The sequence below is a fragment of the Alcaligenes phenolicus genome, from assembly GCF_032063905.1.
Classification (GTDB): domain Bacteria; phylum Pseudomonadota; class Gammaproteobacteria; order Burkholderiales; family Burkholderiaceae_B; genus Alcaligenes; species Alcaligenes phenolicus.
Window position 1 is genome coordinate 114306 of record NZ_DAMBOE010000007.1, and the last position, 115343, is coordinate 229648.

Below are 115343 nucleotides of genomic sequence, written 5' to 3' on the forward strand. Positions count from 1 at the left end.
TGTCCTTGCCGGTCATATCGAGTGTGTGTTCCTTACCATTAGCTAATGTAACGGTAATCTTGCCGTCTGTACCTATTGCAGTGTCACGAGAAGCTTGTTCTGCTGCGGTCAGTGTTTGGCGGGTAGCCAAATTACTGACTTTGATGACGTATTGACCAGGGACAGCTTTGGCTGTGCCGGAGACTTTGATGTCTTCGCTGTTGGTAGTGGTCTTTACTGCGCCGTACAAGTCTACGGAATTGAGTTTTTTGGCAGCTGCTTGCAGGTCAGACAGGCCGCTTTTGAGCTGGCCGTAAGCCGATATTTTATTGGTATTAGCGACCTGGCGGTTCTGGATGACAGCAAGGCTCTTTTTTTCCGTCTTGCGCAGATCTTCCAGCAGTTCGTCCAGCTTAAGTCCTGAGCCCACGCCAATTGCAGAAATAGCCATATCAAATACTCCTTTAGTGTCCTATTTTGTCGCGAATGTGCCGCGCGCAAAGCCCATGTCAATGGGAGGTTTCGATGCCAGTTTGGTTGTTAAACCTTCACGCTGACCGTGTTGCCCTGCAATTGAACAATCATCTTGGCAATCTGGATAACGGCGTCGGAAGGGACGGTGCGCAGCACCTCGCCGGTTTTGTTGTCCACAACGGAGACCACCAGACGCTGGGCCTCGTCATCCATATTGAAGCGAATGCCCGTGGACCAGGCTTGCAAGGAGTTGTTGATCTGGTCCAGGGTGTCGTCCAGCGTGTTGACCATGCCGGGGACCGGTTCGCGCTTGTCGGGCCAGCGCTGTTGCAACTGGGTATCAGTGCTGCTTTCCTTGATGGGGGGCACCGTAGTGGCCGCCGACGGAATAGGGGCGCCAGGGTTTTGCTCCACCGGGGAAGCTAGGGGCACCAAGGCCGTCGTTTGAGATGAAACTGAGCTGATCATGACATCACTCCAAAAGGGGCTTGGTGGCAGACCCGCTCCATGAGGGCTTGGCACCTGTATCGCTCCAATAACGGCACTCCCGTGCGTATCTTTAGGAGAAATTTTCGTTTTCGCCTGCTTTCAGCCCTTTGAAAGCCTGAATAAGATGGCGAAAGACTGTTTGATTTAGGGACTGTAGGGCGGGGCCGGCAGGCAAAATAGCTCAATCTTTATTGTCCGGATTCGTGCCCGTCCATGCCTCGTTCAGAAGATGTCCTGGTTGAGCAGTACGCCCCATTGGTGCGCCGCCAAGCGCTCCAGCTCGTGTCGCGCCTGCCCCCCAGCGTCGAACTGGATGATTTGATGCAGGCTGGCATGATGGGCTTGCTGGACGCCATACGCCGTTATCAGGTTGTGGCCGAGGCCCAGTTCGAGACCTACGCCGTCACCCGAATCCGTGGTGCCATGCTGGACGAGCTGCGCAGCCAGGACTGGCTGCCGCGCAGCGTGCGCACCAAAGCACGCCAGATTGAAGTGGCGGTCAGCAATCTGCGCCAGGAACTGCTGCGCGAGCCCACCGAGCCGGAAATTGCCGAAGTCCTGTCCATGAGCATGGACGATTACTACGAGCTGCTGGACGAGGCGGTCGGGGTACAGGTTATTCACTACGAAGACCTGAAGCGCCATGCCGATCCCTCCGCCGATGCGCTGGAGTTTCTGGAAGACAGCACGCGCGAACAGGCTTACTTCGATAACCCCCTGAACCTGCTGACCTCCCAAGGCTTGCGCCAAGCCTTGATTACAGCCATCGACCATCTGCCCGAACGCGAAAAACTGCTGTTTTCCCTGCAGTTCGAGCAAGACCTGAACCAGAAAGAAATCGCTCTGGTGTTGGGGGTGACAGAAGGACGCGTATCCCAATTGCGTAGCCAAGCCGTGGTCCGTATCCGTGCCAGCTTGGCTAAAGACCAGTGGGATGCGATCTCTGATAGTGCAGAGTTTCAGGTGTTGCTATAAAAAGAAACACCTATCAGGGAACGCATTCTTGCTCGCTGTATAGCTTATCCCAGAGCCTCACCTAAATCTTTCGCTAAATCATCCATGGTCAGCGCTTGTTTTTTACGCAGTACCGCGACTTGGATTGCGGCGGGGATGGTCACTCTGTATGCAGGGCCAGCGAGGTCAATGGCAGTCCAAACCCCTGTGATTGCCCAGCCAATGGGGCCTGTGAGTATGCTGGCTGTGCGTGTCAGCATCGCGTTGCCTGCCAAGGCCAGGCCTCGTCCAAATAACGCGTTTGAGATTGCATTTACGATCACTAAGGTTAATTGATAAGACTTGAAACCTCCGGCCAAGAAAATGGTTTGGAATGAGGCTAGTAGAACTTCGGCTGAAATAAGGTCTTTGTTTTTTAAGCCTAGGCTTCTGGCAAGCTCATTGATATCAGCCTCTGACATTTTTTCTAGTGAGGTAGAAAGGATCTTCATCAGAAGATTTTCTTCAATCAGGTAGACGGGTGCATCTTTGTTGAAGTTGACGTCCATCTTTTCGCAAACGTCACAAAGGACTTCCCTGTATAGAATGCCTTTACCTCCACGGAAAATATTGGTGATGATTCCGTTTGCGCCGAAGCGCTGGATTTCTTCCGCAATGTCTTGCCAGTATCTGCTGTGTTTTGGTGTGTTTTTTTTGTATGTGGCTTTTTCGGAGAGATTTTCGCTATAGCGTTTTTTGCCGTCCTTGTCATAAATAAGTACTTGGACTAAGTCATTTAGATCTTTATCTGCTGCATGCTGGAGGAAGCGAAGGTCCTGGTCGTCTCGGTAGGCCATATTATTTGAATTTCAATAATTTCAGTAAGGCGTTGGTTAGGGCGTTTGTGACGGCGGGTGATGTAACCACCTCTTTTATAACGCCTGCGGCTGCTTTTGCAGTTTCTGCCAGAAAATCACCAATGTTTTTTAGCCAAGAGTCTATAAAAATATCCTCAATTTTTTTTCCATAGTTAGTGTTGTCGTTGGATTCAAAATTTTCTTTTTTATTATTAATATCCTGTAAAAAAACAAGCCTCTTTTTGGTCTTTACATGCTCTAGGATGAATGTCATTAATTTGGCTAGATTGTATGGTTTTTGTGTGCCGCTATCATCCAGATTACCAGCGCTGTAATAGATGGGGCTAATGGAAATTCCTTTAGATTCCAAAATGCGTTTTTTTATAGACTCCACCTTATCTTCTAAAAAACTTACAAGCGGCCCCTGCGGCTGGTTTAGATGGTGATTCCAATGCTTCCCTTTCATAGCCAAGTCGGCTTGGTTGATGGCAACGAGTAGGCGGTCCGTTTCTTTTTCAAGTCCAGGGATAATGACTTCTTCTAGGAGTGTAAAAGTACTGCTCATATCCCTATTAGATCCATCAACAATCAAGAGAACGAGGTCAATTAATAGATTGTTTTTTGCATCTTTTTCGTTTAGTTTAGCGCGTAAACTCGAAATGTGACGTTTATCAGCATCAGGCGATTCTCCCAGTCCAGGAGTATCCCAAAGGGTAATGTTATCTAGCTCGTATTGAGCGATTTCTTTAGTTTCGGGGTCGGTGCCGATGCCTACTTTGGCGTGCTGGGTATTAAACAAGGCATTGATAGTGGAGCTTTTCCCAGCTCCGGTAGCACCAACCAATAGGATGTGAACTCGAGTTTGTTTTATTTTCTCGATAAGAGCTTGTAAGGCTTGCGGGCTAATAGAGCCATCTCGCATAGCTTCTTGGGCTAGATTTTGAAGTGCGTCTACTTTCGCGTTCATTCTCGACTCCCCTGCATAGAAAAATACGTAAAAAAACAGCCTTCCAGTGTTAAGTGGAAAGCTGTTTCTAGTCATGCATTGCCTGAGCCAAACGGCAGTGGCAAACCGGGTATCAAGCAAAGTAAATGCTTGTTTGCTAACTATTTAATGCTTGAAACTCGCATGACGTTTAATGCGTGTGATTAACGCAGCAGCGACAACACGGTCTGTGGAACTTGGTTAGCCTGGGCCAACACAGAAGTACCTGCTTGTTGCAGAATCTGAGCACGTGTCATGTTGGACACTTCAACTGCGTAATCTGCATCTTCAATGCGTGAACGAGCTGCGGACAAGTTGTTCACAGTGTTGTTCAGGTTGGAGACTGTCGATTGGAAACGGTTTTGAATAGCACCCAGGTGGCTACGCAGGTCGTCTACTTTTTGCAGAGCGTTATCCAGTGCTTCCAGTGGCTTAGATGTGCCAGTCAGGCCAGCTTTAGCATCAGCATCGTATGCTGCCTTCGCTGTGGCAAGTTCATCAGCATCAGCGAAATCAACGGTTACTGCACCCGTTGCGGTATCTACCTTGCTTGCATCCAGCTGGTACATATTGCCAGACTCATCTTTCACTACATAGTTGGTGGTAGCACCGTCTTTGTAGGAATGTAGAGATACCTCTTTACCGGCCAGAGCGCCGGTTGTTGTGATATTGGCTTGGGCTGTTGTAGTAACGCCAGCTGCGGTGCTGGAAAACTCTGTGATAGAGCTAGACAAGCCACTAACAGTGAAACCATCCAAAGACAATGTTTTGCTATCAATTTTTGCCAAATCGATAGTAATGGTCTCGCCGTCGTTTGCACCAACTTGAACGGTCAGTTTGGCTGCGTCATCGCCCAGTACGTATTTACCGTTGAACTGAGTCTCTTTGGAGACACGGTTGATTTCAGACAGACGCTCATTGATTTCGTTCTGAATGGATTGCAGATCGGAATCAGAGTTGGAGCCTGTGGAGGCTTGAACTGTCAGAGTACGGATACGCTGCAAGTTTTCGTTGATTTCGTTCAACGAACCTTCAGTGGTCTGAGCGATGGAGATACCATCGTTGGCGTTACGAGCAGCTTGCGTCAGGCCGTTGATGTTGGCTGTGAAGCGGTTGGCAATAGCTTGGCCGGCGGCGTCGTCTTTAGCGCTGTTGATACGCAGGCCGGAGGACAGGCGCTCAATGGCGGTGCCCAGCGAGTTCTGAGATTTGTTCAGGTTGTTCTGCGAAACCTGAGCCAGGTAATTGGTGTTGATAACAGCCATGGTAACTCCCAATGTTGAGTAGAGCGGCGAAACGGTTTCGCCCTTTGCCCAGGAAAGCGTTGGCGTTCTGCTAGGCCCCAGGGGGCTGATCGCGCATTCGACACATTGCGTTCTTCCTGTACAGCACCATTAACGGATGGGGCAAAAAACTCTTTAGGGGCCTGTTGAGAAAATTTTCTCAGCTTTGTCTTGATGCCTTGAATTACGCGGCTTCAAGCATGACGACCCGGTGTGCAGAGCAGCCTGTTTGCTTTCGTTTTCCGACTCTGAATTCTGATTTTTCCAGTTCGCTGCCTGGAAATGGAGCAGATAGCGCTGTGCCGCAGCAGACAATCCAGAGGCCTTGTTTGAGGTGCGCAGTCAAAAAAAGCAGCGGGGCCATCTATTGACGGCCCCGCATTGTAAAAACTTAAGAAAAAACTGGCTTGGGCGGATTTAAATAAGGAACCCGCCCTTGCGCTTACACGGCAATAGGCTTGCCATCCGCACGTTGGATGACGACGGTCGAAGAACGCGGGCGTACCGTGTTCATGCTGACTACCGTGGCGTCATGCGTGTCGTAGGCCGGCCAGTTCGAGGGGTGCTGAATGTTCAGGAACAGGCTGGTGTGGTCGGGCGTCATGGAAAAGCCGGTAATTTCGGCTTCGTTCGGGCCTACAAAGAAGCGACGCAGATCGGACTGGTTGCTGGCGTTGATGGCCGGGCCGGTGCCCGAGCTGTCCGCCAAGGCACCTGGAATCACGGCCAGCATCTGGTCGTTGGTGGCGCGCGCAACATTGTTCTTGCGTCCGCCGTCGATGCCGTTGTCGGTCTGAATCCACAGAATGCCACGGCTGTCGAAGCCCAGGCCGTCGGGGCTGGCCAACTGGTTCAGGTCGGTCAGGCCGGAGCGGTTGGTGTCTGCGTCCGCACCCGAGTCCGAGCCGAATACGAAGATATCCCACTTGAACTTGTTTGAACCGGGTTCGTCGTGCCAGCGGATGATGTGACCGTTGACGTTGTTCAGGCGCGGGTTCGCGGGGTTGGTGCCAGTGGACGCGTTGCGGCTGGTGTTATTGGTCAGCGTCAGGTAGATGTCGCCATTGCTGGGGTGGGTAGCCGTCCACTCGGGTCGATCCATCGGGGTGGCACCGACAAAGTCAGCGGCGCCCCGGGTATTGATCAGGATTTCTTCCAAGGTTTTGAACTTGTCAGCCAAGGTGCCGCCATCCTTGCCTTTGGTAGAGCCCGTCAGTGCCAGCCATTCGCCCGAACCGTCTTCGTTGAAGCGGGCGACATACAAGGTGCCCTTGTCCAGATACTTGGCGCCCACGGCCAGGCGATCCGTGCGCTGGGCGTCTTTCGGGTCCCAGTTCGCTTCGGACACGAAGCGGTAAACGTATTCAAAGCGCGAATCGTCGCCACTATAGAAAGCCAGGGGTTTGCCGGCTTCGGGCTTGCTGTAGGCACAGCCTTCGTGGGCGAAGCGACCCATGGAGGTGCGCTTGGTGGCAATGCTGCTGGGGTCGTAAGGGTCGATCTCGACCAGGTAACCAAAACCGTTGACTTCGTTGCGCCAGTCCTCGGTGGCGCTGGCGCCTGTTGCGGTCACGTTAAAGCGGGCGAATTCGCCCAGGACTTCCGAAGGATCCTTGGCAGCCGTTTCCCACTGGTAGCGGCCAACGGGGCCAGCCGATACGCCCACACGCTGCTGGTGAGGCGGGCGGATGCCGGTGTTGACAAAGCAGGCTGCCCAGTTCTCTTCAGCGGTGATGTAAGTGCCCCAGGGCGTGGTGCCGTTACCGCAGTTATTGTTGGTGCCGCGCACTTGCGTGCCGTTGGGCGAGAAGGGGGTCTTGACCCAGTCCGTGCCACCCACAGGGCCAGCCAGTTTCATGGCCGTGGCCGAGGTGAAGCGGCGGTTGTAGCGCGAGTTCTGAACGATGTCCCAGCGGCCATTGGTACGACGAATATGGATGATGGCCACGCCGTGGGCGTTGATTTCCTTGCGTACTTCTTCTGCCGGGCGCTTGCCATTGACCAGGGTCGGCCCATTGGGGTGCAGGGCTTTTTCATCAATGTATTCGTGGTTGACGGCCAGCAAGCCCTCGGTAGAGCTTCCTTCCAGAGGGAAGAAGTGCATGCCGTCATGGTGCATGCCCATGGAGTTGAGCAAGTCGTTGGAGCTGTTATTGCCGTTCTTGTCCCAGGGCAGGGCATTGTCATTGATTGGCGTACCCCATGGGGCCAGTACATGGGCGATGTAGCCGGGAGGTACGACACAGCCGTCGGTCATGGAGGTGGGCAGGGATTCAAAACCCAGTTTGACGCTTGCTGGTGGTTCCGGATCAGGGCCGGGACCGGGTTTCGGGTTCTCGCCGCCGTTATCAGTGGAATTGCCTCCTGTGCTGCTGTTATCGCAACCAGCCAGACCAAAGCTGCTCATGGTGGCCAGGGCGGCTGCCAGGCCACCACGCATCACGGCGCGGCGAGTCATGCTTCGTTCCAGGATTTCACTAAAAGGGGTGTTCTGACTAGCGTTACGAACAGTCTTGTCGGAGATATGTTTGCTCATAGTGATAAATAGCGCCAAGGCTGAGTTGTAGGGGTAGCGCTCATGCTAGTGGCTTAAGGTGAAAGGACTATGACACTTCTCCTCGTGCGGGGGTTTTGCGCAGGACAGCAAGATTGGCTCACAATAAGAGGTTATTGCATGCGGCTATTGAACTACGCATAGACTGTGGAAATGTCTACATCATCCTCTCGCCCTGACTCGCCCGAACGCCGCCTGCGTCGCATGAAGCGCAGCGCATTGGCTTTGCTGGCGCTGACTATCTGCCTGTTCCTGCTAAGCCACGCCATGATGCGGCAGGGCGAGGCGGCGCCCATTGCCGGATTTTGGCCCTGGTTGCGTGCCTTTAGCGAGGCCGCCACCGTCGGTGCGTTGGCAGACTGGTTTGCCGTCGTGGCCTTGTTCCGCCACCCGCTGGGCCTGCCGTTTCCACATACTGCGATCATTCCCAACAAGAAAAACAGCCTGGGTGAAAGCCTGGGCGTCTTTGTACGCGACCACTTTCTGGACTCCGCCATGTTGCTGGAAAAGCTGCGCAGCCTGGACCCGGCAGCGCGTTTGGGGCAGTGGCTGTCGCAACCTGAACAAAGCGAACGTGTCAGCCGTGCCTTGCAAACTGCCATGGGCGAGGCTCTGCGCCTGCTGGACGAGCGCAGCGTTAAACAAGCACTGACCGATGGCGTACGTGGTTACTTGATGCGGGTGGACATGGCCGGTTCCAGCTCCCAGATTCTGGGCTTGTTGACGCGCAATGCCCGACACCAGCGCCTGCTGGACGAAGTCTTGCAGCAATTGGGTGGCTATTTGTCCAACGAGGCAGTCAAACAGCGTGTGGCTGATCTATTGGTGCGCTACGCTCAGCGGGAGTGGCCCAAGCTGCTGGCCATGGTCGGGGTAGTGACTTCGGTAGACGAGTTATCGGGCAAGATGGCCGACCGTCTGGCGCGGGCTCTGGTGGATGAAGTGCAAACCATTTTGAGCGAGCCCGAGCACCCCTTGCGCAAGGATTACGAGCAATGGGTACACGACTATATCCAGCGCCTGGGTCAGGACCCGGACTTGATGGAGCAGGTAGAGGCGATCAAGCAGCGCTTTTTGCACCATAAAGATGTGGGTGAGTACATTGATGGCGTCTGGACGGATGTGATGCGTGTTGTGCGCAATGATCTGGCCAAAGAGGATTCTTCTGTGGCGGCTCATCTGCGTCAGGTGGCGCAGGATTTGGGGACACGCTTGAATACGGATGCGACGCTGCGTGAAACCTTGAATGAACACATGCTGTCCGCAGCAGCGGGCCTGGCCGAGCAACTACGTGAAGGGGCCAAAGACCATATCTCGCGCACCGTGCGTCAATGGGATGACAGGCAACTGGTGCGCGAGCTGGAGCTGACCGTGGGCACGGATCTGCAATACATACGCTTTAATGGCACGGTGGTGGGCGGTTTGGTTGGCGTAGGCCTGCACGCGATTCTGTTACTTGGTTTGGTCTAAAAAGAGCCTGCCAGATCAGCGTCCTGTCAGCGCCTTGGCCGTGCCTGGAAAACAGGGCAGAGCATTTCTGACCCGAGTGGGCTGAATCCGCTGCCTTATCGAGGCAGGAGTAGGAGGGGGCGGGGCAGCGAGACGCTCAGCGCTTTGCCCCCACGGCTTTCTTATCAGGCAACTTTCAGCAAGGGAACTGGCTCCTGGGTGGCGTTCGGGTCGGGGGCGTAGGTAGAACGGCCAGTCGACCCCGTATTCAGAAGCTGGATGGACAGTTTCAGCTCTTGTGCCTGACGGCTGAGCTCATGCACTGTCACTCCCAAATTACGAGCCAGATCGGCGTTGTCATTGGTATCGCTGTCCATGGTGGAGACAGCGTCGTTAATCTGCGCCAAACCGCTGGCTTGCTCATTGGAGGCCGTGGAGATTTCGCTGATCAGATGCGTCACATCGGAGACGGACTGCATGATTTCATCCATGGTAGAACCGGCCCGTTTGGCATGATGGGCGCCGGTTGCCATGCGCTTCAAGGAGTCTTCCACCAGGTTCTTGATTTCCCCGGCGGCCTGCGCACTTTTCTGCGCCAGACTGCGTACTTCACCGGCCACGACAGCAAACCCTTTGCCGGCCTCGCCCGCACGGGCGGATTCCACGGCTGCATTCAGCGCCAGAATATTCGTCTGAAACGCCAGCCCTTCAATAATCGACACAATATCGCCAATGCGCTCGGAGCTATTGTGGATGTCCTGCATGGTGCTGACCATGTCCTGCACCACTTCGCCCCCACGCCTTGCGGTAGACAGGCTCTGGTCGGCCAGTTGATTGGCCAGCCTGGCATTGTCCGCTGTCTGCTGCACATTCATGGTCAGCTGCTCCATATTTGCAGCCGTGCGCTGCAAGGAACCGGATTGGGCGGCAGTACGGTGGGATAACTGGCGGTTGCCGTCCTCAATCTGTGTGGACACATCCAGCGAGGCCTGTATGCCCTGATGCACGTCGCGGGCAAGGCTCAGCAGGCTCTTGCGCATCATGTCCATATAGAAATACAGCTGTGCAATTTCCTGGCTACGGGTGTGTTGCGGGTTCAGGTCGATCAGCAAATTGCCCGTCGCAATTTGTTGAGCGATATGGGTGGCACTGTGCAGGGGCTGCATCATGCGCTGGGTCACAATCCAGCCATAGGCCAAGGTGGCCAGACTGAGCACCCCCAGCGAGGCCAGCCCGGCGGTCAGATAGGTGCCGGATGCGCCGCTGCCCAATAGCAAACCGACGCTCAAGGTCACCAGGCCGCCCGTCAGAATCCCGAAGCGTAGCAAGCTGGCGCGCAGGCTGCGGTTCAAGGGTTGAAGCAGGGTGTTCAGGACAGAGCGCCAGCCTCTGGCTTGCAACTGGCCTTCATGCAGACGAAAGCCGCGCAACCCTTGCTGCTGGATGGAGTGGTACAAATATTCTGCTTCCCTGATCTCTTTGGGCTGGGCGCGTACCCGTACCGAGGCATAGCCATTGACGCGGCCATTTTCTATTAAAGGAATGACGCGGGCCTTCACCCAGTAAAAGCCGCCGTCTTTGCGGCGGTTCTTGATCAGCCCCGACCAGGATCGTTGTTGCTTGAGGGTCTGCCATAAATCCTGAAAAATCACGGCCGGCATGTGGGGGTGACGCACGATATTGTGGGGTGCCCCGATCAGCTCATCATGGCTGTAGCCGCTAACCTCGATAAAGACCGGATTGGCGTAGATGATGCGCCCCTTCAGGTCTGTTTTGGAGATTAAATAGGTTTTTTCGGGTACCTGTGTTTCATGAGACGTAATGGCTTGGTTTTCACGCATGATCTGGCCCTGTTAAAGACGTAGGCGGAAAAGGACAGATCATTATGTTGCATATTGACTCAATTTTGTTACCTAGTATTTGTATTAGAGTCTAAATGTGTCAAGGCAATGACAAGCAAAACCCAGGGTTTCAGGGCAAGGTTCCCGTGGTCTACTTCCTTGATTTTATTATTAATTATTATTTTCAAGTATTCCGGGTATCAAAACTGATCCCGGAATTATTGTTTTGTCTAGCTGTCAGTTTTATCAGGATCAGCAGAGCCGCTGCCGATCCTGATTTTATGGTTTAGCGGCGAATCGCTTCCAGGCGGGCGTTCGCTGTTTTGGCACTTTGAGCCTGAAAGGGCTGCGTGTTCTGGTAGGACAGTACCTGCATGGTGGGAGCCTTGCTCAACTGAGCCAAAGCAGGAGCACTTTGGTTGGAATCGACTGAGCCGGTATTCAAGGCCTTGATGGCATCGGCCAGCTCGGAGGCTTCGGAGGCCAGGTCGCTCATGGTGTTGCCCAGATCCTGTACCAGGGCGGCATTCTGCTGGGTGACCCCATCCATCTTGGCCATAGCCTCGTTGATCTGATCCAGACCGCTGGCCTGCTCGATCGACGCGGTGGAGATCTCGCCAATAATATCCGTGACACGTTTTACCGAGTCCACGACCTCACCCATGGTGGCGCCCGCGCGGGCAGCTTGTTCGGCACCCACGGCCATACGGCTGACCGAGGCATCAATCAGGTTCTTGATCTCGCCAGCAGCTTGGGAACTCTTCTGGGCCAGACTGCGCACTTCACCAGCCACCACGGCAAAGCCACGACCAGCTTCACCGGCGCGGGCCGATTCCACTGCCGCGTTCAGTGCCAGAATATTGGTCTGGAAGGCAATGCCTTCAATGACGGTGACAATATCGCCAATGCGGCGCGAGCTGTCGTGAATGCCTTGCATGGTCTGCACCACTTCATTGACCACTTCGCCGCCACGCTGAGCAATCTGCATACTGGCATCGGCCAACTGGCTGGCCTGATTGGCGTTATCGGCGTTCTGACGCACGGTTACCGTCAGTTCTTCCATGCTGGCGGCGGTTTCCTGCAAGGACGCGGCCTGGTCTTCAGTACGCGATGCCAGATTGGTATTGTTGACTTCCAGAATGCGGGCCGCATGGATAGAGGCATCAATCCCGGTGCGTGCATCACTGGCAATTCCCACCAGACTCTTGCGCATCAAATCCAGACAGAAGTAGAGCTGGCCAATTTCCGAATTGCTTTCGCTGGAGTTGATGTCAATATCCAGCTGCAAGTTGCCGGTGGCAATTTGCTGGGCGATCAGGGAGGCCTGGTCCAGAGGGCGGATCACACGCTGGGCAATCAGCCAGCCGTAACCCATCATCACGGCACTGGCCAGGCACAAGCCACCTGTCAGCCACAAACCCGAGCCTTGGGGTACGCCACCTGTCAGGGCGAAGTACAGGGCGGTGCCGGTCGTGGCCAGAGCCAGGGTACCCATACGGAACAGGCTGGCACGCAAGGAATTGCTGAAAGGGCGGCGCAACTGACTCAAGGCCTTGCGCCAACCGGTAGGCACAGCACGGCCTTCATGCAAGCGTACACCTTTGGCGCGGCCTTCATTAATGGCGGCGTACAGGCTTTCGGCCTCGTCGATTTGTTCCTGGCTGGGTTTTACGCGTACCGAAGCATAGCCAGCGACGGTGCCATTTTCGTAAATAGGCACCGCCATGGCGTACACCCAGTAAAAACCGCCGTCCTTGCGGCGATTCTTTACCACGCCCATCCAGGGGCGCTTGCTTTGCAAGGTATCCCAGAAATCCTGGAAAGCCTCGGGGGGCATGTCGGGGTGGCGGACAAGGTTATGGGCCTTGCCGATCAGCTCCTCACGGGTGAAGCCACTGATCGCAATAAAGGCTGCATTCGCGTAGGTGATCCGACCTTTCAGGTCAGTTTTTGAAATAAGGTACTGATCGGCCCGGACACGAACCTCGTCCTGGGTAATGGGGAAATTCTTACGCATTCATCATCCTGGAGGAGAACAACAAAGGGGACGCGGGGGGCCGTCAAGCCCGCATGGGCCATGCAAAAACGGGGCATAGGCTTCTGTCTGTCCGTGATCGACCTGAATTGTCAGAAACCTTCTATTTTTGCGAATGGCGGAGCAGAACAAAGCGTGAAACTGTTGTCTGATCCGGCCTCTGACTGAGCGCTTGCTTGTCATTTATGGCAAACACATACAGTTCAAACGCTTAACGGCAGGCAGGCGAATTTCTTTAGGCTTAGATGTTCATGGGTCATAATTTGATCATCTGAAAATAAGGTACCCACTGTAATTTCGGATAGCGTCCCTGCCGCCCGCCGGAGCAGGGCGGGCCTCGCTTATAATCCGCCAGACGCGCGCTGGCGCGATTCAGAAGGAGAATATGTGATCGATACGCAGGAACCTGTAGTCAGTGCTGAACTGGTGGCTGTTTTAGTGGCTGTCACCGATGGCGAGCCCCGTGTCTTGACCACGGATGCCGGCCAAGCCTTGCCCGCCGGACCGTTTCAGCACACGCACCGCTCTTTGCAAACGGGGCTGCGCGATTGGGTGGAAACCCAAACCCATCACCCGGTGGGGTATGTGGAGCAGCTGTATACCTTTGCAGACAGGGATCGTTTTGACGCCCAGGGCACGCGTATTGTGTCGGTCAGCTATGTCGGGCTGACGCGTGAAGTGGGCCAGCCGGATGTGGCCCAGGTGATCTGGCAAGACTGCTACCGTTACTTCCCGTGGGAGGACCGACGTGATGGTGCACCGGACATTATTCAGAAAACCATCGTGCCTGCCTTGCTGGACTGGTGCGAGCAGGACGAATCCTTGCGGGCCTTGCGCCGCCAGCGCGTCAATTACAGCTTTGGCCTGGAAGGGTCGATCTGGAACGAGGACTTTGTCTTGCAGCGCTACGAGCTGTTGTATGAAGCGGGCTTGTTGCCCGAGTCCTGTCGCCGTCGCCAGCGTGAACAGCAGGAGCTGGGCAAGCATTACGAGCTGGGCCTGGGCATGCGCCACGATCACCGCCGTATTCTAGCCACCGGCCTGGCGCGTCTACGCGCCAAAATCAAATACCGTCCTGTTGTGTTTGAATTGATGCCGCCCGAGTTCACCTTGCTGCAATTGCAGCAGGCCGTGGAAGCCCTGGCAGGGCGGGGACTGCATAAGCAGAACTTTCGCCGTTTGATTGAACAGCAAGCCCTGGTGGAAGAAACCGGCGCCATGAGTGTGGGTGGTTCAGGCCGACCCGCCAAATTGTTTCGCTTCCGTGGGGACGTTTTGTTTGAACGGGCGATCTCGGGCAGTAAATTGCCGCTGGCGAAACAAGCGCGTTAAAAGGCGGGCCTATGGCTTGACAGTGCTTATGCTCAGGAATAGCATAAATGCACCGTGCCATTAGGCCTTATTTTTAGCGATTTAAATACTCATAATGAGCATAATTAATGCCCCCGAGCCGACAGCGCAAGCTGCAGAGACACGAGCTCACCGTATTCCTTCCTTGCCCGACGTCATTCTGGAACCCTTGGTGCGCGCCACCTTGCAAGAAGACTTGGGCCGCGCCGGTGATCTGACGACGGATTCCATCGTTCCCGCAGCAACGCGCACGCAAATGCGCCTGGTGGCCCGCGAGCAAGGTGTGTTGGCTGGCCTGGATCTGGCTCGTCTGGCCTTTACCTTGCTGGACCCTACGCTGCGCTTCGAGGCCCAACTGCAAGATGGCGATGTCCTGACTCCGGGTGCACAGATTGCGGTCATCAGCGGCTCGGCCCGTTCCATGCTGACGGCAGAGCGCTGCGCCTTGAATTTCCTGGGGCATTTAAGTGGCGTGGCATCGGCAACTGCCTCCATTGCCCGCGCGATTGCGCCTTACGGGACTAAAGTCACTTGCACCCGTAAAACCATGCCCGGCCTGCGCGCTGTGCAGAAATACGCGGTTCGAGTCGGTGGCGGCAGCAACCATCGCTTTGGTCTGGATGACGCGGTACTGATCAAAGACAACCACATCGCCGTTGCCGGGGGAGTCAAAGCCGCTGTGGAAGCAGCCCGAGCCTATATCGGCCATCTGGTTTGCATTGAGGTGGAAGTCGATACCCTGGAGCAACTGGATGAAGTGCTGGAACTGGGTGTGGACAGCATTCTTCTGGACAATATGGACACCGCAACCTTGACCGAGGCCGTGGCCCGCGTGGCAGGCCGAGCCAAAACAGAAGCCTCTGGCCGTATCACTCCTGAAACAGCAGTAGAAATAGCCCGTTGCGGTGTAGACCGAATCGCAGTGGGCTGGATTACGCACAGTGCACGTGTACTGGATATTGGTCTGGACGCTTGAGTAGAGAAACGTGTTGGCTGTAATGACGGGTTTTCAGGTGGGTAAGCGGGCGGCAGCAGCCGCCTTGCTGGGCATGGTGGCGCTAGGCTTGGGTAATCCAGTGGCGCAGGCAAAGGAGGTGGCAGCCGAGCAGGCTGTGAAATATCCCCTCAAGCCGATTACCGTGATCGTCACCTTTCCGCCTGGCGGCGGGACCGACTTGCTGGCCCGCAAACTGGGCCCCAGGCTGGAAAGGGCGCTGGGCCAACCCGTTATTATCGACAACCGACCTGGTGCCAGCGGCAATATTGGTGCGCGGGCGGTAGCTTATGCCCGCGCTGACGGCTACACCTTGCTGATGGCCAATAGCTCTTTTGCCATCAATCCTGGCGTATTTCGTAACCTGGGCTTCAAACCCAAAGAAGACTTTGCGCCGATTGCGAATATAGGATTTGTGCCCTCCGTGATCGTGACCGGACACGGCTCGGATATTCAGAATCTGGAACAAGTTCTGGAGCAGCAGTCCGAACCGGCCTTGGCTTATGCGTCCTGCGGAAATGGCACTCCTCAGCATCTGGCCGGAGAGATGCTCTATGACTTGCGAGGCACGGCCTTGCTGCATATTCCGTATCGCGGCTGCGGCCCCGCTTTGAACGATGTGGTCGCGGGTCAGGTGCCTTTAGGCATCGTGACCTTGTCCAGCGCGGCTACCTTGATCGAGTCCGGACACTTGCGCGCTTTGGCCGTCACCTCTGCCCAACGCAGCCCCGTTCTCCCTAAAGTACCAACCGTGGCTGAAGTCAGTCATAGTGATTTCGAGCTTGACCAATGGCACGGCCTGTTGGCTCCGTCTCACACGCCTGAACACATTATCAATACGCTGAATCGCGTCGTGCAAAAAGCCCTGACGGACCCGGCCATGCAATCGCAGTTGCTGGCATTGGGTTATACGCCGCAAGAAGGCAATGAATTAGCACAAGCCAGTGGCTTCAAGGCCATGATCTGGAACGACATCGACCGATTTGGGGCCTTGGCCTACAAGATTGGTTTGCAGGTGGATTAGGGAGGGTAGGGCCCTGCTTGGCGGACTCGTTGACTACTGGAACGCAAGCGACGGGTTTCCCTCTGATGGTTTTCCGACACCCGAATGCATCAGATCATGCCGCAATATGCCAGGTTTCTATATGAATCTTATTGGCCCCTCAGACAGTGTGAGGCCCAGGCAGCGGTTTGGGCTTACCTGGGCCAATATCTATAGAGAGGCGAGGGACAGATAGCTGAGCTTGTGTCTGTCTAACAGTCGGTCAGTCGATTGTGAACTGACAGACAAGCCCAGCTTCTATCTAGAAGAAGCTGTCCTCACTGGGCGCCTCAGGAACAGGCTGGGTCGCAAACCAGTGTTTTTCCAGTAGCAGGGTATGCGTCAAACCATCTTTGCTGCAGTTGGAATCAATCTCGATCTGGCCGCGCTGGCTGCCGCCTGCATTGAAATTATCGGCTTCTACTTCGGCAGCGGCGATGTAAGCCTGCAGGTTCAGATCAGGCTGACCACGATCCAGAACAAACTGACGAATCGCTTCAGTGCCTAACTCATTAAGGGTGTAGGTGTAGTTCATGGTGTGCTCCTGATAGAGGGCCTTGAGAATATGCGGCCATAGATCCAAATCCTAGCACAGGGTAAAAGGAGCCGTGTGCTTCGAGGCACTGTACTGCGCGATGTAAGCCCTCCATTTAGCTAACCATGTGACCAGCAGACAGATGGTGTTGCAGCGGAAGGCGTACTGTCGAGTACTCGAACGCCTCGATACCAGTGTGGCTAAGCCCAGAATTTTACCGTGCAGTTGCCAGGGGATCGCCAGGTAGATCCCCCGCAGCCTTTGTGACCTAACTGACCATGCCTGGAGTGGCGAGAATCAGATCCCTCATTGCTTGGTGGTAACGGACATAGCCCGTACAGCGGCAGATATGGTTTTGTAAACCTTCCGATACTTTGGCTTCAACTTGCTCACGTGAAACGGGCTGCTTTTGCAGGGACTCGTACAGCACAATTCCCGCATTGACAAAGCCGGGGGTGCAATAACCACACTGAAAGGCAAAGTGCTCCAAAAAGGCTTGTTGTACAGGGTGCAGTTGCGTGACCTTGTCCTGTGCATCCCGCTGGGCATGGGCCTCGATCGTGCGTATTTTTTTGCCCTCAAAATAACTGGCTGGCGTGATGCACGTTTGTATTTCTTCGCTACGTCCGTCCGGGTGATCCACGATGACAACGCAGGCATGGCAAATCCCCATTCCGCAGCCCAAATGCGTGCCGGTCAGCCCTGCATGCTCATGCAGAAAGTCGATCATGGGCAGATCTGGGCTGACGTCCATTGTTTGCAAGTCCACCCGATTAATGTTGAGGTGTAAGGTCTTAGTGGGGCTGCTCATGCCAAGCGCTCCTTGATTTTTTCTGCGGTCACAGGCAATTCACGAAAGAACTGTCCTGTAGCGTGGTTAACACCGCTGACAGCGGCAGCAATGATGGGGATCATCACCACTTCGGCAATTCCCTTTGGAGAGTCAGTCTCGGAAATCTGGTCCAGTAGTTCGAAACTGGTGTTCCAGACGGCCACATCCTTGGCGCGAGGTAGGCGATAGCGGTGAAAATTCCAGGAGCCATCGCCGGGGCCACCCTCGTGCAGCGGTAAATCCTCGAACCAGGCCTGACCCAATCCCATGGCTAAACCTCCCTCGGCCTGACTCATGACTAGTTGGGGCACGATGGGCTTGCCGCAGTCGATCCACGTATGCGCTGACAATAAGGTCTGTTCTCCACTTTTGCTGTCGATCTCCACTTCCGTTAACACGCCAACGGCGGAGTAATACAGGTAACCGCCTCGACGACGTGACACAGGCGGGTAGCTGATGTTGCGTCGCTCCAGTCGCTGGTAGCCATTACGCGCCTTGGCCTGTTCGGTCTTGGCTCCTGCTCCATGGCGCAGTGCCAGCCCATCCAGCGGCAGTCGCAGGTTTTGGCCAGCTACCTCAAAGTCGGCCTCGGCCCACTGGTAGCGGTTAAACGCATGCAGCACAACACCAGTAACCAATTCCAGCTCGTGGGCGCGTTTGGCCAGTTGTTGCAGTGTGAGAGGTTCCAGACCTGCGGTGCTGAGCAGGCCATCGTCGGTCCAGCTGGCGTCTTCAGGGCGTACGGTCAAGGGGGCGATTTGACCGCCACCGTAACCTTCCCCCCAGATGGACAGGGCAGCTGGCCATAGTCCATACAGAAACAGCAAGCGAGCCGCTTCCGAGGTGCCGTGAGAACCAAAGTAGGAGGAACTGCTGGCGTAGGAGCCGGAGGATAGAACCGGTGTCCAGCGTGGATTGGTTTGATGTTTGTCTTGATCAGGCTGTTTTAAGGTGTAGGGGTTGTGAGTAGCCTGCATATCCAGCTCGGGCCAGTCAAGATGTGAAGCCTTTACCGTGTGCGCAGCGCGGCCAACCCACTTGGCACAGATCACTGCTTGGGACGTTGCCGAGCCCGTACCAATTTCTACCGTCGAGGTGCGAAGATGGACTTGCCCTTGCTCATCAATTTCGATACCAGAATGGTCTCCTTGCGCGCCGGTGCCATAGTTTTTCATAACACAGGCAAAGCCCACGCCATACAGCTTGCCTGGGTTGCTGGCTTCAAACTCTTTCTTTTTCTTGTCCCGCCCGGTCCACAATGGATGTTGATGTGCTTTTTCTAAAATCTCCCGGGCACGCAGGGAGCCCGCCGGAATCCCTCCTTCCATATTTTTCTGACCGCTGTGCATGACGTTCTTGAGGCGCAATTCGATGGGGTCCATGTTCAGGCGAGCAGCTGCTTCGTCCAACATCAGTTCCATGGCCGTCATGGTCTGTCCCTTGCCATAACCACGCATGGAGCCTGCCTCTACCGCGCGCGAGGCCAGTGCAATTCCCCAGGAGTCGCTCTTGGGCAGATAGTAAATACCCTGTGCGCTTTGTGCACCGCCTGTAGTGACCGCCCAGCTGCACGTAGCCCTGCCCCCACCGTCCGTGATGCTAAAGCTCTGGTACTGCATGATCTTGCCGCTCTTTCTGTCGATAGCAATGCGGTTGTTCATGCGGTTGGAGTGTCGTTTTTGACCAGCTTGAAACTGCTCAAAGCGGTCATTGGCTAGCCGTACGGGCATATTGTCTGCAAACAGGGCAGCAACAACTCCGTAGTGGTTGAAAGCGCTGTGCTCCTTGACCCCGTAACCTGTGGCCGTACAGGGGTGGACAATGATGTTCTCCAAACCAAATTGGGACGCGGCCACTATGCCCGCAGCTTCTGCTCCATCCGCTCCCGGGGTTTGGGAGCCGACCACCATTTGCAGCTCTTTGTTTTTGTTGTCATACCAGCAATTGATGCACTCCGGTTCTAAAGGGGCGCCGTCGATCGATTGGGAGTAGTACTCACCATCGAACACGAGCCAATCATCAGGCGGTTGGTCGAAACGTTCTTGCATCGCTTCGCTCAAGGCGATGGCCTTTGCTGTATTGGTGTTCCCCTTGCTGGACGGCCATACAGGTGAGTTTCCCTGAATTTTTTCCGGAAACACGACTCCATCCTTCATGCTGGAGAATATATCGTCGGCCCCTGGAGTATCGCCCTCTACACGGATATAGCGAGCTCCACCATAGGCATCTATTTCCCGGAAGCCTGTCTTGTCTCCATACTTCAGCACGGCGGATCTCTTGCTGGCATTTTTAGCGCGGCGGTAGCGATCAAAGTCTTTGTAGATCAAGATGGCGACCGGGTGCCCTAAAAAGGGTGCCGTCTTACCGGTGGCCAGTAGCATCTCGTCGTTGTAATAGTCGGGCAGTTCCAGTTGTGCCTTGGCGAGGTCCTGGGCCTGGATCAGTATGTCGGGCTGTAGGTCGGCACCTAGCGCTTCCAGGTCCAAGCCGATGTAACGATGATCAGCTTGAGCGGCGCGCAGGATAAAGGCGTGAGCCTGATGCTCTGGCCAACCGGGCATATCTTTGGCGCGAATATCACGCACAAAAAATTTGCTGCCGGTGACTTGTCGCGTACCGTCAATCTTGAGGGGTACTTGTCGCTCTACGCTATTCCAGGGCGTAGGGCGGGAGTCTTGTTCTCCCAGAAGTGTGGCCTGTGCCGCTTTGGGTAAAAAAGGCGCCATATAAATGGATACGCCGGATACGACACTAAATTTTAGGAACTGTCGCCGATTAAAAGGCGCTGTGCTCATGCAGGACCTCCGGATAATAAAAGATACGTCGCGATATTGAGAGCAACACTTCGCCTTCAGATGCGTAGTCGTACAGCATCCTTGAGCGTGGCTGATGATAGGGACGTGTCAGAACCCGAAGTTGGGCTTTTGGCCAAATTTCATATGTGTGTCTCCGAATCTTCGCTATTAGGTAGGACCTCGCCTCGCCTTTTTTGTAGATGGCGTAGCGGGACCTGATTATTTTTTAGTTAGCTGGCTAGCTTCATAGGCATGAAGCATTTCTGATAGTGGCGGAGAATATCTGAAAATAGCGTGATAATGGTTATATTGTTTGTGTTATGTTGGTTTTTATTATTGTAAATCAGCGGCTTATGGAGGCTTTTGTTGTTGCTGGTGTTTCTACTGATGCAGGTTTAAAAGGTTCTTGGGTGTGGTTTTTAAGTCCTGACTCTACGGTTCTGGTGTGTCGGCTGTCTCCATGTGGACTAAAAAAAAGCCAGCTCAATGGGCTGGCTCGATGCAGTGATGAGAAGAAAATCTAGAAGCTGCCAAAAATCGTACCCAGCGTAATCACGGTGATCAGCGCAAAGATAGGAGCAGCCATTGTCACCATGGCGATATTGCCATAGGACTGACGGTGGTTCAGCTTGCAGATGGACAGCAAGGTAATGATCGCGCCGCAATGGGGCAGGGTATCCAGACCGCCCGCTGCCATCACCGCCACACGGTGCAGCAGTTCAGGGCTGATGCCAGCCTGCTGGGCCATCGCCAAATAATCCGAACCCAACGTCTGCAAGGCAATACTCAAACCGCCCGAAGACGAGCCTGTAATCCCGGCCAATGTCGTCATGGCCACTGCTTCAGAAATAAGCGGATTGCCAGGAGCCACGTTCAACACAAAGTCCCGAATAATCGCAAAGCCTGCCAGGCTGGCAATCACCGCGCCGTAGCCAACTTCAGAGGCGGTATTGAACAAAGGCAGCATGAAACCAAACACGCCTTTGTTGATGCTCTCGCGCAGACTCTTCCAGTGACCCAAGCGGTTGATGATCAGCACCAGGTTCGCGGTAATCAAGGCAATAATCAGCGCCCACAGACCGGTAATCTTGGCGGGATCAACCTGCGGGAAACGCTCGGCCATGAACTCGAAGTTCGTGCCGGGGAAAATCCCATAAGTGAACAAGGCATTGACGCCAATCACCAGAATCAGCGGCAAGATGGCCAGGAAGATAGGCATGGGTTTCTGACCATGCGTACTGTGATCGTCGCTGGTCTCAAAATGATCCTGACCGTGATCGCCATAGGTTTCACCCTTGGCTGCTGCTTTGCGCGCGCGCGATTGTAGCCACCACAAGCCACCCAAAGCCATGATCAAACCACCAATAATCCCCAGCCCAGGTGCAGCAAACACGTTAGTGCCGTAATAAGGAATAGGAATCGCGTTCTGAATGGCAGGCGTGCCAGGCAGAGCCGTCATGGTGAAGGTAAAGGAGCCCAAAGCAATCGACGCGGGAATCAGACGCTTGGGGATGCCTGCGGCGCGAAACAGATCCTTGGCGATCGGATAGATGGCAAAGGCCACCACGAACAAGGACACACCACCATAAGTCAGTACGCCGCACACCATCACAATGGTGGCAATAGCATGACGATGCCCCAGCTTGCGCGTGATCCACTGAGCAATCGCCTGAGCCGCTCCGGAGTCCGCCATCAACTGACCAAACAAGGCACCTAACAAGAAGATGGGCAAGAACTGAAGCACATAGCCGCTAAGCGCGCTCATGAAGGTGGAGGTGTAGATGGGCAACAAAAATCCGGAGTCCCCCGAGAGCAGCACAGCCAGGGCGGCCATCAAGGGGGCCAGCAACAGAACCGTCACCCCCCGATAAGCGAAGAACATCAGCAGCAAAAGCGAGACAACAATAGCAAGCGTACTGGCCATAAACAAAGTTCCTGTGGAAAGTCCGGATCACGGACGTCAGTCAATTAACAAGGACGGATCAAACGCCAAGCGGGCAGTGTAGCAATAGGGGGGATAAACAGGCTTGATAGGGCGCAAGGGGGAGGGGTAGCAGGGAATGGCTGGTCTGCTTACTTTTTGTATCATTTGGCTGAGTGGCCGGAACAGGCGTTGAAGAAGGGAAGTTCAATGAATACAAGGGCTTAGCGTTTTCATAGGAGAGAATCATCAAAAAGATGAAAAAAGATCGAGATAAGTGCTTGCTAAAAGACGAAACCTTGCTATAATTTCTTCTTCGGCGCATTAGCTCAGCAGGTTAGAGCGACGGAATCATAATCCGCAGGTCCCCTGTTCGAATCAGGGATGCGCCACCAGAATATACCTGTTAAATCAGGACATTAAAGCCACCCAGCCGGGTGGCTTTTTTGTTTTCTGCGGTTGGGGTGTCAACGCAGGATTGAATGATGGCGGTTGCGGCTGTCGACCAGCCCTTGTCTTCCGCCAATTGCATGCGTGTTTCATCTTTCTTTGCTGGGCATGTGCTGAAAGTGTCTTGGTCGCACATCATTGACCTAGCTAGGTGCTGGTTGTCACTAGTGGCACTTTAGGTGGTTGCCTGTAATGTCAGGGGCGTGCACGGAAGCCGCAGTCTAGGTTGCTGGAGCCGAGTGAGTATCCGGCGAATCGAGTCCTGGATATCGTTGCCTTATAAAATATGCTTTAGGTTGGGTTGTGTGTGGGGGGGGCCTTGCTCCTGGAGCCTTGCCTAGTGGTGAGCGTGGACGCCTCGGCACTATTGTGTCTTGCTTGAGGGTGTTTTTTGGACTATAAGATCAAATTAATTTCCTGTGTTTATTAAAAAACTTTTGGCTTTAATTTAAATGCCAATAGATTGTATTGTTTAAAATAAAAAATGACATCAGATAGTAATATTGAGCCAGGCTATGATTCTGGGAAAAATAAAGATTTAGATCTTGTGATTTCTAAGGGAGTAAGCGATAAGGTTTCAAAATTAATAAAATCTGTGGTTGATAGCTATGTTTCTTCAATTAAGAGTATTTTGGATACAGCCGGAATAGCTCTTCCGCATATATCTAAGTGGAAAAAAAGCGAAATTGAAAAAATAAATAAAAAAATTGAGCAGCTTCTGCCTGAAATTCCCACTACTCTCGACGGATTAAATAGCTACGCGTTAGAGTCTGCTCGCGATTTTGCTGAATTCACTAATGTGATAAGGAGACTTGAGGAGCTTAGGTTGGAGAGCTCCTCTGCAGTTTTGGCGAAAAGCTTATTTACTCAGTTGTTTGCTGAGTTTGATTCATATATGGGTGATTTGCTTAAGGCGATATATTTAAAAAACAATAATTTATTGAAAGGTATTTCACGGGAAATATCTCTATCTGAGATAATGGATCACGAAGACTTGACTTCGGTGAAAATGACCATGCTTGATAAAGAGATAGAAACCTTCAGGCGTGATAGTTATGTTGAGCAGTTTTCTAATCTTGAAAAAAAATTTAATTTGCAGTTAAGGAAATTTCCTGAGTGGGGGAAGTTTGTCGAGCTATCTCAAAGAAGGAATATATTGATGCATAATGGTGGTATTGTAAGCGATCAATATTTATTAGTTTGTGATAGAGAGGGATATAAATTTGAGTCTCGCCCTAAGCTGGGTGAAAATGTTGTCGTTACTTACGAGTATCTTAGCTATTCCGCCCGTCTTTTATCTAAGGTTGGATTAATGCTCGGTTATACTTTATGGAGTAAGATTTTTCCTTCCGAGTTAGAGAGCATTCATTCCTCTCTTAATGACACTATATATATGTGTTTGCAGCAAAAGCGATGGGAGCTTGTTTCTGATTTATTTGATTTTGCCTTAAGCGATCAAATGGTTAAGGGTATATCGGAAATTAATTTAAGGATTAGAATAATAAATATTGCGATTGGTCTTAGTTTTTCTGAAAAAAAAGAAAAATCGTTAGCTGTTATTGATTCATTTGATTGGTCTGCAAGTTATAGAGATTTTAGGCTTGCAATTTCCGTATTAAAAGAGGATTTTGAGGAAGCTGTTAAGCTAATGAGAAGTATTGGGAGGACTGGCGAATTGGTTAATCAAGCTGCTTATCATACATGGCCATTATTCGAGAAGTTCCGTGAACGACCCGAGTTTTATGATGTTTATTTTGATATTTATAAAGAGCCTTTTTCTGAGAAGGTGGATACTTCTAAGGGGGTTGTTGAGGCTCATGCAAAATCAAATGATGAAATTCGGGGGGGTAAAAATGAATTGTAAAAGTGAAAGTTTTTATTGATTTGCCTGATTGGAGTATGATTTTTGTCTTGTTCTGGGGGTATGGGCATCAAAGCAGATTTTTGGTAGTAATTAATCGTTGGTGCTATGGTAAAGATAGAGTATGTGTAGCGAAGACTTAAAGTTTGGCCTGCTGATTGGAAAATATCTACGCTATAGGGCTTGTGTTAATTATAATCCGCAGGTCCCCTGTTCGAATCAGGGATGCGCCACCAGGATAAAGAAAACGGCCCACAGCAATGTGGGCCGTTTTTTATTGCTCGTCGGGATGATGGAAAGCCGTCGGTGTTTACTTATACTGGGCTCATGACAAAACTCATCATCCGCCCCGAGACTTTGGCTGATTTTGCTGCCATCGAGACTGTTACAGGGGCTGCGTTTCGTGACGCGCCTCATACAAGCCACAACGAACAGTTTATTCTTGCTGCCTTGCGCGATGCGGGAGCATTAAGCGTTTCCCTGGTTGCGGAGCAGGGTGGCTCCCTTCTTGGGCATGTCGCCGTGTCACCCGTTTCCATCTCCGATGGCACCTCAGGGTGGTTTGGGATTGGCCCTGTCTCTGTGATCCCAAGGCTTCAGGGCCGTGGTATCGGGTCGCAGTTGATGCGTGAGGCCTTGGGGAGGCTTGCCGAGCAGGGTGCAGCGGGCTGCGTTGTTCTTGGTGACCCATCCTACTATCAACGATTCGGATTCAAACCTGAAGCCAGGCTTGTGTTGCCGGGCGTCCCTTCTGAGTACTTCATGGCCCTGTCCTTCGGGCAAGTTGTGCCAGCCGGTACGGTTACTTACCACCCGGCATTTAGCACGCCGGTTTGATGTTGGCGATTAGGCCGAGCAAGGCGTTCAGGATGGTTTGGTTTTATTAAAGACGGTAGCCTTGCCATAGTCTGCTGTGTTTCTTGTCCAACTCAAGGTTAGGCTCATGAACTTATTCAAACGTGCTGGAGCCCTTGCGCTGTTCGTACCCGTCCCGGCTTTGGCGTCCGATGGTTTGCTGACCCTGGTTGCTGGAATTCCTGTTCTGCTTGTGGCGACCATTGTTTTTGCCGTGCTGCTGGCAATACGGTCTCGCAACCTCATCAAGACGCTGGCGACGATCCTGTTTGTCCCAACCTTGCTATTCGGCCTTTACAGCGCCTTGGATGCGGTCACCCTGTTGCGCGATTTTGGGACGGAGAACTTCAGCATTGGCCTTGCTTTCTTTGCGCTATTGGTGCTGGTTTGCGTGTTGTTCTTCCTGATCGTTCGTGGGCACTCAAAGACACGCTAACGGCTAGATGATGGGCTTTGTTTTGATCTTGTCCTTGCATATAAGGGGGGCAATTCTGTTGAGGCAGAGTTAGACGCTTTTGAGCCGGTTTATCGCCCGTTCGTCTTTACACCTCATAAATTCGCGCACTAACAATAAGCGAAATCGGTCTTTTGACCCTCAAGTTCTTTTGTCTATTCTGATTCCTCGACCTAAGGGCTTATCAAGCCGCCACCATCATCGAGGAATGCTTCATGTCGTTGACGAAAACTCTGCAGCATCTGGGCCTGGCTTTAGCGGCCAGCGTCGTATCTCTAAGCGCGCAGGCCACCAGCCTGACCGTTGCTTATCAGACCATTCCCACTCCATCCAATGTGCCTCAGGCCGATGGCGTTTATGAAAAAGAAACGGGCGCGAAAATCGACTGGCGTAAGTTTGATGGTGGCGCTGAAGTCATTAATGCCGTCGCTTCCGGCGATGTGCAGATTGCCTATTTAGGCTCCAGCCCCTTGGCCGCTGCGGCCAGCCGTAAGTTACCTATCGAGACATTCCTGATTGCTGCTGAGCTGGGCACCAGCGAAGAGCTGGTGGTGCGTAACGGTTCGGGTATTCAGGCTCCGCAAGATCTTGTTGGCAAGACGATTGCCACGCCTTTTGTGTCGACCAGTCACTACAGTCTGCTGGCTGCGCTCAAGCATTGGAAGATCGACCCCAAGCAGCTCAATATCATTAATCTGACTCCGGCCAATATCGTAGCAGCCTGGGCTCGCGGTGATATTGATGGTGCCTACACGTGGGACCCGGCCTTGAGCAAGGCCAAGGAAAGCGGCAAGGTGCTGATCAGTTCTGGGGAGCTGGCCAAGTTGGGTGCTCCGACTTTCGATGTGTGGTTGGTGCGCAAGGATTTTGCGGAAAAACATCCGGATATTGTGTCTGCTTTTGCTCGTGTCACCTTGGCTGCGTACGAGAGCTATACGCATGATCCTGCTGCCTGGGTTGCCAATGCCGACAACATCAACAAGCTGTCTCGCCTGACTGGCGCGACGCCTCAAGAAATCCCCAATGTGCTGGCTGGCAGCGGCTTTTTATCTGCGGCTGATCAGATCAAGACCTTAGGTCAGCCCACTGCCAAGGCCTTGGCCGATACCTCTGCTTTTTTGAAAGAGCAGGGCCGTATCGACGAGGTTTTGCCTGATTACGCCGGTTACACCACCGGCAAATATGTCGAGGCGGCTGCCTCGTCGGCCAAGTAATTCTGATGGCGCAGTTAACACTGAATCGCGTCAGCGCACGTTATCCCGGTGCCGATCATTTGGCGCTGCGAGATGTGTCGCTGCAATTGGGGTCGGGGCAGTTGGTGGTGGTGCTGGGGCCTTCGGGAAGTGGCAAGACTACTTTGTTGAATCTGATTGCAGGCTTCACCTTGCCCAGTGCTGGAACGATTATCTTGGATGGCGAACCTGTGCGCGGCCCTGGGGCTGATCGCGGTGTGGTGTTCCAGGACGACGCCTTGCTGCCTTGGCAGACGGTTCTGGAGAACGTGGCTTTTGGTTTGACGCTGCGGGGGGAGTCCAAGGAGCAGCGGCAGGCTGCGGCCCGTCATCAATTGGCTTTGGTGGGGCTGGAGGGCTTGGAGCAGCGCCGTATCTGGCAATTGTCTGGTGGTCAGAAGCAGCGGGTGGGTATTGCTCGTGCTCTGGCAGCGGACCCGCGTGTGCTCTTGCTGGATGAGCCGTTTGGGGCGCTGGATGCCTTCACCCGCGAGCAGGCCCAGACGCTGCTGTTAAATGTTTGGCAGCGTAGCGCCAAGCCTGTTTTTCTGATTACTCACGATATTGAAGAAGCTGTGTTTTTGGCTACCGATCTGATCATTTTGGGTGGTACGCCTGGGCATGTGGTGGAGCGTTTGGTGCTGGATTTTGGGCGACGTTACACCGATGGGCAGCCGGTGCGTCAGGTGAAGTCCTCGCCGGAGTTCATCGCGGCGCGAGAGCGCGTGCTGGAGCATGTTTTCTCGGCGCATCCTGTTGCCGCTTCGGCCTGAACTTGGGAGATTGTTTATGAAATCCTCTGTCGCTGGCGAGGTTCTGCAAGCAGGCGATATCGCTGGTTTGTCGGGTGCTTCGTCTTTAAGCGTAGGCAGCGATTCCAAGCCTCATCAATCAACGTCCACTAAGCCTCGGCAAACGTCTATTGCCGTGATCAGTTTGCTTACCCTAAGTGGAGTGCTGTTCTTGTGGTGGGCCGTTACTGAGTGGGGCTATGTGGACCCGCTGTTTCTCCCATCACCCCAGGCCGTGCTGAGTCGCGTTTTTCGTCTGTTCTCTGTGGGCTATATGGATGCCACGGTGCAGCAGCATCTGGCGGCCAGTTTGTGGCGGATTAGCTTGGCATTGTTTGCCGCTGTCTTGTTGGCGATTCCTACGGGTATCGCGATTGGTCGTAATCGCATTGCCCAGGGCATTCTGGATCCTTTGATTGAATTCTATCGTCCGATTCCTCCGCTGGCGTATTTGCCGCTGATCGTGATCTGGTTTGGGATTGGTGAGCTATCAAAAGTACTGCTGATTTATCTGGCGATTTTTGCGCCGATCACGATAGCGACAGCTGGCGGAGTGCGTAATGTGGATCCGGTGAAACTGCGTGCGGCTCAATCTTTGGGGGCGACGCGTGCTCAGTTGCTGCGTTACATCATTATCCCCAGTGCCTTGCCTGATATTTTGACGGGCTTGCGCATCGGTTTGGGAGTGGGGTGGTCAACCCTTGTGGCTTCGGAGCTGGTTGCTGCCACGCGTGGTTTGGGATTTATGGTTCAGTCAGCGGGGCAGTTTCTGGCAACTGATGTGGTGATGGCGGGGATTTTGCTGATCGCTTTGGTGGCGTTTGTGCTTGAAATTGGTTTGCGTCGATTGCAGGCCAAGCTTGTTCCTTGGTACGGGCAAGCGCGTTAGCAGCTGGGGCTGTGATTGTTAGCCTGGAGTTTTTGGTGCAGAGGTTCAGAGTTGATGTTGTGCGGTGTGAGTAGGTCGGCTCCCGTTCGAGCCGACCTGGACTTCCAGGCACCGTAGCATTGGGTCAAGACATGATTATTGCTTTGCTGGTTTATGCCTCAGCTGCTGGATTGAACTCATGGATCCCATAAGGCCTTTATTTAGTGTGTGCACAGTAGCCTTAGTGTGAACACAGCCAGTCAGCTCAGCGCTTGGCTGCTCACACTGACCGAGTCAGCCCACCATCCACCTTGATGTTCTGTCCCGTAATGTAGCCGGCTCCATCCGACAACAAAAACGCAATTGTCGCGGCAATTTCCTCGGCTGTTCCATAACGTCCCATAGGCACACTTTCGCGACGTTCTTCGGTCGCCGGCAGGCTATCAATCCAGCCAGGCAGCACGTTGTTCATGCGTACATTCTTGGCTGCATAGCTGTCCGCAAAAATCTTGGTGAAGCTGGCTAGCCCAGCGCGGAATACAGCCGAAGTGGGGAACATCTCCGCAGGCTCAAACGCCCATGCTGTAGAAATATTCACAATAGCCCCGCCTCCTTGTGCGGCCATGATGGGGGCCACCAGTCGAGCTGGACGCACGGCATTCAGAAAATAGACATCCATGCCTTTGTGCCAGTCTTCGTCGCTGATCTCCAGAACCGGGCCGCGTGGACCGTGTCCGGCGGAGCTGACCAAGGCGTCGATACGCCCCCAGCGCTGCATGGCCAGGTCAACCAGGCGCTGTAAATCTTCGTTAGATTGATTCGAGCCAGTCAAGCCCACACCGCCCAGTTCTTTAGCCAATGCCTCGCCCTTGCCGGACGAGGACAGGATGGCGACGCGATAACCATCTTGAGCCAGTCTGCGGGCCGCAGCGGCGCCCATGCCCGAGCCACCTGCGCTAATAAGTGCTACTTTTTCTACAGTCATGAGAGCCTCCATATATTGAGATTGATATTATTATTTCAGCCTGGAATGGAAAAATCATGCGATAAATAAACCCTCCAGGATGTAGAAAAACTACTGTCAAAAAGATGATGAAATCTCGCCGTTCATTGCCTCCGCTCAATGCCTTGCGTGCTTTTGAAGTGTCTGGCCGTCGTTTGAGTTTTCGTGCCGCTGCTGATGAGCTGGGCGTGACTCAAGGTGCAGTCGCCCAGCAAGTCCGGGCCTTGGAAGAGCATCTGGGGCTGGCGCTTTTCCAGCGTCATCCGCGTGGTTTGCAGCTGACTTTAGCGGGCGCGGCCTATTTGGCCGAGGTGACTCGTGCTTTTGATACCTTGGCTGATGCAACAGGGCGCTTGTTGGTGCGACCCGATACGGTCACGATCAGCGTCACCCCCACGGTGGCGGCCAAATTACTGATTCCTCGTCTAGGGGATTTGCAGGCGGTCTTGCCCGATGTGGAGCTGCGTACCGTGGCAACCGAGGCCTTGTCGGATTTTGAGCGCGATCAGGTTGATATTGCTGTGCGCCTGACTCGTCCGCCATTTTCTGCGGATCTGGAGGCCCGGCTATTGTTTCGTCAGGATCTGGTAGCAGTGGCAAGCCCTCGTTTGGTAGGGAACATGATGCTTCCTTTGCCGATGGAGCAACTGCGTGCTTTGCCTTTATTGCATGATGCTCACGATCATTGGGCTACGTTTTTGAAAGGCGGTGGCAAATTGTCGGGTGCGGTGTTCAATCAGACAACGTTGGCATTGGACGCAGCCATGGCAGGTCAAGGTGTAGCGCTGGCATGCAAGGTTTTTGTGGCAGTAGATCTGGCCGCTGGGCGTTTGGTGCAGGTGGCGCAAGCAGGAACTTCGGGGCCGGATTTCTATCTGGTACGCAAGCGATCAGCTCCGGTCAGACAGTCGGTGGAGGCGGTATGGGATTGGTGCTTGAAGAGATTGTTAATTCTGTAGCCTGATGCGCAGCTTGTTTGCCCTTGTTAAGGGAGCTGACGTTGCTATGAGTGAAGCACGGCTTGGCCGCAAGCCCGTCGCCATGGTTGATGTGAATCTTGCGTTTTTGGTCTTCCTGATGCAAACGGCTAAACTGGCCGCACTTCTGGTGCAGCAGCACCCAGCTTTTTACAGGAAAAAAATATGAGCACACCGCTTCCCTGTCCTCAGTGCACCTTGGAAAATACCTACCATGACACGGAGCAATGGGTATGTGCCGATTGCGGTTATGAATGGCAAGACGCGGACCCGGCTGCCGAAACAGACACCGATGACGATGAGCTGATCGTCAAGGACAGCAACGGCAACTTGCTGGCTGCGGGCGACGATGTGATTCTGATCCGCGACTTGAAGGTTAAAGGCTCCAGCACCTTGAAGAAAGGTGCGAAGGCTAAAGGCATACGCCTGGTTCGTGGTGATCATGAAGTCGACTGCAAGATTGATGGCATCAGCTACTTGTTGAAGGCTATGTATTTGAAGAAAGCCTAAGCGCTCAAACTTGTTTTTTTGCAGGCGCAGCGTATAGACACGCTGCGCTTTTTTTATGTCTGCAGGCTGGAGAAGGCATCCAGGCGATAGCAACTATCAGCGGACGTATTGATGGCAGGTAGTAGCAAACAAGGTGCAGGACGTGTATATAATAATGAGAATGATTATTAATTAGATGTTAACCTGATTGTCTCTATGTCCAAGCTGACGGCGGCGTTCCTGACCCACTACCCGGATTTGATCCGCTATCTGCGCAGGCGTACTCACTGCTCTGAACTGGCGCAAGATTGCGCGCATGACACTTGGCTGCGTTTGCTGGAGAAGGGCAAGCAGGTCACGGCAGACAACCACCGGGCTTATGTGTTCAGAGTGGCCGCCAATATTGCGGCGGACTGGTATCGGCGTCAAACACGTGAGCAAGCTGCTTTCGATGGCTATGCCTTGAGCGTCGCCCATCACCATGCCCCGGATACATATGAGGAAGTGCTGGCCAAGGAAACCTTGCAGCGTCTGGAGCAGGCCTTGATGGCCCAGTCCCAGCGCAGTGTGCGGATTTTCATGATGCATCGCTGTGAGGAGATGAGCTACGCGCAGATCGCCCAGAAGTTGTCAGTGTCCGAGAGCACGATTGAGAAACACATGATGCGCATTTTGCTGGTGGCGCACCAAGTCTTTAACTCCGCAGTATGAACGCGCAACCAGATTCGGCCTGGAGCCGAGTGGATGAAGACGCTGCCCGCTGGGTGGTGCGTAAAGAAGGCACCAAGCTGGAGCCGGACGCCCTGGCTCAGTTTGACGCTTGGTATGAAGCCGATCCTTTGCATGCGCAAACCTATGATGCCTTGGTGGCCAGTTGGCGGCGGCTAGATCAGGTTTCGGTGCTGCCCATCGCTGGTAAAAAGAGAAAGTCCAGCGTCAAAACGCTGGCCAGTGCCTGTGTCTTGATGGGGGCGTCTTTTTACGCCTGGCAGATGTTCGAGCTGCAAGGCTCGATCCGCAGCGGGGTGGAGATCACTCAATTGAGTCTGCCTGATGGCTCGGTGGCGATTATGGACGCACAGACTCGTGTACGTCTGAATTTTGAAAATGGTCAACGACAAGTCAGCGTGGAGTCGGGGCGTGCCTTCTTTCAGGTGGTACCTGCTTCGCCCCAGACAGGCCCGTTCACTGTGCAGGCCGGTCCGGCACAGGCGACGGCTTTGGGAACACGCTACGAGGTCAGTCTTAAAGATCAGATCAGCGCCGTGGCGGTATACGAACATACCGTGCAGGTGCAGTGCCAGTCTTGCGATACCTCGCAGCCAGTAATCTTGCAGCCGGGAGACAGTGCCACGGTAGCGGGCGGGCAACTGCGGGCGCAGTTGGCTCAGTCTACGGCTTCCACTCAAGCGGAGGCGGCACCGGCCTGGACCAACGGTTTGTTGAGCTTTGATGATGTCAGCTTGCGGGACGTAGCCCGCCAGTTGGGCGAATACACACATCGAGTGATCTGGATTGGCAGCGAGCAGGCGGGGGCCACGCGAGTGTCCGGTGTGGTGCAAGCGACTCGTCCAGCCGCTGCCCTGACCTTGCTGACCTTGGGCCAAGGCTTGCAAATCAAGGAGTTACCAGGGTTTATAGTTATTTACTAATGATAATTATTATCAATTAAAAAATACGATGGCAATCAGGGGTGAGGGGAGAGGGGTAGCACAGCGTCCTGAGGGTAGTTGTTTACATAGGATGCTCAATCATGAAGTGCGCTTTGCAGGACACGCCGTCCCTTTTTGCCTTGCGCAGGCAAGTTCGCCCCGGCGTGACAACCGACTCTTTTTCTTCTTCCCAAGGCTCGCGCTTCAAGCAAGGGCAACTGGCTTTCTTGATGGCCAGTGTCTTGCTGCTGATGCAGCCCATGCCGGCACACGCTGCCGGGCCTATTGTGCTGGATATGGCGTCGCAGCCCTTGGCCGATGCACTCTTGCAGATTGGCCGTCAGGCCCAGGTGGAGATTGCGTTTTCACCGGGGCAGGTTCGGGAAAAGCGCGCCGTGGCCTTGCAGGGTGAACTGACGGTTGAGCAGGCTTTGGATACCTTGCTGACCCCTTGGGGACTGGCGGCCAGAGCCCAGGGCGATCAGCGTTATACGATTGTGACGGCCCCCGTTGCCAAAGGCTTGTCCGTGCTGGAGCCCGTCCGTGTACAAGGCCAGCGTGTTGGTGAACGCAACTATACCCGCGAGGAACTGGATCAACGCGCAGCGGGTAACCGTGATCTGTCCAGCCTTCTGGCCGATAACCCGGCTGTGCGTCAGAACGAGGCCGCAAAAACCAGTGCCAATCGTGGGTCTCTGGCGCTGGAAGATATCAGCTTCTACGGGGCCAGCCCTTTTCAGAATCAGTTCCAGATTGATGGCATCAGCTCCACCAATCAGATTGATCCTGCCAGCCGCAATTTGAATTTGCAGGTGGGCAATGTGCCTGCCTACTCCCAGGCCTACAACCTGGACACTAATATGCTGGAAAGCGTGACGGTGCTCGATAGCAGCATTCCCGTGGAATACGGCCGCTTCACTGGGGGCGTGGTCGATGCCAAGGTGCGTGATCCCAAGGGTGATAACAGCTTCCGTGCGGACTTCAGCTACAACTCTTCCGGGCTGACCTCGCAGACTGTACCTGAAGAGCAAAAGAAAAAGTTCGGTGCGGGTGAGCCCGGTTTCACCCCTGCCTGGACCAAGCGTTTTTCATCCGCCATGCTGGATGTGGGCATTACGGACAATACTGCGGCCTTGATCAATGTGTCCCGGCGTGAGTCCAGCATTGATCGCGCCATGCGCGTCTTGCACGAGAAGGAGTTCACCGATGTGAATACGAACTCCAAAGACCGTGTCGATAATGTGTTCGCCAAAATCCATACCCGTTGGAGTGGCAGCACGGATTCCGCCTTGACCTTCAAATACGCGGATCGGCGCGAGGATCTGGTCGATTCCGGCATGATGGCCAATCGTGTTCAGTGGCAGCATCAACAAAAAGCTTATGGTCTGGGCTTTGACCTGAACCATGATTTTGGCTGGGGGCAGGGGCGCTTGCAGCTGGGGTACGACCAGATGAACAGCTACCGTAATTCCGACGGTACGGAATATATGGTCAATATGGTGTTTCTGCCCAATGGCCGACCCGATTACACCTATATCAGCGGTGGTTTCGGGCAGGAGTCTACCGAGCAACGCAATCTGACCATGAAGACTCGACTGGAGTTCAAGCCGTTTCAGACCGGGGCAATCGAACATACGCCCTACGTGGGCTTTGAGCTGGCCCATACCAAGGGAGAATTTGTCCGAGATCGGGATGCCTACGGGGGGCAGAAACGCCATTACAGCGAGGGGCAGCCCAGCAAGGTTCAGGTCTTGAATTATTACCGCGCTGGAGAGGTGGGCGTCAGCTATACCAATGCGTCCGTTTATGTATCGGATCGCATGTCCTGGCAGCGTCTGGCCCTGACAACAGGCTTGCGCATGGATAAGGACAACTACTTTGGCAACACCAATCTGGCTCCGCGTACCTTGCTGGAATGGGATGTGCTGGGGACGGGTGAAACCCGTTTGTCGGGTGGCTGGTCGCGCTATTACGGCATGGATATTCTTGGAATCGCCATGCGCGAGCGCAAGAGCCAACTGCACACCTTGCTGGTGACGGGCGGCAATCCGGTAGACCGTCCTTCGCATACAGCCTACAAGCTGGATGGCCTGAAAACCCCGTATGACGACGAGTGGGCCTTGCGCTTGCAGCAACAGCTGACGAACAAAGTGGCAGCCGAACTGGCCTATGTGCGCCGCTATGGTCGTCAACAAGTCTCTATCGAAGGGCAGGCGAGGACGGGCTACATCTACACCAATAATGGCAAGTCCAAAACCGATGCCTTTACCTTGAGTCTGATGAATACGGCCCCTTGGACTTTGGGTGAGAGCTTGTGGACGGGGCGTGTGGATGTGACCTATCAGCACAGCAAGCGGAATAACAAGCTGGCCGACGGCTACGACGGCGAGGCGGAGGCACAGGAGGAGAACATCTATTACAACGGTGACCTGATACGCCGTGGTGATCGTCCAGTGGGGGACTACAACCTGCCTTGGCGAGTCAGCGCTGGCCTAACCGGCATGTGGGCGCGGTATGGCTTGCAGATGAACAATCGGATTAATTGGAACAGCGCCCGCATGGATGTGCACTATGTGGGTCTGAATAGGGGCGATGGGTTGGAGAAGTACGAGTCCGGTCGGGTTGGTTCCTACTGGACCTGGGATATGCGTCTGGACTGGGAGCCAGCCATGCTTAAAGGTCTGGGCCTGGGGCTGGATGTGCTGAACGTGCTGGACAAGCAAGCGCCCGTGGTTGTCTCGACCCCAACCTCGGTGCTGAACCCGAACCTTTATCGCACAGGACGAGAGCTGTGGCTGCGCGCTTCCTATCGGTATTAAAAGGAGGGCGAGCGGGCGCAAGTTTGCTGATGGCGGCACTGGGGACAGTGCTGTCAGGGGCAGCTTGCGCTGCGGGGGGAGTGGAGACAGGAGCGGACCAGAAGCTTGCCTCAGGTTTAGCTTCTGCTCCTGTGGTCATTACGGGGTCTTCCGCGTCGGAGACAACAGAGCAATCCTGTGGAGCTAAGGACATGCTTGAGGCCAGGTGTCTACGCACCCTCTATAAAAATATCCCCGCTCAATGGCCTGCGCCCACCATTGATCCGGGGCAGCCCTGGCAAGAGTGGGGGCCCGTGCCTGGGCCGGGCTCCAGCGCCCAGCCAGAAGCGGCAGAGGATGCCAGGAACACGCAGATCGTCTCCTTGGGTGCACGGCTGTTTTTTGACAAACAGCTGTCCCGTAAGAAGCAGATCTCCTGTGCCTCTTGTCATCAGCCCGACAAGTCCTTTACCGATGGCAAGGCATCAGCCGTAGGGGAGGATGGCTTGATGGGAAAACGCCGTACTCCACCCTTGTTTGCTGCGCCTTTTACTGACGCTCTGTTCTGGGATGGCCGTGCGCGAACCTTGCAGGAGCAAGTCGTCGGCCCCATAGAAAACCCGGTAGAAATGAACCATGCCTTGAGTGACTTGATCCCACGTTTGCAGGATTCGGAAGGCTATCGTCAGGCATTTCAACAAGCCTTTGGCGCATCCTCATCCAATTCCATTGACGCTGAGCGGCTGGCCCGAGCCCTGGCCGCCTATGTCGTTACCATTCGTCCGGCAGCAACGCGCTTTGATGAATTTATCGCCGGGAATACGGCTGCCTTGAATGATCAGGAACTGATCGGTCTGCATCTGTTCCGTACCAAGGCGCGCTGCATGAATTGCCATAACGGCCCCATGCTGACAGACAACGGTTTTCACAATATCGGCCTGTCTTTTTATGGGCGTCGCTTGCAGGATCTGGGACGATTTGAATGGACCCGAGATCCTGCGGATCTGGGGCTGTTCCGAACACCCAGCCTGCGCAATGTTGCCAAGGCAGGTCCCTGGATGCACAACGGTTTGTTCCCCAGCCTGGATGGCCTGTTGCGTATGTATGACGTAGCAATGGGGCCGGACCCTAAAGAAACCGGCCTTTTGGTGCCGCGTAAATCGGAACGGATACAGGTCTTGAACTTGAGCGACGAGGAGCTTCAGGCTTTGCTGGCCTTTCTGCAGGTCCTGTAGCGATCAAAGCGATTCAGGCTTGATTGCGGGGCGCATAAAAAAAGCGATAGTGGCGGACCACTATCGCTTTTAAGCTCATTGGAGGAGGGCGTTTTATTTCAGGCAGGCTTTGATTTTCTCCAGATCCGGGCCATCAATCGGACGTCCCAGATTGAAGGGCATGGAGGTTTCGCGCCAGTCCTTGTAGTCATGCAGGTATTCCATCTGGCTGGCATATACCTTGGCCGCATCAGGATTGCTGCAAGCCATGGAAATCATCACCTCGTTGGTGACTTGCTGAATGGTCTTCAGGCTTTCATCATCCATGCGGTGGATTTCCACGCCAGCTTTCTGGAAGGTGCGCAGACCTTCCGTCGCCTTTTTCTCTGTAAAAGCGATGGACCACATCATGGTGGCGTCGGCGGCAATTTGCAGTTTCTCCTTGGCCGAATCACTGAGCGCATCCCAGGCGGTTTTATTGATCATGACGCCAAACACGGAAGCGGACTGGTGCCAACCCGGCGTGGTCCAGTGCTTGGTGACCTGATGCAGCCCGGCAGAAACGTCCACGTTCGGAGTGGAGAACTCGGCTCCTTCAATCACGCCGCGTTCAAGCGATTGATACAGTTCCTGGCCAGCCATGGACACCTGCGTGCCACCAATTTTTTCGAGTACCTTGCCTTGCTCGAGTCCAGAGAGGCGCAGACGCTTGCCCTTGATTTCCTCCAGATTGCGAATCGGCACATTGGTATGGAAGCCGGATTCGTTATTGGTGATGGCGTAGGGGAGGTACACCATGCCGTACTTGCCGTAGATTTCGTTATAAAGCTCGGCGCCACCCCACTCCTTGATCCAGTTGGCGTAGTCCACGGCGTTGAACAGGCTGGAGTGTGTTCCTAAAGGGGAGAAAGCGGGGTTGCGGCCTGCCCAATAGCCAGGCCAGTCTGCTCCGGCTTGTATGGTGCCGGACTCCACTGCGCTGAAGACCTCGCCGGTTGGAACCAGTGCGCCGCCTTCAAAGAACTCGATTTTCAGTTCGTCGCCGACCAGCTTGTTAGCCAGCTCTACCCATTTCTTGTCCAGCTCCACCAGCTCGATCGAAGCGGGCCAGGTACTGGTCATGGTCCACTTTTGTGCCGCCTGGCTCAGGCTGGTCATGCCCAGCAGGGCAAAACCCGTCAAGGCGAAGAGTGCCTTCTTTGTCAGTTTCATGGTGTCTCCTTGTTTTATTTAAGTTCCGTACAAGACGGTGGGTAGCCAAGTGGCCAGGCCAGGGAAAATGACCAGCAAGATACACATCAAAATAATCAGGGCAATGAATGGAATGACTCCGGTAATGATCTCCATGGTTTTGACGGATTTGGGCGTAATGGCCCGCAAGTAAAACAGTGCATAACCAAAGGGAGGGGTCAGGAAAGAGGTCTGCAACACAACGGCGACCAGAATCACAAACCATAGCAGGCTGATGCCCATCTCTTGCACAATGGGCAACAGAATCGGAAAGGAAAGCAGGACAATACCGGTCCAGTCCAGAAAGCAGCCCAGCACAAAAATAATCAGCAGCATCACCACAATAAGCAGCCAGGGCTCCATATCCAGGCCACGCATCAGATCTTGTGCGGCACCCAAACCGCCGGTGATATTAAAGACGCCGGTAAAGGCGGTTGCACCCACCACGATAAATAAAATCATGGAGGAAGTACGGCCCGTTTCGTAAAGCGCATTCAGGAAAATGGACCATTTGAATTTGCCTCGGAAAATAACGATCAGCAGGGACAGCAAGACCCCAATGGCCGAGGCTTCCGTAGCCGTTGCAATACCGGCCAGCATGGAGCCCAGAATGCCCAGAATCAGAAAGATAGGAGGCACGGCTTCCACCAGCAGCATGCGGATCAGGGCGGGCTTGGAGACCTTTTCATCAGGCTCCACCGAGGGGGCACGTTCCGGGTGACGCCAGGCTACGAACACCACCCAGACGGCATACAGCAGGCCCAGCAGGACACCCGGTATCAATGCGCCAGCGAACAGCTCACCGATGGACAGGGGGGAGTAGCTGGCCATCAGGATCAACATGATGGACGGTGGAATCAGAATGCCCAGACAGCCGGAGGCCGCAATAACACCGGTGGTCAGCTTGGGGCAGTAGCCGTAGCGCAGCATGGGGCGCAAGGCCATCATGCCGGTGACGGTAATGGAGGCGCCAATAATGCCGGTGGTCGCTGCCAGAAGGATGGAGATGAACACCACGGCTAGTGCCAGCCCGCCACGAACTCGGGACATGAGCAGGCGCAAGGCTTCGAACATCTTGTCAGTCACTTCCGAGTCGGACAGGAAGCGCGCCATCAGGATGAATAAAGGAATGGCGATCAGGGTGTAGTTGTCCAGGACATCGCCGTAAATGCGGTTGACGACAATGCCCAGAACCATGGGCTTGCCAGCCACCAGTGCGCCGATCACGGCGGTACTACCTAGAACAAAGGCCAAAGGGTGGCCCATGAATAGCCCAAGCAGGAGCAGGCCACCCATGACAAGTGCGATCAGTTCAGGCGTCATGGTGAGCGGCTTCCTTCTGGGTCAACAAACGAATAACTTCAGCAATGCCCTGGAGCAGCAAAAGCGCGGCGGCCAGGACCATGGACATCTTCAAGGGGTAGACGGGCAACTGCACTGCGCCGTAAGTGGTTTCGCCTTGCGCCAGCGAGCGCATGGCGAAATCGTAGCTGCGAGTCAGAAATACCCAGGCAAAGGGGAAGAAGAAAATCAGATAGCCCGCAATTTCGGTCCATTTGCGCACGGTGGGGGAAAAGCGGTTGATTAGCAGATCCACCCGGACATGGGCCTGGTGTTTAAGTGCGTAGGCACCCAGCATCAGAAAGTAAAACCCATATAGCTGCTTGGTGACGTCAAAAGTCCAGCGAGTGGGCTGATTCATCGCATAGCGCATGAACACTTCGTAAATAATAATGGCGGAGAAAATGATGGCAATAAAGGAAATGAGCTTTCCTATCCATTCATTGATTGAGTCGATTAGACGCAAAACCATGCTTGTCCCTTTTGTACGTTTTTATTGGCCATACACCGGGTTTAGTCTATGAGTAAGCTCCAAAGCGCCACAACTTGGGTTTACCCTTACGTAAACTTGAGTTTAATAATTATGGGTAATAAGGCGTAAAAAAGGGTGATTTTCTTGGGAAATCGTGCTGGGCCTGAAGGTGAAAGCCAGGTTTTCGGGGCGACAATGAGCATTAAAAAAGCCACCCGTTTGGGTGGCTTTTTGCTGCCGGGCTCCAGCCTCGTTCCAGATCTGCCGTCCAGGGACAGCGAGTTGGAGTGTTGCCAGTGTGTGCCAGCCAAGTTGTGTAGAACGTGGCCAGACCCGACTGCATCAGCACGGCTCCGGGTAGAGCCGTGCCGTGTACTTCAACAACTTAGCGCATGTTTTGCGCCGCCAGGCCCAGAGCCAGATCCTGCTTCATGCGTTTCTTGTAGAAAGGCAGGCACAGGAACAAGGCCAGGAACCAGAAAGGCGTCGCAATCAGGCCGATCAGGGTTTCTTCTTCCTGGCTGAACAAGTACAGCGCAAAGGCAAAGAACGCCAGGGTCAGGTAGCACATGGGAATCGCAAAGGGCATTTTGTAGCTCGATGCGGCATGGGCCTCAGGACGAATGCGACGATACTTCAGGTAGGTGATCAGAATCACGGCCCAGACAAAGATGAAGCAGATGCTGGCCACGGTGGTCACAATGGTGAACACACGCATGACGTCGCCTTCTGCGTAAAGCAGGAACAGGCTGGACAGCAAGAGGGCGCACGAGTAGATCAGACCATTACGGGGGGTACCGTTACGCGACAACTGGCTGAAGGCTTCGGGAGCCAGCTTGTTCTTGGACAGACCGTACAGCATGCGGCCGGTCGAGAACATGCCGCTGTTGGCGGACGACAGCGCCGAGGTCAGTACCACAAAGTTGATGATGGCAGCCGCTGCACCCACGCCAATCAGCAAGAACATGTTTACAAACGGGCTCTTGTTGGGCGCCACAATGTCCCAGGGGGTGACGGTCATGATGGCGGTCAGGGCCAGCACGTAAAACACAATCACGCGAACGGGAATCTTGTTGATGGCTTTGGGCAGGTTCTTGGCAGGGTCAGCCGTTTCAGCCGAGGCCGTACCGACCAGCTCAATACCCACGAAGGCAAAGATGGCGATCTGGAAGGCCGCAAAGAAACCATGCAGGCCATTGGGGAACATGCCGCCGCGATCCCACAAGTGGGTCAGGCTGGCTTTTTCGCCGGTCGGGCCGACAAAGCCGGTGAACAGCAGGTACGCACCCACACCAATCAGGGCCACAATGGCGATGATCTTGACCAGAGCAAACCAGAACTCCAGCTCGCCAAACAATTTGGCCGACAGCAAGTTAAAGATCAGCAGGAAGGCAATGCATGCCAGGCCGGGTAACCAGAGCGGAATGTCCGGCCACCAGAATTGGGTATAGCCGGTAATGGCGACAATATCCGCAATACCAATCACTACCCAGCAGAACCAATAACTCCAGCCCAGAAAGTAGCCCATGGTGGGGCCGAGAATATCGGCGGAGAAATCCACAAACGATTTGTATTCCAGGTTATGCAGGAGCAATTCCCCCATCGCCCGCATAACAAAGAATAAAAAGAACCCGATGATCATGTAGGTAAACAAGACCGAGGGTCCGGCCAGGCTAATGGTGCGGCCTGATCCCATAAATAGCCCTGTACCGATAGCGCCTCCGATTGCTATCAGTTGCAGGTGCCGGTTTTTCAACGAGCGCTGCAGTCCAGATGAATGTTGCTGAGACACACTGTTCTCCTAATTTTTTTTCGTTCAAATGCGTAATTATGACTGTGCTGCGAGAAAACAAAGGGCACAACCCGTCCTCAAGGACGGTTTTCTTGATGCCGATCTAAATAAGCTGAGGAGCGCACAGCAGTCCTCCTTGTTCTGACGACATGAAATGTCAAAACAGACCTGTGTGCGATTAAAAATGGGAATAGGGATGTGGTATGCCAGGCGACCAGAAAAGGCGCCTGACTATCTGCTCATAAATAGGCTCCGGACGAATAGGTGAACACAGGCCATATGGCCTCTGTACCCCCTCTGTCCGTTTACCTGAGAGCTTATCCATCGGCTCGCGATGGTCCCCTTCGGTGGGCACGGGTGTGCCTCTCTCCAGATGGTCAAAGGTTCAGGATTCTTTTGCCTGAGAGATTCCGGGGTCGTTGCTCCGTCGGCGCTTCATCAAAGTGAAGACTCTCACCTGAACCGTTATTGACGCCGCTATTGTATAGACAGGTAAAAAGCGATGACTACTAGCGTTAACCTGTAGGCTTTTAATGAGAGTAATTCTTGTCTGTTGAGCGGTTTTGTGGCTGCAGAGCCAGCCTCGGGGACAGTGCAGGGGCGTGATGAAAGTGGCGGCGTCGAGTCTGGCCAGATGCCCTTGAACGGGGCCGTGTTTTTTGCATGGTAGCTATGCCGGAATGCTTTAGCGTTGAAACAGAAATTGGCCGACACCAGCCTACAATACCGGCTGTCTGGCAATTTTTGTACCTCGCAATATGGTCGAATCGATTCTGCAACTTATCGAGCAACACGGTCTGTTGATCGTGTTTTTCAATGTCCTGGTGGAGCAGGCAGGGGCGCCCATTCCTGCTTATCCTGTGCTGGTGGTAACGGGTGCCTTGCATGAGTCGGGCGGCTACAGCTTGTGGAGCTTGCTGGGCTTTGCCGTGCAGGGCGCGATGATTGCGGACTACGGCTGGTATCTGGCCGGGCGACGTTATGGTGGCAGGCTGTTGGCCTTGCTGTGCAAGATTTCCCTGTCGCCGGACTCCTGCATTCGGCAGACCGAATCCATTTATATGCGTTGGGGCGCACCGTCCTTGATGGTAGCCAAGTTCATACCCGGCTTTGCCTCGATTGCCAGCGTGCTGGCCGGTACGGTGGGCACACCCAGAAGAAGCTTCCTTTTTTACGACATTATCGGGGCTACGGTCTGGGCGGGCTCTGCCGTGTTCCTGGGCTCCTTGTTCAGCTCGGCGGTGGATGAGCTGCTGAATGTGCTGATCAGTCTGGGGGTGGTGGGTGGAATCCTGTTGGCACTGGCTTTGGCGGTATTTATTGCCAGAAAGTGGTGGCAGCGCCATCGCTTCATGAAGTCCTTGTGCATGGAGCGTGTCAGCGTGCAGGAATTGCATCAGATGTTGTCCTCGGACACGCCCCCCACGATTGTGGATGTGCGTTCGACCCTTATGCAGGCCCAAGGACGTATTCCGGGGGCGATCAGTCTGGCCTTGGGTGAGGCCACGCTGAACTTGATTACTGACGGGGAAATTATTGTGTATTGCGATTGCCCAAATGAAGTGTCAGCGGCCTTGGTGTCCAAACGCTTGCTGCAAAGTGGCTATAGCCGGGTACGTCCTTTGGAAGGCGGATTGGAGGCCTGGCGGGCCGCTGGTTTTGATATACAGCGCGACCCTGATCAGCCCGAACCGGCCCTGTAAAAGAAAACGGCAGACATCAAACCATGTCTGCCGTTTTTGCAAGAAGAACGCTTGATACCGCGCTTACTGGCGCACCTGCCGGTAAGCATGAGCCAAAGCGGCGGCCACCGCCAGCCCGCCGATCACACTGATATGGTCCTGCACCAGGGCTTGTTCCAGAAAGGCTTCCAAGCCCTGCATTTCCCAAAACCGATGTGCCAGGGGAATCGTGGACAAGGTAAAGACACTCAGCATCAGCGCCCCCAACCAGGCCAGACGACTCGCGCTGATAATCAGCCAGCTGCCCAGCAATTGAACTGTGATAGTCAGCACGGCGAATAAAGCCTGGGGCTCCAGTCCGAAGTGGGCCATTTCCCTTTTTGCCGCGCTGAAGTCCCAAACCTTGTTCACACCGCTCCACCAGAAAATGTAGGTCAGGAGCAGAGTAGCCAGTACAAAATACACTCGTGAACGCAGTAATTCTTGTATGACGTGGTTCATGATGCCTCCTCCTTGGGTGGGGCGTTCAAGGCTTGTGCACGGATGCTTCCAATGTGGAGCGTGCGACGGCCAGTGTTCGCTGGCTCAGGACCAGTCCACCCATGACCAGTGCCACTCCTACCAGTTGCAGCGTGGTGGGCCAGACGCCTTTGATCAGCGCATCCAGAATAAAGGCGGTGACGGGAACCAGCAGCATGAAGGGAGCTACGGTAACGGCACCCAGCTGCTTGATCGCGCTGAACCACAGGGCGAAGGGGCCAGCTGTCAGAACCGTTGCCAGCAGGAACAGGCCCAGCCAATTCACAGGTACAAGCTGGCTTGGAATGTCTTGTGTCAGTAGGGCAATCACGCTCAGTTCAATACCGGCAATCAGCAGTTGCCAGCCCGTGAAACCCAGCAGCGGGATAGGGGGCGCACCCCATTTGTTCATCAAGACGCCACCCGTCGCAATGGATAACATGCTGCCCAAAGCAGCGGCAATGCCGATCAGATCCAGAGTGGCGTTGCTGGACAGGACAACCAGCGACACGCCCAGCGCACCCAAGAGAACGGCTCCAATCCGCGTCAGGGCAGGGCGAGCACGCAAAATGCCCCAGGCGATAAAAATGGTGGCCAGTGGTGTCAGCGCCTGGAAGATGGCGGCCACACCACCGGGCAGACGGGTGGCAGCGATAAAGAACAGACCAAAGAACAGGCCGGTGTTCAGGGTGCCCAGCACGGCCAGGCGCCCCCACCAGGCACGGGGCGGCAGGCTGCGTACCAAGGCCAGCAGGACGATGGCGCCTCCCAGCGCCCGGACAGCAGCCAGGAACAAGGGATTAGGTGGCAACCAGGTTGTGGTCAGAATGTAGGTAAAGCCCCAGAGAATAGCGGCGGTAGCCGCAGCCATTTTGGCATTCATGTCGATGCACTCCCCATCATGAATAGTTCGATGCGGAGACTATAGAAGTGCAACGATGGCTTGAATAGATAAGAATATGGTCATCAGCGTTCCATAATTAGAACGACTGCTTGGTGGCTGGTTTTGGGTAATTTACAGCAGGGATTCAGGGGGCGGGCGTATGCAAAATAGTGACGAATTCCTGGCCCAGAAAATCCAGCAAAGCGCGTACTGCAGGCACCAGGCCTCGGCGTGAAGGAAAGACTGCATGTACCACGCCGGAGCGGGGGTTCCAGCCGGGGGCCACATCTACCAGCCTGCCGCCCTGCATATAAGGGGCAATCAACATGGCTGGCATTTGAACCACGCCAATCCCTTGTAGGGCTGCTTGTAGCAAAGTCATGCGGTCGTCGCAGACCAGACGGGGTTGGTAGGGCACTTCCATCAGGGTGTTTTCTGCGGTTTGCAGTTGCCAGGTGGGATTGCGCTGCAGATGCTCGTCGCTCAAGGCGGGCCAGCTACCTAACTGGTCCAGCTTGGGCAGCCCGCCCATGCGTTCGATCAAGGCTGGGCTGGCGACCAGATATTGCCTGCTCTCGCCCAGGACTTTCATGACCAGACCGCTGTCTTCCAAAGGAGGGAAGCGGACGCGCAAGGCCACATCAAAGCCTTCACGAATCACGTCCACGCGGCGGTTGGTGCTTTCCACTTCCAGCTTGACCTGCGGATAGGCTGCCATATAGCGGGCCAGCAATTCATTGACCCCATAGTCCAGCAAAGCCAGGGGGCAACTGATGCGTACTGAACCTTGCGGCTCGCTGCGATGGCGCTCGATGATGTCCTGAGCGGAGTCGGCCTCCACCAGCATGGCTACACAGCGCTGGTAGTACATCTGGCCGATTTCCGTGACGCTGAAATGGCGGCTGGAGCGCTGGATCAAACGCACACCCAGGGACTCTTCCAGAAAGGTGATGCGTCGGCTTAGCTTGGATTTCGGGATGCCCAAAGCCCGTCCGGCGGGTGCAAACCCACCGTGGTCCACGACCTGTACAAAGTAGTAAAGGTCGTTCAAATCGCGCGTGGACGGGTGTTTGGTCTCGGGCATGTCATTACATGGCCGGTGGAACCGGGCAGCTCATATCGCCTTCTTCGCAGGACAGGTAGGTGTTGAAGTTCTTGATACGGGCCTGGGTCAATTCATTCCGGCAAGTGGTGATCAGCATGGAGTGAATGCTGCCGCCTTCGGTGTTGATCGCAGCAAAGTCGCATTCTGCATCTCTGAAGCTGATCCAGGCCCGTTGGGCGTTGCGCAAGGCTTTGAGGGTGTCGGCATCATCTTTCAGGCGATGGCTGATTTCCTTGTAGAGCTTGTTCAGTTCGGCGTCCGAGTTCTTGTACTCGTTGCTAAAGCACTGATTCATGGCATTTTGATTGGTCAGGCTGTCGCAGTCGGCCGCCTGAACGGAAGAGGCGCCTGCCATCAAGTTGAGTCCTAAAGCGATCAGGCCGGTGTTCAATGCTTTTTTCATGGGGTTCTCCGGTTTTATGGGCGTTGATAAGCGTATGAGGCTGAGTTGAATCGCCAGGTGCAGTGCCTACTGCCCATTTGCTCGGGGCAGGGTGTAAATCCTACTACATAAGAGCGACAAGCCTGATGCTTTGCAGGGCGACAATTGGGTTCCATAAATAGCTTTGAGCCGCATCGTCTTGAACAGGCCATGTGCCCGATTCAAGCCAGTGCGGCTCAAGGGTCCTGCCAGCAGGGGTCCGTGCAGCTTACTCGTCGTTGGCGTGTAGAAAGCGGTACACCAGGGCGCCGATCACCCCACCAATCAAGGGAGCCACCCAGAACAGCCACAGCTGTTCCATGGCCCACGTACCCTGGAAGAAGGCCACGCCGGTAGAACGTGCTGGGTTCACGGAGGTGTTGGTGATGGGGATGCTGATCAGGTGAATCAAGGTCAGGGACAGACCAATCGCCACGCCTGCCAGGCCAGCGTGACCACGCTTGTGGGTTGCGCCCATGATGATGAACAGGAAGAAGGCGGTCAGCACAATTTCTGCGATCAGGGCTGCGTTGCGGCTGTAGTTGTCGGGCGAGTGCTCGCCAAAGCCGTTGGAGGCAAAGCCTGCCACAGGATCAAAGCCGGTTTTGCCGCTGGCGATCAGGTACAGAACACCGCCGGCCAGCAGACCGCCGATAACCTGGGCAATGATGTAGGGAATCGCATCACGAGCGGGGAAGCGTCCCCCAGCGACCAGGCCCAGCGTGACAGCCGGGTTGATGTGGCAACCGGAGATGTTGCCGATGGCATAGCACATGGTCAGCAAGGTCAGACCAAAGGCCAGGGCTACCCCGGCAAAACCAATCCCCAGTTCAGGGTAGGCAGCGGCAAAGATCGCACTTCCGCAGCCCCCAAAGACCAGCCAGAAAGTGCCCAGCGTTTCTGCGGTGCATCGTTTTAATAAAGACATGATATTGCCTTGTTAGTCATTTAACACGGCTGGATTCTAGCGATAAGCGGGAAGCGCTAAGTGCTTGAAAGGAAAACAACTGTCAAAAATTTTCCTTTGTTTAGGGTGGTGTTTTTTTATAGTAAATGTGAGAAATATCGCTAGTGTGCTGGATTGTGTCGGGCGTAGGATCTTGTCGGGTTTGTGAAGAGTTGTTTGGGCGATTGAAGGCCTGCATATCCCCCGCAACGACGTAATAAAACTCGGGAACGTAGCTGCATATTCCAAAGGTGCCCTCAACATGACCCATTCCCTTGAAGCCCTGATCCTGACTCTTGAAGAGTGCCTGTTTGATCGTGTCACTCGTCAGGACGTGACGATGCTTGGCGCTTTATTGGCTGACGAGTTTGTAGAGTTTGGAGCCAGGGGCGCGGCATGGAGTAGAGCAGAAGTGTTACGCGACCTGCCTGAACAGGATTTTGTGCAGCGCCGCCTGAGCGACTTCAAGCTGCGTCTCCTGTTAGAGGATGTGGTCCTGGCGACTTACGTGTGTGAAGTGTCAGGTGATGAAGGGCCGCAGCGATCCTTGCGCAGCTCTATCTGGAAACAGAGTCAGGGGCGTTGGCAGATGGTGTTTCATCAAGGAACCCGCGTTGCCCAGGAATAAAAAAGGGCCGGAATTTGAATGGCCCACCAAAGCTTGACTTGTTGTTCAACACTCGGGGGCAGTTCAATCTTGGCCCTTTCTATTCGGATCGCGCTTACGGCTGTTGCTGGATGAACGCTGCCGTTACGGGTGAGACCTGGTGGAAATCAAAAGCCTGATGGTAGATTTCCCCGCTCTTGGCTTCTACGGTTAACCACAGTTGATGCTCCAGCTGGCTATTGGGCGGGATGGCAACGTCTACCGCTCGTGTCCAGCGCGTGTTGCTGAAAGCTTGACGAGGCGCAGGCGTAGGCTCGGGCTTGCTCACTTGCAGATAGGCGCGGCGTATATGTGGGTCGCAGGCCTGGCAAAAGCGAATTTGAAATGCTTTGCGATGAGCGCCGGTGGGCCCACTGATGGGGGCTTTGTCATCCGTTTCAGCAAGCGCAAATGACCAGGGTCCAATCTGGCCTTGCAGGGCATGGTTGCCAAATACAGGCTCCGGGCCTTGTTGCGCCAGATAAATCATGAAGGCGGCAGGGATGGCCAAAAGGCCGCTGGCAAAAACCAGGCTACGTTTGGAAAACCGTGATGTTGTTGGTGCCGTTCCAGCGTGAGTTGGCTCTGTACTTGTAGCCTCAGCGCTAGTTGAAGCAGCGCTTGAATTTGCCGCCGCCATTCCATTTTTCCCAGCTATAGCGTCACTTGATGTCGATGCAGTGTTGCCCGCTCCAACCGCTTTAGGCGCTGCCTTTGCAACCGGCGCAGGTCTGGCTCGCACAGGTTTCTTTTCCTGCCAAGGCCACCAGGGCAAGTAAAAGGTTAGTCCGGCACCGGCCATGGTTAGCCAGCCCAGCCAGGCAACGGTGCCCATGCTCCAGCCCCAGCCTTGCCAGCATAGAGCTAAAGCCATAGCCAGCAAGGGCCAGCCGAGCAGACGAAAGATCAGTCTTTCCTTTTCGCTGGGCGTGCGATGCAGCAGGAATTCTCCCTGGCGATCACTGGCCAAAGCCAGGCAGATAAAGCCCGCCAGGCTGATGATAAAAACGGCCAGATTCAGCCACAGACTGGTATTGCTCATGGCACCACTCCTGCAGGCATCAACAGAACGCTCAGCAAGGCGATCAAAGCCGTCGGTAAGACCATGCCCACCCAAGCGCGGGTGGCGCTCTTGGTGCTGAACACCCACATGACGGCGATGGTGTACCAGACAAAGCTCAACATATTCGCGGCCAGAACAGCCTGGGCTTTAGGCAGAGGCCAGAGCAAGGTCAACAACACCGTGGCAGCGGCTGCCAGGGCGTAGCCGCCGACAGTGGCCGCCACAATGCGCGAGAGCACTTGCAGGCGGTAGCGGGAAGTCAGTCCACTCATCCGTTCACTCCCGCAGTTTGCAAGCTGGTCGGTGCGGCGGCTTTTTTAGGCAGGCTGGCAATGTGCCATTTGCGTTTCATTTTGATGGCGATATAGACAAAGATGGCGGCCAGGCCAAACATGGTCAGGTCAAAGCCTGCCAGGCCCCAGTCACCATGGATGACGGTGACACCCAGGTGACGGTCGGTTGTCAGCAGGTTCAGGACAGGAGTCAAGACGTAGGCGGCGGCTGTCAGGTACAGCAGCTCCAGCCAGGCGCGCTTCAAGGGTCGCCAGGAGGCATACAGGAAGGACCAGCCCCAGACCAGGAACAGAGCATGAAATTCCCAGGCGGCGCGGTCGACCATATTCACAGGTAAGAGGCGGTTGGCCCAGAAGTAGGCCGCCAGCCCCAAGGGCAAACCGACCAGAGTTCCGGCATTCAGGATTTCTACTAAACGCAGGCCAGCGGCATCAAAACGCTCGGATGCGCTAAGCGGGGTGGCTTTGGCCATGCGCTTTTGATGCTGGGTGCGACGCTTTACCGTCCACAGCACCAGACCTGTCCCAATGACGGCGCAGCCCAGCAAGCCTGAAATAAAGTACAGCCAGCGCAACCACCATTCGGCAAACACTCCTTCGTGCAAGGCCAGCAATACTCGGTGAGTGTCTCCGGTGACATTGCTATTGTTCTCCGGCTCCATGAGGCTGCCGTCAGTTGCGTTAAAGCGCAGGGTCTCGGCACGGGTCCAGTACACGCCCGTGACGCCGGTGCGACGCAGTTCTACATAGGCTTGGCTATCTGCCGGATGGGTAATCTGCACCGAGGCAATGCTGTTCTTGCCCCAGGCTTGTTCTGCGCTGTGCATCATCTGGCCCAGGGGAGCCTGCGGCATGCTCACGGGCAGGAAGTCGCGTTTTTGCTGACGAATATCCTGGAAGTAAGCCTGCCGTCCTTCTTCTGTCGCGCCGTACATGACTTCTCGCCCGGTCGGCATGTAGATGGACATGAAAAAAATCAGGCCCGTATAGGTAATCATCAGGAAAAAGGGCAGGGACATGACGCTGACGATATTGTGTGCGTCCAGCCAGGAACGCTGGCCCTTGCCGGGTCTGAAGGTGAAGAAGTCGGTAAAGATTTTCTTGTGAGTCACCACGCCCGTAATCACGGCCAGCAGCATCAGCATGGTACAGATACCGACCAGCCAGATAGCGACCGGATAGGGGAGGTAGTGCAAGGCGTAATGCATGCGGTACAGGCCGGTGCCACCAGCAGTTGCGCGAGGTTCCACTTCCGGCTGAATCTGGCCGGTGACAGGGTCCAGTTCTTCTCCCCCGCGACGGCCGCGTTGACCGGGCTGGGGCATTTCTTCCCAGGCAATGGACAGCCCTTGCGTGGCGCGCGGGTTCAGGGCTTGATGCGGCAGGGTAATGGTCCAGGCTTTGGACTCTGCCGGGGCATGCGCTTGCAACTGCGTCAGGGCCTTATCCAGCATCTGGCTGGATTGCTCGGGCAGGACTTGCATGGGCAAGGGGCGCTCCGGCTCCATCCAGCGAGTGATTTCATCGTCCACATAGCCAGCCGTGCCAGTGACGAAGACGAAAAACAGGATCCAGCCCACCACCAGACCGACCCAGGTATGCAGCCATGCCATACATTGGCGAAATGACTCTTTCACGCTGACGCGCCTCCTACTACAACACCGTCTCCGGATGCTGGATTGATGATCATTAAACCGAGAAAAGCCGTGCTTGTTTGGCAACGGTGGGTGACGAATTGAGTCCGCCATTCTTGTACGCTGCACTCATCACGCAAGCTTCGCTTTTCAGTAAGCAAGTTCTTGGTGACAGAGAGGGGAAGAGGGCATCAGGCTTGAAACAACGGCAAAATAATAGCAATCATTCTCATTTCGGTGTTGGGAGTTTCCAGCTTTCAAGGCTTTATTCAGAAATTAATGCGGCGCCATAGCTGTTTTGGCGTTTTCCATAGGGAAAGAAGCAGTTAGAGGGAGGTGGACGTTGACCTAGTGAGACTCGGGGAGGGGGGGGAATAAACCTTGTCGGTTCCAGGCTGAAGACTGGACGCTGGGAAGGGGCAGAAGGGAATACGCCTTGCAGGTATTCCACGCCACCAGCAAATCTTATGGGCTCTAGAGTTGGACCATAGAGCGTTAACTGCCGATTGAGGAGGCAAGAATGCCCATCAAAAAGGCCCCGGTTACCAAAGTACCGGGGCCAGCAGTATTCCTGTTTGGTCAGGTGTTTTAGAGCACTACAAACAGCAGCCAGACAATGACTGGAGCAATAACCGTGACGGCAGCGCCGTACAGCAGCAGCTGACGGAAGAAGGCATCACGCGACACTCCCTGGGCATTGGCAAGCACTAGCGCGCCATTGGTGGAGAAGGGGCTGACGTCAACAATGGTGGAGGATACGGCCATAGCCGCAATAAAGCCCACCGGCCCCACGCCGCCATCGCCTTGCAAAAAGGGTACGGCTAGCGGAATCAGCGAACCCAGCACGGCGGTGGAAGAGGCAAACGCAGATACGACCGCGCCCACAAAAAGCAGCAGCAAGGCGGCCATCAAGGGAGAGGTCAGTTGGGCAACGCTATGGCCAACAAAATCAATCGTGCCCATGGATTCCATCACGCCCACATAGGTGCTGACACCCACAATCAGCATGATTTCAGGCCAGGACACTTGGCCTAATGCGCGTTTTTGCAGATTGGGGGCCATCAAGGTCAGGACCAGACCGATAGTGATCGAGGTAAAGCCAATATCCTGTTTGAAAAACAAGGTCAGAACGGCCAGGATGAACAGGCCGACCAAGGTAAGAACGCGATACCAGTGGGGGGCCTCGCTGGCACCATTGCCGGCTTCGACCAGGGCATCGGGGCTTTTCCGGGCGGTCTTGCGCTCTTCACCGAAGGCCTCGGCTTCAGCGTCGCCAAACACTTGCGGGCCACCCGAGCCATGGGCCACGCGGGCAACGTTTACGTCTGCCGAACTTAAGTCCACTTTCTGACGCATCAGCTTCAAACCACCCATCCACACGAACAGCAAAATGGACACGGCCAGGTTGATGCCAAGGCTGGCTGTCATGGTGGCCATTTCATTCAAGGGCAAACCGGCGGCGCTGACCACACGGTTGGTGATGCCACCGTAAATACTGATGGGGGAGAAGCCGCCCCCTTGCGCACCATGAATCACCAGCAAACCCATCAAGAGCGGGTTGATGCCGTACTGGCGGGCAAAGCCCAGCGCAATCGGGGCAATGATGGCAACGGCCGCCGGGCTGACGGCGCCAACAGCGGTCAATGCGGCCGTGATCAGAAACATGATCCAGGGAATGGCGGCGATGCGCCCACGTACGGCTCGCACGGCCATGCTGACCAGCCAGTTGATCGTGCCGTTGTTCTGAGCCAGAGCGAACAAATAGGTAATACCGGCCAGTGTCAGAAACAGGTCAGCCGGAAAGCCGCCCATGATTTCCTTGGCGCCCATGCCCGCCACCAGCGTACCCACCAGAAAAGCGCCTACAAAAGCAATCAGCCCCATATTGATGGGTAGGGCGGTCGCCAGTACGAACATGCCTCCTAATACGGCAATGGATAGCCAATGCATATGTCTCGTCTCCTTGTAATTGAACCTTTTGCAGGTTTCTGGAAATGACCATATCAGTGGCGGTATAGGGCTATCAATAAAGCTTATGGGCGAATGATTACGCTAAACGTAATGATTAATCAGGGGCGCGATGGTTGAATGTTCAATCAGCGTTTGTCTGGTGCAGCAGAGAGAACAGGGAGAGGCGGATTTGATGAGCGGTTCGCTGCGCAGTAGTGGCTTGACGCGTGTGGGTGGTAGCCTTTGGGTTGCTGAGCCAATTCCGGCTTTGCCCGCTCATGAGCGGGATTACTGCCGGTCCAGTTCAGCCATTAGTTCGCTGCTGTGGATCGTGCGCCTGAAGTGATGTTTCCATAGTTTGATGCCCAGCTCGCCGGAGCGATCCAGGGACGAGCCAACCGTCAAATCCGTAATCAGGGTGGGGCGCAGCCCGGCATCAAACAAGGCAAACCCGGCTGCCAGTACGCAGGTATCGGTTTGAATGCCGCAGACCAGAATGCGATCAGCCTGACATTGCTGCAAATATTCCATTGCAGCGGGGCTGGGGCCGTAGCCGTGCTTGATGAAGATTTGTTTGGCATCAACCAGACAGCGGTCGCTGCGCGGGGGACACCAGCCTAGTTGACTGGAAAAGGGGGTTTGAGACTCGTCGTGCAGTTCAATCAAGGCCGCGCAAGGCAGGCGGGTGCTCAGGGCGTTAATGCCGTCGATCAACCATGGGGGCGGTGAAAAGCAGCTTTGCACATCGACAACAAGCAGGATCTGTCGCATTGCAGTGGGCTCGGTAAGAATGCTTCAGCGAATGTCAGGCGGAGCTCGCCTGGGCCGTCTGAAGCACCGTCAATCAAGCCCTTATTGAAACACGGAGTCAGGCGCTTGGGCGGGTCCAGGTCAGACGTGCGCCAACGATAATGCCCAGTACCGCCAGCAAAGAGGTGGCCGACAAGGTGGACAGGCCGCTTAAACCCTGGCCTATGGTGCAGCCCAGGGCCAGCACACCACCTACACCCATCAAGGCACCGCCTGCCATGGAGCGCAGCATGTGGCGGGGCGACTCAAAGCCTTCCAGCTTCCAGCGACGACGCAGTAGGGCGCTTAGCAAGGAACCGGCCACCACCCCCACCACAATCATGATGGTAAAGCGTGGGCTCATGCCGGTGGAGATCATGGCGTATTGAATGCTTTCACCAATCGGGGCCACAAAGCTCAACGAGCTGACCGGCAAAGGCTCGAAGGGATCATCGCCTAGCCAGCCGGTAGTCAGCCAGCCTGCCACAATCAGCAGCCCTACAAATGCTCCAGCCAGCAGATCATTCAGGCGTTGACCGTCCTGTCGGCGCAGCAAGGCAAAAGCGATCAGGGCGGCGACGAGGATGGCAATCACAATAGAGCGGATGGGACCCTCGGACAGGGTCACTGCGGGCAGGGTGACACTGCTGGCTTGGGCAATGCTCATGCGCAGCGGGGCCAGCAGTCCCGTCAAGGTGATATAGGCGGCGATACCCAGACAAAGCACGACAACAAAGGAACGCAGATTTCCCTGTCCCAACAGAACCAGGGCTCGGGCGCCGCAGCCATTAGCCAGGGTCATGCCTGCCCCAAAGAGCACACCGCCAAGCGGCACCAGCAGCCAGGAGAAAGTGGGGTTCAGGTACAGGACCTTGTCCAGACTGATCAGCCCGTAGCCCGCCGCCAGTTGTGTCCCGGCCAGGGCCACGGCCAGCGCCAGGGCAAAGCCCTGAAGCTTGTAGCCGCTACGCCCGGACCAGCGCTCGGTCAAGCCACGATAAAAGCAAAAACCACTGAGCTGGCCACTAATGCCAAAGAGCAGGCCAATGGCCAAGCTGACCCACAGTACAAGTTCTGTATTCACCATGTGCGCTGGATGTTAGGACCGGGTTGGAACCACTTAGCCTTTGGTGCCCCAGATGTCGCGACTGATCGCGGCATACCAGGCTTCGCCATACTGGGCTTCCTGCTTGCGAAAGGTCGGGCTGGCTTCTTTAGGGCTGACCCCGCCGGACGCTTCTGCCAGCTTGTCATCCGCAAAGGCGTACAAGTGCCCCACGGAAATGCCATAGTCGGGAGCGATCAAACTGTAGCAGGTATTGCTCAGCGTGGCCTGTGGTGCAGGCTTGCCGCTCAAGGCATTAATGATGGCAGCCGCTGCCAGCTTGGCTTGCGTATTGGCCGAGAAACCGGACTTGGGCATGGGCGAGGCAATGGTGGCATCGCCCACCACGTAGATGTCCTTGACCTGCTCGGACTCGAAGGTATGCGGGTCAATTGGCACCCAGCCGCTGGCGTTGGTGACGCCGGCCTGTTCGGCAATGGCCCCGGCTTTTTGTGGCGGGATCACGTTCAGCACATCGGCTTTGTGGATCTCGCCAAACTCGGTTTCCACGCTCAGCTTGGCGGCATCCACGCGAGTGACTTTGCCGTCTTTGGAGAAGGGCACCCATTCGATCATGTCGCCGTAGACTTGTTTCCAGCCGTCCTGGAACAGGCCTTGTTTGGAGAAGCTGTCTTTGGCATCCAGAATCAGAATCTTGGACTTGGGTTTGTTCTGCTTGAAGTAGTGAGCCACCATGCTGGCGCGCTCGTAAGGGCCGGGCGGGCAGCGGAAGGGGTTTTCGGGGGCCACCATAATGAAGGTGCCGCCGTCGGGCATGGCATCCAGCTGACTTTTCAGCAGACGGGTTTGATCGCCTGCTTTCCAGGCGTGCGGGGCCAGCAAGGAGGCGGCCTCGTCATAGCCTTCCAGCGTGTTCCAGCGAAAATCAATACCGGGTGAGAGCAGCAGCTTGTCGTAAGACAGCTTCTGGCCCTTGGCCAAGGTCAGGGTTTTGGCCTGGGAGTCGACTGCGGTGGCCAGGTCGTGAATGACATCGATCCCGGCTGTGCGCAAATCATCAAAGCCGTGGCCTTGCTGTTCAAAACGGCGCAAACCGGCCAGATATAGATTGGTGAACGGGCAGGTGTAGAAGGTGGTGGCCGGTTCAATCAAGGTGACTTTCAGGGACGGGTCACCGCGCTTCAAGTAACGGGCGGCGGTTGCACCGCCAAAGCCGCCACCGACCACAACGACATGGGCCGAGCTGCTGCGTGCGTACACAGGCAGGGTGCTCAAGGCCAGACCAGCCACACTGGTTTTACCGACACGGCTCAGCCACTGGCGACGGGAGGAGTTTAAGGGTGTGCTCATTCTTAACGTCCTTCCGCAGCGCTGCGAGGGGTGGAGGAGACTTCAGAGAAATAATGTGCCAGGGCTTCCAGATCCGCGTCCTGGTAGCCTTTGACCAGACGACTCATGATGGTGGTGCCAGCCGGAGGCGTATCCGAGGCAAAGGCGCGCAGTTGCTCCAGCAACGCCGCTTCGGGACGGCCAGCCAGCGAGGGGATGATGGTCGTGGAACGCCCATCCGGGCCGTGACAGTTCGCACAGGAGCTGGCCACCGTTTTGATGTCCAGCGTGGAACTGGCCCAGGCCGGTGCGGTGGCACTGCTGGCCACGAGCAAGGCGGGGGCAAAAAGGAGACGACCTACCAGAGAGAGGGACATGGGCATTCTTCTTGTCAATGTGCATCGTTGTAGGAAAGGACGCTCAGCGTAGCATTCCCCTTACGCCCACTTTGTATGACTATATAGAACACTGTTATGAACTCAGCGCCCGTTAAGGGCGCTGAATGGGGCAGGTCAGGGGGCCGGGCTGGAACTGGTCCGCAATCAGTCGCTGATGCTCAGCTCCGTCTGGCCGTTAATGACAGCACCTTGATCGTCCGTCCAGCTCATTTCCAGAGTGCCGGAGCGTCGTGCGACAAAGGTAAATTCAATGTACGGGTTTTGGGAGATCGCGGTTTCCGGCTGCCAGTTGAACAAAGGCTCACCGTTAAAGGTGGCCTTGAATTCGTGGATGATGTTGCGCGGTACAACCTGGCCTTCCTTGCTCAGGCGCAGACCGCTTTCCATGCGGTGTTCGACCAGGGCGCGCACGCGCACAATGTCGCCCGCCTTGGGCTTGGCATTGCTGATCCAGATACGTGGTTTACTCATGAGTGCCCCTTGTTTACATGCCGCAGCCGCCAGCGGTCACTGTGATGTGATGCTGAGCGCTCAGGACGCGGCCATCGCTTAACCGTGCCAGGGCGCGGATGGTTTGGGTTTCAATCAGGCGCAGGCGAACTGCTACTTCTGTTGTTCCGGCCAGGGCAGTGAAGTTGAAGCGGCAGGCCAGCGGATGCGGGTTGCCCTGGGCCAGAATGATCAGTTCCTGGCAATACAGCTCGTCGCTGGGCGGCAGATCCAGGACTACTTTGACTGGCACCGCAGCGGGGTTATCCCCCAGTGCCGGCATGTCCAGTTTCAAGCCTGTGTTCTCCGGGCTGGCACCTTTCAGGAACTCGTCCACAATGGCTTGCACTTGGGCCGCAGTGGCCGGTTTCAGCAATTGATCAAAGGCGACTTGTGCATGCAGATTGAGGGGCAGCCACGCGGCGCCCAGGCCGGCGGCACTGCCCAGTACAAGCTGGCGGCGGCGGACAAAACGGGAGGGAAGTTTAGAGGAAGTCATTGAAACGGCTCTTGATCCACTGGAAGTCTTCTTGAACAAGGTCGGAGGTACGGACATCCATATCGATCTGGGTTTGCAGAACCTTGCCGCTTGCGTCCAGCTCGTACTCAAACTTGACCGAGATTTCTTCTTGCGGATCTCCGTTGACCATCATGTAGCAAAGATTGTCCGGCAGCACGGGCACCACTTCCTTGCCCGCGATACGTTCGGCCAGGTTCCGGGAAACAATCTTGGCTACGGCGTGTGCCACGTGGGCGCTCTTGGGGTAGTGGCCGAACTGGTCGGAAATAAAGCCCATGGAGTCCCCCACCACGTAGACATTGTCGTCGTCGCGGGCGGTGAACAGGCGTGGGTCAATATTGGCCCAGCCCGTGGGTTTGCCATCGGGGCCTGTGCCGACCAGGCCTGCATTCCAGATCATGTCAGCGGCCTGGTGCGGTGGCATCAGCACGGCGTCGTCAAAATCAAAATCGCCGGCGGTGGTCTTGATGTGCTTCTTGAAGGGATCGACCTCACGCACTCGGGCATTGGGTACGTGGGTGATGATGTCCGGGTACAGCTCCTGGAAGGCTGCGCGGTAACCTTCGCCAATCGGGGCAATGGTGGGCTTGGGGTCCAGAATGATGATCTTGCCCGGAATCTTGTTGGTCTTGATATGCCAGGCCATCAAACAGGCGCGCTCGTAGGGCGAGGGCGGGCAGCGATGCGGTGGCGGGGGCAGCGTCATCACAATGGTGCCGCCCTTGAAAGCTTTGAGCTTGTTCTTCAAGGCAAACATCTCGGCATTCGGGATGTAGGCGTTGGGAAAGTGCTGGCGGGTGTATTCCGCCGCGTAAGTGTCATTGCCAAACCAGGCGTCGTAGGCATTGCGTATGCCGCCCGACAGGATCAGGTAATCGTATTCCAGCGCACCCTGGGTGGTGCGTACCGTTTTCTTGTCGCGCTCGATGGCGGTGACTTCGGCATGCACCAGGCTGTAGCCGTACTTGATGGAGGGCGCCAGCATGTCGTGGTTCAGGAAATCCGTGTTGACGATGTCAATCAGCCACTTGTTGCTCATGGGGCCGGACCAGAACGTAGGGTTGCGCTCGATCAGCACCACTTGTGCCTGAGGCACCAGTTTGGACAGGTACTTGGCGGCCGTCATTCCGCCCCAGCCGCCCCCACAAATGACAATGCGCGGGCCCTTGGTGTGGCGCGGCAGGATCTGGCTGGTGTTGGTAATGATGGCGGGGGCCGAGAGACTGGCAGAGGGCAGAACCAGGGTTCCAAATGCGGCAGCCGGCGTGGCCAGCAGGAAGTTTCTACGATTCATTGTATGTTCCTCGTGATCATGACATGACACACGTCAATCAGGATAAGTAGACCGCTAAGTGCGAGCCAGTATAGCCAAGAGTGCTTTGATTGCGTGGGGATTTTTTATAGGCTGCAGTGAGTTGTTCAGGCCTCAAATACTGTTTGGCGCTGAAATGGCGACGCTTTTCCCCAGGCGTTCTTGTGTTGGCGATGGCAGGGGCAGTTGGCCTGGACGCGGTGCGCAGCGGCATCCCGGATGCAAGGGCGGGGCTAGAAAACAGGAGATACAGGCTCAGGAAACAACAGAATTTCCGGATTTTTACAATTAAAAAGTAACGGAGCTATCTTTGTGGACGCAATCGGAGGATAGTTCAGGGAGAGAAAATTTTTTTCTCTGATCGTTATTACATTTAGGACTTATTTTGAAGACAGAAATTGGTATTGTGAAGTGGTTCAACAGCGAAAAAGGCTTCGGATTCATCGTGCCGGAGAACGGCGGCAAGGATCTCTTCGCACACCACAGTGAAATTCAGGGAACCGGGTTCAAAACTCTGGAAGAGAACCAACGTGTTTCCTTCATCGAAGGTGCAGGCCAAAAAGGCCCATGCGCAACTAAAATCCAAATTCTTTGATGATGGGCTTGCCTGAAACAGGCAAGCACCGCGTCAAACTGAAAAGGCCGGACCCTGATGGGCTCCGGCCTTTTTTATTGCGTGGATTGGTTTCAGCTGCTCTGGTCGGCAAGGGGCACGGTCAGACGCGCTTCCAGTCCGCCACTTTTGCGATTCAGCAGCTCCAGCGTTCCGCCATGCTGGGTGGCGATGGCGTTCACAATCGACAAGCCCAAGCCATAGCCCGCTTCTTGTTGCGAGCCGCGCCAAAAACGGTTCATGGCCAGATCCCGTTCGCTGTCGCTTAATCCGGGACCGTGGTCCAGCACACTGAGACGCAGATAGCTTGGCTCTCCTGCTTCAATCCGCAGGCTGATCGGTTGCTGGGCTTTGGTATAGCGCAAGGCATTGTCGATCAGATTCTGTACGGCTACTGTCAGCAGGGATTTTTCAATCTGCACCGGGCCGGGTTTGCTGCGTATATCCAGCGTGATCTGGTCTATGGTGTCGCCGTAGATGGCTTTAAGGGCATGCAGGGCAGCATAGACCGCCTCGTCGGCCTGGCTACTTTCCATTCGGGCGCTTTGCCCGTCCAGCCGTGCCAACTCCAGCAGCCGCTGCAAAATGTTCTGTAGCTGTTGCACGCCCTGGTCCGCCTGGCTCAAGGCCGTATCCAGCGTGTTGCGTTCTCCAGGACGTTGGGCAGCCAGATGGGCAACTTGAATATGGGTTTTGATTCCGGTAAGGGGTGTACGCAGTTCGTGGGCGGCGCTGTCGGTAAAGCGGCGTTCGCGCATGATGGCGGCTTGTTGCCGCTCCAGCAGTTCCTCAAGGGTTCGCAGCAAGGGTTGCAGCTCAACCGGGACTTTGACCTTGGGCAGTGGGCTGTCGTCCCCGGGGCGACGGCGCGATAGCATGTCCCGAATTCGCTCCAGGGGAGCGAGGCCGTGACCGATACCAACCCACAACAGCAGCAGGCTGCCAAACAAGGCCACCACAAAGGGCAGGCCAGCCGAGAGCATGATTTCCCGTACCAGTGCTTCGCGTATTTCTATGCTGTCGGCGGCGGCAATCTGAATATGGCCTTCGCGCAGCACAAAGGTGCGCCAGCGCTTGCCACCATGCACGTGCGTGCCAAAGCCCAAAGCCACTTGTGACATGTCGGGGCTGCCCGCCGTGCGGCTGACAGCCTGGATTTCCACTTCACTGCGCACCACGCTGATTTCGCAAGCCACGCCATCGCGGGCAATGATGTCCAGGGGACGCTCCGCGGATTGGGCCAGCTCCTGCAAGTTTGGAAATTGGGCAACCAGTCCGGCCACCATGCGGGCCGATGCTGCCAGTCGGCTATCCAGCGCTTCACGCAAGGAGTGGCGTGCATCCATCAGCATCCAGGTGGCGACCGCACTCCAGAGCACGGTCAGGGAAATGCCGATAACCAGCAGCAATCTAAGGCGTAGGCTCATGGTGTGAAATACCTAACCGGCAGGCCCCAGTTTGTAGCCCAGGCCCCGCACGGTCTCGACAATATTGCTGCCCAGCTTGCGGCGTAAATGGTAGATGTGCACATTGATGGCATTGCTTTCCAGATCCTGGTCGTAGCCGTAGACGCTGTCGCACAGTTGTTCGGCACTCAGGATGGTGTGTGGTTTGCTGAGCAGGGCACGCAGCAAGGACAGCTCGCGGCGCGCCAGGCTGACCGGCTTGCCGTCCAGGGTGACATGGCCGGTGGAGGCACAGAAACTGAGTCGCCCATATTCAATGCAATCTGTTTCGTGGCCGGCTACACGTCGTGTCAATACATGCAGGCGTGCCAGCAGCTCGTCCAGGTCAAAAGGTTTGATGACATAGTCATCGCCCCCACCCAGCAGCCCTTCAACCCGGTGATGCAGGGCGTCGCGAGCCGTCAGAATCAGAATGGGCAGTTTACGGCCTTGTTCGCGCCAGCGACGCAGCAGCGTCAGCCCGTCCTGATCAGGCAAACCCAGATCCAGAATACAGACATCAAAGTGCGAAGACAGCAAGGCCGTGTCGGCCAGGCTGGCCGTGCCCACGTGGTCCACGGTCAGCCCATGCAGTCGCAAGCCCGCCACAATTCCGCTGGCGACGAGCGCATCATCTTCAACAAGTAAAACGTGCATTCTCCCCCCCTGTGGTAAATGCGGCTTGTGCAGGCAAAGCCTGATGTTCATTACGTTTCGGCGTTCATGTTAGCAGCCTTGAGGGCAGGGGCGAGCGGGAAAGTTCTCTTAATTTGGCCTTAATCCTGATCCTCTACTGTGATGTAGATTGCATTGCATTTGTATCTCGGTACTTACTTTTTTAATAAAACCGGCTTGGGCAATGACGTTTCTTTAGGCTTAGCCGCATGACAGATATCGGGCATTTATTCACATGACTCCTATATTAGGAATATTACTGGCGACCAGTTTTGTCGCCTCTTTGGTGGCACTGGGCATTCTTGTCTGGGCCGTAGCAAACAAGCTGATTTTCGTTGGGAAGAACGAAGCTGAGACCATCTTCATGAAAGGTGAGCTTGGTCAGCCGGATGACAGTGCTTCCTTTGGGGGGGAGAACGAAGCACAGACACATCGCTTTGACGTTTTACGTGCGGGCATCGACCGCAGTGGTCGGGGGCCGGTTCTGCTTTTGGTCACGGTCGGGATTACCTGGCTGCTGATTGGTTCGGTGTTTGGCGTGATGGCCTCGCTGAAATTGCATTGGCCCGATTGGCTGGCCGACGTGGCACAAGTGACCTTTGGTCGTGCGCGTACCTTGCATCTGAACATCGTGGCTTACGGCTGGTTGTCGGTGACCGGGATTGGCGTGGCTTTGTGGTTGTTGCCGCGTATTTTTCATACGCCTTTGCGACGTCCCAATATGGTGTACTTCGGCGCTGCCTTGTGGACCCTCGGTGTATTGGGCGGCACGATTGCCGTGGCCAATGGCTGGTCCGACGGGATCGAGTGGCTGGAATTTCCCTGGCAGATCGACATTCTGTTGGCAGTAGGGGGCTTTTTCCTGGCCTGGCCTGCCATTGAAACCGCCGCCAACCGCAAATCGCGCCACATCTATGTGTCGGGCTGGTACTTCCTGGCCGGTATGGTCTGGTTTCCCTTCCTGTTCCTGGTCTCCAACATCCCTGGCCTGCATATTGGTGCTCAGCAAGCAACCGTGAACTGGTGGTTTGCTCACAACGTGCTGGGTCTATGGCTGACGCCTATGGGTGTGGGCGCGGCGTACTACATCATCCCCAAGATCATCGGCAAGCCCGTGTATTCCTACAACGTGTCCTTGCTGGGTTTCTGGAGTCTGGCGCTGTTCTACAGCCAGGTAGGTATTCACCACTTGATGGGCGGTCCGGTGCCAACCTGGGCCGTCACCTTGTCCGTGGTGCACAGCATCATGATGTTTGTGCCGGTGATTGCCGTGGCGATTAACCAGCACGTAACCGTTGCGCAGAACCTGTGGGCCTTCAAGCAATCCATGGCCCTGCGTTTCGTCTGGATTGGCGCGCTGATGTACACCTTGTCCTCCTTCCAGGGTTCGCTGGAAGCCATCCGCTCGGTGAACTCGGTTACGCACTTTACGCATTACACCGTCGGTCACGCTCACCTGGGTGCCTACGGCTTTGTGTCCATGGTGATGTTCGGCACGCTGTACTACATGATGCCGCACATTCTGGGACGTCGCTGGCCCTTCCCGGCTCTGATCAAAACCCATTTCTGGCTGGTGACCGCAGGCTTCACGATTTACGTGCTGGCTCTGAGCATTGCCGGTGTGGTGCAGGGCATGGGCTTGATGGACCCAGGTTCAAGTTTTGGCGAGATCACTCGCAAGATGGTTCCGTATCTGGAAGCCCGCTCCATTGGCGGCACCATGATGACACTGGGCCACTTTGTCTTTGCGGCTCACTTTGCCTTGCTCTTGCTGCGCAAAGGTTCCGCTGTTAATGCGACTCCTACACTTGCTCGGGCAGATGCGTCATGAATCGACTCTTACCTTTACTAATCGGGGCCATTGGCGTGTTGCTGCTGGCTACCTTGATGCTGGTGATTTTGCCAGCCTGGCAATTGCGTACCTCGGAACCGCCGGAGCAGTTGCAACCCTATACCGCCCAGCAACTGCTGGGGCGTGACGAGTACGTGGCCAACGGCTGTTTGTACTGTCACAGCCAGCAGCCACGCTCTACTGGTCAAACCCTGTTTGATACGGCACGTGGCTGGGGCCGTGCGTCCACACCGGGTGATTACTTTTACGATTCGCCCCATCTGCTGGGCACCATGCGTACCGGTCCGGACCTGTTTAACGTCGGTGCACGCATGAAAAGCCGTGACTGGCATTTGACCCACCTGTATCAGCCCCGTGCGATTTTTGACTGGAGCCTGATGCCGTCCTATCCCTATATGTTCGAGCTGAAAGACCAGGTTTCCGAAGGCGATGTAGTGGTGCGTTTGCCAGAGTCCCTGCAGCCTGCGGGCAAGCATGTGGTTGCTCGCAAGGAAGCGCTGGACTTGGTGGAGTACCTGCTGGCTCTGGATCGCACCTATGCGACCAGCGCGCAGGAACTGGATAAACGTGACCGTGGCTACGATCGTCGCCCCGCTGAAGCCTCGACGGATTCGGGCGCTAAATAGGACAAGTCATGACAATGGAAAAAGTTTCTAGTTCACCCCAGGTCGAGAACATCGACCCCACCTTCGAGCCGTGGGAGCCACCGCGTCCCATTCCGATTTTCCTGTTGGCCGTGTTGTTCGCGTTGGCCCTGGCCGGTGTAGGTTTGTACCTGCACGATCTGGCGCCACATGCCGCAGCGGACAAGCCGACCGCCGCTATTGTTGCTTCCAATGCAGGCGACACACCTGTGGTGCCAGCCATTCCCGCACTGAAGGATGCGCCCGTACTGGTGCATTCGGGGCAGGGCAGCGTGTGGAGCTGTGCTTCCTGCCACGGCGAGGCCGGTGAAGGAGCAGGCATCACTCCTCGCTTGGCCGGTATACCCGAGGCGTATCTGCTCAAGCAGCTGGAGGACTTCGCCCAAGGTACACGCCTGAACGAGTCCATGCAGTACGTGGCTCGCGGTTTGAAGCCTGAGGATATGAAAGAGCTGGCTACTTACTACGCCAAGCTGCCTGCTCCTGCCATTAATGTGCCTAGTTCGGAAGCGAACCTGGCCCGTGGCGAAGCCCTGTTCCATAAAGGGGACTGGAAGCAGAACGTGCCTGCATGTATCAGTTGCCACGGCAGTCAGGGTGAAGGTGTAGGTACATCTTTCCCGCCTTTGGCTGCGCAACAGGCCGAGTACTTGTTCAGCCAGCTGTCGGCCTGGAAAGGTGGCCATCGTCACAACTCGCCGCAAAGCCTGATGGATGACATTGCATCGCGCTTGTCCTACGAAGACCTGTATGCGGTTTCCTACTACGCCGCCTCGCTGCCAGCTAATGGCAAGCAGGCGAAATAAGATCAGAACAGAGAGCTTTTTATGAAAGACACTCAAAAAAATGGTCGCAGCAAATCCGCCATGTCGGGTGGACGCAGACTGGCCTGGGGGGCCGGTATTGGTGTGCTGCTTTTTGCGATTGGCTATGGTTTGAATGCCAAGGGCTGGTTGTCCTTTTCCCTGGGTTCGTCCGACAAGGGCACCATCCAGCTTGGCGAGGCCACCTATAGTCGTGAGGCCATGGAAGCCGATCGCAAGGCGCAGAGCAAGGACAAGCATTCGGTCACGGCTGGTATGCCGGTAGGCGCAGATGGTTACTACTTGCCACCGCCAGAGAGCAGCATTCCGGATACGCCGTATGGCGAGGCGGTTCGTCGCGGTCACAAGATCTTTATGGAAACCTCGACCACGGTGTCGGATCACGTGGGCAATACTTTGGCTTGTGTGAACTGCCACCTGGACGGTGGTCGTCGTGAGCACTCTGCGCCTATGTGGGGAGCCTATGTCAGCTATCCCGCATATCGTGCCAAGACCAAGGCGATCAGCACGCTGGAGGATCGCATCATTGGCTGTTTTACCTACTCCATGAATGCGCAGGCTTCGCCTTCGGGTGTTGCGCCGCCCGCTGGCAGCGATGTGTATCGTGACTTGATGACTTATATGTACTGGATGTCCGATGGGGCGCCTACGGGTCAGAAGTTGCCGGGTGCTGGTTTCCCCAAAGTTAAAAAGACTGAGCTGGGCTATGACGTAGCACGCGGTAAAGAGGTCTACACCAATAATTGTGTCTTGTGTCATGCCGTGGATGGTCAGGGGCAGAAGGATGCTGAAAGTGGCGTGGTTTTTCCGCCTTTGTGGGGCCCCAACTCGTATAACTGGGGTGCGGGGATGGCTCGTATTGATACGGCTGCCGGTTTCATCAAGGCCAATATGCCTTTGGGTAAACCGTTCTCCTTGTCGGATCAGGATGCCTGGGACGTAGCGGCTTATATCAACAGTCATGAGCGTCCCAAGGATGCTCGTCAGAAGGGGACGGTTGAGCAGGCTCGTGTGGAGTTCCATGATGGCGAGGAAAGTTACTACGGTAAGGAAGTGAACGGCGTGATTCTGGGTGGAGGCGTGGAGAAGTAAGCCTTTGGCCTGGTTGCCGTTTGTTTGAAGATGAGACCGCCTCAGTTTCTTTTGGGAACTGAGGCGGTTTTGTTCTGGGCTTTTTCTTCTTCTTCTTCTTCTTCTTCTTCTTCTTCGGGTTCCTGAGCGTTGGGGAGTGGCACTGTTTGTGTGCAGAGCAGGAGGTTTGTGAGACAAGGAGTGCGGAGAGCCTGCATGTTTAGATAGTGACTCGTGAAAACGCCGGTCTGGGCCGGGGGGCCGTCCTCCGGGCTTGGCTCCTTGCCGGTGCTGCGCACCGGTGCCCTGGTCAGGCTTGCTATTCGGGCGCATCCTGAACTCGCGAAAGTGCCTTGTCCCCCGGACAAGGCACAAGCATTTCGCTCAAACAACAGGACGCTTGAACCCCGAATAGCAAGCCCGCCTGCGGCAAGAAGCCTGAATCGCCCAGAGGACGGCCCCCCGGCCCAGACCGGCTCACAATGACTGTAAATAGGAGGCCTTCTTCCTTCTTGCGGCAGAAGGATTGTCTTTGCAAATAATCGCAGAGAGCTGTTTCGGTCCTGCTGGGGTGTTGGGGCGATTCAGAGTGCTGGCCGCAGGCGAGGGCTCAATCGGGGGTACAAGCATCCTGCTGTTTGAGCACGACGCTTATGGTTTGTCCGGGGGACAAACCATCGTGCGAGTTCAGGATGCGCCCCGATTGAGTTCTCGACAAGGGGACCGGTGCGCAGCGCCGGCCAGTGCTCAGCCCCGACACCCCAGCAGGACCGAAACAGCGTTTCCCCAGAGACTAATCCTGCAATCACAACCCGTAATCGAAAACAAAGCACACCTACAAAGCCACCAAGCGCTTCAAATCCAGCAAGGTGAAATGCCCATGATCCAGCCACCCGCCGGTATCAATGAAAAACACGTTCCCTAACTGCCGCATCTTGTGTGTCGTTTGATGACCATGCACCAAAGCCCGAAGCCCCCCCACCATGCCATCGTAGCCAGTCACATAGCGATCCCTGGACCACATACAGACATGGCGGTCATGGGCATCAAAACCTTCAGTATGGATGTGCTGCCAATCATCGTAGGGAAAGTCGGCATGGACCATCCCCACCAAACCCAAGGGCGTTTCAATTTCCATTGCCAAAGGCAGGGCTTGAAGGCGTTGGGCGATAAGCGCCTGTTCGTCCGAAGTGCAGTCGTCCAGCCATAACCCGCCATGCACACGATGATCCACTTCCTGAATGGGCTGCCCAATCGCCCGCCGCCAGGTCAACTGCTCGTGATTGCCACAAATCGCATGAAACCAGGATAGGTCCAGCCACTCCAGAACGTGGTGCGACTCCGGGCCACGATCCACCAGATCTCCCACTGAAAACAGCCGGTCCTTGGAGGGATCAAAACGAATCCGCTTTAAAGACGTTTTCAGCTTGCTGAAGCAACCGTGAATATCGCCAACCGCAATATCGCGTCCCAAAGTGTTCTGGCTGAAGTGTGCTACCGACATGATGATGAGACCCAGACTAGGTGAAACGTGCTCATCACGGTACTCAGAGCGGCAGGCCGAGTCAAGAACGCGGAAAAAGCGCAATAACACCTCCTGCAGAGCAGCCCATAGCGAAGAGCTTGAGTTGTGATTTGGCTGCAGCCGGACGAAGCCTGGGGTCAAGCTGCCCGTACAGAGCTGCTTGGTCTAAAATCCTTTGATCCTTATATCTTCTCTATCAGAATTCCGAGGTTCTCATGTCTCAAACCAGCACCCCCGTTGATCCGGACGGCCTGCTTGAATATTCGGTGGTCTACACCGACCGCGCCTTGAACCATATGTCCAAGACCTTCCAGGAAGTGATGCGTGAAATCTCTCGCACGCTCAAACAGGTCTATCAGGCACATTCGGCTATTGTGGTGCCGGGCAGTGGCTCGTTTGGCATGGAAGCGGTGGCCCGTCAGTTTGCAACGGACCGAAAGTGCATGGTGATACGCAATGGCTGGTTCAGCTACCGCTGGACTCAGATTTTTGACATGGGTTCCATCCCCGCCAGCACCACGGTTCTGAAAGCCCGCCCGATTGAGGAGGGCAAGCAGGCCGCTTACGCACCGGCCCCTATCGAAGAAGTGGTTGCCGCAATTCAGTCTGAAAAACCGGCTTTGGTGTTTGCCCCGCACGTGGAAACAGCCTCCGGCATCATGTTGCCCGATGACTATATGCGTCAGGTAGCGGATGCGGTGCACGCGGTAGGCGGTCTGTTTGTGCTGGACTGCATTGCATCGGGCACGGTATGGGTGGATATGAAGGATGTGGGTGTGGACGTGCTGATCAGCGCGCCGCAAAAGGGGTGGACTGGCTCGGCATGTTGCGGTCTGGTGATGTTAAGCGAGCGTGCTCGTCAACACATTGAAACCACGACCAGCACCAGCTTTGCCTGTGACCTGCGCAAGTGGCTGCAGATTATGGAAACGTATGAGAACGGGGCTCATGCCTACCACGCCACCTTGCCTACCGACTCCTTGAAAGTGTTGCAAGAGGCGATGGCCGAGACGGAAGCTCTGGGCTTTGACTGGATCCGCAATCGTCAGCTGGAGCTGGGCCGCAAAGTGCGCGCTCTGCTCAGCGAACATGGTTTCCGCAGCGTGGCGGCACCAGGTTTTGAAGCGCCGGGGGTGGTGGTGTGCTACACCACGGACGACGGGATACATTCGGCCGCGAAGTTTGCCAAGGCTGGTTTGCAAGCCGCCTCGGGCGTGCCTTTGCAGTGTGATGAACCTGCTGATTTCAAGACCTTCCGAATTGGTCTGTTTGGCCTGGACAAGCTGAACAATCTGGAACGCTCGGTGGAGCGTCTGGCCAAGGCGCTGGATGCGATTGAAGCGCAGTAAGTTGCTGCAGTAGCGGTTGCTACATGAGAAGGGAGCCTTGCATGGCTCCCTTTTTATTTTTGCTCCCAAGTAGAGTTTGGCTTGCTTCTTCTTTGCCGACTACCGATTGGCAAGCCCAGGGGTTTTGGGGGCTTGATTGAGCTCCCCCATGGCAAAGGCCAGGTTCACAGAGCCGACCAAACCGGCGGTATGAGCCATGGTCTGGGCTTCTTGTGCTCCTAATAGACCGCTGTGGGCTTCGGTCAGCAAGGTCATGCCGGTCAAGCCTTCCTGGTAGGATTCCAGCGCGCCTTGGTAGGTGATTTGTGCCGCCTCGACCAGGCTGGTGGCGGCTTGGTGGGATTCCAGAGCAGCTCGTAGCGCGTCGGCAGCGATGATCATTTGCTTGTAGGCGTCTTGCTCGGTTTTGGCGACGCGTTCGCGCGCGGTGTCGGCACGCAGCTGGGCCTCGCGCACTTGCTTGTTGCGCAGTCCGGCGTCGTAGATCGGGATATTCAGGGCCAGCACGGCGCCTCGGGAGGAGGATTGCGGGCTGACTTCAGGCAGGCTGCCTACACTTAATGAACCCATGCGCTTGGAGATAAAGCCCATCAGGGCCAGCTTGGGCATGAAACTGGCTTCTGCAGAGTCTATGCCGGCCAGGCTGGCTTGGTGAGCCGCTTGCAGGGCCTGCACGTCTGGTCGTTGGGCGATGGCTTTTTTCAGCTTGTCATTGCCAGGGATATCCAGATCCTCGGGCAGGGGGCGGGTGGCGCTATCGGCGACTTTCAGCTCCGTTTCCGGGGACAGGCCAATTGCGCCCAGCAACGTTTGATAAGACTGACGTGCCAGGGTGCTGGCATTCACATGGTGCAAACGTGCCTGGGCTTTCAGTTGTCGTGCCTGCGCGACTTCAATCTGAGTGCCCAGCCCATTGCGTTGTCGCTCCAGGGCGATATCTTCAATCAGTGCCGCATTTTTCAGCCCTTGGGCAGAGATTTGCTCGCGTTGGTGGGCCGAGTTGTAGTTGAAGTAGCTGATGGATACCTCCGCAATCACGGCCTGATGCACCCCGCTGAAGGTAATCCGGCTGGCCATGGCCAGTTTGTCGGCCGCCTCTTGCAAGGCGGCGCGTTTGCCAAAGTCGAACAGTAGCCACTTCAAGGTCAGGGAAGGGACGGCACCACTTAAATGGGTGTCGTAGTCCACATCGATTTCTCTACCCAGAATGTGCACGCTGCTGTCGCGGTCGCTGCGCATATAGCCGCCCACCACACTGGCGGAGATCAAGGGCAGGTAGGTACTTTCCACCATACCGGCAGCTTCTGCGGCTTGTTGAGCCTCGCCCCAGGCAATGCGGGTGCTGGGGTTCAGGCGCTGGGCCAGGTCGATCAGTTCAGGCAGGCTGTATTCGTGATGGGCTTGCACGTTGGGCGCTGGCTGGCTTTGATCCGGGCCGTTGTATTCGGCCAACGTCAGGCGAGGTGGTTCCGGCGCATCTTGCTCGGGCATGGCCTGGGCCATGGGTTTGTGATCAGGCGCCGCGCAGGCGGCCAGAGTCAGGGCGGCCGTCACAGCCAGAGTCAGACGCAATGCAGGAAAACAAGTTATAGACATAAATTCAGGAGGCAGCAGGATGAGTCAGCAGCGTAGCAGCATACTGCTGTCCGCCTTCAAGGACGAGTTGTACGGCCATGCAGACCAGCAAGAACCCCATGATGCGTGAAATGGCATCGACGCCGTTATGCCCGATCACACGCACGATGCTGAGCGAGGAGCGCAGGCAAATGAAAAAGATCAAACCAATCAGGATGGCCAGAATGATGGGCGTGGCCACCAGCACCCATTCCGCATAGTGTCCGCGCATGCCAGCCATTTTGGAGGAGGCACTGATGACCAGAGCCATAGTGCCGGGACCGACTGTAGAGGGCAGGGTCAGTGGAACGAAGGCGATATTGTTGTGGGCGGCGGTGTTCTGATCGGCTGCCTTGGAAACCACATCGCTGACGGTTGGGGGAAACAGCATGCGAAAGCCGATATACGCCACAATCAGCCCGCCCCCGATGCGCATGTCCACCATGGAAATGCCCAGTGCCGAAGTAATCCACAAACCCGCGTAATAGGTAATCAGCAAGGCCAGAATGACATATAGCGTCGCCTGACGCAGTTGCTGCTTTTTTTCTGCTGCGCTCAAGGTTTCGCCCAATGATAGGTACATCACCATTGAGGTCAGGGGATTGGCCAGAGGTAGCAAAAATGCCAGCCCCAGACCAAGCAATTTGAATAACTGCATCACTTCGTTGGGCATGGGAACTCCTTGATGAGGTTTCAGCTGGGCAGGGCGTTCTTGTAAATCTTGCCGTCCTTGATGATCAAGAGCAGGTTCTGTTCGGGCTGCTCCAGAAAGCTCAGGCTTTGTTCGGGTTCGCCATCAATCAACAGCAGATCGGCCAGGGCACCGGCTCGGATCACGCCCAGCTCGCCTTCGTACGGTTGGCGCAGGCCCGACAGTTGCAGCAGCCGGCCATTATCTCCGGTTGCCATTTTCAGCACCTTGAGCGGGCTGTAAAAACGGGTCAGCTTGGACAGCATGCGGCCATGGTGTGGTAGATGGGCGGGGGTGAACAGAATGTCCGTGCCCCAGGCGGTCTGGATCTGATATTTATCTGCCAGCTCGTAGGCACGTACGGTTCCTACGGCAACTTGTTGCTGCTTGGCCTTGCTGCGCGGGTCGTGCTGGACGTTGGCGTCTTCATCGGCCAAAAAGGGCTGCAGGCTCCACCACACGCCTTCGCCAGCCATCATGCGGGCGGTTTCCTCGTCGGCAAGTTGGCCGTGTTCGATGGATTTCACGCCTGCCTTGATTGCACGCTGGATACCACGAGCGCAGTACACGTGCACCATCACGTAGGTGCCCCAATCGCTGGCGGCACCCACCGCGGCACGCAGTTCGGCATCACTAAATTGCAGTCCTTCCAGTGGGTCGTACAAGGAGGTGACACCGCCCCCGGCCATCAGCTTGATCTGGCTGGCGCCCAGCATCAACTGCTCCCGAACACGACGCAGGACTTGGTCGGCGCCGTCGGCAATGCAGGTTACACCTGCTTGTTCGGTATGGCTTAGCTCGCCTTCTGCGCGTGGCACTTCGTAGCGCATACGAAAGTCCGCATGGCCGCCGGTTTGCGCAATCATGGCGCCGCTAGGATAGATGCGCGGGCCGTGCAGCAAGCCCATATCAATACCGCGTTTCAAGGAGAAGCTGGGGCCACCGGCATCGCGCACGGTGGTAAAGCCGCGCAGCAAGGTGCGCTCGGCCTCTTTGCTGGCAATCAAATGCAGGTCAGCCGGGTCGGCCATCATGGCGGTCATCTGGTCGACAGCGCACAACAGGCTATGCCAGTGGGCGTCGATCAGGCCAGGCATCAAGACTTTGTTCTGGCAGTCCATGACGGTGGCGTCGGCCGGAATCTCGGCAACCGGCATGACGGCAGTGATGCGGCCCTGATCAATCTGGACGGCCAGCCCTTCTTTCAGCTCTGTTGTTTCACCATCAAACAGGCGCAGATTGCTCAGGATCAGTTTGGGAGCCAGGGCGATGGGTTTCTGATCCAGGGCATTATTGGATTGGAAGGCCGGGCTCGCAGGGGCCGCGCTGGGGGCGAAACTGGCTGATGCACTCAAGCGCTTGTGAATGAAGGGAATGGAGGGATGGGCGCAAACACAGGCTGGCAAGCCGTGACGATAGGCTTGGCGTTGTTGGCGCAGGGCAGGGGACTGGCCCAGGTAGGAGTAAGTCTGCATGGCGTCCTGAAAAATCAAAGATAAATGAAAGGAAGGCGGACTCAAGACATACGCAGTTCGATCAGATCCAGCAGGCGGACCCGTTCGCGAGCGATTTCATCGGATATCTGGTGGGTGCGAGCTAAAGTGTAAACGGCCTCACGCGCGGCGTGGAGGGCCCGGATTTGCATGTCTTTTTCCAGTGCTTGCTCTGCCAGATCCGGCTCCAGTCCGTCGCCTTGAGGGCTGTGAGCAATAGTGCTCAGGACGCGGTCGGCCATGGCCGTGTAACGCGCCCCTGAGGACTCGGGATTGTGCGCAATCAAGTCATTCAATGTCTGCGCCACTGACTGGGCGCTGGCGTGACGTACGGCTTGCTCGGCCCGTTCTTCCTGCTCCTGACGTCGACGCAGGGCAGGGAAGCTGACTCGTTTCATGATGGGTGGCAGGGCCAGGCTGGCCGTCAGCAGTGACACGATAATGACGACGGAGGCCAGGAAAATGGCCAGATCTCGGGCGGGAAAAGGACTGCCATCGGCTAGTGTGAGCGGCAAGGTCATGACACCGGCCAGGGTGACGGCACCCCGTACCCCGGCAATGGACAGCACCAGCACCAGGCGCGGGTTGGCCTGGGCGGTTTCAGCATCATGATGCAAGCCCAGCAGGGACAGGCCGCGTCTTAGCCACAGGTACGCGTAAACGCATAGAAAGCGCAGCAAGATCAGGGTGGTACACATGGCGACCGCATAGACCAGCAACCAGGCTGGATTATGGTGGCCGGTCTCCTGGACAACCTGTACCGCTCCGCGAAAGATAGCGGGTAGTTGCTCGCCCAGCAGGACGAACATCATGCCATTCAAGCTAAGTTGCAAGGTGTCCCAGACGGTCTTGCGCTGCATACGGGTGGCCGCCAGTGCATTGCCCGAGAGCTCGGCGTAGCTCATGGTCACGCCTGCCGCGACAGCGGCCAGAATGCCGGAGGCCTCCATTTGCTCGGCCAGGAAGTAGGACGCAAAAGGCAGAAGCAGGCTGAACAGAACTTCTGGCCCCGGCTCTTCGCCCCAGCGGCGCACAAAGAGATTACGCAGAAAAAGCAGGGCACGCGTGGTCACTACGCCCACGACCAGGCCGGCCAGCGTTAACCACAGGAAGTTCTGACTGGCAGACGAGATGGAAAAAGAGCCACCCAGGGCCAGGGCTACAGCAAGTCGAAACGCAACCAGGCCGCTGGCGTCATTGAACAGGGATTCACCCTCCAGCAAGGCCTGCAGTCGTGGCGGCAAAGGCACGCGGCGGGTAATGGCCGAGACGGCAACAGGGTCAGTAGGCGAGACGATAGCGGCCAAGGCGAAGGCCACTGGCAAAGGCATGGCAGGAATGAGCCAGTGCAGCACGTGGCCTAATCCGAATACCGTTAAAAAGACCAGAATAAAAGCCAGAACCAGAATGCCGATTCGGTCCCGAATTAAACTTTCCTTGGAAATTCGCCAGCCATCCAGAAATAATAAGGGCGGCAGAAACAGATAAAAGAACAGATCCGGATTCAGGGTCATCCCATGATTGAACCAGCCGGCAATCAGAAAGCCGAGCAAAATCTGTACGAGAGGGGCAGGGATGGCAACAGGTATTATCTTGACCACGCTGTTACTGATTAAAACGGCGGCCAGCATGCTTAAAGTCAGGTTTACGTCATCCATGGCAACTCTGTGTAAATAACCGAGGTTATTGAGACCCTATCAGAAAGATGCTTGTCACTATACTCGTGAAAATCATAGATACACAGTTGCTTAATCCGGCAGAGATATAAATGATGTCTTTGAAAGGGCTCAGGTACAATTCGTCGCAGCGATCAGGGCGCCATGCGCAGATCGGTTTAACAATAATCAGGGAGATGCCACGCATGCGTGCGCCACTAGCCGGTCTGGCTGTCTTGCCCTTGTTGGGGGGATGTTCTCTTGCACCTTCGGTCTATATGGCGGGTTCGTATTTCCCGGCCTGGCTGGTGTGTGTGCTGGGCGCCGTGCTGCTGACCTTGCTGATTCGTTGGGGGCTGATTCGTGCAGGTGTGGATGATGCCCTGCCCATGCGTTTGCCTGTCTATGCCTGCTTGACGCTGGCACTGACCTTTGCCGCACTTCTTCTTTTCTTCGAGTGACTGAGCCATGACCCAGGCACAGAAATCCTCCCCCCGTAAAGGCGCTGCCCGCCTGCTGAGCGTGCTGATTGTTGTCGCCGCCATTGTCTTGGCATGGTGGTATTTGCAGCGCTCTGCCAACAACCCTTTGTCCGAAGACGCGGTGATCGGTGCCGATGTGGTGCACATCTCCAGCTCCTTGCCTGGGCACATTGAGCGCATGATGGTGCGTGACGGTCAGTTCGTCAGCCGCGATGAGCTGCTCTTTACCGTAGATCCGGTGTTTTATCAGCTGCGTCTGGAACAGGCCCAGGCTGAACTGGCACTGGCTCAGGCTACGCTGGACATGAAGCAGCGAGCTGTGCGCGCAGAAGGGCATAACGCTGTGATTGCTGATGATCAGATTACCCGCGCTAAAACCAATTTGACGATGGCCACGCAAAGCCAGCGGCGCTTGGCAAATCTGGCGGCCAAGGGCTATGTCTCCCAACAGCAATTGGATGAAGCCAATACCTTGCTGCGTGATGCTCAAGTCACCTTGAAACAGGCCACAGAGCAATCCGGGGCCGCTCAGGCTCTGGTCGGCAATACGCAGGCAGAAGAAGCCATGGTGCAAGCGCGACAGGCGGGTCTGGCGATGGCCCAGCGTGATCTGGAACATACTCAGGTCAAGGCACCGCACAACGGTCGTATCGTGGGTTTGCGTATCGGCTCGGGAGAGCATCTGATGCCCGGTACGTCTGTCTTTACCTTGCTGGATACGGATTCCTGGTATGTCACGGGCATGTACCGTGAAACGGATCTGAAAGAGATCAAGCCTGGTGCCTGCGCCACGGTGTATGTGATGTCCGATCCTTCGCGCAAGCTCTCGGGCAAGGTAGAGGAAATTGGTTGGGGCGTCAGCAGTCAGGAGCAGATCAATCTGCCGCGCAGCCTGCCCTATATTCAGAAATCCATGAATTGGGTACGGGTAGCGCAACGCTTTCCAGTGCGTATTCGTCTGGATGCCCCACCCGAGGACTTGATGCGTATGGGCGCCTCGGCCACCACCATTATTCATCGCGATGGCAACTGCTAAGACCGGTTTGTCGGGTCTGGCGCGGCTGGTCTGGCAAGACTTGCAGCCCACCCCCGGTCGTCTGGCGCAAAGCTGGCGCGTGGCGGTGCTGTGCGCCTTGATGGTGCTGCTGGCCATGAACTACGGTATTCCCGAGTCCGCCGTCAGCTGCTTTGTGATCTTCTTTGTGATGAAGTCCGATGCCGGCGAAAGCTCGGTACTGGCGCTGGCCCTGGTGGTGCTGGTGTCCATCGTGGTGCTGCTGATGGTGCCACTGATTCAGGTCACGATTCAGTATCCGGCCTGGCGTTTGCTGGCCATGGTGCTGACCTCCTTTGTGCTGTTGTTTCTCGGGGTAGCCAGCAAGCTGGGGCCTTTGGGCGGGATTATTGCCTTGGTCATCGCCTTTGTGCTGACCTTGTTGGGCTATGTGCCCTTTGGCGAGATTGCTACCCGTGCCGTGCTTTATGCCTGGTTGATGACCTGCGCCCCCATGGGCCTGGTGCTGATCTTCAATCTCTGTTTTGGTTTGTACCCGCACAAGGTGTTGCGCCGTGAACTGGCAGCGCGTTTGCGTTTGTCGACCCAGGGTTTGATGGGGCAGGCAGATACGCAGGATTTGTGGGACGAATTGGCTTTGGGGGTCAGTGAACAACAGAAGCGACTGGGCTGGATACGGCTGTTTCATTTGCGGCCTGCACAAGAGCAGGCAGAACTGGATCAGGCCATCTTGAATACCTACCGAGCCTTGCTGGCGGTTGCCGTCTTGCGCGATCAGCATCTGGACAATGAGCAGGCCACAGCATTTGCCCAGATTTGTGAACGCAGCGCACAGGATATTGAACAAGGGCGTTTGCCGCAGATGGGTGATCTGCCCGAGCTGTCAGCCTCCAGTTCTTTGGCCGAACAAGATTTGCGCGATGCCTTGCTGGCCTTGTCGGGGGCGGTGTCTATTGGCAAAGCGGATCCGGAACATGGCTCCTTCATGGTGCCCGACGCCTTTAGTAATCCTGTTTATCAGCACCATGCCTTGAAGGCGACGGCAGCTGCGGTGCTTTGTTATCTGATCTATAGCGCGGCAGACTGGCAGGGCATTCATACCGCCATGATTACCTGCTACGTGGCCGCTTTGGGCTCTACCGGGGAAACTGTACACAAGCTGACCTTGCGGATTGTGGGCTGTTTGCTGGGGGCGGCGCTGGGCTTTATCACCATCTTGTTTGTGATGCCGCATCTGCTGGATATTGGCGGCTTGATGGTGGTGGTATTTCTGGTGTCCCTGTTAGGGGCCTGGATATTTTATGGCCCGGAACGTATCTCGTATGCCGGCATTCAAATTGCCTTTGCCTTTTATCTGGTGACCTTGCAGGGCTTTGGTCCCAGCTTTGACCTGGATTCGGCCCGTGATCGGGTGATCGGTATTTTGCTGGGCAATGCGGTGATGTACGTGATGTTTACCCAGATCTGGCCTGTCAGTATTGCAGGTTCGGTACGTCAGCGTTTGGCCAAGGCTTCTGACAGTTTGAGCGACCTGGGCAGCTTATGGCAGGAACGTCCCGCCCAGGCGGTGCAGCAGTCAGCCAGCGTCGCGCAGGAGCTGTCGGCGGCCAAATATGGATTGGCTCTGATGCACTTGGAACCAGAGCGTTTGCGACCCGACCAGCAGCAGGCCCAGGATATGCAACGTCAATGGCAGCAGTTGCGCCAGCAGTTCATCGGCCAAGCCTATATGCCTGTATCTCGCCACCGAAGCGATTGATAACCCTCATTACCTAGAGGTGATTTTCCCGTCCTGGACGGCTCGTAGAATGGGCCTCACTTCCCATTATCGGGATCAAGAGAAGCGCCGCAAAGGCCTCGGTTCGGTCGGAGACACCCCCGCATACCTACTTCTTTCTGCCTATGTCTGCACCTTGTTGCGGGCAGGGCAGGACTCGTCTTTGCTCGGCGTTTTCTTTGATTCAGCGTGTGAGAAGTCTCTTGCCCCCTTTTGGGGCTGGAACTGTCCATTACTGATTCCTGATGACGGCAACGTACCGTTTCAGACATCACAATACTGATAAAGGAGCATGAAGTATGGCTGAGCAAGAATCCGCATTGCGGCCAGGGCAGGAGGCCCTGGTCCCTCCGGTTGCTGGCGGTTGGTTGCAGAAACATTTTGCCTATACAGAGCGCGGCAGTTCTTTGCGTCAGGAGGTCTTGGCAGGGCTGACGACATTCCTGGCAATGGTTTATTCCGTATTTGTCGTACCGTCCATGCTGGGCAAGGCGGGCTTCGATACCTCGTCGGTCTTTGTGGCCGTGTGTCTGACCAGCGCTTTTGGCTCCCTGCTGATGGGGCTGTGGGCGAATCTGCCCATTGCGGTGGGCTGTGCCTTGTCCTTGACTGCGTTCTTGGCTTTTGACTTGGTGCTGGGCCAGCAACTCAGCCCGGCCGTCGCCCTGGGTGCCGTGTTCCTGATGGGCCTGATCTTTACCCTGATTTCCGCTACCGGGATTCGTACCTGGATTCTGCGCAATTTGCCCCTGGGCATCGCGCATGGCACGGGTATCGGAATTGGCCTGTTCTTGCTGATGATCGCCTCCAACGAGGTAGGTCTGGTGACCCGTAATACGGGCGCAGGTCTGCCGGTTGCCCTGGGGGACGTCACGTCCATGCCGGTTTGGCTGAGTGTGCTGGGTCTGGCAGCGATTTTTGGCCTGGAGCGCCGTCGAGTCACGGGCGGTATCTTGCTGGTGATCTTGGGTCTGTCGGTAGTAGGCCTGATCTTCGATCCCAATGTGCGCTTTACCGGCTTGTTCGCCATGCCTAGCTTGCTGGGCGAGCACTCCTTGATCGGTGCAATGGACATAGGCGGGGCCTTGAACGCAGTCGTCCTGCCCAGTGTGCTGGCTCTGGTGATGACAGCCGTGTTTGATGCCACCGGCACGATTCGTGCGGTAGCGGGCAATGCCGGGCAATTGGACAAGGATGGCCAGATCATCAATGGCAGCCGCGCCCTGACGACGGACTCGCTCAGCTCTTTGGTGTCTGCCAGCTTGGGGGCTTCACCTGCCGCCGCCTATATTGAATCTGCTGCCGGAACAGCCGCCGGGGGACGTACCGGTCTGACCGCCGTGGTGGTTGGCCTGGGTTTCCTGATGCTGATCTTCCTGTCGCCTTTGGCCGGTCTGGTGCCTTCCTACGCGACTGCGCCTGCCCTGATGTATGTGGGCTTGCTGATGCTGGGCGGTGTGCGTCATCTGAATACCGAAGATACGGTCGATACCATGGCGGGTCTGGTGTGCGCCGTGTTTATCGTGCTGACTGTCAATATCGTCACAGGCATCATGCTGGGCTTTTGCACGCTGGTGCTGGGTCGCCTGTTCTCGGGTGAACTGCGTCGCCTGAATGTGGGCACGGTTCTGATTGCCATTGCCCTGGTCGTTTTCTACCTGGGTGGCTGGGCCTTATAAAGCAGGGCTTGGGAAGGGCTGGTGTTCCCCTTTACACTAGCCCTTTTTCTGAAAACCAAAGGGGTACCTGTGCTGGTCGCATTTGATTTTGATGGCACGATTACAGACCGGGACAGCTTGCAGGACTTCATACGTCGCATGCGAGGCTGGCCGGTCTGTATTCGTGCCTATTTAGCTTGCGTGCCTCGCGTCCTGGTCTGGGATCGCGGTCCGCAGCGTCGTCAGGCGATCAAGCACCGTTTTCTACGCAGTGCCTTGGGTGGTTTGAGCCGGGAGCAGGTTCAGGCTTTAGCCGACACCTATGTGCGGGACTATGTGCCGCAGATTGTCCGCCCGGAAATGATGGAACGAGTCCGTGCCCATCGAGAGCGGGGAGATACGGTGGTGCTGGTCAGTGCCTCGCCGTCCATTTATTTACAGCCCTGGGCGCAAGCACAGGGAATGGCTCAGGTGCTGGCGACAGAGTTGGCCTTTGATGATCAACAAGGTTGTGTGGGCATGGCCAGCGCCAATTGCTGGGGGCAGGAGAAGGTGAATCGCTTGCAGGCGTGGCTGGGCGATAAACCCGTGGAGCTGGATATGGCCTATGGTGATAGCCCCGGTGATGCGCAGATGCTGGCCCATACGCGTCAGCCCTGGCTGCGGGGGCGGGATGCCGCTCTGCCGGCGCTGGAGGCCTGATAGTCGATTGTAGGGCTTGCTCTGTGCCGCTTGAGTTGCAGACTCAGCAGCTTGGTAGCAGGTCTACCCTGAGGGTTGGAGGTCAAGATAGCAAAATGCCCGACCGGAAGCCGATTCTGGTCGGGCATTTTTTTGAAGCGATTTGCAGTGATTTAGTCAGCAGAGATCAAAGCCGACGCAGTGGTTTGATCCTGGCCGATGGTTTAGTTTTGATTGCGTTTGATAGCCATACCAATCAACAAGCTGGCCCAACCTTGGGTCAGCAAATCAATGCCCAGAATCAGGCCCAGAATCCATACGCTATTGCCGGGCCAGCCTGCGGCAATGATCAAACCGGCTGCCAGCGTAATCAGGCCGGAAAAGGCCATCCAGCCGCCACCTGCCTGGGCCCGGTTCTGAAACCAGATCCAGAGGCGAAACGCGCCGGAGGCAATCAGAAATGCGCCAAAAATCAGGGTCAGGACGGTGGCGCCTACCAAAGGGTTGCTGATGGCGATCAAACCGGCGAACAAGTACAAAATGCCGCTCAGGCTCCAGAACAGAAAGCCGCGCCAGCCCTTGGAACTCCATGCATGAGCCAGATGCAGCACGCCGCCTATGGTCATCAGGATGCCGACGTACACCACGCTGGCAACCGTGGCGCCAACCACGTAGATCAAGGCGATCAGGCCCAGAATAATCAGGGCGATGCCCAGACCAATAAACCATCCTGGTTTCAAGGGCAGTTGACGTAGCAACTCAGAGCGATTGTTGTCATGTGGACTTAGAGCCATCTATGTACTCCTTGCAAGGTTAAACCGACGCTACGGTCTTAACTTTACTCCAGACCCGGGCAAGGGCCTAGTGATATGCAAAGAGCCTGCTGCAGAAACACGAAGGCCCTACCGTTGCGGTAGGGCCTATGGGCCGCTCTGGCGGCGGTGAACTGTCATGATGACAGTTTGGGAAAGCTGTGTTTCAGACAGCTTACTGACACTATGTCAGTGGTTTCAATATACGTTAGCTAATCAAAACCAGCCAATTATGGAAAACCCGGAAGTCTGAAACAAAGCCCTTCAAACCGGTAAAACAGGCGGTTTGAAGGGGGGGGAACAGGGCCTTAGTGGCCGTGTGCGCCCTGGTGACCCTGGCCAGCCTTGGTGTTCAAGGCACGGACCGGAGCGCTGATTTTCAGCTCTTCCTTTTGACCGGCGGCATTCTGGATTTCCAGGGTGAGATCCACGGAACTGCCCGCCTCAACCTGCTTGTCCAGACCCAGCAGCATGATGTGGTAGCCGCCGGGTTTCAGTTCCACAGCCTTGCCAGCGGGCAGGTCGATTTTTTCAACCTGGCGCATGCGCATGACTTCGTTTTCCATCGCCATTTCGTGTACCTCTACCTGTTTGCTCAAGCTGCTGCTGGCGCCCAGCAATTGGGCGTTGTCGGTGGATTGCAGCACCATGAAGGCGCCGGTGGCTTGCTGGCCGGGAACCGTGGCGCGAACCCAGGGATCGGTAACGGTGACTTCGGCCTGGGCCAGGGTGGGCAGGCTCAGCAAGGCGGCCAGGGAGAAAAGAGAGCGAGCAATAGTACGTTTCATGTTGGTAATCCTGTTGGGGTTCACTTGCTCAAAGCCAGTACCTGGCGGATATCAGCCACGGCTTCTTCAGCCGTTTGCGTGTGACGCAGGGCGATCTGCAACTTGCCTTGTGTGTCATACACATAGGTCAAGGCGCTGTGGTCCATGGTGTAGCTGGAGCCGGTAGGAACCTTTTGATAGAAGACTTTGAAGTCGCTGGCGGTTTTGGCCAGCTCTTCCTCGGTGGGGCGCAGGGCCACGAAACTGGGGTCGAAAGCCTGCATGTAGGCTTGCAGCAGTTCGGGCGTGTCGCGCTCCGGGTCAATGGAGATAAACAAGACTTGCAGCTTGTCGCCATCCTCGCCCAACTGTTCCTTGATGTCGACGGCACGAGTCAGGGCTGTCGGGCAGACGTCGGGACATTGGGTAAAACCAAAGAAGATCAGCACGATCTTGCCGCGATAGTCGGCCATGGTGCGACGTTGGCCTTCGGTATCCAGCAAGCTGAAATCCTTGGCAAAGTCGGCACTGCTCATGTCTACACCTTCCAGATTGCGAAAGGCGGGCTGCTTGGGGGCCTTGTCGCCGCAGGCGCTCAGGACCAGAGGAGTCGCCAGCATGGCAAGCAGGAGCTGGCGGCGTGAGAAGGAGGCGTTCATGGAAATATCCCGCTAATTGACAACATAAGATGGCTGCGCCGGGCAGCCGAGGCTGGTCAGGAAACGAGCGTGGAGGGGGGACCACGCGCACTCAGGGGCGGGCCCGTCAGGGGAAGAACGGGAGCCGCCGCCTGTTGGGCAGTGTCCCAGATATGTCGTGGTGTAGGTGTCAGATTCCAGGCAGGGCTGGGATCATCATTCATGGCTTTTTGCGCCTGGGCCTGGGCGAACAGACAGGCCGCATGCAGGCTGTGCTGCTCGTCGTGCTTTGGGCCGCCAGGGAGCTGGCTGCTCCATTGCGCCAGGAAAGGGTCGCCCTGAACGCACAGGCTGAGCGCGGCTGCATTGGCAGGGTCGGCGCTGGGCATGTAGCCGTTGGGGATCAGACCACGCAAAAGCAGGGCGCAGATTGCCAGCACCAGTAAAAACCGGCTGCGAGTACCTGAGGTGGGGAATGCGCAGTGCCTGATCATGATCAGAGCATTCTAGTACAGATGGAAATCAGTTTGCCCAGATTCTGTGGCACAGTAGACGCCTATCATCAAGGAGCTTGATATGCGACAGATTTATGGGGTGCTGAGCGCCTTGGTCATGGTGCTGGGGCTGGCGGCGTGTTCAACACCGGATCGCTCTGCAGACAGCAGCTGGAGTCGACCGTCGGGCGTTGAAGTTTACGGGGAAGTGGATGCGGGGGTAGGGACCCGGCGGCAGTCCCACTAGGGAGACTGCCGCTTGCAGCGTTAAGCCAGAGCTTGGCCTGCGCTGTCAGCTGCATCCTGTTTTTTCATGATTTCTTCAGGATCAGCTTCATCATTCAAGTACGACAAGGCTTTGCTCAGGCTATAGGCCGGTTCAAAGGAGTCGGGGTTGGCCATAGGCCAGCCCACACGGAAAATCGTTTGACGATAGTGGCCGCGCAAGAGTTCGCCTTTTTTCAGATCCGGGAACAGAGCCGACATCACGCGCACTTCGCCGTTGCTGATACGGCGGGCAATATGGTGGGGACGTAACTGGTCCGGATGTTCCAGGCCCGCCGCACCCAATAGTTCAGCCAGGGCTTTGAGCGTGTTGCCATGGAAGCTGGCCACGCGCAGGGATTTGTCATCAACCACCAGGGCTTTTTGGCGTTGCGGATCTTGTGTCGCCACGCCAGTGGGGCACTTGTCGGTATGACAGGCCTGCGCCTGAATGCAACCCACGGCAAACATGAAACCACGCGCGCTATTGCACCAGTCAGCACCCAGGGCCATGATGCGGGCCATATCAAAGGCGCTGATGATCTTGCCCGAGGCACCCAGGCGGATTTGTTCGCGCAAACCGATACCCACCAGCGTGTTATGAACCAGGCGCAGAGCCTCGCGCAAGGGGGTGCCGACGTGGTCAATGAACTCCACGGGGGAGGCACCGGTACCGCCTTCAGCACCATCGACCACAATAAAGTCCGGTGTGATACCTGTTTTCAGCATGGCTTTGGCAATGGCAAACCATTCCCAGGGGTGTCCGATACAGAGCTTGAAGCCCACGGGCTTGCCACCGGACAAGGTCCGCAGCTTGGCCACGAATTCCAGCAGCTCCACCGGAGAATGGAAAGCGCTGTGGCTGGGTGGCGAGTTACAGTCCACGCCTTCCGGCACACCGCGTGCCAGGGCAATTTCAGGCGAGACCTTGGTGCCGGGCAAGATGCCGCCGTGGCCAGGTTTGGCCCCTTGCGACAGCTTGATTTCAATCATCTTGACGTGATCCTGAGTGGCACGTTCGGCAAAGCGTTCGGGAGAAAAGTTGCCTTGTTCATCGCGGCAACCAAAGTAGCCCGAGCCAATATTCCAGATCAGATCACCGCCATGACGCAGGTGATAGGTGCTGATGCCGCCTTCGCCCGTGTCATGCGCAAAATTGCCCATCTTGGCGCCTTTGTTCAGGGCCAGGATGGCATTGGCCGACAGCGCCCCAAAACTCATGGCGGAAATATTCAGCACCGACAGCGAATAAGGCTGGGTACAGTCCGGCCCACCCACCTTGATACGGAACTGTGAGTCCTTGATGTGCTTGGGCGTCATGGAGTGGTTGATCCATTCGTACCCATTGTTGTAGACCTCCTGGTGAGTACCGAAAGGCTGCTTGTCGACCTGCTGTTTGGCGCGCTGGTACACCAGGGAGCGGTCCGCCCGCGAAAAAGGCAGTTGCTGCTCATCGCCTTCCAGAAAGTACTGGCGAATCTCAGGGCGTATGGCTTCAAAGATAAAGCGCAGATTACCGATAACCGGATAGTTACGACGAATGGCGTGACGAGTTTGAGTGATGTCCACCAAGCCCTGAATGCACAGGGCCAGCCCTGGTATCGCCAGCCATAGCCAGCTTGCGCTTCTGAACAAGGAAAGCAGCAAGAAAAAGGCGGTCAGGCCAATGATGATGTAGAAGGCGGTGTAGCGTGTCAGCCACTTTTGCATAAAGACTCCTGCCAAGAAAACGGGGTGACGGGCAGGATTTCGGGTACCTGCCGGTCAGGCTGCCAACATCATAGAACGCTCCCGTACGGTTTGACCATGCCTGGATGGCGATAGTTTATGAAAACTAACAAACAACAATAGGGTGGCTGAAAAAGGGCGGGGCAGGGCGCAAATTGTTTAGCTTTAAAAGGCTTGAAGGAAACCAGGGAGGCTGTTGCGGTGCAGCATGAAACAGGGTGTTCCGCCTTGAGGCTTATGTCTGGCGGCCAGGGCTGGAGCTGCCATAAACATGGCATTCAGCTAGCTGTAATTGAATAGGTAGGTAAGCTATCTATATAATCATGCTTTAGCCTTTGTTCTGTCTCCTGCCTTTTATGCTTCCCTCATTTTCCTGGATCCAGCTGGATCGACCTGCGCTCCTGCATGGCCTGAATTTGGCCTTGGCAGCGTGGCTGTCGTTCACCATCGCTGTTCTGCTTTCCGTTGATAACCCGTTTTGGGCTGCCATGCCGGTGTGGGTGCTGTCGCAAGCGTATCGGGGGCTGGTGTACGAGCGGGCTTTGTGGCGGATTTTGGGAACGTTGGTGGGGGCCGGTTTGGGATTGGCGTTCCTGTACTTGCCCAATCCTTATGTGCAATTGCTGGGGATGGCCCTGGTGGTGGGGGTGGCCTCGGCCTTGACCCATGTGTTTCGGGGCGCTTTTTCTTATTTGCCCATGCTGGCGGGGATCACGATTGGCGTGGTGGTCTTGCCCTCGGTGCTGGCTCCGGAGGCGTCACTGGATTTGGCCTTGTCGCGAGTGGAGTGCACGCTGATCGGGGTCGTGGTCACCACCTTGCTGTGCTCGCGGACAACGCCGCGCAGTCAGCGCAAAACGTATTACGAGCGCGTACGTGTCCTGGCGGCGGATGCCTTGCGCATCGCTGCTCATGCTTTGGGGCCGTCTTATCAGCAGCCGGATCAGAGCTCGTGGAGCCGTGTCCGCCAGGAGATTGTAGATCTGGATGCCCAAGCCCGTATTCTGGCGGCCGGCTCCCTGGATGCTTATCGACGCCTGCCTTATGTGGATGCGTTTCTGTACGCCGTGATTGAGCTTTTGGCCGCCAGTGCGCTGATTGTCCAGCAAAGGGAGCAGGGCCTCTCGCCTGCCGCGGATTATGCACGCGACTTGCAGGAACAGGCACAACGCTTGCAGGACGGTCTGAGTTTGCGGGTGCTGGGCAAGACAGCCTTGCGGCAAGAGGGGCAGATCAGTCTGGCGCGCTTGCGCCGTGCAATGGGACAAATACAAAGAGCGGAGCAGGGCTTGTTCGCTGAACGGGTGCAGCCCAGACGGCACCGTTTTCTGACGACGCCTGCCGTTTCGGTGGATTGGCCCTTGGCAATCCGCACTGGCCTGGTCAGTGGCCTGGCTGCTTTCACTGCTGGTGGTATCGCTTACGCTTTGGCCAGCCCTGCGCTGGAGTTGATGGCGATTGGGGTGTGTACGTTCTCCATTATTTTGGGCTCCATGCCGCGTCCGCAACTGATGAGCCGAACCATGTTTACCGGGATTGCCGTGGGCGTGCTGGTAGCCAGCTTTTATCGTTACTTTGTCCAGGTACACCTGGTTGCGGACTGGCAGGTCATTCTGTCCGTGCTTCCTTTTTTGGTGATCGGCGGTTTGTTACGTGCCAACCGTCCCACATCCACCTGGGCATTGGACGCGAATATGTGTTTCCAGTTGGCCAGTCAGGCCGGGATGGCGGCGGTCACTTGGCCCATCATCTTGAAGGAGTCCTTGCCTTTGCTGGCGGGCTCCGCGGTCGTGTGCAGTGCTTTCTTTCTTTTACCCCGCCGTACCCATCCCCGTGGCCAAGCCTTGGTCAGACGTGTGGTGCGCGAACTGTATCCCTTGATCAAGCGTTCGCGCCCACGCCTGTTCCGGGTCTGGCGTGCGCGGGTGGCGCGTCAATGGGTGCGTCTCTGGCACTGGATGGGCGAGCAGACCCCCCATGGTTTGCTGTCCCTGATCAACCTGGGCCATGGCGTGGTCGCGCTGAAGCGGCTGGCCAAACGCGGACCGGAGCAGCAAGCCTGTGTGGAGCTGGTCTGTGAGTTGCTGGAAGGGTTTGAGCATCAGCCCGTGGAGTTGGCCCAGCAATTGCTGCGTATCAGCCAATCCTGTACCGACACGGTATTGAGGCAGGCGATCATGGATGTGGCGCAGTCCTTGCAAGGGGCGCAAGCGGTTCTGGTTTATGCTTACCCGCCTGATGCTACGCCGCGCGCTGTGGAGACTTCCTGATGAATCACCAACTTTATGAACGATTTGGCCTGTCCATGATTGTGCTGGCGCGCCTGTATCGTCGTGAACTGGATCAGACGCTGGTGCGTTATGGCGTGTCCGAGGCCACCATCCTGCCGATTCGCTATCTGGCCCAGTTGGGGGAACCCGTACGGCAAGGGCAGTTGGCACGCATGATGCGTCTGGAAGGCCCCACCCTGGTGCGCCTGATCGACCAGTTGGAGTCCGGCGGTTTGCTGGAGCGTGTGCCCGACGAGCAGGACAAGCGCGCTCGCCTGTTGTGTCTGACTGAAAAAGGGCGGGACTTTCACGAACGCCTGTTGGAATTGCTGCGCCAATCCCGTGCTCCCCTGTTTGAAGGGATTGCGGACACAGATATAGAAGCGGCCTTGCGTTGTTTTGACGCGCTGGCCAACAATCTGGGGCTGGAAGCAACGGATATGTCCAGCCTGTTTGGGGATTGATCAAGTTCCTGGGCAGCGTAAGCGCATGTTCCAGATGGTGAGCAGAAAGCAGGAGCTGGTTTCCTGCTTTTTTACTTTATGGTTGAATAAACCGTCCTTGTTTCAGCAATAAGGAGGGTATGCCATGAACGATGTAGATCTTGCACGCTTGGTTAAAATCATGACCGAGGCCCAGCTGACGCTGGCAACCGCAGAATCCTGCACAGCAGGTTTGATTGCGTCCACGCTTGCTGACCAAGCGGGGGCGGCAGCTGTATTGGATTGTGCTTTTGTGACGTATTCTCCGCAGGCCAAGTATCGCTGCCTGGGCGTTGATCAGCGGGTGCTGGCAGAAAACAATCTGTGCAGTGAGGCAGTGGCGCGGGCCATGGCCAAAGGAGCCGCGGAATTGACCCCGGCCAATTTGATCATTGCCAATACGGGGGTGGCTGACGATATTGCAGAGCCGCAGATTCCGGCCGGCACGCAATGTTTTGCCTGGCTGTTCAAGCCACAGGATAAATTTGATCCTTTGGTCGTCTATACGGAAACGATTGTTTTCGATGGCACGCGGGATGAAATCCGCCAGCAAAGTGCGAATCATGCCTTGCTGCGCATCGAGCATTGGTTGCGGCTGGTTAAACAAGAACGCCAGGGTGTGACCCCTGGCGTTTGATACCGCTAGCTGGACAAGCTAAGTCTGCAAAGGCTTAGTTCTCCAGGTACTTGCGCCAGACGCGTGGCAGGATACCGCCATGACGCCAGTATTCCATGTCCTCGACCGTATCCAGGCGCACAATCACGGGCACGGACTGGGTGCTGCCATCCAGGCGATGGATGATCAGCTCGGCCTGCGAGCGTACGCCCAGGTTTTCTTCCAGGCCTTTCACATCAAAGGTTTCGGTGCCGTCCAGACCCAGAGTGTCAGCATTGGTGCCGTCCTGGAACTGCAGGGGCAGCACACCCATACCGACCAGGTTGGTGCGGTGGATACGCTCGAAGCCTTCGGCAACCACCGCTTTTACGCCCAGCAGAGCAGGGCCTTTTGCGGCGGAGTCGCGGGAAGAACCGCAACCGTAGTTCTTGCCAGCAATCACCAGCAAGGGAACCTGACGCTCCTGATAGGTCTGGGCCGCTTCAAAAATACGCATCACTTCGCCTTCCGGCATCACCTTGGTGACGCCGCCTTCCACGCCGGGAACAATCTTGTTGCGCAGACGGATGTTGGCGAAGGTCGCACGTTTGACCACTTCGTGGTTGGCACGACGCGTGGTGTAGTTGTTGAAGTCTTTTTGCTCCACACCCTTGGACAGCAGGAAGTCAGCAGCAGGCGTACCCAGGCTGATCGAACCCGATGGCGAGATGTGGTCGGTGGTGATGGAGTCACCCAGAATCGCCAGCGGACGCATGCCGCGCAGGTTGGCCACGGGGGCCGGTTCGCGCTGCAAGCCGTCAAAGTAAGGCGGTTTGCGAATGTAGGTACTGTCGGCTTCCCATGGATAGTGGCCACCATTGCTTTCACGGGCCAGGGCATCCCAGGGTTCGCCACCGTCGTACAGCTCGGCATAGCGTTCGATGAACAGGTCACGGTCGTAAGCGCCGTGGATGGCTTCCTGAACTTCTGCCGATTTGGGCCAGATGTCGCTCAGGTAGACGTCTTTGCCGTCCTGATCCTTGCCCAGCGGGTCGCGGGTCAGGTCCACATTCAGGTTGCCGGCCAGGGCGTAGGCCACAACCAGGGCGGGCGATGCCAGGTAAGCAGCGCGCACGTTGGCGTGGATACGGCCTTCAAAGTTACGGTTGCCCGACAGTACGGCGGTGGCAATCAGCTTTTCGGATTCAATCGCGTTGACGATATTGGCAGGCAGCGGGCCCGAACCACCGTTACACGTGGTGCAGCCAAAACCGGCAATGTTGAAACCCAGCACGTCCAGGTCGTCTTGCAGTTGTGCGCACTCCAGCACGTCAGCTGTTACTTGGCTACCGGGCACCAGCGAGGTCTTGACCCAGGGCTTGCTGCGCAAACCACGAGCCACGGCGTTACGGGCCAGCAAACCAGCGGCCATCATGTTGGCGGGGTTGGCGGTATTGGTACAGGAGGTAATGGCGGCAATGACTACATCGCCATCATTCAGCACAAAGTCCTCGCCTTCCACGGGTACGGCACGTTGCGGGTCGTAAGGACGGCCAGCAATTTTCTGGTGATGAGCGGGGAAGGACTGGGCAGCGGTGTCCAGGTCCAGGTGATCTTCAGGATTGCTGGGGCCAGCCAGGCTAGGTTTGATGCTGCTCAGGTCCAGTTTCAACACGGTGTCGTAAACAGGAGCGGGAGCGGCCGGGTCGCGCCACAGTTTTTGAACCTTGCTGTATTGCTCGACCAGATCAATCTGTTCTTGTGGACGGCCTGTCATGTGCATGTAGTGCAGGGCAGCGTCGTCGATGGGGAAGAACACCGCAGTTGCGCCGTACTCTGGTGCCATATTGGCGATCATGCCACGGTCGCCCAGGGACAGCTCGTCCACGCTGGGGCCAAAGAATTCGACAAACTTGCCCACCACGCCCAGTTCGCGCAGTTTTTGCGTAATGACCAGAACCAGATCGGTAGGCAGCACGCCGTCATTGAGCTTGCCGGTCAGCTCGATACCCACCACGGCAGGCAGGGCGATGGCGACGGGCAGGCCTACCATCACGGCTTCGGCTTCAATACCGCCCACGCCCCAGCCCAGAATGCCCAGGCCGTTAACCATAGGCGTGTGGCTGTCGGTCCCGACACAGCTGTCGGGGTAGACCAGATCCACGTCCTTGCCTTTTTCGGTCCAGACAACCTGACCAATATGCTCGATGTGCAATTGGTGCATGATGCCTTTGCCGGGCGGCACCACTTTCACGCCGTCAAAGTTGCTGGAACACCAGCGCAGGAAGGCAAAGCGCTCGCCGTTACGTTGGTATTCACGTGCCAGGTTGATGTCGGCTGCCTTGGGGTTGGCCCAGCTGTCCACTTGCAGGGAGTGGTCAATAATCACGTCGATAGGGACTTGAGGGCGCACGCGGCTGGCGTCACCACCGGCTGCTTGTACGCCTTCGCGCAAGGCGGCCATGTCCAGCAGCATCACCAAACCCAGAATGTCCTGACCAAATACGCGGGCAGGGTAGAAGGTGATGCCGTCGCCCACCTTGCGCTGGAGCAGGGACTCAATTTCCTGATCCACGTCGGCGTGACGTACGGCCTTTTGACGACAGAGGTTTTCCAGCAGAACGCGCAGCGAGTATGGCAGCTTTTCAATACCGGGGATGTCGGCGATAGGAACGTAACGTACGGAACGTCCGTTCAGGGACAGCGTTTCTAGGGCAAGAGACTGAGACATGGCAAACGATTCATCCGTAATAAGAAGCCAGGAAAGCGGGGCCAACCTGAGCAAGAATAATCAATAAAATTATGCGTCTGGAGCCTTGATAAAACAATTAAATTGTATTTTGTTTGTATATAATACAATAAAACGATCCAGGATCGCTTCGATTTTTAGGAATGTCGGCATGAAAAGCCAATCCAATTCTTTGCATGTCACTTTGGCGCATCGCCTGCTGGACTACGTGCGGGCCGGGCATTTGCAGGCCGGGCATCATTTGACGGAACAATCGCTGGCCGAAGCGCTGGGAGCTTCGCGCTCGCCCATACGCGGCGCACTTGCCTATCTGGCGGGAAAAGGCATTGTGGGCGCACAGCCGCCCCGACGTGGTCTGTATCTGTTGAAAGGGGCCGACCAGCTTGGTGTGATCGAAGAAGAACTGGGTACCAGCCAGGACGACCAGATCTATCTGCAACTGGCCCGTGACAAGCTATCCGGCATTTGGGGCGATACCTTGTCGGAAAACGACGCCATGCGCCGCTATGGTCTGACGCGCGAGCGTGTGCGCCGCATTCTGGCTCGTGCTGCCAATGAAGGCTGGATGGAACAGCGCGCCAGCAAAGGCTGGTCTTTCCTGCCCATGATTGATGGCCCCCAGGCCTGCGAAGAAAGCTATACCTTGCGTCAGATGCTGGAACCAGCGGCCATGCTGCTGCCGGGCTTTGCCATTGACTCCACCGTCTTGCGCCGGGTGCGTTTGCAACAACAAGCCCTGGCCGACGGGGGCTGGCGTCATGCCGGACACGCGGAAATGTATCAGGCCAATGCCACCTTCCATGAAGCCTTGGCCTCCTTGTCCGGTAACCGCTTTATCGCCCAGACCGTGACACGCCAGAACCAGTTGCGGCGTTTGCTGGAATATCAGGAAACCCTGGATCGGGAACGTATTCGTCGCCAATGTCTGGAGCATCTGGCAATTCTGGATTTGCTGGAAAAGGGCGAACGCGCTCAGGCCTCCGCCCTGCTGGCCCGCCATCTGGGCAATGCCAGTGAAGAGAAAGTACAGCAGCTGGAGCGGCAGCAGCAGCAACGCAGCAGCCAGCCCGGCGCTTTTAGTGAATCGATGGTCTCTCACGCCGAACCCATGGAGGAGACGGCGCAATTTTCTTTAATGGCGCAAGCCAGGAACCAGGAATAACGTGATGAAGCAAAAATCCCTTCCCGCCGTGTTCATGCGTGGTGGCACCAGCAAAGCCTTGATGCTCAATATTGCAGACCTGCCGGCCGAGCGCGACGACTGGACGCCTCTGTTTTCTGCCGCCATGGGCACGCCGGACCCTTACGGCCGCCAACTGGATGGTATGGGCGGTGGTGTTTCTTCCTTGTCCAAGGTTTGTATTATCGGCCCGTCCAGCCATCCGGACGCGGACGTGGACTACACCTTTGCGCAAGTAGCCATCAAGGAAGAAAAGGTGGATTACCGTGGCAACTGCGGCAATATGAGCTCGGCCGTCGGCCCTTACGCAGTAGAGCAGGGCATGGTCAAGGTTGAGGATGGCGAAGCGTGTGTACGCATTCTGAATACCAACACCAACAAGATCATTCACGCCCACTTCACCGTGGAGGATGGTCAGCCCCGTTATGACGGCGATTTGTCGATCCCTGGCGTCGGCGGCACGGGTTCGCCTATCCGTCTGGACTTTGTAGAACCAGGTGGTGCCTCTACTGGTTCCTTGCTGCCTAGCGGTGAATTGACCGAGTGGCTGGATGTGCCCGGCGTAGGCCGTATCGAGGTGTCGCTGGTGGACGCGGCTAACGCAGCGGTGTTTGTACGCGCGGCTGATGTAGGCCTGACCGGTCTGGAGTTGCCCGACTGGCTGGAAGCCCACCCCGAAGTGCTGGAGCGTTTGGACGCAATTCGTGTGCAGGCTTCGGTACGCATGGGCATTGCTCCCGATGTGGAAGCGGCACGTCAGATTCGCATCGTGCCCTTTGTTTGCATCGTGTCGCCGGCTCAGGACAATCCCACCTTGTCTGGCGACGTGGTTCCTGCCAAAGAGATTGATCTGGTTGCCCGCGTGATTTCCAATGGCCAGCCGCACCGCGCCTTGCCCTTGACTATCTCGCTGTGCACCGCTGTGGCTGCTCGTTTGACGGGCAGCCTGCCTTCGCAATGTCTGTCTGACTCGGTTGCCCCTCAAGGTCCGCTGCGTCTGGGCATGCCTTCCGGTGTGCTGACAGTGGGCGCGGAAGTGGAAAAGAAAGACGGCCAGTGGTTTGCCAAGGCCGGTTCTTTCTATCGTACGGCGCGTCGCCTGTTTGACGGTCGTGTGTGGGTTCCTGGCAAAGCCTTGAAGGACTAATCCACGATACGCAAGTCCTGCGAGGGCGAACGCCCGAAGCGGGACTTGTAGTCTGCACAGAAGCGGCCGAAATGGTTGAACCCGCAGCGCAAGGCAATCTCGCTGACCTGGGTGCCCGGCACGGCATGACGAATGGCTTGCTGGGCCGCTTCCAGACGAATCTGCTTTAAAAACTGCATGGGGCTCAGCCCCCGTTCGTTGCGAAAGGCCAAGGTCAGGCTGCGCACACTGGCGCAGGCCGCGGTGGCAATCTGCTCCAATGTCAGGGCCTCGTCCAGGCTGGCCCGCATGAAATCCTCGGCTCTTTGTACCCGGCGCGAACTGGCCGGGCGCACGCTTTGCTGCAATTGCTGGCTGTAGTTACCCGGCTGGGTATGAAACAGATGCAGCAAAAGATTGTCCTCGGCCTGACGCGACCACTGATCCATTTCCGGCGGCAAATGCCCGCCGTAAGCCAGCAAGCTGCCAATCTGGTGCTGCCAGGCGCAGCCGTGCGGCGAATCCAGAGACATGCCAGCGGCAAATTCAATGGGCCGATCCAGGCTCAAGCCCAAGGTCTGACGGGCCACTTCTTCCAGCCGGTGGCGCGGAATCTTCACTAAAAACTGTTCACAACCCTGTTCCCAATCCAGTTCAACCTGCAGGGAAGGGGAGATCACGCTGGCGATTTTAGGGTTGGCCTGGACGTACTCCCGACCAACCCGAATACAGGATCGTCCCTGTATAGGCACCTGAAACAGCAGGAAATCTTCCAGAATCCCCGGCGATACCTGCACCGCCGCGCCATATTTCAGCAAGACAAAGGAAAAACTGTGGCTGCTGGCATAGCGCAGGGAAGCGTCGACCGGGCCGTCATTCCAGGTCAAGCGGTGCTCGGTTAAAAAACCGGCCGTCTCGCTGCGTGTCTGGTCCGGGCAGCGCGATTCAAAGCGCGGCGCACTGTGTTGCAAGGGGGCCAGCCCTGACATAAACCACGCTTGCATGATGTGTGTCTCCAAATTTTTGCCGGTTCCGGATAAGGCTTGCCATATCTGGATAGCCGCCCATTCTGCGCCGGTCTAATGTATTTCAAACCTAAAACAGTAGTCCTGTCCCGGCACCTTAGCAGATTGGGATACGACTGGGAATTGCTGTATTCACGTAGTCCCTTGGGCCCGTCTTCTCTGGCTTGCAGGGCAAGCGCCGCAAAAATCACAGGCGTCAGTGGTACACAGCTTCCGGCGTATTGGGGGTGGTCCAAGGCAGAACTAAAGTCCAGTTTTTTGAAAGACAGAGGACGGAGACAAACATGAAAAAACAAGTGGCGTTCTGTATGAGCACGCTGGCCTTGGCCCTGGCCTGTAGCCCGGCATCCAGTCAGGAAGTATTCAAGGTGGGGCTGCTAACCACCTTGTCTGGCCCTGGTGCAGCCATTGGCGCAGAAATCCGTGATGGTTTCGAGCTGGGCCTGAACCACTCGGGTGGCAAGCTCGGCGGTGTGGATGTGGCCTTGACGGTGCTGGATGATCAGCAAAAACCAATGGAAGGCCGCCAGGCGGTGGACCGTCTGGTCAAGCGCGACAAGGTCGATGTGATTACCGGCATGGCCTTCTCCAATGTGCTGCTGCCTGTGATGCCGACGATTTTGAACAGTGACACGGTCTACATTTCCGCCAACACCGGCCCGGCCGATTACGCGGGCGAGCGTTGCCACCCCAATTTCTTCAGCGTGTCCTGGCAGAACGAGGATATTCCCGCTGCCATGGGCAAGTACGTGACCGATCAGGCGCACAAGAAAGTCTATTTGATCGCCCCTAACTACCCCGGTGGTCGTGAGTCCATTGAAGGCTTCAAGCGTCTGTTCAAGGGCGAGATTGCCGATGAAGTCTATGTGAAGGTCGGCCAGATGGATTACGCCGCCGAATTGGCACAAATGCGTGCTTCGGGTGCGGATGCCGTGTTTTTCTTCCTGCCCGGCGGCATGGGCGTGTCTTTTATCAAGCAGTTGATCAACTCGGGCCTGTCCACGCAACTGGCGGTGTACACCCCCGGCTTCTCGGCTGACCAGGACACGATTGCCGCGATTGGCGAGTCCATGAAGGGTATGGCTAATGCCGCCCAGTGGTCGCCGGATCTGGATAACCCGGTCAACAAACGCTTTGTGGCGGATTTTGAAAAGACCTACGGTCGCCTGCCTTCCATGTACGCCTCCCAGGGCTACGACGCCGCCTTGTTGCTGGATGGCGCACTGAAGGCTGATCCCAAGGCCGCCACCGACCGCGAAGCCCTGCGTAAAGCCTTGCGCAGTGCACCGTTCGAGTCCGTACGCGGCGCCTTTGCCTTTAACAACAACCAATATCCGGTGCAGACCTACTACATGCGTGAAGTGGCCCCGAATGATAAGGGCCAGATGAGCAACAAGATTGTGTCCACCGTATTCGAGCAGTTCCAGGATCATTTTGCACCGCAGTGCAAGATGGAAAAGTCATAAAGAGGGTGCGTCAAGCATCCGGCAGCAAGGAGGTAATGATGAGCTATAGCAACGAACAGCTGTCCGCATTGGTGCGGGGCGACAGCGTACATAAATCGGTCTATACCGACCCCGAGATCTTCCGTCTGGAGATGGAACGCATTTATGGCCGTGCCTGGATCTACATCGGCCACGACAGCCAGGTGCCTAATCCCGGCGATTACCACACCACCTTGTTGGGCGGCCAGGACGTCATCATGGTGCGCGGCAGCGACAAGAAGGTGTACGTGCTCTACAACCGTTGCCCGCACAAGGGTGCGAAAGTAGTGGCCGATGGCTGTGGCAATGCGGGCAAGTTCTTCCGCTGTCCTTACCACGCCTGGACGTTCAAGCTGGACGGTCAGCATCTGGCCGCTCCGATGAAAAACGGCCTGGAAAACACCTGTTTTGATCCCAAGCACCCGGACTTCTCCATGCGCCGTGTGGCTCGTGTGGAAAGCTACCGTGGTTTTGTGTTTGCCTGTCAAAGCGCTCACGGCCCGGATCTGAAAGAGTTTTTGGGCCCCATCATCACTTCCATCGACAATCTGTGCGATCGCTCGCCCGTGGGTGAAGTGGAAGTGGCCGGTGGCAGCTTCAAAGTCTGGCAGCCTTCCAACTGGAAAGTGTTCTACGAGAACCTGCACGACACCATGCACGCCAACGTGACGCACGAGTCGTCCTACGTGGCCGCCCGCGAGCAGGCCCAAGACTACGGCTCCATGCCGCTGGAACTGCACATCATGGACGGTAACGGCGAGCCTTACGGCTTCTGGGAGAAGCTGGACCTGTACGCCTTTGATAACGGCCACGGCTATATGGAAGGGATTTTCAATCCAGGTGCCATCGAAACCGACCCGATCACCAAGGCGCACTATGAAACCCTGAAAGAAGCCTACGGTGAAGAAAAAGCTTTGAGCATTCTGGGCGAGAACCGTCACAACAGCATTATTTACGGCAGTGGCTCGCCACACACCGTATTCCAGCAGTTCCGTGTGATTCGCCCGGTAGCGGTGGACCGCACTCATGTGGAAATCCAGCTGTTCCGTCTGAAAGGTGCGCCGGACGATATTTACAAGCGCGGCCTGATGTACGCCAACCTGATCAACTCGCCTTCATCCAACGTGATGCCGGACGACATCGAAGTCTATGGCCGCTGTCAGGAAGGTAACCAGACCAATGGCGGCGACTGGATCAGCATGCACCGCTATGACGGCACCGACAAGCCTATCGAAGGCGGTATGGTCGCTACCAACGGCACCAGCGAATTGCCCATGCGCAATCAGTTCCGCGCCTGGAAGCATTTCATGACCACCAGCCTGTACGACGCGCCTGCGCAGTCGGAAGACAGTGGTAAAGCCACGGTGCGTTCGGCTTCCGGTGAGCCCATCGCCCCCGCAACACAGGCTTAAGCGGGCTGCTGTCCGAGCCAAGGAGAATTCTTATGTTGTTTGATATTGATTTTGACGTCAGCGTGGATCAGGTCACATCTGTGACGCTGAGCCTGGAAGCCATCCGTGAAGTGGAGCAGTTCATCTATCACGAAGCTCGCTTGCTGGACGAGCGCCGTTGGCAAGCATGGCTGGATCTGTGGACCGAGGAGGGCATGTACTGGATTCCTCATAGCTACGACCAGCAAAGCCCTTACGAGCACATTTCCCTGTGCTGGGAAAACAAGCTGCTGCGTGAACTGCGTATTCGTCGTCTGGAAAACCACCGCAACTGGTCCCAGCAGCCAATCACACAATCCTGCCGTGTGCTGGGCAATGTGATGATCGATGGCACCGATCCGGAAGGCTATCTGGTGGTGCGTTCCAGCTTCCACTCCATGGAGTGGCGTGGCAAGGATCCGGTCTACCGTGTGGGCAGCCTGATTCACAAGCTGCAGGCCCAGGAGGGCGGTGGCTGGAAACTGCGCATGAAGCAGGTGAACCTGGTGGATCGTGACGCGGTTCACGGCGCTATTCAGGTGTACATCTAATGTCGGCAGCCCATCACACAGCCTTGCTGGCCCTGCATTATCAAAACGACGTTCTGCACGCCGATGGCCTGATCCGCGTGGGGGTAGAGGCCAATAGTCCCCAGCGTCAGGCCTTGATCGAGGCCGCAGGCCGTTTGCTGGCGCAGGCCCGCGCACAGGGCGTGCCCATTGTGCATGTGCGGGTGGGCTATCGGCCTGATTATGCCGACCTGCTGTGCAATGCGCCGATTCTGCACAATGTGAAACGAATCGGAGCCATGCAGACTGGCAGCTGGGGAGCCCAGTTCTTTGACGGGCTGGCTCCCTTGCCCGACGAGTTTGAAGTCCATCACACGCGTATCAACGCTTTCTTTGGTTCCGCGCTGGAACCGGTCGTACGTCGTTTGGGCGTGGAGCGCCTGGTGATAGCCGGTGTGGCCACCCATTCTGTGGTGGAAAGCACGGTGCGTCACGCAGTGGATATGGGCTATGAAGTGGCGGTGGTGGCCAGCGCTTGCGGTGCTCCACCGGCCACGCATGAAGCCTCCCTGGCCAGTATGAGCCTGATTGCTCATATTGATCGGGATGAAGATTGGGCAGCCGTCTTTGGCGCGCCACAAGCACAGTAGGAGAAGCACATGCAGCAGGACATGAAGGTGAATTTACAAGGTAAGGTCGCCATCGTGACCGGGTCCACACAAGGGCTGGGGGCGGATATCGCCCTGGCTTTGTGTGCCGCCGGTGCGTGGGTGCTGATTGTGGGTCGCAGCCAGGAAGAAGGCCAGCGTACCGAGGCGCGTCTGCAGGCTGTGGGCAAGGCCCAGTTCATGGCCGCCAATATTTGTGATGATGCGCAACTGGATGCCTGCGTGCAGGCCGCATTGGCACAAACCGGACGCATCGACATTGTGGTGAACAATGCCTGCTCCTATGGCGATGAAGGCCTGGCCTCCAGCCGCGAGCTTTGGCATCAGACACTGGATGTGAACCTGATCTCCAGCGCGATTCTGGCCCAGAAAGCCACGCCGCATATGGGGCAGGGCGGGGTCATCATCAATATGGGCAGTACAGGTGGCAAATTCGGCGTGGCCGGACGCGCGCTGTATCCCGCCTCCAAAGCGGCCATTCTGCAGTTCACCAAGAGTCTGGCAGTGGAGCTGGCTCCCTCGGGGATTCGCGTGCTGACGGTTTCGCCCGCCTGGACCTGGTCGCCATCCGTTGAGCGCATGAGCGGTGGCTCCCGCGAGCTGGCCAATCAGGTAGGGGCACAAGTTCATCCTTTGGGGCGAGTCGGCTCCGGTGAAGAGGTCGCCCATGTGGTGCTGTTTGCTGTGTCGGGAGCGGCTTCCTGGATGACAGGGATTGATCTGCCCGTCGATGGTGGCTTTTCCGTACTCGGGCCAGAGCAGGGCAAGTCGCCCCGTCACTGGTTTGAACGCTGGCAGGCGCAGTCGTCTGGCTCATAAATAGAAAAGTGCGGTAAAAGATGTCCAGGGCTTGTGAACAGCTGTTTCTTGTGGCGTGTTCACAAGCCCTGACCCCGTTCAGGGCAATTTAAAAAAGGTGTGGGATGACAGACTCAACAAATAAAAAATCGTATGCCGTCATTGTGGTGGGCAGTGGCATTAACTCCCTGGTGTGTGCAGCCTTGCTGGCGCAAAAGGGCAAGCAGGTCCTGGTGCTGGAGCGTAACGACCGTGCGGGTGGGTGTATCCGTACCGAGGAGCTGTTTCCCGGCTTTACCCATGAGTTGCTGTCGTCCTGGTACCCCTTGTTCACATCCGGCGCTGCCTATGCCCGTTTGAAGGATGATCTGGCCGCCCAGGGCGTGGAGTTCCTGGAAAACGGCTACACCACCGGCGTGGTGGGCAGCGATGGCAAGGGCCTGGCCCTGCGTCACGATGTGGGCGATTCCATTCAGCGTATCAATGGTCTGCAAGCTGGTGATGGCGATGCCTTTGGTGCCATGTGCAGCCAGTTGTTCGAGCGCGATGCGGGCCTGACCTTTGGCTTGCTGAGCACGGAGCCTTACAGCCGTGGCTTGTTGGGTCTGCTGTTCTCGCAATGGCGCAAGCGCCGCATGGACGGCATGGTCCAGTACGGACGCGAGTCCCTGGAATCCTTCCGCCGCTGGGCCGACCGTGAACTGAAAGACGACCGTGTGCGCGGCATGATGGCTCCCTGGGTCTTGCACTCGGGCCTGGGCCCTGACGACGCCTGCTCGGCATTGATCGGCAAGCTGACCTTTGCGGCTGTGGTGGCCGGTGGTATGCCTGTTGTGAAAGGCGGTGGCCAGAATCTGGTGCGCGCCCTGTGCGCCATTATTGAAAAGGCCGGTGGCCGTATTCAACTGAACACCGAAGTAGAAGAAATTGTGCTGGAAGGACAAAAAGCCCGTGGCGTGCGTGCCGGTGGCCAAGTCTACGAATCCAGCCATGTAGTGTGTAACGTCACGCCGCCACAGCTCTATGGTCGCCTGTTGCCGGGCGCGCCCGCCCAGGTACGTGAGCAAGCCAATGCCTACCGCTTTGGCCGTGGTGACATGCAAATTCATCTGGCGCTGGACAGCATGCCTAACTGGAGCGATCCGGAGCTGCTGAAAGTGCCTTTGCTGCACTTGTCCGACAGCCTGGAGGACGTCAGCATGAGCGTGGCCCAGGCCAATAACGGCCTGATCCCGGCCAAGTTCACCGTGGCGATCGGTCAGCCATGCTCGCTGGACCCCAGCCGTGCGCCGGAAGGCAAATGGATACTGTGGATGCAGATGCAGGACATGCCATCCAAGTTGCGCGGCGATGCGGCTGGCAAGATCGACGTGCCGGAAGACGGTAAATGGACCGAAGAAGTCAGCCAGGCTGTGGCCGAGCGCATCATCGACCAACTGGAAGGCGTCATGCCCGGTTTGCGTCAACAAATCGTGGGTCAGAAAGTGCTGTCGCCAGCCGACTTGGAATCCATCAACTGCAACCTGGTGGGCGGCGACCCGTACTCGGGCATTTGTTCCCCCGACCAGTTCTTCTGGATGCGCCCCTTTGCCTCCAGTAACGGTGCCCGGTCTCACGCCACACCGTACAAGAACGTCTATCACATCGGTGCATCCACCCACCCAGGCCCAGGCCTGGCAGGGGCATCCGGATTCATGGTGGCGGAGCAGATTCGTTAAGCAGGATTGTCAGTACGCCTGTGGCTTGTTGTCCGCAGGCAGAAGAACCGGCTGGGGTAGGTGTGCTGCACCTGTTCCGGCCTTTTTTGTGCTTCCTTGTATTCAGACTAAAAGGGGCATGACAGGTAATAAAGGAGCCGGAAACAGAAAAGTGGCCAGTTCCGGGCGTTTATCGCCTAAAAAAACTGCTTTCTCGTGAATGCCTCATACGCCAAGTCCACAATAGTTCGGTATTCTGTGCATGTTTTCTGCTGCCCTGCCGGTTTCATGCGTGGGGCCTCATTGTTTAGCCGGAGTTTTATTGATGCACGCTTTTCGCCGTTCGCGCCTGTGTGCTTTTTTGTCCTTGTGGCTGCTGGCTGCGGTGCTGGCTGTTACCGCTGTCCCTGCTGTGGCCGAGACGGTGACATTGACGCCTGCGCAGGCCAGTGAATCCCTGAATGAATTGCGTGACACGTTGCAAACTGTCCAGGACCGTTTGCAGAAAAATGATGGCTTGGGCGATTCCGATCTGGTTGCCTTGCGCAATCAGTTGCTGCTGGCGCAAGAGCAGGCTCAGGAAATGAGTGTGCGTCTGGAGCCTGAGCTGTTGAGCGTGACCGCGCGTCTGAATCAGTTGGGGCCTGTAGATGATCCGGCGGGGGAGTCCGAGGACATTGCGCGCCAGCGTGCTCAATTGCAGCAGGCGGTGACCGAGCTGGACGGCATGATCAAGCTGGCCCGTTTGATCGGCGTGGAAACAACACAAGGCCTGGATCAGGTGTCCAAGCAGCGCCGCGTAATTTTCCAGGCGGAATTGGGTCGGCAGTCGCAGTCCGTGTTGACACCACGCTTCTGGCGCAATGTGTCGCGCGACTTGCCCGGTGATCTGGCCAGGGTCGAGCGCATGCGCAAGGATCTGGCACAGCGGGTAACAGATTTGCCCGCTTATGTGCTGTGGTCGGCAGGAGCCCTGGCTTTGGTTTTGTTGGGGCTGTCAGTGTGGGCGGTACGGGGGCTGGAGCGTTTTACCATCAACCACACCAAGCCCTCGCGCTTGCGACGCTCTTTTTATGCGACGGCCTTGATTGTGCTCTACAGCCTGACGCCCGGTTTGCTGGCATCGGTGGCGGCAGGGCTGTTTTACTGGAACGGCAATCTGGCTCCGGATCTGTCCAGTTTTGTGTCCAAGTCCGTATTCGCCTTGTATCTGGGTGGCTTTGTGACCGGGATGGGCCGCGTGCTTTTGTCGGCGCAGCGTCCTAGCTGGCGCTTGCCTCCCATCCCCAGCAATGTGGCTTTAAAGCTGGCATGGTTGCCCATTGCTCTGGGCATCATGGTGGCCTTGACCTGGATGTCACAGCAATTGCTGGGCCTGATCAACGCCACGCTCAGCACTACCTTGCTGGTCAACAGCTTTAACACGCTGACACTGAGCATCTTTATTGCCATTGCAGCCTGGAACTTGAGCCAGGGACGGGACAAGACCCCCGTTCCAGAAGGCGGCGAGGACCCGCAGAAAACGGCTCCGGTTCAGCAGGGGGCGACCTGGTTGCGCGCCATTCCTATCACCCTGGGTGTGGTCATTGGGCTGGGGATGATTGCCTTCTTGCTGGGTTACATCGCCTTGAGCAGTCTGATTGTGCAAGAGGTATTGTGGCTGAGTCTGGTGATTTGCACCTGCTATGTCCTGGTCGCGCTGATTGCGGATATCGGTCAAAGCCTCTTGCTGCAATTTAAAGAGAAACGCGCCGCCAATGAATGGACCAGTACGCAATTGCGGGGCAGCAGCCAGATCGTGATCGTGTTGTCCGGAGCCTTGCGTCTGTGCCTGATTATTACGGCAATTACCCTGGTTTTGTTGCCCTTTGGGGAAGACCCCACGCAGTGGCTGCAGCGTCGTTTGGGCTTTTTGGTTAAAGGTTTTTCTTTAGGTCAGGTTCAGTTAAAACCCAGCTCGGTCCTGCTGGCCGTACTGATTCTGGTGCTGGGCATTTTGTTTGTCAAAGCCTTGCAGCGCTGGGTTGCCAACCAGCTTTTACCCGCCACGCGTATCGATCCGGGTATGCGTGTGTCTACCGCCAATCTGTTCAGCTATGTGGGCTACTTCATTGTGGTGGCTACGGCGATTTCGTCTCTCGGAATCGGTCTGGAGCGCATGGCCTGGGTAATTTCGGCCTTGTCGGTGGGTATCGGTTTTGGTTTGCAAGCGGTGGTGCAGAACTTTGTATCGGGGCTGATTCTGTTGGCCGAACGTCCCATCAAAATTGGAGACTGGGTCAGCCTGAACGGGGTAGAGGGCAATGTACGCAAGATCAATGCCCGTGCCACGGAAATTGAAATGTTCGACCGCTCCACCTTGATCGTGCCGAACTCCGAATTCATCACCAAAACCGTGCGTAATGTGACTTTGAGCAACCCCTTGGGGGTGGTGAAGGTCAAGATCAATATGCCTATCGACACAGACGCTAAACGGGTACGTTCTATCATGCTGGATGTGATGCAGAACTACAGCGACGTGCTGGCCGACCCGGCGCCGGATGTGACGCTGGATGGCTTTGATGCCAACGGCTTGCAGTTTACGGCGACCTGCTATGTAAGCTCTCCTCGGATTGGCAGCCGGGTACGCAGTGTCCTGATGTTCGATATTCTGGATGAATTACGCAAGGAAGGTCTGGCGTTGCACCATACTCAGACCATGACGGTGTTGCCCAATACACCGGTCGCCAGCCAGAATGAAAGCGGCAACCCCTTGCTGAATGATTGAACCTCGATAAAAACAACAGGCAGGCCCCAGGGAGACAGCAGCCATGAAGACGCTACGACTAGGTGTGCAGGTCTTGCTCTTGTTTCTGGCTTTGCTGGGGGCCTGGCCACAGGCACAGGCACAAGCCTTGTCCGAGGTAGAGCAAGAGCGTGAGATGATTCGAGAGCTGCAGCAGGCCCAGGATGAAATCCGCCTGATGCAGTACCGCCTGGAAGGCAACCAGGTATCGATACGGCCCGAGCGCAGCTACGAGGAAGATCAAAAGCTGGTGCGAACGCAGGAGCTGTCCGGACGGGTGGTGCAGTCTCTGGAGCGGCGCAGCCGCCTGTTGAAGGCACGTTTGCAGGAGCTGGGCGAAGATTCGGGCGATGAGGCCGAACAGCTCATCGTTCATAACGAACGCATGCAATTGCGCCGTGCCGATGCTGCCTTGCGGGCTGATCTGCGCGTAGCGCGTCTGGTGCAGGTGGAGGCGCAACAAGCCCGTCAGTTGCTGCGAGAGGCGACGGTGCGCTATGAGAAAGCGAAGCGTTGGCGACGCAATGCCTCCTTGGTCCTGCTGGAAAGTTTGCCCGAACTTGCACAGGCCTGGCCCGCTGACCGTTCAAAACTATCTGACTTTGCCCAGCAGTGGCGAGGAACATGGAGCAACAGCAGTTGGCAGCAAAGCAGCGCCTCATTGTGGATGGCGGCGGCGGTTCTGCTTGTGATGCTGGCTTTGTTCCGTGTCATGCCCCTATGGGTAAGCCGTTATCTGCCAGCCGGACGCTTGCGTCGCTCCAGTCTGATCATTGCCAATCTCTTCCTGTGGTTTATCGCTACCTGGGTGGTGGTGGACCAGCTGGTTGAACTGGTGTTTCAACGGCCAGACCTTTCTCCCACCCAGTTTGAGCTTCTGGCTTATTTGAAAGTAGGAGCTTGGGCAGCGGCAGTGGCGCTGGCTTGTATCAAGAGTATGGTGGTTCAGCCTCGGGCTTCCTGGCGTTTGATTCCCGTGTCCACTCAGACTCAGCATAGGCTGCGTTACTTTGCACCCGCTTTTTTCCTGCTGGTGTACGCGGACATCACAAGCAGTTTTTTTCGGGGATCGATAGGCTTGTCGGATGCATTTCAGTCCATGGCTGATGGTGTGAGCAGCCTGCTGTATTTGATCCTGTATGGCTACGGTTTGTGGGTTCTGCGAGACGAGCTGTTCAATCGTACTGATGTCGCGGGGCAGGGGGCGAGTCGAACGGGACGCAGTTGGGCTCGTCTGGCCTTTAAAGGCGGCGTCCTTGTTTACATCCTGGTGTTGGGCTTGTTCATCGGCGGCTGGCAAGGCCTGTCGGATGACTTGATGTCGCATTTCATCACCATGCCCTTGATCCTGGGGCTGCTGGCCTACGTTTGCATGGTGTGGCTGCAGGACATTGCGGATTCCTTGCTGACCTATTTGCGTAATCGCAGCCATGATCCAGAGGCTGCGCCGATTCGTGTGCAAAGCCAATTCATTGTTGTGTTTTTTGCTATCGCCCGGATGACCGTGTTGCTTCTGGCGATCTGGATGGTGAGTGGGGATTGGTTAACTGAACCCAAACAGATGCTGGAGTCGGGACTGGATGTCTCGCGTGAGGCCTTGCGTCTGGGAGCGGTGCAGTGGCGCCTGGACTTGTGGCTGATTGCCTTGGGCGTGATGCTGGTGGGAGGTGTTCTGATTCATTTTCTGCGCACCTGGCTGCGTCAGAATTACATGCCTAACACCACGCTGGAGCCGGGCCTGCAAAATGCGATCGTGGGCATGGTTGGGTACGTTGCCTATTTTGTTCTGTTGGTGATCTGCCTGTCCATGCTGGGTGTGCCGATTGAATCGGTGACCTGGATCTTTACGGCCTTGACGGTGGGTCTGGGTTTTGGCTTGCGAGGTATTGTGCAGAACATTGCCTCTGGCCTGATGCTGATGGTCGAGCGTCCCGTCAAAGTGGGGGACTGGGTGGAGGTAGAGGGCAGCGAAGGCAATGTGCGCCAGATTCGCTTGCGGGCGACCTATGTCGAGCGCTTTGATCGCACCATGGTAATGGTCCCCAACTCCCAGATGATGGGGCGGCAGGTGCGTAATCTGACTTACACCCCGACCTCCTTGGGCGCGATCGAGTCCCGCTTGCTGTTTCCGCTGGATGTGGACGCGGATGCGGTCATGCAGATTTTGCGTGAGGCCGTACAGTCCGAACCGGAAATTCTGACCGAGCCAGCCCCTATCTTGTCTTGCGACGGAATTTTTGGGGATGGGGTGGCATTCAGCACCCGTTGTTTCATCAATACCATGCGAGTCCAGCGCCGGGTGCGCAGCAATCTGATGCTCGATATTCTGCGGCGCTTGCGTCAACAGGGCATCAGTCTGCATCCGGCCCAACGCTGGGTTCAGGAAGCCATGGACAAGGACAGGGCCGAAGACCCCGACCTTTAGGGTTTTCCCAGTGATTGAAAGCTGAAATATTCATCCGTATAATTTGTTTAGCCACACTAAACAGAATAGACGCATTATGCGTATCAGGATGGATGAGACATGAGCAAGAAACAGTCCCCACAGGACGAAGCCCCCGTATCGCCGTGGCGTGCTGCCAGCGCAGCGGGTTTGGGCACCATGATCGAGTATTACGACTTTCAGCTGTACGGCGTCCTGGCCGTGACGCTAAGCGTGCTGTTTTTTCACGCTGGCAATGAGAACGCGGCCTTGCTGTCGACTCTGGCCGTGTTCGGCGGGGCCTTTCTGGCACGCCCCTTGGGCGGTATTTTCTTTGGCTGGTTTGGCGACAAGCATGGCCGTACCGCTGCCTTGATGTTCACTATTGTGGGCATTGGAGTGGCCAGCGCCTTGATGGGCATGTTGCCTACCTATGCCACGCTGGGCCTGGCTGCACCGGCCTTGCTATTGCTGTGTCGTTTGCTGCAAGGCTTTTTTGCCGGTGGTGAAATCACGGGCGCGGCTACCTATGTGGCGGAATGCTCGCCCCCCGGCAAGCGCGGCTTCTTTGGTGCGTTCAATCCGGCCGCCGCCACCCTGGGCTTGTCCCTGGCCACCGGCGTCGCGGGGTTGGTGACGGCGCTGGTGGGTAAGGAAGCCATGCTGGATTGGGGCTGGCGTATTCCCTTTCTGCTGTCCATTCCGCTGATCATTCTGTGTGTCTGGGCTCGTTCACGTATCGAGGATTCGCCGCGCTTTAAGGAAATGCTCAAAAGCCATCACCCCGAGCATTCGCCTTTGTCCTTGATTGTGCGTGATTACCGCCGTCCCCTCTTGCAAGTCATTGCCATTGGTTTTGCACAGAATGCAGCAGGCTACGTGGGCGTGGTCTATCTGAGTACCCATTTGATTCACACCCTGAAATACGACGGCACCGCGGTGTTCTGGCTGATTTCCCTGGTCACCTTGTGTTCGGCCTTCATCATGCCTTTTGCCGGTGGCCTGTCTGATCGCTTTGGCCGCAAACCCTTGCTGACGATTGGCTTGCTGGGCTATCTGGTGCTGGTGCCACTGACGATGTGGGTCGCCTCCTGGGGCAGTTTCCCGCTGGCGGTGATCGCGGTGGCCGTGTCCATTCTGCCCTTCATCGTGGTGCAGGCCGTGGGCTACCCCTTGTATGCCGAATTGTTCCCTACGCGAGTGCGCTATAGCGGCGTGTCGCTGGGCTTTAACATCGCCACCATTCTGGGTGGAGCGACGGCGCCATTCGTGGCGTCCTGGCTGACGGGCTTGACCGGTTCGAGCATGGCACCTGCCTTTTACGTGATGGTGGTGGCGCTGATCGGGATTGTGGCCTTGAGCACGGTGCAGGAAACCTCTGGCCGTCAGTTGGCCGATTGATTTTCAAGGAAGTAAATGATGTCCGGATATTTTCTTTATCACTCCATTGGCATGTTCGAGGGCAAGGAAGCGGCCATGCGTGCCGAGCTGGATCAGTTCAGCCAGGTCTGGTCGGCGCAGGACGATGCTCAGTGGGGGTACGCTCTGGGCCAGAAACAGGCTTTCATGGATGCCTGGGCCCGTTTGATTGGTGCTGATTCCAAGGATATTGCGCTAAGTGAAAACGTCACTGGCGGCCTCTACAGCGTTCTGGGTTCTTTGCCTTCGCATGTGCTTAAAGGACGTACCTTGCTGGTTGCGGCTGATTGCTTTCCCAGCCTGCATTTCCTGTTGCAAAAACTGGCCTTGCGCCTGGGCTTCACCTTGCGCACCGTACCTTTGAGCGCCGGCCTGTCCTATGTGACGGACGATGATTTCATTAATGCCTGGGATGACAGTGTGGGTTTGGCCCTGGTGACCTGGGTCAGCTCTACGTCCTCGCACCGGGTGGATGTGGATCGCATGGCGCAATGTGCGACGGAGCACGGCAGCCTGGTGGCGCTGGATTTGACACAAGCTGCCGGGCTGGTGCCGTTCACCGTGCATGAAGGCGTAGCCTTTACCTTGTCGGCCTCCTTGAAGTGGGCTTGTGGCGTGTCCGGTGCCAGCCTCTTGCATGTGCGTGCAGATTTGATCGAGCAGTGCGAGCCGGAGTTTCGCGGCTGGTTCAGCCAGGAAAACCCCTTTAACTGGAATCTGGACCAGTTCAGCTATGCCGACGGCGCGCGTCGTTTTGATCACGGCACGCCGGCTATTTTGGGAAGTATTGCGTCCCTGCCTGGCATGCGTTTCGTGCTGGAAACCGGCGTGGAAAAACTGCTGGAGCAAAACCGGGCATTGACGGCGGTCTTGCTGGATCGTGCGGCCAAAGCCAATTGGCCCGTGCTGACCCCATTGGCCGAGAACGAGCGCGGCGGCAGCATCATGTTGCGCGCCAGCAGTGCCCAGCGCGCTCAGGCTATGGTGGATCAACTGCGCGAGCAGGAGCTGTATTGTGACCAGCGTGACGGTGTATTGCGTCTGTCGCCCGGTAATGTCTGCACCGAGCAGGATGTACTGCGCTTGTGCGACACCTTGCAAGCCGGTTGGTAAAGGGGGAGGGGATATGGATAGCCAAACCTGGGCTCATCAGGCCAGCCGTCGTATCGAACGATCCGCCAAGGTCGTGCTGGACTATATGGCGGATCTGGATGCGCTGGGACGCTGGTCCCTGGGCTGCTACGATACCCAAACGGTGGAGCCTGGCCTGGTGGTGGGGAGGTCCTTGTTTGATGGTGGCCAAACCCATGTCAGCGTGGAGATTCTGGCCGAGCAAGGGCTGATTCGCTATTGGGTAGGCAGCGCCACGCAACGTACCCCGCGCATCAGCGCCATGGTGCAGCCGCTGGATCAGAATTCCTGCATATTGATCATGCTGGCGACACGCGGTGCAGACATGGATGAAAATCGCTGGTTGCGTTTGCAGCGTTGCCATGAAACCGAGCTGGATCTGATCCAGGCTCAGCTGCACAGCGCCGCCTAGTGCTCGTGCTTAATAGCTGGGTGGGGTGATGGCCACAATAAAGCGCACATCCGTGTCGTAAGGATTGCGGTAGGCATGGGGCAGGCTGGAGTTGAAATAACAGCTATCGCCCGTTTGCAGACAGTGCTGATCATCCCCCACATCGACCAGCAGCTGGCCTTCGGTCACCAGCACACATTCCTCGGCAGGGTGGCTCCAGCGCTGCCCGACCGAGCTTCCTCCCGGCGGCAAGAAGCCCGCCAGCATTTCAATACTGCCAAAGCCCGGCGACACCCGCTGGTACTGCACGCCCGAAGCGGATTGAATGCTCATGCGTTCGTTCTGGCGCACCACCGCCACTTGCTCCACATTGTCGTCCAGCAGGGAAAACAAGGGCGTATCCAGCGCACGTGCAATTTGGCGCAGGGTATCCAGACTGGGTTGGGTCAAACCGCGTTCCACCTGGCTGATCAGGCCGGGGGAGACTTGGGCAAGCTCGGCCAGCTTGCGCAGAGACAGTTTTTTATGAAGTCGGACTTGGCGAATACGCAAAGCGGCCATGTAGAAGCGGGGGTAGATAGTAAAGCCGTCATTGTAAGACAAGCCCGCAGGGCTGAGGAGCGCGGGACCTGGCCCACCTGTTGCTTACGGGGCCAATCGGTTCAAGTCTTTGTCATCAATTGGGGATCATCGGCCCATTTTTCTTTGATATGCAGCATTTCAGGCAGGCACTTGTCCAGCAGAGCGATCAGTTGCGGGTCAAAGTGCTGGCCGGATTGTTCGCGCAGATAGCTGATGCAGCTCTCCACACTCCAGGCTTTCTTATAGGGCCGTTCACTGGCCAAGGCATCGAACACATCGGCCACCGCCACGATGCGGGCGGGCAGGGGGATATTCTCGCCTGTTAAACCATAGGGATAGCCGCTGCCGTCCCATTTTTCATGGTGATACAGCGCGATCGTGCGTGCCAGTTTCAACAAGCCATGCGGGTGCTGGCCAATAATGCGGGCGCCAATCAAGGTGTGCGTACGCATGATTTCCCATTCTTCGGGCGTTAGCTTGCCGGGTTTTTGCAAGATGGAATCCGGGATGCCGATTTTGCCAATATCGTGCATGGGCGCGGCGTGCAGCAGCTCGTCGGCCGCTTCGCTGGAGTAACCCAGCCAATGGGCCAGAATGCGCGTGTAGTGGCTCATGCGGATGACGTGGCGGCCAACTTCGTTGTCTTTGTATTCGGCCGCTGTCCCCAGGCAACGGATAATTTGCAGGCGGCTATCGCGCAGTTCCTGCATTTGTACCAAGGACAGATGGTTGCGTATACGTGCCTTCAGAATCGCCGGGTTAAAGGGTTTGGAGATGTAGTCCACCGCCCCCATGTCCAGCCCCATCTGCTCATCCTGCGGCTGCGAGAGCGCGGTTACAAAAACAACGGGGATGTGGCGGGTTTTAAGGTCGGCCTTCAAGGCCCGACAGACTTCGTAACCCGACATGTGCGGCATCATGATGTCCAGCAAGATCAGGTCCGGTAGATCCCTTTGTGCCAGCTCCAGCGCCTTGACGCCCTCCTTGGCAAAGAGCAGCCGGAAATCCTGTTGCAGCGTATGACGCAAAATTTGCAGATTGGCGGGCTCGTCATCGACGAGCAAGAGGGTAGGGCGCGGCGTGGTAAATTCATTCATGGCGTGGCGGATCCTTGGCCAAGCTCGCATTCAGGTCTTTGATCAGCTTGGACAGGATCAGGCTGGCTTGAGCAAAGTCGAACACGTCGATGGTTTTATTAAGATCATTCAGGGTATCGGTTTGCCCTGTGCTTTCCAGATACTGACAGACCACTTGCAAGGCAGGTTCGTCCAGCTCGTTGAGCAAGACGCTGCTATGCAGAATGTGGAGATGGTTCAAGGCAACGTCGGGGGGATGCACCACGACATGTTGAGCGTCTGAGTAAGGAGTCGGTGGGCCGTTGTGGCTAAGTTCGTGAGCGATGCGGTTGAACATTTCCTGCAACTGCTCAACACGGCGACGCATATGGCGAGTTTGACCACGACGAATTTTTTCTTCCAGCTCGGCGCTGAGGGCAGACACCTGGGGCAGGCCCAGATTGCCGGCGGTGCCGCGAATGCCATGCAGGCTGCCCAGCACAATCTCCCAGTTCGGGGATGCCTGCTTGATTTCATCAAGTGGGTAGCGGGTATGCAGGTCAGACAGAAAGCTCAGCAGAGCGCGGCGCAGACGGACCTGGGAACCCCACAGGCTCAGGCCCAACTCCCAATCGATCAGGCTGCTCTCTTGTGGTTCGACGCTGTGCTCCAAGGGGCCGGTGGGGGGCAGACCCATCACCATGGCAATTTCCTGCAGCAAAGAAGGCAGATCCAGCGGTTTGGTGGCAAAACCATTCATGCCAGCCTCCTGGGCCGCATGACGGTCGGACTCCATGACACTGGCAGTCAGCGCAATCAGTGGCAAAGGCAGACGCGCTTCGCGGCGTTCCTGTTCGCGCCACCGGCGGGCGGTTTCCAGACCGTCCATCTCGGGCATGTGCACATCCAGCAAGGCCACATCAAAATCTTCTTTGGACAGCAGCTCCAGCACTTTGTGGCCGTTGTCGGCCACTGTCACGGAATGTCCGTGCTGCTCCAGGGCCAAGGTCAGCAGTTCCTGATTCAGGCTGATGTCATCGGCCACCAGAATGCGCAGCGGCGGCAGGCGGGGCGCGGGCTGATCGTCCGGGCTCAGGCTGGGTTCTTTGCCCGGTTCCAGGGGAATACGGACTTCAAAGACGCTGCCCACACCCAGGGTACTTTCAACCTTCAGCGTGCCGCCCATCAGATCCACCAACTGGCGGGCAATGGATACGCCCAGGCCGGTACCGCCAAAACGGCGGCTAATAGACACATCGGCCTGTGTAAAGGGGGTGAACACATGGCGCAACTGCTCAGGAGTCATGCCAATGCCGGTGTCCGTGACGCGGATGGAGACGGTATTGCGCCCTGGTTCGGGATTGACATCCACATGCACCGCTCCGCTTTGGGTGAACTTGATGGCATTGCCGATCAGATTGTTCAGTACCTGCTGAATCCGCATCGGGTCGCCCTTGTAAAACTGATGCAGCTCGGGCGCATGGTTCAGACGGAACTCCAGGTTCTTGGCATCCGCTGCCAAACGCAAGGAGGCCACGACCTGATTGCACAATTCAATCAGCGAAAAATCCACTTGCTCCAGTTCGACCGAGCCGCGTTCCAGCTTGGTGGTATCCAGAATGTCGTTCAGCAAAGCCAGCAAAGAGTGGGCGGACTGGTTGATGATGGCAAGGTGCTTGTTTTGCTGCGCATTGATCTGGTCATTCAGCATCAAGTCGCTAAAGCCAATAATCGCGTTGAGCGGGGTACGGATTTCATGGCTCATATTGGCCAGAAAAGCAGTCTTGGCCTGGGCTGCCTGCTCGGCTTTTTCCGCACTTTGACGCAGAGATTCGGTCAGTGCCTTGTAGCGGCTCATGTCAGTGACAAAACCGACAAACAACGGGTCACCCGGCTGGCGTACCTTGCCCACGGCCAGGCGCATCGGCATCAAGCTGCCATCCTTGCGCAAACCAGTGACATCCCGGCCTACGCCAATAATTTTTGGGTCGTTGGTGCGTAAATAATTGGACAGATAGCTGTCGTGGCGCGAGCGGTCCGGCTCGGGCATCAGCATGTTCACATTGCGTCCCAGCACCTCGCCGGCCTTCCAGCCAAACAGGCGTTCGGCTGAATGGTTGAAGTCCAGAATGGTGCCGTGGCTGTTGATGGTAATAATGCCGTCAATCGCGGTATCCACAATGGCCCGGTTATGCGATTCGCTTTCTTCCATCTTCAAGAACAACTGGCGGTAGCGCAGCAGGCCGTTGGCCGCGGTCACCAGTACCGTCACCGTAATGGTGAAGGTGGACAGCACCATGGAGGCAAAGGTGCTGTTGAAGATGATCATGTCATCGGGCGGTGTGGTCTGGCCTATAAAGCGGGCGGCCGCCATGCCGGTATAGTGCATGCCGGAAATGGCCAGGCCCAGCACAATGCCGCTGATGACCACGCGTTGCAACAAGGTCAGGCGGGTGCGATGCAGGCGAAAGCGTATCCACAAGGCCAGCGTGGCCAGAACTACGGCCAGCACAATCGACAGGAAGAAGGTGATGGGTTCATAGCGCAGGACCGGCGCCATACGCATGGCAGCCATGCCACTGTAATGCATGGTGCCTATACCCAGACCCACCAAAATACCGCCCACAATCAGGTGCGAGCGTTGTACACGAGCTTGCGAGAGAATTTGCAGGGCGACCCAGGATGCCCCTACGCTGGGCAGAACCGACAACATGGTGATGGCCGGGTCGTAATGGACGCTGGTGCACAGTTCAAACGCCAACATGCCAATAAAGTGCATGGTCCAGATGCCACCGCCCAGGGCGATGGCACCTGTACAAATGGCAATCTGGCGGTGTATGCGCAAATCAGCCATGCGGGCAATATGGGCCGTTTGCAAGGCCATGCCCGAGGAGAAAATGGCAACCAGTAGCGACAGGATGACCAGACCACTGTTATAGCTGCCAACCAAAAAGGGAGCCATCTGGTCTGCACTGATGAAGAACTGGTCGAGTATCCGCATAGGTGCTGATGTCCGAAGCGGCCCCTGGGGGCCAAGTTAGACGAAATGTGTCAGGCTCCCCCTGCCTGCCAGAGGGAATGTAACGGTGAAATTAGGATAGGTTACCGAGTTTGTCTCTTACTGTGCGCTTTTTTGTATGGATTCAACAAAAAAATTCATGGCTAGAGCAAGGTTCCTGTCAGCAACATCGCGGCCACGGAGAAGTAAATCACCAAACCGAGCACGTCCACCAGCGTGGCCACCAGGGGGGCCGAGGCACTGGCCGGGTCAAAACCGACGCGCTGCAAGATGAAGGGCAGCATGGAGCCAATACAAGAACCGAACGTCACAATGCCAATCAGAGCCAGCCAGATGGTGAAGGCAATCAGCAAGGAGTGCTCGCCATAATCGTACAGGCCCAGGTGCTGCCAGATTTCGATACGAATAAAGCCGATCGCCCCCAACATGGTGCCCAGCACCAGACCCACGGGTAATTCGCGCAGCAGGACACGCCACCAGTCGCGCACCCGGACTTCACCCAGGGCCAGACCGCGAATCAGCAAGGAAGTGGCCTGCGAGCCGGAGTTACCGCCGGAGCTCATGATCAAGGGAATGAACATGGCCAGGACCACGGCCTTTTCCAGCTGTATTTCGTAGTACTGCATGGCACTGGCGGTCAGCATTTCACCCAGGAACAGAATGGCCAGCCAGCCTCCCCGTTTGCGAATCATGGTGCTAAAGCCTGCTTGCAGATAAGGTTTGCCAATATGTTCGGCACCCCCGAAGCGGTTCATGTCTTCGGCGGCCTCGTCCATCAGGGCGTCGATCACGTCATCTACCGTCACAATGCCGATGATGGCATTGGCCTCGTCCACCACTGGAATGGCCAGAAAGTCGTGGCGGCGTATCAGTTGGGCCACGGCCTCCTTGTCCGTCAGGGCCTGCACGGCAATGGGGCTGTCGCCACTCCACAACTCGGTCAGGGCCGCTTGCGGGTCGGCGCACACCAGCTTGCGCAAAGGCACCACAAATTGCAGTTGTTGCTTGTCGTTGACCACATAGATGGCGTAGACCGTCTCGCGGGTACTTTCCACTTCCCTAATGTGCTGCAAGGTTTGGGCCACATTCCAGCTCATGGGCACTTGCAGGAACTCGGTAGTCATGATGCCGCCGGCTGTGTCTGCCGGATAGTGCATCAGACGCATGATGGAGGTGCGGGTGCGCTGGGTCAGGCGGCCAAGAATCTGCTCCTGGTCTTCATGGTCCAGGTCTTGCAGCAAGTCGGCCATTCGGTCTTCGGCCAGTTGCTCCAGTACTGGCAGGCGCTCGGGACGTGTCAGCTCCATCAAGAGCGCACTGGCCCAACGCAACTCCGGCACTTCCAGCAAGGCTTGCAGGCGTTCGTTGTCCAGCTCCTGGGCAGCGAGCAGCGCGGGGCCTTGTTCGAGCTGATTCAGGGCCAGAACAATATCGGCAATCGGGGTTTGAGGGCCAAGTAGCTCAGTTGATGGATGCGTGGACATGCAATACTCCAGTGGGCGTGCAGGTACAAGGTCTTGAATTCAGGGGGTTGGCACCGGGCCAACAGACCGTAAAGCGAACCGGCTCAGTTCGCACGAAACTCGCTAGGATAGCGTTCTTTGCGGATACGTGCTTCCCAAGCCGGGCGCAGGAAACGCCAGGCCGCTGCATTTTGTCTGGGAAATTGCTGATGCTGTGGTCTAAGTATGTCTGTGAATCGATCCATGATTTACCCATAGAACCGCTCAGTGCACTACCAAGCTGAAACTCAGCGTGATGAAGAATATCGCCATCGTAGGGAGGTCTGCGCTGGAAGTCAAAGCGATTGCAATGATGCGCAAAAAAGTGATTTGTGCTGTTAAGGTGAGGCTTGTGCCCCTGCACCGAACTTGAGACGGTTCAGAG

At 56.3% G+C, this 115343-nt stretch carries 100 protein-coding genes, 1 tRNA gene and 1 riboswitch (1 of these 102 only partly in view); of the genes, 49 read left to right on the forward strand and 52 right to left on the reverse strand.

What is annotated here, in order from left to right:
- Positions 1-430, reverse strand: partial view of a flagellar filament capping protein FliD gene (gene fliD, locus U2949_RS14620; RefSeq protein ID WP_321288475.1) — the beginning only. The gene continues 959 nt to the left of window position 1, outside the view; the window shows 430 of its 1389 coding nt (coding positions 1-430); the start codon lies at positions 428-430; its stop codon lies off the left edge, out of view.
- 89 nt (positions 431-519) lie between these two features.
- Entirely contained in the window at positions 520-921 is a 402-nt protein-coding gene (locus tag U2949_RS14625) for a flagellar protein FlaG (protein WP_321288476.1), read from the reverse strand.
- A 234-nt stretch (positions 922-1155) separates the two neighbouring features.
- Here U2949_RS14625 and U2949_RS14630 point away from each other — a divergent pair, with 234 nt between their 5' ends.
- On the forward strand, positions 1156-1917 hold the full coding sequence (locus tag U2949_RS14630) for an RNA polymerase sigma factor FliA (RefSeq protein WP_321288477.1): 762 nt from the start codon (positions 1156-1158) through the stop codon (positions 1915-1917).
- A 44-nt stretch (positions 1918-1961) separates the two neighbouring features.
- Here U2949_RS14630 and U2949_RS14635 read toward each other — a convergent pair whose 3' ends face one another.
- The 4 genes from U2949_RS14635 to U2949_RS14650 form a co-directional block, all read right to left on the reverse strand.
- Positions 1962-2732, reverse strand: a complete 771-nt coding sequence (locus U2949_RS14635; RefSeq protein WP_321288478.1) for a YaaW family protein — start codon at positions 2730-2732, stop codon at positions 1962-1964.
- Position 2733: 1 nt separating this feature from the next.
- Positions 2734-3699: a GTPase family protein gene (locus tag U2949_RS14640; protein WP_321288479.1), complete on the reverse strand. Its 966-nt coding sequence runs from the start codon at positions 3697-3699 to the stop codon at positions 2734-2736.
- Between the two features lie 182 nt (positions 3700-3881).
- Positions 3882-4982 (reverse strand): FliC/FljB family flagellin, encoded by a 1101-nt coding sequence (locus U2949_RS14645; protein ID WP_321288481.1) that lies wholly within the window; start codon positions 4980-4982, stop codon positions 3882-3884.
- A gap of 460 nt (positions 4983-5442) precedes the next feature.
- Positions 5443-7458: a PhoX family protein gene (locus U2949_RS14650; protein WP_321288483.1), complete on the reverse strand. Its 2016-nt coding sequence runs from the start codon at positions 7456-7458 to the stop codon at positions 5443-5445.
- Positions 7459-7707: 249 nt separating this feature from the next.
- Between U2949_RS14650 and U2949_RS14655 the strand changes: the two genes are divergently transcribed.
- Positions 7708-9024, forward strand: a complete 1317-nt coding sequence (locus tag U2949_RS14655; RefSeq protein WP_321288485.1) for a DUF445 domain-containing protein — start codon at positions 7708-7710, stop codon at positions 9022-9024.
- Between the two features lie 164 nt (positions 9025-9188).
- On the opposite strand, the gene U2949_RS14660 is transcribed toward U2949_RS14655, so the two are convergent.
- Positions 9189-10844: a methyl-accepting chemotaxis protein gene (locus U2949_RS14660; protein ID WP_026484530.1), complete on the reverse strand. Its 1656-nt coding sequence runs from the start codon at positions 10842-10844 to the stop codon at positions 9189-9191.
- 286 nt (positions 10845-11130) lie between these two features.
- Positions 11131-12861, reverse strand: coding sequence for a methyl-accepting chemotaxis protein (locus U2949_RS14665; protein WP_026484528.1), 1731 nt, complete (start codon positions 12859-12861; stop codon positions 11131-11133).
- A gap of 405 nt (positions 12862-13266) precedes the next feature.
- Between U2949_RS14665 and U2949_RS14670 the strand changes: the two genes are divergently transcribed.
- The 3 genes from U2949_RS14670 to U2949_RS14680 all read left to right on the forward strand — a co-directional run bounded on the left by U2949_RS14670 (position 13267) and on the right by U2949_RS14680 (position 16247).
- Complete coding sequence (locus tag U2949_RS14670; protein WP_026484527.1) at positions 13267-14211, forward strand: NUDIX hydrolase; 945 nt, start codon at positions 13267-13269, stop codon at positions 14209-14211.
- Between the two features lie 94 nt (positions 14212-14305).
- On the forward strand, positions 14306-15205 hold the full coding sequence (gene nadC / locus U2949_RS14675) for a carboxylating nicotinate-nucleotide diphosphorylase (protein ID WP_026484526.1): 900 nt from the start codon (positions 14306-14308) through the stop codon (positions 15203-15205).
- Positions 15206-15227: 22 nt separating this feature from the next.
- Entirely contained in the window at positions 15228-16247 is a 1020-nt protein-coding gene (locus tag U2949_RS14680) for a tripartite tricarboxylate transporter substrate binding protein (protein ID WP_321288488.1), read from the forward strand.
- A gap of 280 nt (positions 16248-16527) precedes the next feature.
- Here U2949_RS14680 and U2949_RS14685 read toward each other — a convergent pair whose 3' ends face one another.
- From U2949_RS14685 to U2949_RS14700, 4 genes are all read right to left on the reverse strand, one after another.
- A complete protein-coding gene (locus U2949_RS14685) occupies positions 16528-16800 on the reverse strand; it encodes a hypothetical protein (RefSeq protein WP_009458345.1) in 273 nt (90 codons plus the stop codon).
- Between the two features lie 268 nt (positions 16801-17068).
- The gene (locus tag U2949_RS14690; protein WP_009458347.1) at positions 17069-17611 is read right to left on the reverse strand and encodes a (2Fe-2S)-binding protein; all 543 of its coding nucleotides are present in this window, start codon (positions 17609-17611) and stop codon (positions 17069-17071) included.
- The gene (locus U2949_RS14695; protein WP_407654193.1) at positions 17608-20427 is read right to left on the reverse strand and encodes a xanthine dehydrogenase family protein molybdopterin-binding subunit; all 2820 of its coding nucleotides are present in this window, start codon (positions 20425-20427) and stop codon (positions 17608-17610) included. The genes U2949_RS14690 and U2949_RS14695 overlap by 4 nt, the downstream gene beginning before the upstream one ends.
- A 520-nt stretch (positions 20428-20947) precedes the next feature.
- Positions 20948-22351 (reverse strand): GntP family permease, encoded by a 1404-nt coding sequence (locus tag U2949_RS14700; protein WP_321288494.1) that lies wholly within the window; start codon positions 22349-22351, stop codon positions 20948-20950.
- 315 nt (positions 22352-22666) lie between these two features.
- Between U2949_RS14700 and U2949_RS14705 the strand changes: the two genes are divergently transcribed.
- A tRNA-Met gene (locus tag U2949_RS14705) sits at positions 22667-22743 on the forward strand.
- A gap of 11 nt (positions 22744-22754) precedes the next feature.
- Here the strand turns inward: U2949_RS14705 and U2949_RS14710 are convergent.
- The gene (locus tag U2949_RS14710; protein ID WP_321288496.1) at positions 22755-22880 is read right to left on the reverse strand and encodes a hypothetical protein; all 126 of its coding nucleotides are present in this window, start codon (positions 22878-22880) and stop codon (positions 22755-22757) included.
- A gap of 402 nt (positions 22881-23282) precedes the next feature.
- Between U2949_RS14710 and U2949_RS14715 the strand changes: the two genes are divergently transcribed.
- The 6 genes from U2949_RS14715 to tauC all read left to right on the forward strand — a co-directional run bounded on the left by U2949_RS14715 (position 23283) and on the right by tauC (position 28880).
- Positions 23283-24662: a hypothetical protein gene (locus U2949_RS14715; protein WP_321288498.1), complete on the forward strand. Its 1380-nt coding sequence runs from the start codon at positions 23283-23285 to the stop codon at positions 24660-24662.
- A 324-nt stretch (positions 24663-24986) separates the two neighbouring features.
- Positions 24987-25496: a GNAT family N-acetyltransferase gene (locus tag U2949_RS14720; RefSeq protein WP_321288622.1), complete on the forward strand. Its 510-nt coding sequence runs from the start codon at positions 24987-24989 to the stop codon at positions 25494-25496.
- 106 nt (positions 25497-25602) lie between these two features.
- Positions 25603-25950 carry a hypothetical protein gene (locus tag U2949_RS14725; protein WP_035269148.1) on the forward strand — a complete coding sequence of 116 codons (348 nt, stop codon included), beginning with the start codon at positions 25603-25605 and terminating at the stop codon, positions 25948-25950.
- 233 nt (positions 25951-26183) lie between these two features.
- Entirely contained in the window at positions 26184-27182 is a 999-nt protein-coding gene (gene tauA, locus U2949_RS14730) for a taurine ABC transporter substrate-binding protein (protein WP_321288501.1), read from the forward strand.
- A 5-nt stretch (positions 27183-27187) separates the two neighbouring features.
- A complete protein-coding gene (gene tauB, locus U2949_RS14735; protein ID WP_321288503.1) occupies positions 27188-27973 on the forward strand; it encodes a taurine ABC transporter ATP-binding subunit in 786 nt (261 codons plus the stop codon).
- A gap of 16 nt (positions 27974-27989) precedes the next feature.
- Complete coding sequence (gene tauC / locus U2949_RS14740; protein WP_321288505.1) at positions 27990-28880, forward strand: taurine ABC transporter permease TauC; 891 nt, start codon at positions 27990-27992, stop codon at positions 28878-28880.
- A gap of 259 nt (positions 28881-29139) precedes the next feature.
- Here tauC and U2949_RS14745 read toward each other — a convergent pair whose 3' ends face one another.
- Complete coding sequence (locus U2949_RS14745; protein ID WP_321288507.1) at positions 29140-29844, reverse strand: SDR family oxidoreductase; 705 nt, start codon at positions 29842-29844, stop codon at positions 29140-29142.
- 104 nt (positions 29845-29948) lie between these two features.
- Here U2949_RS14745 and U2949_RS14750 point away from each other — a divergent pair, with 104 nt between their 5' ends.
- From U2949_RS14750 to U2949_RS14780, 7 genes are all read left to right on the forward strand, one after another.
- Entirely contained in the window at positions 29949-30821 is an 873-nt protein-coding gene (locus U2949_RS14750) for a LysR substrate-binding domain-containing protein (protein ID WP_321288509.1), read from the forward strand.
- A 46-nt stretch (positions 30822-30867) separates the two neighbouring features.
- On the forward strand, positions 30868-31008 hold the full coding sequence (locus U2949_RS14755) for a hypothetical protein (protein WP_266140786.1): 141 nt from the start codon (positions 30868-30870) through the stop codon (positions 31006-31008).
- Positions 31005-31349, forward strand: a complete 345-nt coding sequence (locus U2949_RS14760) for a zinc ribbon domain-containing protein YjdM (RefSeq protein WP_026484515.1) — start codon at positions 31005-31007, stop codon at positions 31347-31349. The genes U2949_RS14755 and U2949_RS14760 overlap by 4 nt, the downstream gene beginning before the upstream one ends.
- 195 nt (positions 31350-31544) lie before the next feature.
- The gene (locus U2949_RS14765) at positions 31545-32039 is read left to right on the forward strand and encodes an RNA polymerase sigma factor (RefSeq protein WP_321288512.1); all 495 of its coding nucleotides are present in this window, start codon (positions 31545-31547) and stop codon (positions 32037-32039) included.
- Entirely contained in the window at positions 32036-32980 is a 945-nt protein-coding gene (locus tag U2949_RS14770; protein ID WP_321288514.1) for a FecR family protein, read from the forward strand. The genes U2949_RS14765 and U2949_RS14770 overlap by 4 nt, the downstream gene beginning before the upstream one ends.
- 101 nt (positions 32981-33081) lie before the next feature.
- The gene (locus U2949_RS14775) at positions 33082-35799 is read left to right on the forward strand and encodes a TonB-dependent receptor (protein WP_321288516.1); all 2718 of its coding nucleotides are present in this window, start codon (positions 33082-33084) and stop codon (positions 35797-35799) included.
- A 191-nt stretch (positions 35800-35990) separates the two neighbouring features.
- Positions 35991-37013 (forward strand): cytochrome-c peroxidase, encoded by a 1023-nt coding sequence (locus U2949_RS14780; RefSeq protein ID WP_266140785.1) that lies wholly within the window; start codon positions 35991-35993, stop codon positions 37011-37013.
- 93 nt (positions 37014-37106) lie between these two features.
- On the opposite strand, the gene dctP is transcribed toward U2949_RS14780, so the two are convergent.
- The 4 genes from dctP to U2949_RS14800 form a co-directional block, all read right to left on the reverse strand.
- Positions 37107-38204 (reverse strand): TRAP transporter substrate-binding protein DctP, encoded by a 1098-nt coding sequence (dctP, locus tag U2949_RS14785; RefSeq protein WP_026484510.1) that lies wholly within the window; start codon positions 38202-38204, stop codon positions 37107-37109.
- 18 nt (positions 38205-38222) lie between these two features.
- Positions 38223-39545, reverse strand: a complete 1323-nt coding sequence (locus tag U2949_RS14790; protein ID WP_321288519.1) for a TRAP transporter large permease — start codon at positions 39543-39545, stop codon at positions 38223-38225.
- Positions 39535-40035 (reverse strand): TRAP transporter small permease subunit, encoded by a 501-nt coding sequence (locus U2949_RS14795; protein ID WP_026484508.1) that lies wholly within the window; start codon positions 40033-40035, stop codon positions 39535-39537. The genes U2949_RS14790 and U2949_RS14795 overlap by 11 nt, the downstream gene beginning before the upstream one ends.
- Before the next feature lie 385 nt (positions 40036-40420).
- Complete coding sequence (locus U2949_RS14800; RefSeq protein ID WP_026484507.1) at positions 40421-41827, reverse strand: amino acid permease; 1407 nt, start codon at positions 41825-41827, stop codon at positions 40421-40423.
- A gap of 378 nt (positions 41828-42205) precedes the next feature.
- A riboswitch (glycine riboswitch) is annotated at positions 42206-42295 on the reverse strand.
- Positions 42296-42585: 290 nt separating this feature from the next.
- Here U2949_RS14800 and U2949_RS14805 point away from each other — a divergent pair.
- On the forward strand, positions 42586-43530 hold the full coding sequence (locus U2949_RS14805; protein ID WP_321288522.1) for a rhodanese-like domain-containing protein: 945 nt from the start codon (positions 42586-42588) through the stop codon (positions 43528-43530).
- Between the two features lie 63 nt (positions 43531-43593).
- Here U2949_RS14805 and U2949_RS14810 read toward each other — a convergent pair whose 3' ends face one another.
- The 5 genes from U2949_RS14810 to aqpZ all read right to left on the reverse strand — a co-directional run bounded on the left by U2949_RS14810 (position 43594) and on the right by aqpZ (position 47365).
- Positions 43594-44010 carry a DoxX family protein gene (locus tag U2949_RS14810; protein WP_257724244.1) on the reverse strand — a complete coding sequence of 139 codons (417 nt, stop codon included), beginning with the start codon at positions 44008-44010 and terminating at the stop codon, positions 43594-43596.
- A gap of 25 nt (positions 44011-44035) precedes the next feature.
- Positions 44036-44911, reverse strand: a complete 876-nt coding sequence (locus U2949_RS14815; protein WP_080655556.1) for a DMT family transporter — start codon at positions 44909-44911, stop codon at positions 44036-44038.
- Between the two features lie 145 nt (positions 44912-45056).
- Positions 45057-45995, reverse strand: a complete 939-nt coding sequence (locus U2949_RS14820; RefSeq protein WP_321288525.1) for a LysR substrate-binding domain-containing protein — start codon at positions 45993-45995, stop codon at positions 45057-45059.
- Between the two features lie 4 nt (positions 45996-45999).
- The gene (locus U2949_RS14825) at positions 46000-46419 is read right to left on the reverse strand and encodes a lysozyme inhibitor LprI family protein (protein ID WP_321288527.1); all 420 of its coding nucleotides are present in this window, start codon (positions 46417-46419) and stop codon (positions 46000-46002) included.
- A gap of 247 nt (positions 46420-46666) precedes the next feature.
- Entirely contained in the window at positions 46667-47365 is a 699-nt protein-coding gene (gene aqpZ, locus U2949_RS14830) for an aquaporin Z (RefSeq protein WP_153229662.1), read from the reverse strand.
- Positions 47366-47645: 280 nt separating this feature from the next.
- Between aqpZ and U2949_RS14835 the strand changes: the two genes are divergently transcribed.
- On the forward strand, positions 47646-48011 hold the full coding sequence (locus U2949_RS14835) for a nuclear transport factor 2 family protein (RefSeq protein ID WP_321288530.1): 366 nt from the start codon (positions 47646-47648) through the stop codon (positions 48009-48011).
- Positions 48012-48105: 94 nt separating this feature from the next.
- On the opposite strand, the gene U2949_RS14840 is transcribed toward U2949_RS14835, so the two are convergent.
- The 11 genes from U2949_RS14840 to U2949_RS14890 all read right to left on the reverse strand — a co-directional run bounded on the left by U2949_RS14840 (position 48106) and on the right by U2949_RS14890 (position 58854).
- Positions 48106-49071: a DUF3325 domain-containing protein gene (locus U2949_RS14840; protein WP_257724248.1), complete on the reverse strand. Its 966-nt coding sequence runs from the start codon at positions 49069-49071 to the stop codon at positions 48106-48108.
- A complete protein-coding gene (locus U2949_RS14845) occupies positions 49068-49364 on the reverse strand; it encodes a DUF3649 domain-containing protein (protein WP_026484499.1) in 297 nt (98 codons plus the stop codon). The genes U2949_RS14840 and U2949_RS14845 overlap by 4 nt, the downstream gene beginning before the upstream one ends.
- Entirely contained in the window at positions 49361-51022 is a 1662-nt protein-coding gene (locus tag U2949_RS14850) for a PepSY-associated TM helix domain-containing protein (RefSeq protein ID WP_321288533.1), read from the reverse strand. Before U2949_RS14850 ends, U2949_RS14845 begins: the two co-directional genes overlap by 4 nt.
- Before the next feature lie 585 nt (positions 51023-51607).
- Complete coding sequence (locus U2949_RS14855; RefSeq protein WP_026484497.1) at positions 51608-52969, reverse strand: SLC13 family permease; 1362 nt, start codon at positions 52967-52969, stop codon at positions 51608-51610.
- Between the two features lie 288 nt (positions 52970-53257).
- On the reverse strand, positions 53258-53740 hold the full coding sequence (locus U2949_RS14860) for a cysteine hydrolase family protein (protein ID WP_257724251.1): 483 nt from the start codon (positions 53738-53740) through the stop codon (positions 53258-53260).
- A gap of 97 nt (positions 53741-53837) precedes the next feature.
- Complete coding sequence (locus U2949_RS14865; protein ID WP_321288536.1) at positions 53838-54845, reverse strand: YeeE/YedE family protein; 1008 nt, start codon at positions 54843-54845, stop codon at positions 53838-53840.
- A 33-nt stretch (positions 54846-54878) separates the two neighbouring features.
- The gene (locus U2949_RS14870; RefSeq protein WP_321288538.1) at positions 54879-56174 is read right to left on the reverse strand and encodes an NAD(P)/FAD-dependent oxidoreductase; all 1296 of its coding nucleotides are present in this window, start codon (positions 56172-56174) and stop codon (positions 54879-54881) included.
- A gap of 2 nt (positions 56175-56176) precedes the next feature.
- Positions 56177-56530, reverse strand: coding sequence for a c-type cytochrome (locus U2949_RS14875; protein ID WP_051316366.1), 354 nt, complete (start codon positions 56528-56530; stop codon positions 56177-56179).
- A gap of 165 nt (positions 56531-56695) precedes the next feature.
- Positions 56696-57022 carry a thiosulfate oxidation carrier complex protein SoxZ gene (gene soxZ, locus U2949_RS14880; RefSeq protein WP_026484493.1) on the reverse strand — a complete coding sequence of 109 codons (327 nt, stop codon included), beginning with the start codon at positions 57020-57022 and terminating at the stop codon, positions 56696-56698.
- A 13-nt stretch (positions 57023-57035) separates the two neighbouring features.
- Positions 57036-57539 carry a thiosulfate oxidation carrier protein SoxY gene (locus U2949_RS14885; protein ID WP_026484492.1) on the reverse strand — a complete coding sequence of 168 codons (504 nt, stop codon included), beginning with the start codon at positions 57537-57539 and terminating at the stop codon, positions 57036-57038.
- Positions 57526-58854 (reverse strand): FAD-dependent oxidoreductase, encoded by a 1329-nt coding sequence (locus U2949_RS14890; RefSeq protein WP_026484491.1) that lies wholly within the window; start codon positions 58852-58854, stop codon positions 57526-57528. The genes U2949_RS14885 and U2949_RS14890 overlap by 14 nt, the downstream gene beginning before the upstream one ends.
- A gap of 403 nt (positions 58855-59257) precedes the next feature.
- On the opposite strand from U2949_RS14890, the gene U2949_RS14895 reads away from it, so the two are divergent.
- The gene (locus tag U2949_RS14895; RefSeq protein ID WP_009461028.1) at positions 59258-59467 is read left to right on the forward strand and encodes a cold-shock protein; all 210 of its coding nucleotides are present in this window, start codon (positions 59258-59260) and stop codon (positions 59465-59467) included.
- A 92-nt stretch (positions 59468-59559) separates the two neighbouring features.
- Here the strand turns inward: U2949_RS14895 and U2949_RS14900 are convergent, their stop codons facing one another.
- Both U2949_RS14900 and U2949_RS14905 read right to left on the reverse strand, forming a co-directional pair.
- On the reverse strand, positions 59560-60912 hold the full coding sequence (locus U2949_RS14900; RefSeq protein WP_321288541.1) for an ATP-binding protein: 1353 nt from the start codon (positions 60910-60912) through the stop codon (positions 59560-59562).
- Between the two features lie 12 nt (positions 60913-60924).
- Positions 60925-61587 (reverse strand): response regulator, encoded by a 663-nt coding sequence (locus U2949_RS14905; protein ID WP_021446792.1) that lies wholly within the window; start codon positions 61585-61587, stop codon positions 60925-60927.
- Positions 61588-61840: 253 nt separating this feature from the next.
- On the opposite strand from U2949_RS14905, the gene U2949_RS14910 reads away from it, so the two are divergent.
- From U2949_RS14910 to U2949_RS14925, 4 genes are read left to right on the forward strand one after another with little or no spacing between them, the layout of a single operon-like run.
- A complete protein-coding gene (locus U2949_RS14910; protein ID WP_031232271.1) occupies positions 61841-63436 on the forward strand; it encodes a cbb3-type cytochrome c oxidase subunit I in 1596 nt (531 codons plus the stop codon).
- The gene (locus tag U2949_RS14915; protein WP_009461016.1) at positions 63433-64083 is read left to right on the forward strand and encodes a cbb3-type cytochrome c oxidase subunit II; all 651 of its coding nucleotides are present in this window, start codon (positions 63433-63435) and stop codon (positions 64081-64083) included. The genes U2949_RS14910 and U2949_RS14915 overlap by 4 nt, the downstream gene beginning before the upstream one ends.
- Before the next feature lie 8 nt (positions 64084-64091).
- Complete coding sequence (locus tag U2949_RS14920) at positions 64092-64907, forward strand: c-type cytochrome (protein ID WP_257724256.1); 816 nt, start codon at positions 64092-64094, stop codon at positions 64905-64907.
- Between the two features lie 21 nt (positions 64908-64928).
- Positions 64929-66017 carry a c-type cytochrome gene (locus U2949_RS14925; protein ID WP_257724257.1) on the forward strand — a complete coding sequence of 363 codons (1089 nt, stop codon included), beginning with the start codon at positions 64929-64931 and terminating at the stop codon, positions 66015-66017.
- An 814-nt stretch (positions 66018-66831) separates the two neighbouring features.
- Here the strand turns inward: U2949_RS14925 and U2949_RS14930 are convergent.
- Positions 66832-67500: a metallophosphoesterase gene (locus tag U2949_RS14930; RefSeq protein ID WP_026484727.1), complete on the reverse strand. Its 669-nt coding sequence runs from the start codon at positions 67498-67500 to the stop codon at positions 66832-66834.
- Positions 67501-67736: 236 nt separating this feature from the next.
- Here U2949_RS14930 and U2949_RS14935 point away from each other — a divergent pair, with 236 nt between their 5' ends.
- Positions 67737-68870 carry an aminotransferase class V-fold PLP-dependent enzyme gene (locus U2949_RS14935; protein WP_026484726.1) on the forward strand — a complete coding sequence of 378 codons (1134 nt, stop codon included), beginning with the start codon at positions 67737-67739 and terminating at the stop codon, positions 68868-68870.
- A 99-nt stretch (positions 68871-68969) separates the two neighbouring features.
- On the opposite strand, the gene U2949_RS14940 is transcribed toward U2949_RS14935, so the two are convergent.
- The 4 genes from U2949_RS14940 to U2949_RS14955 are packed head-to-tail and all read right to left on the reverse strand — an operon-like array spanning position 68970 to position 74326.
- Positions 68970-70466 (reverse strand): TolC family protein, encoded by a 1497-nt coding sequence (locus U2949_RS14940; protein WP_321288545.1) that lies wholly within the window; start codon positions 70464-70466, stop codon positions 68970-68972.
- 4 nt (positions 70467-70470) lie between these two features.
- The gene (locus U2949_RS14945) at positions 70471-71157 is read right to left on the reverse strand and encodes a MarC family NAAT transporter (protein ID WP_203144911.1); all 687 of its coding nucleotides are present in this window, start codon (positions 71155-71157) and stop codon (positions 70471-70473) included.
- 20 nt (positions 71158-71177) lie between these two features.
- Positions 71178-72650 (reverse strand): metal-dependent hydrolase family protein, encoded by a 1473-nt coding sequence (locus U2949_RS14950; RefSeq protein WP_321288546.1) that lies wholly within the window; start codon positions 72648-72650, stop codon positions 71178-71180.
- Positions 72651-72691: 41 nt separating this feature from the next.
- Positions 72692-74326 carry a Na+/H+ antiporter gene (locus tag U2949_RS14955; RefSeq protein WP_026484722.1) on the reverse strand — a complete coding sequence of 545 codons (1635 nt, stop codon included), beginning with the start codon at positions 74324-74326 and terminating at the stop codon, positions 72692-72694.
- 203 nt (positions 74327-74529) lie between these two features.
- Between U2949_RS14955 and U2949_RS14960 the strand changes: the two genes are divergently transcribed.
- The 5 genes from U2949_RS14960 to U2949_RS14980 all read left to right on the forward strand — a co-directional run bounded on the left by U2949_RS14960 (position 74530) and on the right by U2949_RS14980 (position 79957).
- Positions 74530-74784, forward strand: coding sequence for a YtcA family lipoprotein (locus U2949_RS14960; protein WP_321288548.1), 255 nt, complete (start codon positions 74530-74532; stop codon positions 74782-74784).
- A 7-nt stretch (positions 74785-74791) separates the two neighbouring features.
- Positions 74792-75841, forward strand: a complete 1050-nt coding sequence (gene mdtN / locus U2949_RS14965; protein WP_021446781.1) for a multidrug transporter subunit MdtN — start codon at positions 74792-74794, stop codon at positions 75839-75841.
- Positions 75828-77579 (forward strand): FUSC family protein, encoded by a 1752-nt coding sequence (locus U2949_RS14970; RefSeq protein ID WP_321288551.1) that lies wholly within the window; start codon positions 75828-75830, stop codon positions 77577-77579. The genes mdtN and U2949_RS14970 overlap by 14 nt, the downstream gene beginning before the upstream one ends.
- Before the next feature lie 317 nt (positions 77580-77896).
- Positions 77897-79276 (forward strand): NCS2 family permease, encoded by a 1380-nt coding sequence (locus U2949_RS14975; RefSeq protein ID WP_026484720.1) that lies wholly within the window; start codon positions 77897-77899, stop codon positions 79274-79276.
- A 69-nt stretch (positions 79277-79345) separates the two neighbouring features.
- Positions 79346-79957, forward strand: coding sequence for an HAD-IB family hydrolase (locus tag U2949_RS14980; protein ID WP_035275339.1), 612 nt, complete (start codon positions 79346-79348; stop codon positions 79955-79957).
- Between the two features lie 203 nt (positions 79958-80160).
- Here the strand turns inward: U2949_RS14980 and U2949_RS14985 are convergent, their stop codons facing one another.
- The 4 genes from U2949_RS14985 to U2949_RS15000 form a co-directional block, all read right to left on the reverse strand.
- Complete coding sequence (locus U2949_RS14985) at positions 80161-80730, reverse strand: HdeD family acid-resistance protein (RefSeq protein WP_009460967.1); 570 nt, start codon at positions 80728-80730, stop codon at positions 80161-80163.
- A gap of 326 nt (positions 80731-81056) precedes the next feature.
- The gene (locus U2949_RS14990; RefSeq protein WP_021446778.1) at positions 81057-81536 is read right to left on the reverse strand and encodes a copper chaperone PCu(A)C; all 480 of its coding nucleotides are present in this window, start codon (positions 81534-81536) and stop codon (positions 81057-81059) included.
- A 20-nt stretch (positions 81537-81556) separates the two neighbouring features.
- Complete coding sequence (locus tag U2949_RS14995; protein ID WP_026484718.1) at positions 81557-82174, reverse strand: SCO family protein; 618 nt, start codon at positions 82172-82174, stop codon at positions 81557-81559.
- A 56-nt stretch (positions 82175-82230) separates the two neighbouring features.
- Positions 82231-82647, reverse strand: coding sequence for a hypothetical protein (locus tag U2949_RS15000; RefSeq protein ID WP_035275337.1), 417 nt, complete (start codon positions 82645-82647; stop codon positions 82231-82233).
- Between the two features lie 82 nt (positions 82648-82729).
- Here U2949_RS15000 and U2949_RS15005 point away from each other — a divergent pair, with 82 nt between their 5' ends.
- Positions 82730-82894 carry a hypothetical protein gene (locus U2949_RS15005; protein WP_155624338.1) on the forward strand — a complete coding sequence of 55 codons (165 nt, stop codon included), beginning with the start codon at positions 82730-82732 and terminating at the stop codon, positions 82892-82894.
- A gap of 20 nt (positions 82895-82914) precedes the next feature.
- Here U2949_RS15005 and U2949_RS15010 read toward each other — a convergent pair whose 3' ends face one another.
- Complete coding sequence (locus tag U2949_RS15010; RefSeq protein ID WP_009460959.1) at positions 82915-84621, reverse strand: FMN-binding glutamate synthase family protein; 1707 nt, start codon at positions 84619-84621, stop codon at positions 82915-82917.
- A gap of 374 nt (positions 84622-84995) precedes the next feature.
- Here U2949_RS15010 and U2949_RS15015 point away from each other — a divergent pair, with 374 nt between their 5' ends.
- The 3 genes from U2949_RS15015 (at position 84996) to U2949_RS15025 (ending at position 88028) form a co-directional block, all read left to right on the forward strand.
- Positions 84996-86909, forward strand: coding sequence for an FUSC family protein (locus tag U2949_RS15015; protein WP_321288558.1), 1914 nt, complete (start codon positions 84996-84998; stop codon positions 86907-86909).
- Positions 86909-87373: a MarR family winged helix-turn-helix transcriptional regulator gene (locus U2949_RS15020; protein WP_257724294.1), complete on the forward strand. Its 465-nt coding sequence runs from the start codon at positions 86909-86911 to the stop codon at positions 87371-87373. Before U2949_RS15015 ends, U2949_RS15020 begins: the two co-directional genes overlap by 1 nt.
- A 124-nt stretch (positions 87374-87497) precedes the next feature.
- Positions 87498-88028: a CinA family protein gene (locus tag U2949_RS15025; RefSeq protein WP_026484714.1), complete on the forward strand. Its 531-nt coding sequence runs from the start codon at positions 87498-87500 to the stop codon at positions 88026-88028.
- A 34-nt stretch (positions 88029-88062) separates the two neighbouring features.
- On the opposite strand, the gene acnA is transcribed toward U2949_RS15025, so the two are convergent.
- On the reverse strand, positions 88063-90717 hold the full coding sequence (gene acnA, locus U2949_RS15030; protein WP_321288562.1) for an aconitate hydratase AcnA: 2655 nt from the start codon (positions 90715-90717) through the stop codon (positions 88063-88065).
- Between the two features lie 169 nt (positions 90718-90886).
- On the opposite strand from acnA, the gene U2949_RS15035 reads away from it, so the two are divergent.
- Positions 90887-91897, forward strand: a complete 1011-nt coding sequence (locus tag U2949_RS15035) for a GntR family transcriptional regulator (protein WP_026484712.1) — start codon at positions 90887-90889, stop codon at positions 91895-91897.
- A gap of 4 nt (positions 91898-91901) precedes the next feature.
- Positions 91902-93062: a 2-methylaconitate cis-trans isomerase PrpF family protein gene (locus tag U2949_RS15040; RefSeq protein WP_009460950.1), complete on the forward strand. Its 1161-nt coding sequence runs from the start codon at positions 91902-91904 to the stop codon at positions 93060-93062.
- On the opposite strand, the gene U2949_RS15045 is transcribed toward U2949_RS15040, so the two are convergent.
- A complete protein-coding gene (locus tag U2949_RS15045; RefSeq protein ID WP_026484711.1) occupies positions 93059-94045 on the reverse strand; it encodes an AraC-like ligand-binding domain-containing protein in 987 nt (328 codons plus the stop codon). The two genes, U2949_RS15040 and U2949_RS15045, sit on opposite strands and share 4 nt — an antisense overlap.
- Positions 94046-94350: 305 nt before the next feature.
- Here U2949_RS15045 and U2949_RS15050 point away from each other — a divergent pair, with 305 nt between their 5' ends.
- The 11 genes from U2949_RS15050 (at position 94351) to U2949_RS15100 (ending at position 108821) form a co-directional block, all read left to right on the forward strand.
- The gene (locus U2949_RS15050; RefSeq protein WP_009460946.1) at positions 94351-95532 is read left to right on the forward strand and encodes an ABC transporter substrate-binding protein; all 1182 of its coding nucleotides are present in this window, start codon (positions 94351-94353) and stop codon (positions 95530-95532) included.
- Between the two features lie 38 nt (positions 95533-95570).
- On the forward strand, positions 95571-96962 hold the full coding sequence (locus U2949_RS15055; RefSeq protein ID WP_115635039.1) for an aromatic ring-hydroxylating dioxygenase subunit alpha: 1392 nt from the start codon (positions 95571-95573) through the stop codon (positions 96960-96962).
- A 32-nt stretch (positions 96963-96994) separates the two neighbouring features.
- Entirely contained in the window at positions 96995-97531 is a 537-nt protein-coding gene (locus U2949_RS15060; RefSeq protein ID WP_321288566.1) for an aromatic-ring-hydroxylating dioxygenase subunit beta, read from the forward strand.
- Positions 97531-98139 carry a cysteine hydrolase family protein gene (locus tag U2949_RS15065; RefSeq protein WP_026484708.1) on the forward strand — a complete coding sequence of 203 codons (609 nt, stop codon included), beginning with the start codon at positions 97531-97533 and terminating at the stop codon, positions 98137-98139. Before U2949_RS15060 ends, U2949_RS15065 begins: the two co-directional genes overlap by 1 nt.
- 9 nt (positions 98140-98148) lie before the next feature.
- On the forward strand, positions 98149-98976 hold the full coding sequence (locus U2949_RS15070; RefSeq protein WP_321288568.1) for an SDR family oxidoreductase: 828 nt from the start codon (positions 98149-98151) through the stop codon (positions 98974-98976).
- A 104-nt stretch (positions 98977-99080) separates the two neighbouring features.
- Entirely contained in the window at positions 99081-100673 is a 1593-nt protein-coding gene (locus tag U2949_RS15075; protein ID WP_321288570.1) for a phytoene desaturase family protein, read from the forward strand.
- A 304-nt stretch (positions 100674-100977) separates the two neighbouring features.
- On the forward strand, positions 100978-103419 hold the full coding sequence (locus tag U2949_RS15080) for a DUF3772 domain-containing protein (protein ID WP_035275333.1): 2442 nt from the start codon (positions 100978-100980) through the stop codon (positions 103417-103419).
- A gap of 43 nt (positions 103420-103462) precedes the next feature.
- The gene (locus tag U2949_RS15085; protein ID WP_321288573.1) at positions 103463-105862 is read left to right on the forward strand and encodes a mechanosensitive ion channel family protein; all 2400 of its coding nucleotides are present in this window, start codon (positions 103463-103465) and stop codon (positions 105860-105862) included.
- A gap of 99 nt (positions 105863-105961) precedes the next feature.
- Positions 105962-107260 (forward strand): MFS transporter, encoded by a 1299-nt coding sequence (locus tag U2949_RS15090; protein ID WP_009459482.1) that lies wholly within the window; start codon positions 105962-105964, stop codon positions 107258-107260.
- A 15-nt stretch (positions 107261-107275) separates the two neighbouring features.
- A complete protein-coding gene (locus U2949_RS15095; protein WP_321288575.1) occupies positions 107276-108391 on the forward strand; it encodes an aminotransferase class V-fold PLP-dependent enzyme in 1116 nt (371 codons plus the stop codon).
- A gap of 13 nt (positions 108392-108404) precedes the next feature.
- Positions 108405-108821: a hypothetical protein gene (locus U2949_RS15100; RefSeq protein ID WP_026484702.1), complete on the forward strand. Its 417-nt coding sequence runs from the start codon at positions 108405-108407 to the stop codon at positions 108819-108821.
- 9 nt (positions 108822-108830) lie between these two features.
- Here the strand turns inward: U2949_RS15100 and U2949_RS15105 are convergent, their stop codons facing one another.
- From U2949_RS15105 to mgtE, 4 genes are all read right to left on the reverse strand, one after another.
- Positions 108831-109403 carry a helix-turn-helix domain-containing protein gene (locus tag U2949_RS15105; RefSeq protein WP_235332425.1) on the reverse strand — a complete coding sequence of 191 codons (573 nt, stop codon included), beginning with the start codon at positions 109401-109403 and terminating at the stop codon, positions 108831-108833.
- 59 nt (positions 109404-109462) lie between these two features.
- Positions 109463-110479: a two-component system response regulator gene (locus U2949_RS15110; protein ID WP_321288579.1), complete on the reverse strand. Its 1017-nt coding sequence runs from the start codon at positions 110477-110479 to the stop codon at positions 109463-109465.
- Positions 110472-113438: an MHYT domain-containing protein gene (locus tag U2949_RS15115; RefSeq protein ID WP_321288581.1), complete on the reverse strand. Its 2967-nt coding sequence runs from the start codon at positions 113436-113438 to the stop codon at positions 110472-110474. Before U2949_RS15115 ends, U2949_RS15110 begins: the two co-directional genes overlap by 8 nt.
- Before the next feature lie 161 nt (positions 113439-113599).
- Positions 113600-114940, reverse strand: coding sequence for a magnesium transporter (gene mgtE / locus U2949_RS15120; RefSeq protein ID WP_257724301.1), 1341 nt, complete (start codon positions 114938-114940; stop codon positions 113600-113602).
- Positions 114941-115343 lie beyond the last annotated feature (403 nt).

Bases quoted from the DNA above. Each gene is read 5' to 3' on its own strand.
- U2949_RS14925 (WP_257724257.1), top strand. From the start codon at position 64,929: ATGAAAGACACTCAAAAAAATGGTCGCAGCAAATCCGCCATGTCGGGT.
- U2949_RS14805 (WP_321288522.1), top strand. From the start codon at position 42,586: ATGGTCGAATCGATTCTGCAACTTATCGAGCAACACGGTCTGTTGATC.
- U2949_RS15020 (WP_257724294.1), top strand. From the start codon at position 86,909: ATGAATCACCAACTTTATGAACGATTTGGCCTGTCCATGATTGTGCTG.
- U2949_RS14945 (WP_203144911.1), bottom strand. From the start codon at position 71,157: ATGCCCAACGAAGTGATGCAGTTATTCAAATTGCTTGGTCTGGGGCTG.
- U2949_RS14955 (WP_026484722.1), bottom strand. From the start codon at position 74,326: ATGGATGACGTAAACCTGACTTTAAGCATGCTGGCCGCCGTTTTAATC.
- U2949_RS15005 (WP_155624338.1), top strand. From the start codon at position 82,730: ATGCGACAGATTTATGGGGTGCTGAGCGCCTTGGTCATGGTGCTGGGG.
- U2949_RS14865 (WP_321288536.1), bottom strand. From the start codon at position 54,845: ATGGTGAATACAGAACTTGTACTGTGGGTCAGCTTGGCCATTGGCCTG.
- U2949_RS14765 (WP_321288512.1), top strand. From the start codon at position 31,545: ATGTCCAAGCTGACGGCGGCGTTCCTGACCCACTACCCGGATTTGATC.
- U2949_RS14910 (WP_031232271.1), top strand. From the start codon at position 61,841: ATGACTCCTATATTAGGAATATTACTGGCGACCAGTTTTGTCGCCTCT.
- U2949_RS14890 (WP_026484491.1), bottom strand. From the start codon at position 58,854: ATGAATCGTAGAAACTTCCTGCTGGCCACGCCGGCTGCCGCATTTGGA.
- U2949_RS14680 (WP_321288488.1), top strand. From the start codon at position 15,228: ATGACGGGTTTTCAGGTGGGTAAGCGGGCGGCAGCAGCCGCCTTGCTG.
- U2949_RS14990 (WP_021446778.1), bottom strand. From the start codon at position 81,536: ATGAAACGTACTATTGCTCGCTCTCTTTTCTCCCTGGCCGCCTTGCTG.
- U2949_RS14940 (WP_321288545.1), bottom strand. From the start codon at position 70,466: ATGTCTATAACTTGTTTTCCTGCATTGCGTCTGACTCTGGCTGTGACG.
- soxZ (WP_026484493.1), bottom strand. From the start codon at position 57,022: ATGAGTAAACCACGTATCTGGATCAGCAATGCCAAGCCCAAGGCGGGC.
- U2949_RS14860 (WP_257724251.1), bottom strand. From the start codon at position 53,740: ATGCGACAGATCCTGCTTGTTGTCGATGTGCAAAGCTGCTTTTCACCG.
- U2949_RS14810 (WP_257724244.1), bottom strand. From the start codon at position 44,010: ATGAACCACGTCATACAAGAATTACTGCGTTCACGAGTGTATTTTGTA.
- tauA (WP_321288501.1), top strand. From the start codon at position 26,184: ATGTCGTTGACGAAAACTCTGCAGCATCTGGGCCTGGCTTTAGCGGCC.
- U2949_RS15055 (WP_115635039.1), top strand. From the start codon at position 95,571: ATGAGCTATAGCAACGAACAGCTGTCCGCATTGGTGCGGGGCGACAGC.
- U2949_RS14650 (WP_321288483.1), bottom strand. From the start codon at position 7,458: ATGACTCGCCGCGCCGTGATGCGTGGTGGCCTGGCAGCCGCCCTGGCC.
- U2949_RS14640 (WP_321288479.1), bottom strand. From the start codon at position 3,699: ATGAACGCGAAAGTAGACGCACTTCAAAATCTAGCCCAAGAAGCTATG.
- U2949_RS14625 (WP_321288476.1), bottom strand. From the start codon at position 921: ATGATCAGCTCAGTTTCATCTCAAACGACGGCCTTGGTGCCCCTAGCT.
- U2949_RS14870 (WP_321288538.1), bottom strand. From the start codon at position 56,174: ATGAGCACACCCTTAAACTCCTCCCGTCGCCAGTGGCTGAGCCGTGTC.
- U2949_RS14970 (WP_321288551.1), top strand. From the start codon at position 75,828: ATGGCAACTGCTAAGACCGGTTTGTCGGGTCTGGCGCGGCTGGTCTGG.
- U2949_RS14790 (WP_321288519.1), bottom strand. From the start codon at position 39,545: ATGACGCCTGAACTGATCGCACTTGTCATGGGTGGCCTGCTCCTGCTT.
- U2949_RS14920 (WP_257724256.1), top strand. From the start codon at position 64,092: ATGACAATGGAAAAAGTTTCTAGTTCACCCCAGGTCGAGAACATCGAC.
- U2949_RS15035 (WP_026484712.1), top strand. From the start codon at position 90,887: ATGAAAAGCCAATCCAATTCTTTGCATGTCACTTTGGCGCATCGCCTG.
- U2949_RS14885 (WP_026484492.1), bottom strand. From the start codon at position 57,539: ATGACTTCCTCTAAACTTCCCTCCCGTTTTGTCCGCCGCCGCCAGCTT.
- U2949_RS15085 (WP_321288573.1), top strand. From the start codon at position 103,463: ATGAAGACGCTACGACTAGGTGTGCAGGTCTTGCTCTTGTTTCTGGCT.
- U2949_RS14915 (WP_009461016.1), top strand. From the start codon at position 63,433: ATGAATCGACTCTTACCTTTACTAATCGGGGCCATTGGCGTGTTGCTG.
- U2949_RS14715 (WP_321288498.1), top strand. From the start codon at position 23,283: ATGACATCAGATAGTAATATTGAGCCAGGCTATGATTCTGGGAAAAAT.
- U2949_RS14855 (WP_026484497.1), bottom strand. From the start codon at position 52,969: ATGCATTGGCTATCCATTGCCGTATTAGGAGGCATGTTCGTACTGGCG.
- U2949_RS14960 (WP_321288548.1), top strand. From the start codon at position 74,530: ATGCGTGCGCCACTAGCCGGTCTGGCTGTCTTGCCCTTGTTGGGGGGA.
- nadC (WP_026484526.1), top strand. From the start codon at position 14,306: ATGAGCATAATTAATGCCCCCGAGCCGACAGCGCAAGCTGCAGAGACA.
- U2949_RS15080 (WP_035275333.1), top strand. From the start codon at position 100,978: ATGCACGCTTTTCGCCGTTCGCGCCTGTGTGCTTTTTTGTCCTTGTGG.
- U2949_RS14630 (WP_321288477.1), top strand. From the start codon at position 1,156: ATGCCTCGTTCAGAAGATGTCCTGGTTGAGCAGTACGCCCCATTGGTG.
- dctP (WP_026484510.1), bottom strand. From the start codon at position 38,204: ATGAAACTGACAAAGAAGGCACTCTTCGCCTTGACGGGTTTTGCCCTG.
- U2949_RS14655 (WP_321288485.1), top strand. From the start codon at position 7,708: ATGTCTACATCATCCTCTCGCCCTGACTCGCCCGAACGCCGCCTGCGT.
- U2949_RS15110 (WP_321288579.1), bottom strand. From the start codon at position 110,479: ATGAATGAATTTACCACGCCGCGCCCTACCCTCTTGCTCGTCGATGAC.
- U2949_RS14845 (WP_026484499.1), bottom strand. From the start codon at position 49,364: ATGAGTGGACTGACTTCCCGCTACCGCCTGCAAGTGCTCTCGCGCATT.
- U2949_RS15075 (WP_321288570.1), top strand. From the start codon at position 99,081: ATGACAGACTCAACAAATAAAAAATCGTATGCCGTCATTGTGGTGGGC.
- U2949_RS15010 (WP_009460959.1), bottom strand. From the start codon at position 84,621: ATGCAAAAGTGGCTGACACGCTACACCGCCTTCTACATCATCATTGGC.
- U2949_RS14685 (WP_009458345.1), bottom strand. From the start codon at position 16,800: ATGAACTACACCTACACCCTTAATGAGTTAGGCACTGAAGCGATTCGT.
- U2949_RS15115 (WP_321288581.1), bottom strand. From the start codon at position 113,438: ATGCGGATACTCGACCAGTTCTTCATCAGTGCAGACCAGATGGCTCCC.
- U2949_RS15090 (WP_009459482.1), top strand. From the start codon at position 105,962: ATGAGCAAGAAACAGTCCCCACAGGACGAAGCCCCCGTATCGCCGTGG.
- acnA (WP_321288562.1), bottom strand. From the start codon at position 90,717: ATGTCTCAGTCTCTTGCCCTAGAAACGCTGTCCCTGAACGGACGTTCC.
- U2949_RS15100 (WP_026484702.1), top strand. From the start codon at position 108,405: ATGGATAGCCAAACCTGGGCTCATCAGGCCAGCCGTCGTATCGAACGA.
- U2949_RS15070 (WP_321288568.1), top strand. From the start codon at position 98,149: ATGCAGCAGGACATGAAGGTGAATTTACAAGGTAAGGTCGCCATCGTG.
- U2949_RS14770 (WP_321288514.1), top strand. From the start codon at position 32,036: ATGAACGCGCAACCAGATTCGGCCTGGAGCCGAGTGGATGAAGACGCT.
- U2949_RS14690 (WP_009458347.1), bottom strand. From the start codon at position 17,611: ATGAGCAGCCCCACTAAGACCTTACACCTCAACATTAATCGGGTGGAC.
- U2949_RS14695 (WP_407654193.1), bottom strand. From the start codon at position 20,427: ATGAGCACAGCGCCTTTTAATCGGCGACAGTTCCTAAAATTTAGTGTC.
- tauC (WP_321288505.1), top strand. From the start codon at position 27,990: ATGAAATCCTCTGTCGCTGGCGAGGTTCTGCAAGCAGGCGATATCGCT.
- U2949_RS15060 (WP_321288566.1), top strand. From the start codon at position 96,995: ATGTTGTTTGATATTGATTTTGACGTCAGCGTGGATCAGGTCACATCT.
- U2949_RS14950 (WP_321288546.1), bottom strand. From the start codon at position 72,650: ATGCAGACTTACTCCTACCTGGGCCAGTCCCCTGCCCTGCGCCAACAA.
- U2949_RS15045 (WP_026484711.1), bottom strand. From the start codon at position 94,045: ATGCAAGCGTGGTTTATGTCAGGGCTGGCCCCCTTGCAACACAGTGCG.
- U2949_RS14815 (WP_080655556.1), bottom strand. From the start codon at position 44,911: ATGAATGCCAAAATGGCTGCGGCTACCGCCGCTATTCTCTGGGGCTTT.
- mgtE (WP_257724301.1), bottom strand. From the start codon at position 114,940: ATGTCCACGCATCCATCAACTGAGCTACTTGGCCCTCAAACCCCGATT.
- U2949_RS14795 (WP_026484508.1), bottom strand. From the start codon at position 40,035: ATGGTTTTGCGTCTAATCGACTCAATCAATGAATGGATAGGAAAGCTC.
- U2949_RS14995 (WP_026484718.1), bottom strand. From the start codon at position 82,174: ATGAACGCCTCCTTCTCACGCCGCCAGCTCCTGCTTGCCATGCTGGCG.
- U2949_RS14660 (WP_026484530.1), bottom strand. From the start codon at position 10,844: ATGCGTGAAAACCAAGCCATTACGTCTCATGAAACACAGGTACCCGAA.
- U2949_RS14835 (WP_321288530.1), top strand. From the start codon at position 47,646: ATGACCCATTCCCTTGAAGCCCTGATCCTGACTCTTGAAGAGTGCCTG.
- U2949_RS15050 (WP_009460946.1), top strand. From the start codon at position 94,351: ATGAAAAAACAAGTGGCGTTCTGTATGAGCACGCTGGCCTTGGCCCTG.
- U2949_RS15095 (WP_321288575.1), top strand. From the start codon at position 107,276: ATGATGTCCGGATATTTTCTTTATCACTCCATTGGCATGTTCGAGGGC.
- U2949_RS14760 (WP_026484515.1), top strand. From the start codon at position 31,005: ATGAGCACACCGCTTCCCTGTCCTCAGTGCACCTTGGAAAATACCTAC.
- U2949_RS14700 (WP_321288494.1), bottom strand. From the start codon at position 22,351: ATGGCCAGTACGCTTGCTATTGTTGTCTCGCTTTTGCTGCTGATGTTC.
- U2949_RS14875 (WP_051316366.1), bottom strand. From the start codon at position 56,530: ATGTCCCTCTCTCTGGTAGGTCGTCTCCTTTTTGCCCCCGCCTTGCTC.
- U2949_RS15040 (WP_009460950.1), top strand. From the start codon at position 91,902: ATGAAGCAAAAATCCCTTCCCGCCGTGTTCATGCGTGGTGGCACCAGC.
- U2949_RS14905 (WP_021446792.1), bottom strand. From the start codon at position 61,587: ATGCACGTTTTACTTGTTGAAGATGATGCGCTCGTCGCCAGCGGAATT.
- U2949_RS14780 (WP_266140785.1), top strand. From the start codon at position 35,991: ATGCTTGAGGCCAGGTGTCTACGCACCCTCTATAAAAATATCCCCGCT.
- U2949_RS14720 (WP_321288622.1), top strand. From the start codon at position 24,987: ATGACAAAACTCATCATCCGCCCCGAGACTTTGGCTGATTTTGCTGCC.
- U2949_RS14725 (WP_035269148.1), top strand. From the start codon at position 25,603: ATGAACTTATTCAAACGTGCTGGAGCCCTTGCGCTGTTCGTACCCGTC.
- U2949_RS15065 (WP_026484708.1), top strand. From the start codon at position 97,531: ATGTCGGCAGCCCATCACACAGCCTTGCTGGCCCTGCATTATCAAAAC.
- U2949_RS14840 (WP_257724248.1), bottom strand. From the start codon at position 49,071: ATGAGCAATACCAGTCTGTGGCTGAATCTGGCCGTTTTTATCATCAGC.
- U2949_RS14975 (WP_026484720.1), top strand. From the start codon at position 77,897: ATGGCTGAGCAAGAATCCGCATTGCGGCCAGGGCAGGAGGCCCTGGTC.
- mdtN (WP_021446781.1), top strand. From the start codon at position 74,792: ATGACCCAGGCACAGAAATCCTCCCCCCGTAAAGGCGCTGCCCGCCTG.
- U2949_RS14750 (WP_321288509.1), top strand. From the start codon at position 29,949: ATGATGAAATCTCGCCGTTCATTGCCTCCGCTCAATGCCTTGCGTGCT.
- U2949_RS14935 (WP_026484726.1), top strand. From the start codon at position 67,737: ATGTCTCAAACCAGCACCCCCGTTGATCCGGACGGCCTGCTTGAATAT.
- U2949_RS14755 (WP_266140786.1), top strand. From the start codon at position 30,868: ATGAGTGAAGCACGGCTTGGCCGCAAGCCCGTCGCCATGGTTGATGTG.
- U2949_RS14745 (WP_321288507.1), bottom strand. From the start codon at position 29,844: ATGACTGTAGAAAAAGTAGCACTTATTAGCGCAGGTGGCTCGGGCATG.
- U2949_RS14775 (WP_321288516.1), top strand. From the start codon at position 33,082: ATGAAGTGCGCTTTGCAGGACACGCCGTCCCTTTTTGCCTTGCGCAGG.
- U2949_RS15015 (WP_321288558.1), top strand. From the start codon at position 84,996: ATGCTTCCCTCATTTTCCTGGATCCAGCTGGATCGACCTGCGCTCCTG.
- U2949_RS14985 (WP_009460967.1), bottom strand. From the start codon at position 80,730: ATGGCTCTAAGTCCACATGACAACAATCGCTCTGAGTTGCTACGTCAA.
- tauB (WP_321288503.1), top strand. From the start codon at position 27,188: ATGGCGCAGTTAACACTGAATCGCGTCAGCGCACGTTATCCCGGTGCC.
- U2949_RS14665 (WP_026484528.1), bottom strand. From the start codon at position 12,861: ATGCGTAAGAATTTCCCCATTACCCAGGACGAGGTTCGTGTCCGGGCC.
- U2949_RS14635 (WP_321288478.1), bottom strand. From the start codon at position 2,732: ATGGCCTACCGAGACGACCAGGACCTTCGCTTCCTCCAGCATGCAGCA.
- U2949_RS14930 (WP_026484727.1), bottom strand. From the start codon at position 67,500: ATGTCGGTAGCACACTTCAGCCAGAACACTTTGGGACGCGATATTGCG.
- U2949_RS15000 (WP_035275337.1), bottom strand. From the start codon at position 82,647: ATGATCAGGCACTGCGCATTCCCCACCTCAGGTACTCGCAGCCGGTTT.
- U2949_RS14820 (WP_321288525.1), bottom strand. From the start codon at position 45,995: ATGCCCGAGACCAAACACCCGTCCACGCGCGATTTGAACGACCTTTAC.
- U2949_RS14900 (WP_321288541.1), bottom strand. From the start codon at position 60,912: ATGAGCCTACGCCTTAGATTGCTGCTGGTTATCGGCATTTCCCTGACC.
- U2949_RS15025 (WP_026484714.1), top strand. From the start codon at position 87,498: ATGAACGATGTAGATCTTGCACGCTTGGTTAAAATCATGACCGAGGCC.
- U2949_RS14825 (WP_321288527.1), bottom strand. From the start codon at position 46,419: ATGAAAAAAGCATTGAACACCGGCCTGATCGCTTTAGGACTCAACTTG.
- U2949_RS14710 (WP_321288496.1), bottom strand. From the start codon at position 22,880: ATGCAATTGGCGGAAGACAAGGGCTGGTCGACAGCCGCAACCGCCATC.
- aqpZ (WP_153229662.1), bottom strand. From the start codon at position 47,365: ATGTCTTTATTAAAACGATGCACCGCAGAAACGCTGGGCACTTTCTGG.
- U2949_RS14645 (WP_321288481.1), bottom strand. From the start codon at position 4,982: ATGGCTGTTATCAACACCAATTACCTGGCTCAGGTTTCGCAGAACAAC.